Source organism: Bradyrhizobium sp. Pha-3 (assembly GCF_042258325.1).
GTDB lineage: Bacteria > Pseudomonadota > Alphaproteobacteria > Rhizobiales > Xanthobacteraceae > Bradyrhizobium > Bradyrhizobium elkanii.
Map to the genome: position 1 here is coordinate 1,190,686 of NZ_CP170151.1, position 112,921 is coordinate 1,303,606.

A 112,921-nucleotide genomic window follows, 5' to 3' on the forward strand; every position below is an offset into this window, starting at 1 on the left:
TAGTCGGGGGGCAGTTATGCCGAAGACCAAGCAGCAGCATCTCGATCGCGCACTCGGGCCGAAGCGGATACTGGCGCTCGATGGCGGTGGCATCCGCGGCATCCTGACGCTCGAATATGTCAGCGCCATCGAGGCGATGTTGCGCAAGCGGTTTGGCAACAGCGATCTCCTGCTTTGCGATTATTTCGATCTGATCGGCGGCACCTCGACCGGATCGATCATCGCTGCCGGACTGGCCTGCGGAATGACGGCCGACGCGTTGAAGCAGCTCTATCGCGGCATCGGCACCGACGTCTTCCAGGGTTCGTTCTGGCGGCGCGGGCTGCTGGCGCCGAAATTCAAGTCGGATGCCTTGCAGCACGCACTCGACGCGCAGCTCGGCGCCGACACCTCGCTCGGCGGCGATCGCATCCGTACCGGCCTGATGATCATGACCAAGCGGCTCGACACCGGCAGCCCGTGGCCGCTGCACAACCATCCGGACGCGATCTTTGCAAAGCAGGACGGCGGGCTGCGGCTGACGCAAGTGGTGCGCGCCAGCACCGCGGCGCCGACCTATTTCAGTCCCCAGGAGATCACGATCTCGTCGCGCTCCGGCAGCACGGTCAGCGGCGCCTTCGTCGATGGCGGCGTCAGCCCGTTCAACGATCCTGCGCTGCAGCTCCTGATGCTGGCGTCGCTCCATGGCCATGGCCTTCGCTGGCCAACCGGCAGCGACAATCTCCTGCTGATCTCGGCCGGCACCGGCGTGTTCAAGTCGACCTTCTCGACGGAAGAAATCGTTCACATGCCGGCGGCCGAGCAGGGCCTGCGCTCGCTGCAATCGCTCATGGACGATTGCGGACAGCATAATCACGGCATGCTGCAATGGCTGACCAACTGCCTGACGCCCTGGTCGATCGATCGTGCGGTGGAAGATATGGTGGCGGACAGTCGGGGCGGACCGCAACTCGCGACCTATGCGCGCTACAACGTGCTGCTGGAAACCACCTGGTTGAAGAAGACGGTCGCGATCGACCGGACGCCGGACGCGCTGGCGAAGATCGCCGCGATGGATGACCCGAACAATATGGACGAGCTTGCCGAGATCGGACGGCTCGCAGCCGTCAGGCAGCTCAAGCCGGAACACTTCCCGCCGGCCTTCGATCTCACGTGATGCCGCACAGCGCGGCGTCCCGCCACTCGGATCCCGGTTTCGACAAGGAATTCGCCTTCAGATAAGTTCGTCATCGAGACACAATGATCCCATCACGAGCTGGGTGTCACGATGACCACAGAGCAAAGCGCCGGATCGCCAAACACAGTGGTTCTCTTCAGCGGTCACATGATCGATGCGCCAGATCGAAAAACGCCACGCTTTCCGCCGGACAAGGAGCCTGTTGCGGCCGCTGCGATCGCCGACGCACTTGCGAAGATCGGTGTCACCAAAGGTGATCTCGCCATTTGCGGCGGCGCCTGCGGCGGCGATCTGTTGTTTGCGGAAGCTGCCCTCGCGAAGGGCATGCAGCTTGAAATCTATATTCCGTTCGACGAACCGACGTTCCTTGCCGGCTCGGTCGATTTCGCTGGCGGAAACTGGCGCGCGCGCTATCTCGCGGCGAAATCGCGAGCCACGCTCCATGTCACGCCCGACGAACTGGGGCCGCTGCCGGCCGGTGAAAACGCCTATGAGCGCGACAATCAATGGATGCTGGAGCGCGCCGCCCGATTTGGCGACAGCAAGCTCGCCTTTGTCTGCCTGTGGAATGGCGAAGGCGGCGATGGTCCCGGCGGCGCCAAGCACCTGATGGATGAGGCCGGGCGCAAGACGACGTGGGTTTACTGGCTGGATACGAAGAAATTATGGGACTGAAGGAATTGCGATATGCCGTCGTGTTTCATGATCATGCCCTATGGCCGAAAGCCGACCCAGGCCGATCCCAAGTTTGGTCCAGCCGAGATCGATTTTAACGCATTGTGGGATCGCGCCTACGTACCCGCCATCAAGGCGCTCGGTTATCACCCGGTGCGCGCCGACCAGGACACCAGCGCATTGATCGTCAGTGAAATGCTGGAACGGATCTACTTCGCCGATCTCGTGCTGGCCGACATGACGATTCCGAACGGCAATGTCTATTACGAGGTCGGTATCCGCCACGCATCGCAAAAGACCGGGTGCGTGTTGCTTGCGGCCGACTGGTCCAAACAATTGTTCGATGTCGTGCAGATGCGAACCGTCCGCTATCCGCTGCCCGAGGGCGAGATCACCGAGGCGACCGCGGCAGCCATGCAGGCCGCGATCAAGGATCCCATCAAGGCGCTTGCTGACGGGATTTCGCCGATGCACCAGTCGATCCCGGGCTATCCAGACAATGTCGACCCGCGCAAGGCGATGACGATGCGGAGCCAGCTCGCCGAGCAAGCCGCGTTTCAGACCAAGATACGCGCGGTGCGCGCGGCGCCCACGGATCAGCGCATGGCGCGGGCCCAAGCGCTGATCGCGACCGAGGGAAGTCCGCCCGCCACTTATGCAAAGGCGCTCGCTTTGTTGCTGATGCTGCGCGACTGCGTCAATAATGCTGCCGACTGGAACATCGTGCTGGATTTCATCGGCAGGCTTCCCGACCGCTTCGCCAACGAGCCTGAAGTGCAGGAAAATCGCGCATTTGCCGCGGCCCAGGCCGGCGACGACATCCAGGCCATTGCCGAGATACAGACATTGATTGATTTCGCGGGGCTGACGCCGGAACGGCTCGGCTTGATGGGTGGCCGCCACAAACGCCTCGCCAGAGGCGCGCCAGCCGACTCTCCTCGCCGCAAGGAGGAGCTCGAGAAGGCGATCGACTGTTATCAGCAGGGTATGGAACTCGATCTCAACGCCTATTATTGCTCCAGCAACCTGCCCCGTCTCTATCGTGCCCGGGGAAACCCGGGCGACGAGGATCTTGCGCAGGCCACTGTGCGGGTCGCGATTGCCGCCTGCGAACGGGCCAGACGATTGCAACTTGCCGACGAATGGCTGCGCCCGACGCAGCTTGCCGCGGCCTTTGACCTTGGCGATTCCGACAAGGCCGAGGAACTGGCAATGCAGGTGGTTGCCGAGGGGCAAGCGAAATGGAAAGTGAGCAGTGTCCTTCGCGACCTCGAAGCCAGTCTCCAATACGTCGCCGACCCAGCAAAGCGCGCGCGATTGTCCGCCATCATCGACAGGATCAAGACGGCCTGACCGCGCACTTTTCTCGTCATCCGCCTCAGCCGAGCCGCATCGACAGCTCGACGTCGTCGCCGAACGGTACAGACATGTAGCCGTTCGCCGGCGAGCGCACGCGCGCCAGATAGTCGGGGCTGTCGTCGGCGTTGTCGGCGACGATGAAGGCGCCCGGCTTCAGACGGCTCTCCACGAGATCGAGGATATCGGGATAGAGCGCCTTGGCGCCGTCGAGCAGCACGAGGTCGATCGTATCGGGCAGACCCGTGCGCAGCGTCTGGAGTGCATCGCCCTCGCGGATCTCGACAAGGTCATCGAGCCCGCCGGCGACGAGATTGTCCCGGGCACGCACCACCTTGGACGATTCGAACTCGCTGGTGATCAGGCGCCCGCCGCCATTGTCGCGCAGCGCGGCAGCAAGGTGCAGCGTCGAGATGCCGAATGACGTGCCGAACTCGACGATGTTCCGCGCCTGGCTGCCGCGCGCCAGCATGTAGAGCAGCGCGCCGGTCTCGCGCGAGACCGCGAGCGGCAGATTGTTCAGCCGGCCGTACAGCGCGCGGTAGTCGGTCTTGCTCCGCATCAGGCGCGCCTGTTCGGTGTCGGAAAGGTCGGCCACCGCGAGCCGGGTTTCTTCGACCGCAGCGGAGGCTTGCGCGAACAGGCGCTCGAGCAGGCCCGCGAGCTCAGGTGAAATGAGGGTGGTCATATCGGTCTCCGGTGTGAAAGCGGCGCGTCCTTGCGCCCCGCCACAAATACGAATAATTATTCGCATTCGCTAATCGCATTCCCCAGGACGTCCATGACCGAACGGCGAAGCTCCTCAATTTCCTCGCGAAAACAGCCGCAACAGGCCCGCTCGACCGAGCTCGTCACGGCGATTCTCGATGCGGCTGTTCAGGTTTTGACGAAGGATGGTGCGCAGCGTTTCACCACGGCGCGGGTGGCCGAGAAGGCCGGCGTCAGCGTCGGCTCGCTGTACCAGTATTTCCCGAACAAGGCCTCGATCCTGTTCCGGTTGCAGAGCGACGAGTGGCGGCAGACCACGCGCCTGCTGCGTGACATCCTCGAGGATGCCAAGCGGCCGCCATTGGATCGGCTGCGTTCGTTGGTGCATGCCTTCATCCGCTCCGAATGCGAGGAGGCCGCGGTGCGCGTCGCGCTCAGCGACGCCGCGCCGCTCTATCGCGATGCGCCCGAGGCGCGCGAAGCGCGGGCATCGGGCGAGCGCATCGTCGAAGCCTTCATGCGCGAGGCATTGCCGAAGACGTCAGACGCTGTGCGCGCGACAGCGGGCGATCTGATCACGACGACGCTGAGCACGGTGGGCAAGGATTTTTCGGAGAGCCCGCGAGCGCCCGCGGAGATCAAAGCCTATGCCGACGCCATGGCTGACATGTTCTGCGCGTATCTGAAGAGTCTCGGAAAGCGCTGAAGTTCACAGATAGTGCTTGGCGACCAGCAGAAACCCGAGCACGCCGCCGGTCACAGCGAAAACCGTCACGCCGTTGCGGAAACTCACGTAAGCGGCCGACCAGTAAGAAACCGTCTGGGAGGGCGTCGCGACTTTTCTCGATTTCTGGGGCAAGCCAATTCGCTCCTGAAAAAAGGCGCCGCCATCTGGTCAACACAGATGACGGCGCCCGTCTGAGGGCTTCAGGGCGAAACCCCGCTTCAGCGTAAGCCGCGATCATGAACGGTTCGTATACCGCCGGGCTTCGCAAGCTCGCATGTCAGCTGAAGCGTCGAGGTTCCCTAAGGCATGATCCGGAAAAGTGCCCAGCGGTTTTCCGAAAGGATCATGCTCAAACAAGAGGCTAAAGCGCGATGACGGTTCGACCCAATCTCATCGCGCTTTAGAACGAAGCGGAGGCATTTCGAAATGCGATGGCGCCGGCCAGCGAGCGCGGCCGCGTGCGCACGGCATGCCCGTCGTTGCCGCTCTGCACGATCCACTGGCCGTTCTCCTGACCCACGATCTTGCCGACGTGGTGACGCCAAACCACGATGGTGCCGACCGAAGGGCCGCCGGCATTGCTGCCGTAGCGCGCCCAGGATCGGGCCAGATTGAATTGCGGACCGGGATCGCTGCCGACCTGGGTGCGCATGAACCAGCCGCACCACGCGGCGGGGCGACCGGAATGTGCATAGTGCCGATGGTGATGGTGACGGCCGCGGGCTTCGGCAGTTGAAGCGAACGCCAAAAGAACCGCCACAGCGGCTAGAAGTTTACGCATTACAAAGTCCTTCTTGCTGTTGGCAGACCATCCATGTTGTGGGGGAAGCGCAGCGATGATCTGCGATTGGCTCGCGAAGCGACCGCATCGGTCAGGCGACGCAAAACGAAGGCGGGGCATGGCCCGCGCAGGCGTTTAAGAAACGGGCTATGGCCAAAATATGGCCGGTACGTCTCGTCCAGCGGCCGCGACACTGCCGAAGAGCTCAGGCGTGGTCCGCGCGATGGCCGGTAATTTGATTATCGCGGATGTGCTGTTGGACAACGACGCGCTGCCGAGCCGGCCAGCCTAGGATCGGCTGCCGATCTTGAATCAGTGAGGTGTGGTGATTGTAAACAGTCCGTCTTCGCGTTGCTCAAGCTTCGCCGGACACGCTTCGCCTTTGCAGCCTTCGCGTGGCCGCGCCACGCGTAGCTGTGTCATGGGCGTCCGCCTTCGCCAAGGCTTCGGCGGGACAGCCTTCGCTGCTTCGCATGGACAGAATTGCATCTGGCTCGGCAAGCCGTAGCTGCGAAGCAGCGAAGGCTGGTGCACCATTCAGAATACAATTGTGAACCTATATCTAATTGAAATATCTATATAATTTCGCTGTCGACAAGGTCGAAGCGTTCCCGACCTAGCGCTTCGACTTGTGAAGGACCAATTTGCCCCGTGAAGCGACATCACCCCACTTGGCGGACCAATTGAGTTCCGAGGCGGAGGGGCGCTCAGTGCCTTTCTGATCCCAGGCTCCCTGCAACGCAAATAGAGCGCCTTGGGGATCGGCACATCGCAAGATCCAGCAACCGTCGGGCAACTCGATTGGACCTTGGAGGACCCGGCCCCCGCCAGCATCAACGCGCTTGGCAGCCGCGCCAATGTCGTCGACATTGAAGTAATAGAGCCAGCAGGGTTGCGATACGCTCGGAAGCTTGGTGAGCATTCCGCCGATCGTCTGGCCGGCCGCCGAAAACAATTCATACAGGTCGGCCGGCCCGGTCCCAGCGTGAGCCTTCTGCCAGCCAAGAAGCTCGCCGTAAAACGGGAAGATCTTGTTCCGGTCTTCAGCCAGCAACTCGTGCCAGCCCACGCGTCCAGGCTCGTCCAATCCGCTGGACTGCCGTTGGCCATATGTCAGCCCGGAAACCAGTGCAAACGTCGCTCCTTGCGGATCGGCGACCACCGAAATTCGGCCAATATTGCTGGCGGTCGGCGTTACCAGAATGGCGCCCCCACGGCGGCGGATCTGCACGGCTTTCGCATCCACGTCATCGACGGCGATGTAGCCGACCCATCTCGGCCTCGCTCCCAATCGCAGCCCCTCTTCCGGGAGATGCATGAGTCCAACTGCCGGGGCGTCGCCTGCAGTAAGCAGCGTGTAGGCGAATTCCGGAGTCGACGCATCTTCCACCGCCCAGCCGATGACCTTGCCATAAAAAGCAGCTGCTGCCGGCATGTCCGTCGTCAGCAACTCATACCAGGCGAAGCGTCCGAGTTGATCGACCAAGCTAATTTCCCCGTTCAAGCGGGCCGACGATTGCGCACTGCATCAAATTGCACCCGTTGCAATCCGCTCCACGGGCGCGGATTCTCGATTTAATCGACGAAATTGCGCGATATCGTTCATGAAGATGAATGCAATCTGAACGAGCTCTATTACATTTTGTGTATGCCGTAATTCTTGTCTGCCTCGTTCGCTCGGCGTAAGATCGTGGTTCGGAAGTCCTTTCTTCCAAACTGGGAGGATGCGGCCGTGCAGCGAGCGAAGCAAGCTTCGAGACAGAAGCGAACGACCAACGCCGCGGTACCGGCGCTGGGATTAGCCGGTCTGACTTTTTCGCTGGCGGGCAGCGCATATGCCTCCGCCGTGCCCACCGGCGACGTTCAACACAAGCCGAGCTTCGCGCCGGGCCATATGACGACGCTCAGCGAGGAAGAACTCGCCGACGTCAGTCTCGCCACCTTCCACCTCAATCTCATCGACGATGAAAGCGTCGGAGGCCGCGTGCTGCTCGCGCGGGGATGCGGTGGTTGCCGTGGCTGCGGAGGCGCCAGAGCTTGCGGAGGCTGCAGGGGTTGCGGAGGATGCAGGGCCTGCAGAGGCTGCCGCTGCGGTGTCGGTTGCGGTGGATGTGGCGGCTGCGGCGTTGGTTGGATCGGCGTAGGCGTGCCATTGGTCTCATGCGCAGGCTGCTGTGCATCCTGGGGCCGCTGCCGCTGGTGCTAGCGCTCACTGGCTGGGCGTCGACACGTCGCGATTTTATTGGCCGGGCGCCCGAACGACCCGGCCAATTTTTTGCTTTCGCTATACATTCGCCGCGCCTGGCTGATCAGCTTGCCGATGGTGGACGAGTGTGATCCAAATTGCTCGCAGAATGCCGGTGGCCGAACGCGGCGCACAAGCCGCGCGATGCCAATGGTCGGCCCCGCGCCGGCGATCGGAAGTGACAGCAACAGGATCAGCGTGCCGCCCCGATGACAGTCAATGGCAAGAGCCGCATCGCGAGGCAGAGCCGCAAGGGCATTTTGCGATTCGCGCCGAACTTCACCGCTTATGTGATTCCTCCCGATGTGGTCTGCCTCTATTCCGAGAACCGCAAATTCTTCCTGCACGGTGATCTCTATTGTGCGGTGGCCGCGGCGATCGGCAAAAATGGTAAGGCTGCACCAGAGATCGTTCGCCAGCTCTCAAAGAGTTTTCCCGCCGACAAGATCGAGGAAGCGATCAGGCGGCTGCTAGAGCGCCGATATGTCGTAAGCGGAGCGCCGCACGCGTTCGCAGGCGCCGTCGATGGATATTGGGCGAGTCTCGGCCTCCCTCCCGAGGTCGCAAAACAGAATCTCCGCGATTGCCCCGTGCGGGTCGAAGCGATCGATGTCAAAGGCGCCAACGAACTTGCCGCGGCCTTGAGCAAGCTCGGTGTTCGGATCACCAAGCGGTCGCCCAAGCTCACGATCACACTGGCGAACGACTATCTTGACCGGCGGCTCGTCGAATTGAACGGAAAGCGCTTTGGCGATGGGACGCCCTGGCTGCTGGCGCAGCCGTCCGGCGTGTTTCCGCTGGTGGGACCCGTGTTCAAGCCGGGCGAGAGCGCCTGCTGGACTTGCCTGTTCGATCGCATGATACGCAATCGGGAGATCAAGGGATTTCTCGATCGCAGAGCGGCGCAGGTGGTCGCCGTATCGCCCCTGGTCGGCGACGCCGTCGGACAGATCGGCATCCACTTCGCTGCTGTTGAAATCGCAAAAGCGATTGCCTCGGGATTTCGTACCGATCTGCGCGATCACATCGCAAGCTTCGACCTGACCGGTGCCGTCATTGCCAAGCATTACGTCGCGCGACGCCCGCAGTGTCCTACCTGTGGCAGCAGAAAGCTGCAGAGTCCGCGCCGGGCGGCAGCGCCGATCGAGATCGCGGAGGGCGGAAAGCTCGTCATGACCAGCGGCGGTTACCGCGCCGTGACGTCGCGAGCCACCGTTGCACGGTTCCGCAAGCACGTCAGTCCGCTGACCGGCGTCGTCTCGCGGCTTGAGCGGATCGAGGCCGATCTGCCGATGAACACGAATTTTTTCGCCTACCACAATTTCTCGGCGCCGGCCTGGAACGTCGACCAACTCAGATCCGGATTAAGCGGCGGCAGCTTCGGCAAGGGCTCCACAGCCGAGCAGGGCGAGGCAAGCGCGTTGATGGAGGCGATCGAGCGCTATTCGGGTATTTTCCAGGGGGACGAGATCAGGACGAAGCGCCGCTTTGTCGATTTCGCTCCCGGCGACGCTCTTCTTCCCAACGAAGTACAGCTTTTCAGCGACGCGCAGTTCCAAAGCAGACATACCTCGCAGCCGGACGATTCACATCTGGTGCCTGAGCCGCTCGATCCCTCGACCAAGACGGAGTGGTCGCCGGTCTGGTCGTTACGCGACAAGCGTTTCAAACATCTTCCAACGGGCCTCTTGTACTTCTTCTATGGCGGCTTCCACACGGATTCCAACGGATGCGCGGCCGGCAACACCCGGGAGGAAGCCATCGTTCAAGGCTTCCTCGAACTGGTCGAGCGCGACGCCTACGCGATCTGGTGGTACAACCGGCTGCAACGTGCAGAAGTCGACCTCGCGCAATTCGAAGATCCCTATGTGCGGGATCTGCAAGCCCAGCTTGCCGATGCGGGGCGCAGGCTTTGGGTGCTCGACATCACCAGCGATCTCGGCATTCCCTCTTACGTGGCGATCATCCATTGGACGCAGAACGGGCACGAAAATATCGAATTCGGTTCCGGCTCGCATTTCGATCGCCGCATAGCCCTGCTGCGTTCCCTCACTGAGCTGACCCAGTTCATGTCGATTGGCATGATGGGCGGCGGAAGTGGCGAGAAGCCGACGCTGGACGGTGTCACGCCGCTGCGGCTGGACGATTATCCGTTCCTGATCCCCAGCGACAATCCGATCGTGCCGTCGGCGCCGAGCCTCAAGGTTCACGACAACGCGCGCGACCAGGTCAATGCCTGCATCGAGATTGCCACCGGCGCGGGATTTGATTTCCTCGTGCTCGACCAGACGCGGCCCGATGTCCAGGTGCCCGTCGTCAGAGTGCTCGTTCCGGGGTTGCGACATTTCTATCGCCGCTTCGCGCCCGGCCGACTTTACGATGTTCCGATGAAGCTCGGATTGCTGAATCGTCCGCGACTGGAAAGCGAGCTCACGCCATTCCTTCCACACACCTGAAGGCTGGCTCGTTGCGCAACTTCCGGAAAACGAAGCTCAGGAAGATCGCACCCGTCATCGTCGCCCGATTGAACGGTCGTTGCTCCCTTCACATGCAGGCGGACGGAAGCATCGCTGCAGGCTTGGGCGGCTACTCGATCAATCTGGGACAATTCAGTGCGGCAGCGGTCGACCGTGCGGGACATCTCACCAGCGGCCTGCCGCTCACCTCCTTTGCGGGTAAAGGCGTCCTCGCGAGGCAGGTTCATGCCCTCGTGCGGCGACTGGCAGGGCATGGATTTCTCGAATACCGCTTATACTCTCCGCGTGACGAGCAAGACCTCGTGGTCATCGAGCCGCAGGTCGCCGAATACTGGCCACAACGCGCAAAGCTGGGGAACGGTGATACCATTGTGTTGTCGCGCTTCGCCTATCTGCGCCGGCGCGGCAGCGAGATGGTGCTGGAATCGCCGCGCGCCGGCGCGCTGTTTCGGATTTTCGATCCCGCCATCGCTGCCACCCTCGCTGCCCTGTCGCGGCCTCAGAAGATCAGCAAGCTTCGCCGCCATGCGGCCTCCGCGAACCTCGATCTGCTCGGATTGCTGATCGACAGCAACATGCTGATCAAGCTCAATGCGAAAGACGGCGACGGCCTTCGGGTGAATGAAGGCGACGGCAATCTCGTTCTCTGGGACTTCCACGATCTCGTGTTTCATACGAGGAGCACGGAGGGCCGGCACACCAATCCAGTTGGCGGCGCGTTCACCCATGCGGGCGTCGTTCCACCGCTACCCGCGGTGCGTCCGCCTTGGCCCGGCAAGAAGATCGACCTCGGCAAATTCTCCACGTCGGGGTCGGTCTCGCACTTCGCGAAGCTGTTGCGCGAACGCCATTCAATACGAGATTTCGACGACCAGCATCCGGTCACGCTCGCCGAGCTCGCGCAGTTTCTCGACACGACAGCCCGCGTGCTGTCGGAATGGAAGATCGGCCCAGATTTTGACGGCGATCCCGAGGTCACCTACAGCGCAAGACCCTATCCGTCGGCAGGCGGCGCGTACGAGCTGGAACTATACTTGGCGGTCTTGAACTGCGGGGAGCTTGCACGTGGACTTTACCACTATGACGCGGGCAGCCACGCGCTTGTCGCGATCGACGCCTCCGCCCAACAACTCCAAGCGCTTTCTACGGCGGCCGAGTTTGCCATGGACGCATCCGGTCCACCGCAGGTCTTGATCACGATCGCCGCGCGCTTTGGGCGGATCTCCTGGAAATACAGCTCAATCGCATATTCGCTGATCCTGAAGGACGTCGGCAACCTGATCCAGACGTTCTATCTGACGGCGACCGACATGGGCCTTGGTGGCTGCGCAATCGGCACCTGCAACATCGATCTGTTTGCAAAAATGACGGGGCTTGAATTCCACGTGGAGAGCCCGGTCGGTCAATTCGCGCTCGGGCGCGGCAGGAAACCGGCCCCCCTCTAGCCAGAGGGGAGGTCTTTCGAATGCTTACAGCTAGATCGCACGCGAATAGCGCCCCGGGGCGGGATTCGGCTTCGCCCTTCGGGCTACGCCGGGACGAGCCTTCGTGCGGATGGCTTGTCGGCTACGGCTGCGCTGAATGGTGCCCCTGGCCGGCAATCGCATACTATCATAATCAATTGAATTTACTGTGGTTTTTGTCGTGAATTGCTGCCGATACCAACCGAAATACCAACAGGGCGACGCCCGGTATAAATAAAAATACGGGCTCCTCGGCAACCAGCGCCGCCCATCCCGTTTGGTGCATCCGCCTGAAGGCGGAGCGCGCTCTCGCTGAATTGCCTTGAACGATCTTGGCTACCGCTCGTTCATGAGGTTCATTGTTCCGCGCGGACCAGTCCACCATTGAGAAACGCCCATGAAGAAAAAATTCGATCCTGCTCCCGTCGACAAGCTCGCGGTCGATCCCAAGAAGGCAATCGAGGCAGACATGAAGCAAACCAAGCTCGAGGAAGGTCTCGAAGAGACTTTTCCGGCCTCTGATCCTGTGAGCGAGACTCAACCGAAACCCTCAAGATACTGATCATTTGGCGACGCCTTCCCCAGTATCTGTTTCGACGCGGATCGCGACCGCTTCGGTAGTTTGAGCCCGCCAGGCAGCTAGATTGTGGAGGTACTTCTGGACAACCACATAGCTGCCGCCGGCATAGTCCGGGTCTTCGTCGCCAACAAGAGTCGCGGCCGGAAGATCGAGACCATCGGGGTTCGCCGTGCCGTCCACGAACTCCAGCAAGTCCCGGCCGTCGAAATACCGGAAGCCAGCGACATCATCCACGGCGGTCACTGCGTCGCCGAAGGCCTCCCGGCGTCGATATCGCGGTGTGCCTGGTTCCCTTGATCTCCCTGAACGTAGTGAGCTCCTTTGGCTCCGGTTTGCCGGTGAGAGTCAGCCAGACGCGGTGACCGATTCCAACATTGGCGGTGAACGTCTCACTGTTGGCCCGCCCTCGGATATCCTTGATGAGATCGGTGGTCGAACCGACGGCGGCGCGAACCGCCTCAAGAGCCTGATCGCCAGGATCGATCGCTAGCACGAGAAAGGCCGCCGACGCGGTCATGGGCGCATCGATGTACTGGGGCTCGGAGTCGACAGCGCGATGCCGCGACTCCGAAGTCTGTGTTGTGCTGAACACGGTGATTGCGCCTCCCTCGTCGAACCAGGATCGTCCTTCAAGTCCGTTGCATACGCAACGTGTTGCTTGGGCGCAGTATCTGTCCGGACTTCGTCGGCAGATCAGCCGCTTGCTCCAATCTGGCGGAACATCTCATGTGGCGCAGTCGTGCCTTGACTCACTGAGTGCGGCTAGCGGGGTGCTCCACGCAAAGGTGATAGACAAATTGTCCATAACAACACAGACAGATTGTCCGCTGTCGTTCGATGCTCTTTCTGGAGCTGCCGGCATTGTTGCACACCGGAAATGGCACATCTATTGCTCGGAACGCCTTCGATCACGTCACGAAGTTGATCGTTTTCGCGATGACAGATATTCGAATACTCACCGCGGAGCCAGGAGCGATCGAATTGGCTATCTGCGCGCGTTGGCGCGTCAATTCATTTTCAATGCTTCGTACTTCCTTCGAGGAAGAGCTAAGATCATTGCAGCAATTTGCTGCCGATCGGAGCCTTGGCGTGCTGCTCGTCGCGAAAGCAGATGGTGCGCCGATAGGCGCCTGCCTTTTGGTTGAGTCCGAGTTCGAGCCGAACCACGATGTCGCACCATGGCTCGCAGGTCTGTTCGTTGTCCCCGAACATCGCAACGAAGGAGTGGGCTCCATCTTGGTGCGGGCGATTGAGGATCAAGCGCGCCAGCGCGGATTCTCGCGGTTAAACCTGTATACATCAGAGGCAACCGGCTTCTATGCGCGGCTCGGATGGTCAATCGTTGATCGCACCAACTGGAGGGGCGTCGATGCAACGCTCATGGTTCGGGATCTATGAAGCGATGTTATGAAGTCGCTCCCGGCCTCGGCTGTTGCACCGCCCTTCCTCCCTGGGCATCGACGATTCACCGATGGTTAGGTGTCTTGGATAGGCCTCCGATCCCAACTTGTCCGTCGCTGGGGACAAAATGTCTGCGTTAAGGGCGGTGATCGCGCTCTAATTCATTGAATTTGCGTCGTCTTGGGATTTGGCCTGCTCCTTGCTCTGGGAGCAACAGAGTCAATGATCGTATGGCCGCTCGGTCCGGGTTGATCCGGAGCGACCATCGTTTGAGGACCGTTAGATGGCGCTCGCTCGAGATCCCGATGGTCAATATGAGGTTCACCGTCATGGAATATATTTCGTGATGTACCATGATAGTGCCGAGGTCACGTGCATGATCGCGCGCAGAGCGCTCAACGTGATGCGCGTGCGATTTCATCCCATTCCGAGCGCCGAAGAACTCTTCCTCATGCGCCGATCGTGTATCGAACGTGCCGCCAGCGACAAGTTTGAAAATCGTCAGTCCAGCGTCACCGGCGTGGTCTCGCTCGATCGGTTCGACGTGGATTTTTGAGCCAAACTTAGTCTTATAAATGATGTTGCAACCCGACACAGCGGCCGCATTCTCTGCTCCGTCACAGGAAAATTCTCACGGCTCCGAAGCGCCTATGTCCACGGCGACCAGTTCCAGCTGGTGGTCGTTCGGAGTGCTCTCGGGCGCTTTCAGAGCCAATCCAACTTCCCGATCGGCAAAATACCTGCTGTGGCTTGCGTGCGGCAGCGAAGTTGAGACCTGCGCGGCATTGCAAGACGGGTACGGCAATCAACCCTGGATACCGGGGAGGTTGCAATGATCGTACGCTCCAAGCCCGGCTTTTGGGACGTCGCGTTTGCCGTCAACGGCTCGATCTTGCCGCGGATTGCGCCGCATCTGGTGGCGATTGCACTGATCAGTGTGTTCGCGATCTTTGCTGCCATGGAGCATCCGGGGATTTTCGCACGCATCAGTGCAGTTCCGTTCACGTTGATCGGCATCGCGCTGTCGGTCTTCATGAGCTTCCGAAACAGCACGTGTTACGCCCGCTGGTGGGAGGGACGCGAACTCTGGGGCAAGCTGATTATCGCCTGCCGCTCGTTCGCACGTCAGACTTCCACCCTCGAAGACGACGACCGGCGTGTCCTGCTCCGCGGCTTGTGCGGCTTTTGCTCCGGACTAACAGCGCGCCTGCGGGGTGAGGACGAGGTGGCGGCGATCGAGCCATGGAACGAGATCGGCGCCGGTTCAGGTAGCCCCAACCCGACCAATGCCATGCTTAGCCAGATCGGGCTGCACTGCTTGATGCTGATGAAACGCAACCGGATCGAACCAATTCACTATGCGGTCCTGGAAGGTCAGCTCACCGCTCTCTCCGACGTGCAAGGCGGGTGCGAGCGCATCGCGTCAACTCCAGTGCCATTCGCTTATTCGCTGCTGCTGCATAGGACCGCACTGATCTTCTGTGTGACGTTGCCGTTCGCGCTTGCCGGATCGCTCGATTGGTGGACGCTGCTGCCCGTACTGCTCGTCGCCTACACTTTTTTCGGCCTCGATGCGCTCGGCCATCAGCTTGAGTCTCCGTTTGGGTTGGAGCCAAATGCCCTTCCGCTTGACGCAATGCGGCGAGCGATCGAACGCGAGATGCTTGCTCTGCTCGGAGAGCGTGATTTGCCGGCTCCGATAAAGCCTCGCCAGAATATGCTGATGTAACTCCCGTAGGCTGCCGAGAGGAGCGGACCCTGGCCGCGTTAACGGCTCAGTGCGGGGTTGCAGCGGGTCGCCAGGAAAGATCGTTGGACCAAACATAGATGGCTATGGCTGCCAGGCACAAGGCGATGCCAACCCAGAAGATGGGCGAGTGATGAATCGGTCGTCGGCCTCTCGGATCGCGCTTCATCTGATCTCCCCAGTAGCACGAATAATCTACGAAGCGTCCTTGCGCATGAACGCGGTGCCTCAACGTTCGGGAAAGTAAACGAAGGCGTTGGTGAAGTCATTCGCCATCGCGTTCGTCATGCCGTCCATTGTGCCAACCAAACGTCGGTGCCGTCGAATGCATTCCGACGTCGACGGCGAGTCGATGCGGCAATGGTGTCGAGGCCGCCGCCCCAGGCGTTGCATCATGGAGATCAAGCCGCGGCCGGAAGCGCATGCCGCAATCTGCCGCGGCGGACAACTTGGCCAAATCTGTCGTGACAAATTGTCCATCGCCGCTGGCCCGCGCCGCCTAACTCATTGATATGACGATGCACTCAGGCTGGCACGCCTGTTGCTAACCTCTCCTCGATGCACGTTTCACGGTTAGGCAAAAGAAGGAGATAGAAATGAACTGGGATCGCATCGAAGGAAACTGGAAGGCTGCAAAGGGCGCACTCAAGGCAACATGGGGCAAGCTGACCGACAACGACATTGACATCATCAATGGCGACAGGGAGCGGCTGGAGGGCAAGCTGCAAGGTCTCTACGGCATTGACAAGAACCAGGTCCGCAAAGAGGTCGACAAGTGGGCCAGGGAAGCAAATTGGGATTGATCCTGATTGAGTGACCCCCGGCGGATCGACGGCTGCTGCGAGGCAGCATCGACTCCCGATTTACATTCATCGTCTGCACCGGACGATCACAGCGGATCGCAAAGCTGCGCAGAGCCTGGGTCGGCGAAGCCCGGCCTCAAGAGTCTCCTGGACTGCTGCGATTTGTGCCCCGGCGAGAGCACCAGCCAGGACAGGATACACAAGGAGATACAATGTCCAAGGATCACGACAAGGCGTCACACGGATCGCAGGACGCGCGACGTCACAAGATCGATCATCAAACGCGCAACGAGTGGCTTCACAGAGACGCCGGCCTCCAGGATGCGTGGCGCGCATCCGGCATGACGCGTGATGACTTCATCCGGCACAACGAAGGCATGATCGACAAGGTGATCGTCGCTAGCCTCGACCAGGATCGATAAAGCAGCTGGTAGCACGGTCCAGCGTGTTGCGGGTGATCTTATTCAGGTCACCCCGCTGAAGACCCTACGGAAGATCTGACAATTGCGGAGTTGATTTATGTTGGACGGTAAGCCGCGCTTTAAGACGTATCATCATCCCGCTGGCGGTTGGGGTGCCGCCGCAGCGACCGCAAAGATTCTTCTCGAGCAGAGTGTGGTGACGAAGGGATCCCGCGCGCTTTTGTCAATGAATCAACCCGGCGGGTTCAAGTGCTCAAGCTGTGCGTTTCCCGACGCGGAATGCAAGAAGACGCTCGACTTCTGCGAGAACGGCGCCAAGGCACTGGCGTTTGAGGCAACAAAGTTTCGAGTTACACGGGAGTTCTTTGAACGGCACACCGTCTCCGAACTCATGGAGCGGTCCGACTATTGGCTCGAGATGCAAGGACGCTTGACGGAGCCGATGCGCTATGACTCATCGTCGGATCGCTATGTGCCGTGCAACTGGGACGACGCGTTCGCGCTGATCGGTCAGCATCTGCGGTCTCTCGACACTCCCCACGAAGCGGAATTCTACACGTCCGGCCGTACGCCCAACGAAGCGGCGTTTCTCTATTCGATATTCGTCCGGGAGTTCGGGACGAACAATTTCCCCGACTGCTCGAACATGTGCCATGAGCCGACGAGTCGGGGCTTGCCACCCTCCATCGGTGTCGGAAAGGGCACCGTTGTCCTGGATGATTTCGAGCACGCTGAAGCGATATTCGTCATCGGGCAGAACACGGGCACGAACTCGCCTCGGATGATGAGCAATCTGGTCGAAGCGAGCAAGCGCGGGGTTCCGATCGTCGCCGTCAATCCGATGCCCGAACGTGCGTTGGTGCGCTTCGCTGATCCGCAAGATATCATCCAGATGGCGACCTTTGGCTCGACCAAGATTGCCAGCGAGTTCGTTCATGTCCGCATCGGAGGCGATCTTGCCCTCCTGAAGGGCATCATGAAAGTCATGTTCGAACGAGAGGAACGTGGCGAAAAGATCATCGACTGGGAGTTCATTCGTGAGCATACCGTCGGTCTGGATGCGGTCCGGGGCGACGCGCTGGCGCAGACATGGTCGGAATTGGAGCGAGTCTCAGGACTTGAGCAATCGCAAATCCGCCGCTGCGCCGAAATCTATATTCGCTCGCGCGCGACGATCATTTGCTACGGGATGGGCATTACACAGCATCAGGAGGGATCGCGGCTGGTGCAGCAGTTGGTCAATCTGCTCCTGCTCAAAGGCAATTTCGGCAAGCCGGGCGCCGGAATTTCACCCATTCGGGGTCATTCCAACGTGCAGGGAGATCGCACTGTCGGTATCGACGAACAGCCGAGCCAGGACTATCTCGATCGCGTTCGCGATGTTTTTGGGTTCGAACCTCCGCGCGAACATGGTCATCATACCATTGAATCGGTCGCCGCGATGCAGGCGGGGACGGCGAAGGTTTTCATCGGTCTCGGTGGCAATTTTGTGCGCGCGGTACCCGATACCGAACGATCATACGCAGCGATGCGAAAGCTTGCGCTGACGGTCGCAATCACGACCAAGCTGAATCGTGGCCATCTGGTTCACGGTCGTGACGCCTTGATGCTGCCTGTCATCGCGCGCTCGGAAATCATCCAGACGGCAGCCGGCGAGCAATTCGTGACGATCGAGGACTCGATGTCGAATGTCACGGCGTCTCGCGGCGTGTTGTCGCCGGCGAGCCCGCATCTTCTGCCCGAGGTGGAAATCGTCTGCCGCATCGCGCAGGCGACGTTGCCGAACAGCAAGGTCGACTGGAAGAGGTATAGCGAGGATTACGGCTTGATCCGCGACAAGATCGCGGAGGTCTATCCGGAGATCTACAGCGACTTCTCCGAGCGCATCGAAAGCCCGAGAGGTTTTCACCTCGACGTGCCGCCGCGCGAACTGGTGTGGCCGACGCCGAATGGCAAGGCGAACTTTCTGCTTCTGCCGGGGCTGGAAGTGAACGCATCCGTTTCGGATCCCGACATGCTGCGACTGGCAACCATTCGCTCGCACGATCAATTCAACACGACGATCTACAGCAACAACGACCGCTACCGCGGTGTCTACAATGATCGAATGGTTCTCTTCATGAACGCCGAGGATCGAGCGGCGCGAGGGCTCGAGGACGGCTCCAGCATTGCGCTCGAGACGATCAGCGATGATGGCATACAGCGGCGCGTGAGCGGATTGAAGGTGCTGGATTATCCGATGTCGCGCGGATCGGTTGCGGGATATTACCCCGAGCTCAATCCGCTGCTGCCTCTCGACTACTACGACAAGATCAGCGGGACGCCCGCAGCCAAGTCCATTCCGGTACGTGTTGTTGCCGCTTAATCGGCCGGATGCCGGTGCGAAGTGCCGGGACTCATATCCTGAAGCAAGGAGGGGACATTGCTGGACAATCTCGATGCGGTGATTCTGGCGCGTGCCCAGTTTGCGTTCACCGTCTCGTTCCATTTCATATTTCCGTCGTTCTCGATCGGGCTTGCGAGCTATCTGATGGTGCTCGAGGCGTTGTGGCTGAAGACGGGGCAGGGCGTCTATGCCAACCTGTTTCGCTACTGGCTGAAGATCTTCGCCGTTGTGTTCGGGATGGGTGTCGTCTCGGGGGTGGTGCTCTCGTATCAGTTCGGTACGAATTGGTCGGTATTCTCCACGCGGGCGGGACCGATCATCGGGCCGCTCATGGCTTATGAGGTGATGACGGCCTTCTTTCTGGAGGCGGGCTTCCTCGGCGTCATGCTGTTCGGCATGAGCAAGGTCGGCAAAGGTCTTCATTTCTTCGCAACGTGCATGGTCGCGCTCGGGACGCTGATCTCTGCAACCTGGATCATTGCCGTGAACAGTTGGATGCAGACGCCAGCGGGATTTGCGATCAATGCGAAGGACCAGTTCGTGCCCGCCGGATCGTGGATCCCGATCATCTTTACTGCGAGTTTTCCGTATCGCCTCGTCCACACAGTGATCGCGGCCTATCTGACGACGGCGTTCGTGGTTGGCGGTGTGGGCGCCTGGCATTTGCTGCGGGACCGCACCAATGCCGGCGCGCGCAAGATGTTTTCGATGGCGATGTGGATGGCCGCGATCGTGACCCCGATCCAGATCCTCGCGGGTGACGCTCATGGGCTCAACACGTTGGAGCAACAGCCCGCCAAGGTTCTGGCCATGGAAGGGCACTACGAACCCAGTCCCGATGGCGCGTCGCTGATCCTCTTCGGCTTCCCCAGCAACGAGGCAGCGCAGGTCCGTTACAAGCTCGAGGTGCCGCGCCTGGGATCGCTGATCCTCAAGCACGATCCGGATGCACCCCTGCCGGGGCTCAGCGACTTCCCCAGGGATCAATGGCCGCCGGTGCCGATCGTGTTCTGGTCGTTCCGGATCATGGTCGGCCTTGGATTTGCGATGCTCGCTGTCGGTCTCTGGAGCCTGCTCGCGCGCTTCCGGGGAATGCTCTACGACTGGGCCTGGTTGCATCGCGCCTGTGTCGCGCTCGGACCGGCCGGCTTTGTCGCCGTGATCGCTGGATGGGTGACGACGGAGGTCGGTCGGCAGCCGTTCACCGTCTACGGGCTGTTGCGAACGGCGGAATCGCACTCGCCGCTGGCGGCGCCGGCTGTGGCAGCCTCGCTTGTCGCTTTCGTGCTGGTGTACTTCGCAGCCTTCGGCGCCGGCACCTATTATCTCCTGCGCCTGATGGCGAAGCCGCCCGCTCCGGGCGAGAAAGAGCCGCCCAAGGTACCGCAGCGCGCCGCAGGTATTACCCCGGCGGGCAGCGTCGGCGTGCCTCTGACCGCGGCGGAGTGAGGCCTATGTACAGCATCGACCTTACCACCTTCTGGGCTGCCATTATCGGTTTTGCGGTGATGGCTTACGTCGTCATGGACGGGTTCGACCTCGGCATCGGAATTCTGTTCCCGAGCTTCGCGGTCGGCGACGAGCGCGACCAGGCCATGAATTCGATCGCGCCGGTCTGGGATGGCAACGAGACGTGGCTGGTGATGGGTGGCGGCGGCCTGCTGGCGGCGTTTCCGCTCGCCTATGCGATCATCCTTCCGGCCACCTATCCGTTGATGGTCGCCATGCTGCTTGGGCTCGTCTTCCGTGGCGTCGCCTTTGAGTTCCGCTGGCGCGATCCAGGGCATCGACCATTATGGGACATTGCGTTCTGGTTGGGCTCCCTGGTGGCCGCCTTTGCGCAAGGCGTGACTCTCGGGGCAATTCTGCAGGGTATCCACGTTGTCAACGATGCCTATGCCGGCGGCTGGCTCGACTGGCTAAGCCCATTCAGCATCCTGACCGGCGTCGCGGTTGTGATCGGCTATGCGCTGCTCGGCGCAACGTGGCTGATCTGGAAGACGGAGGGGACGAGCCAACGTCACGCGCGCCGTGCCGCCTTCTGGCTCGGCGCCGGTACGCTTCTGGCGCTGGGGGCCGTCAGCGCGGTGACGCCGTTTCTCGATTATGACTACTGGCGGCGATGGTTCGCAATGCCCGGCGTCTTGTTGACGGCCCAGGTGCCGCTGTTGGTGCTGATCAGCGCGGTAACTTTCTTCTGGAGTCTGAAGCGAGAGTTCGAGCGGCTGCCGTTCCTCATGGGGCTGGCACTCTTCCTGCTAAGCTTCATCGGGCTCGGAATCAGCATCTATCCTTACGCTGTTCCACGCGCGATTACGATCTGGGATGCCGCGGCACCAGTCGAAAGCCAACTGTTCATGCTGGTGGGCGCCTGCGTCATCATTCCACTGATCCTTGCCTACACCGGTTGGGCCTATTGGGTGTTTCGCGGCAAGGCAGGCATCGTGGGCTATCATTGATGCAGGCGCGGCTTCCGCTATGGCGCCGGCTCATGTGGATGGCCGCGATCTGGATCGCAAGCGTTGCGGCGCTTGGCTTCGTCGCGGGCGTGATCAGACTGTGGCTACGTTAATTCATCTCTCGTATCCGGTGAGCCGGCCCACCGCGCTGAGGTCATTTTGTCCGAACGATTCCGGACAAAATGACCTTCAAGCGACGTGGGCCGTCATTAACTCGTTGAAATCGCGACATTTGCAGTCTGGCACGTCGATTGCGTTGTCGTCGGTTGCAGGAACGTCGTCGTCTGCAACGCAGGGCCAGCCTGGGCTCGGCAGTAACAGGACGTACGGCCACGAACAATCTCTGGGCATTTCACTTATGACGCACACAACTGCACCGTCAGAGCCGCGGGGAGCGTTCACGGGGATATTGAGCGAGGCGCGCGCGAAGTGGGGCTGGTTCGTCGCCCTCGGCATTCTCTTTGTCCTGCTGGGCTTCGGTGCTGTCAGCAATCTGCTGTTGGCGACCGTCACGACGATCTTCTACATCGGCGCTCTGATGATCGTCGCGGGCATTTTCCAGATCATCCATGCGTTTGGCGTCGAGAGTTGGCGCGGGCGCTTCCTCTGGGGCTTGGGTGGCTTAACTTACGCCGTGGCCGGCACGACAATCATTCTGGATCCAGTGATCGCCTCGCTTGTTCTGACTCTGATGCTGGCCGTTTTCACGATCGCATCCGGTCTGATGCGCCTGCTGCTCGGCTTCAGAGCGAGGGACGACCGTGGCTGGGGCTGGCTATGTGCTTCCGGCTTGCTCACAGCGGTCGCGGGATTGGCGTTTCTTTTGGGATGGCCACTCAACAGTCTTTGGCTGCTTGGCTTGCTGTTGTCGGTCGACCTCGTCTTCCAGGGCTGTGCGCTGATTGGCCTCGGCTTGCAGCTTCGCAGTACACGGTAGATGGCCGGCTTCGTGGCCTGGAAAACGGCTCGACCCGATGCGGTTCGAGCGACATACCATAGCGAGACATAAGAGAGCTGCCATGTCCAACAACGTCCCACCCAGGAATCCTTACGCCAACAGGCAGGGTTACCTTCAGCAGTCTCAGGAAGAGCCGCATCAGGGGAAGGACGTAGAGAAGGCGACGCCCGAGGATCCTTCAAGGGAGGGTGGTTCCGGATCGCCGGCCGCTGTGAGCGCTGAACCGACGCCAAACGTATCCGCGCAAGAGACGCATGACGCGATTGCGCGGCTCGTCGCGGAAAATGCCGATCTCAAGGACCGGCTCCTGCGTGCACTCGCGGATGCCGAGAATGTACGCCGCCGCGCGGAGCGTGATCTGAATGATGTGCGGCAGTACGCCGTGACCAGGTTCGCGGGCGATATGGTCAATGTCGCGGATAATCTGGAGCGTGCCATGTCCAGCCTGCCCGCCGAGTTGCGCAACGACGCCGGACCGTTCAAGACCTTTGTGGAAGGTGTGGAGCTGACCGAAAAGGAGTTGCTCCGATCGCTGGAAGCGCATGGCGTCAAGAAGCTTGACCCGACGGGAAGCCCGTTTGATCCTCGCTTTCACGAGGCGATGTTCCAAGTTCAGGATCCGTCAGTGCGAAGCGGTACGGTTACGACTGTGGTGCAGCCCGGCTATTCGATCGGCTCGCGCTCGTTGAGGCCGGCGAAGGTCGGCGTCGCAAGCTGAACTGCTATAGTCGAGAGGAGCCCCGTTCTGGAATCTCAATTGTCCGAATCGGGCTCGCCATGACCAGATTCTCTCTTGGAATAGCGGTGCGAGTTCTTCTTACGCGATGTTTGTACGAGGACAGGCCATGAGTACCGGCAAGTCATCTTCCAATCCCTCGTCTGGCGATCTTTGGCCGGCTCTGTCCTGCCAGGCCTTCGAGCCGACGCGGTATCTTCTCCACATGGCGTTGCAGGCCGTCGGCAAGCTCAAGCTGGCGGAGCCTTTCCAGGCGCAATGGGCCGGGGTCCCGCTTTGGCTCGGCGCGAGAGGCTTGACCACTGGCCCGATCCCCTACGCCGGCGGAGCCTACGAGGTCCGCGCCGACTTCGTCTCGCACGAGTTGCAGTGGCTCACGAGTTCGGGCGGATCGGGACAATTGCCCCTGGGCCCGACATCCGTCGCGACCTTGGTCGAGACGTTCCTCGGCCAGCTTGGCCGTGCGGGGATAAACGCTTCGATCACCCTCATGCCGCAGGAAGTGTCCAACCCGATCCCGTTCGACGAGGACAAGCAACTACGCCCGTACGACCGCGACATGGTCAACGCCTGGTGGCGCATTCTCCTTAGTACTCAACGCGTCCTGCGGGTCTTCCAGGGACGGTTCACGGGCAAGACGCAACCGATCGGCCTGATGTGGGGGACGTTCGATATTCGCGTGCCCTTCTACAACGGCAAGCCTGCTTCGCCGGCGCCGAATGTCGGTTACGTCCGGCGCAATGCGATGAATGCGGAGTTGGTGGAGGTGGGGTGGTGGTCGGGCGATCCCTCGTATCCCAGGCCCGCATTCTACTCCTTCACCTATCCCCAACCGCCGGGTATCGAACAGGCGAAGATCGGTCCGAGCGCCGCACGATGGGACGCCGGCATGGGCGAGTTCCTTCTCGACTACGACGACCTGCGCCAGTCCGGCAATCCTGACGGTGACCTGCTCGCCTTCCTGGAATCAGCCTACGTTGCTGGCGCGACCGCAGCGGGCTGGGATTCCGCCTTGCTGGGTGGCGGACGTCCGGGGTAACTTCCGGCGTGCCGCTCCAACCTGGCCCGACCTGCGACGGACAGCTGTCCGGCGACAATGGACAAGCCTTCCGCAGTCGCCGGCAATGGCCGGACAGGCTGACGCATCATACGCGCTTAAACCAATAGACACTTTGTCCGGAGTGCTTCGGACAAAATGTCCGACCAGTCGTGACAGCGCAGCTTAAGTCGTTGAAATCCCGCGGGTCGTGATTTGGCACATGTGTTGCTCAACAGGAGTGGCGCAGGGACGCAAACCGAACATCGTCGATCAACGAAGAAGCAGAGGAGCGCGACGTGGCAAAAGTGATCGGAATCGACCTCGGGACGACCAATTCATGCGTCGCTGTCATGGACGGCAAGAACACGCGCATCATCGAGAATGCAGAAGGTGCGCGCACGACACCTTCCGTCGTGGCGTTCACGTCCGATGGCGAACGTCTGGTCGGGCAGCCGGCCCGGCGGCAGGCGGTGACAAACCCGACCAACACCATCTTTGCGGTGAAACGCCTGATCGGTCGCCGCTACGATGATCCCACGGTCGAGAAGGACAAGGCGCTCGTTCCCTACAAGATCATCAAGGCGTCCAATGGCGACGCCTGGGTCGAGGCCGAGGGCAAGCCGTATTCGCCCTCGCAGATCTCGGCTTTCATCCTGCAGAAGATGAAGGAAACGGCCGAAGCCAATCTCGGCGAGAAGATCAGCCAGGCCGTCATCACCGTTCCCGCCTATTTCAACGACGCACAGCGCCAAGCCACCAAAGACGCCGGCAAAATCGCCGGGCTCGAAGTTCTGCGGATTATCAACGAGCCGACTGCCGCTGCGCTTGCCTATGGTCTCGACAAGAAGAAGCAGGCCAAGATCGCCGTCTACGATCTCGGCGGCGGCACCTTTGACATCTCCATTCTCGATATCGGCGACGGTGTGTTCGAGGTGAAGGCGACCAACGGCGATACCTTCCTCGGCGGCGAAGACTTCGACATGCGGCTGGTCAACTACCTCGCCGACGAGTTTCAGAAGCAGCAGGGTATTGATCTGCGCAAGGATAAGCTCGCCCTGCAGCGCCTGAAGGAAGCGGCCGAGAAGGCGAAGATCGAGCTTTCCACGGTCACTCAGACGGAAGTCAACCTGCCGTTCATCACGGCGGACGCCTCCGGCCCAAAGCATCTTCAGGTCAAGATCACGCGCGCCAAATTCGAGTCGCTGGTCGAGGACCTCGTTCAGCGGACGATCGAGCCGTGCCTCAACGCCCTGAAGGACGCCGGGCTCACAGCCAAGGACATTGACGAAGTCGTGCTCGTCGGCGGCCAGACCCGCATGCCGAAGATCCAGGAGGTTGTTCAGAAGATCTTCGGCAAGGAGCCGCACAAGGGCGTCAATCCCGACGAAGTCGTCGCCGTCGGTGCGGCCATCCAGGCCGGGGTGCTGCAGGGTGACGTCAAGGACGTGCTGCTGCTCGACGTGACGCCGCTTTCGCTCGGACTTGAGACGTTGGGCGGCGTCTTCACGAGGCTGATCGAGCGGAACACGACGGTTCCGGCGAAGAAGAGCCAGGTCTTCTCGACCGCGGAGGACAACCAGAATGCCGTGACGATCCGGGTCTTCCAGGGTGAGCGCGAGATGGCAGCCGACAACAAGTTTCTCGGTCAGTTCGATCTCGTCGGCATCGCCCCGGCACCGCGCGGCATGCCGCAGATCGAGGTGACCTTCGACATCGACGCAAACGGTATCGTCAACGTCTCGGCCAAGGACAAGGGCACGGGCAAGGAACAGAACATTCAGATCCAGGCTTCGGGCGGCCTTTCGGAGGCCGATATCGAGCGCATGGTCAAGGATGCGGAGGCTCATGCCGCCGAGGACAAGAAGCGAAAGGAAGCAGTCGAGGCGAAGAACGCCGCCGAAGCACTTCTGCACGCGACGGAGAAGACTGTCGCAGAACACGGATCGAAGCTTGCGGCACCAGATCGCAGCGCGATCGAAAGCGCAATGTCTGACTTGCGCGAGGCGTTGAAGGGCGACGATGCCGCTGCGATCAACACGAAAGTGAACGCCTTGCAGCAGCATACAATGAAGCTTGCGGAAGCCAGCGCGGCGCAGGCCGCTCCTGGCTCTGCGCCGAGTTCGGGTGGCGACAATGTGGTTGACGCCGAATTCACCGAAATCGACGACGACAAGAAGAACTCGAAATAGCGCGCCTCCGCCAGCGCAGGCGCGAGCCTGCGACTGCCGATCTGGCTTTGCACCGCTGTCGGGACGAAACGCCGGCTCTCACGTGCTGGAATGAAATCCCGACTGCTTCTTTTTGCATAAACATCAATCAGAAGTCTTGAAGGCATTCCGCTTTCATTTTGTAGGAGCTTTCTTATGCGACGACGTTCGGCGGTCCTCACTGCCTTTGCCGGAGCAATGCTGGCCGCCCTGGTATCCACCACGCAAGCCCAGCAGCCGGTCCAAAAGGTGCAGGTAGGCGTCCTTGAATGCAAGGGCGGCCCGAGCATCGGCTTTATCGTGGGCGCGGTAACCAATCTGGCGTGTGTCCTGCGGGTCAACGGGCTGCCCGAAGACTACTACATCGCGACGATCCAAAGGATCGGTCTCGACATCGGCATCACCGAGAGCACCGCGCTTGCCTGGTCGGTGTTCGCGCCGATCGCCCAGCCCGGCCGTGGCGATATCGCAGGGACCTATGTCGGCGTCGATGCCATGGCTGCGGCCATCGTCGGTGTCGGCGGCAATGTACTTCTGGGTGGTTCAAACAACAGCATCGCGCTGCAACCCCTGAGCGTACAAGCGGAAACCGGCCTGATCGTCGCCGCAGGATTGGAGAGTATGACCCTTCAGCCGGGTCGATAGAGACGCCGAACTGACAATCGTTCGCATCCTTGTTCGGCAAGTGGCTCTTGCTGCTTCGTTCAGAACGGCATGTGGAGATCGGAAGACCATGGCAGCAAGTCTCGGTGGCGATGGGCAACTCGACGACGGCAAGCCGAGATTGACGGAAGACGACATTACGCGGGCCAAACTCGGTCCGCGCGGTGTTCCGGGAGCGCCGGATCCCGCACGAATGACGCCTCAACAACTGAAGAACTACCCAAAATATGTGGATCCCGGGCATGTTGAATAATTCGGAGTTGCAGCTTGGTTGTTGCTTGCCAATGACAGGCGCGGTTTCTGCGATGTGCAAGCATGTTCGTCGTCGGGAGCGGTGAGTGGCCAGGAATCCGTATGACATATTGGGAGTGGCGTCCTCGGCTTCGGCAGGCGACATCCAGAAGGCCTACCGGAAGCTCGCGAAGAAGCTGCATCCCGACCTCAATCCCGGGGACAGGGCGGCCGAGGAGAAATTCAAGGAGGTTACCGCCGCCTACGACCTCCTCGGCGATGCCGACAAGCGCAAGCGCTTCGATAGCGGCGAGATCGATGCGACGGGTACCGAGCGTCCGCAACATCATTTCTATCGCGACTACGCCGATGCCGGCGATCCTGATGTCTACACCAGCGGCGCCGGTTTTGCCGACTTCATGGATTCGGACGACGCGTTCGCGGACCTGCTGAGACGCAGCCAGCGCGCGCGCGCGAACCGACGCGGGGAAGATCTGCATTTCCGTCTCCCGATCGAATTCGTCGAATCGATTAATGGCGCGAGCAAGCGAATCACTCTGCCCGGCGGTGGCACGCTCGACGTGAAGTTTCCTCCGGGAATGGTTGACGGACAGGTCCTGCGCTTGAAGGGAAAGGGAGCACCCGGGGCTGGCAAGGGCGCCGCGGGCGACGCTCTCATCGAGGTCGAGGTGACGCCGGATCGGCGGTTCACGCGCGACGGCGACAACATTCTTCTCGAACTTCCGATCTCGCTGACCGAAGCCGTGCTGGGAGGTCACATCCGCGTTCCGACGCCAACCGGTGACGTGACAATGGCCGTGCCGAAGGGATCGAACACGGGCACCACGCTGCGCCTCAAGGGCAAGGGGGCGCCGCGCGCCGGTGGCGGCAGCGGTGATGAATTTGTGAAACTGAAGGTGACGTTGCCGCAATCGCCGGATCCGGAGTTGCAGGCATTTGTCGAGAGCTGGAGCAAGGGCAAGGATTTCAATCCGCGCGAAGGTAGTTCGAAATGACCTTGAACAAGCAGGAGTTCCTGACCTCGGCCGGACTGCGCGTGCGGACGCTCGAGCTATGGCTGGAGCAACGGTGGCTCGTTCCGACTGAGTCCGCTTCGGGTGCTCTGTTCTCTGATGGAGACGTGGCGCGTGCGCGCTTGATACAGGACCTCAAAGGCGACTTCGGAGTCAACGACGAGGGAATCGACGTGATCTTGCATCTGATCGATCAGCTCCACGGCGTTCGGCAGGCTTTTGCGCTGCTGCGTGCCACGTTCAACGACATGTCGGGGAACGTCTGATCGAACCTACGTCGTTTGGAATGGGCCATAAGGAGCACTTTGATGGCAGGTACGACATCGCCCGGAGATGGATCGATCAATGCGCTTATCCTGCAGGCCCCGGTCCGCAAGCTCGTCGCAAGGAACGTTCAGACGGTCGATGACGTAAATGCGATTCTATTCGATGCGGCGACAAGGCTCGACATAGAAGGCGGCCCGCAAACGCCGCAGGTGGCGAAAATCATCGTCGACGAACATCGGCACCTGGCCTTTCCCGGTAGTCATCTGGCCCCTTCAGAATGTGTGCTGCGCGATATTCTGGACGATTGCGGCCGTTCCGGCCTATCTTGCAAATATGATCGGGACACAGACGGCAGGCGTCACCGATGGCGCCCTGAACAGCGCCTGGGCGGTTGCCGGGATCAAGGGTCTGGGTTGGCTCACGGCAGACATTCGGTCAGCCTCGGTCTTTGCATCGCGCTGGAGAAAGTTAGCGCTCTGCTTTGAGATAATCGCCGCCAGAGCCGGAGTCGGGAGAGACCTGTATGTCCAAGGAGACCCGCCCTGAAGTCGCCGAGCCGGTGATCGACCCGGAATTTGGCCCCTGGCTTGCGCAAGCCTCGATCCTTGTCGTCGACGACGAACCGGGGATACGCAACTTCCTCGTAAAGCTACTGCGACCGCGCTGCAAACTGATTGAAGAATCCGCGGACACCAAGGATGCGTCGCGCAAACTCGACGGGCAACATTTCGATGTCGTGATTCTCGACAATGTCATGCCCGGCAGGAGCGGCCTCGACTGGCTTGCGGAACAGCGGGCGATCGGCTTCTTTACCGACGTCATCCTTATGACCGCCTATGCCGATCTCGACACAGCCATCGGTGCATTGCGCATCGGCGTCATCGACTTTGTCATCAAGCCCTTCCGATCCAATCAACTGCTAAACGCCGTCGCACGTTGCCTTGATCGGGCGCGCCTGCAGCGTGAAAATTTTGTGCTGCACCATGAGCTGAAGTCGTCGTCGCGTCCCTTGTATCTGCGTAGCAAACTGCTTGGGGCATCGGCGGCGGTTCAAAAAGCGCGCGACACCATCGCCCGGGTGGCGCCCTTGCCGACGCCAATTCTGTTTACTGGCGAATCCGGAACCGGCAAGGAGGTTGCCGCCCGATCGCTCCATTCGCTGTCAAGTCGGGCGGACAAGCTTTTTGTGCCGGTTAACTGCGGAGCAATTCCTGCGGAGATGATCGAAAGCGAACTCTTTGGTCATGTGAAGGGTGCGTTTACCGGCGCAGGGAAAGCGCGAGAGGGGCTATTCATGTTCGCCCAGGGCGGCACACTCTTCCTGGACGAGATCGGTGAACTCCCGCATCACCTGCAGAGTAAGCTGCTGCGCGTGCTGGAGGACAAACGGGTGCGCCCCGTCGGCTCAGAACGAGAAGTGCCGGTCGACGCTCGCTTTGTCTTCGCGACCAACGCCGATTTGCAGAAGCGGGTTGCGGCGGGTACCTTTCGGGCGGACCTCTACTTCCGCATCAACATCATGCAGATCAATCTTCCGGCTCTTCGGGATCGGGATCAGGATGTGCTGGAGCTCGCCGAGGTCTTCATGAACGAGATTTCCGAGCAGCTTGGCATGCCACGTGTACCGATCGATGCCAGGATGCGTACGTTTCTGGCGCGGTACGACTGGCCGGGTAACATTCGAGAGCTGCGTAACCTGATCGAGCGAACCGTAATCCTCGGCGAATTTCGCGAGGACTATCTGCCGCCACGTATTGATAGCTCGACGGGTGATGTCACGCTCGCGGATGTGGAACGACGACATATCCTTTTTGTGCTGCGCGAGACGGGCGGCGACCGCGAGGAGGCGGCGCGCCGGCTCGGCATCTCGCGTAAAACCATCGACCGCAAATGCGCAAGCTGGCACCTCTGATATCGGCTCTTGCTCTCGATAAGATCTCGGTGCGCTATCGGCTGCTGGCGATGGCGCTCCTGCCAATGCTCGTCATCCTCCCGCTGCTTCTCGGGATCACCATCTATCGCTGGAACGCGAAGTTCGACGCGGCGTTGACGTCCAAGGTGCATGATGACCTGACGATCGCCCGACAATACCTCGCACGCATTCTGGAGAACACAGAGGGAGAGCTGGCATCGTCAGTCAGCTCCGCGCGCTTTCAGTCGATTGTGCAAACGCGAGGCGTTGAGGTCGGGGCGCTGAATGTCTACCTCAGGGATATCGCGCAGGCGCGGGGCTTCGATTTTCTCTATATTGTCGCCGACGACGGCGCGGTCGTCGCGAGCGAATCTCAAATGGCGTCCACTCCACGCCGAAATTGGCCGGTCATCAGCGCCGCGCTTGAGGGGCGCGCGCGAACGGCGATTGATGTGTTTGAATCCGCGGAACTTGCTGCGATCTCCGCGGACCTTCCGAAACGCGCGCAAATCGACATCATCGCGACGCCCGGAAGCACGCCCACCACGCGAAGGCAAGAGAATCGAGGGTTGGTGCTGCACTCAGCGACGCCGGTTTCGTTGCCGAATGGGCACCGCGCGGCTCTGGTGGGGGGGATACTGCTCAACCAGAATCTTGCCTTTGTCGACACGATCAACGATCTGATTTTCCATGGGTCGGGCTTGCCGGAAGGCAGTCGTGGGACCGTTACGCTTTTCCTCGATGATGTCCGCATCAGTACCAACGTGCGGATGTTCGAAGGACAGCGAGCGATCGGCACGCGCGTCTCAGCGGACGTTCGCAATGCGGTTCTCGATCGTGGCCGGACTTGGCTGGATAGCGCGTTCGTCGTCGACGATTGGTATATTTCGGCCTACGAGCCGCTCAATGACAGCTATGACCGCCGCGTCGGCATGCTCTATGCCGGCTATCTGCAGAAGCCGTTCACCGAAGCCAAGCGGGATACGCTTCTACAAATCGCGCTGGCCTTTCTCATCGCGGTGGCAGCCACCGTGCCGCTCTTTCTGAGGTGGGCTGCGGGCATTTTCAAGCCACTCGAGCGGATGACGACCACGATTGCGAAAGTTGAAAGGGGCGAACTGGAAGCACGCACCGGACCCGTTGATGGTCGTGACGAGATCGAACAGGTCGCAACTCACCTGGATCGACTGCTGGATCAGATTCACGAGCGCGACGCTCAGCTGCGACAATGGAACGAGGAGCTCAACCAGCGCGTCGAGGAACGAACGAGCAAGCTCGTACACGCGAACGAGCAGCTGGAGGCAACCACAAAGCAACTCATCATGTCCGAAAAGCTCGCCGCTATCGGCGAGATCACCGCCGGCGTAGCTCACGAGATCAATAACCCCATCGCGGTGATGCAAGGCAATCTGGAGATCATCAAGGACATGATGGGCTCCAGGGCCGATGAAGCAAAAACGGAGTTTAGACTCATCGACGAACAGTTGCATCGAGTGAGCGAGATTGTGACGAGGCTCCTGCAATTTGCCAAGCCGCAGGAGTATGCCGGCTTTACCGATCAGTACAATGCCGCCGCCGTCGTCACAGATACGCTGCCGCTGGTTCAACATCTGCTGAACAAGACAACGATAAGTGTCGAGACGGAATATCACGCCTCACGTCTCATCTCGATGAATCGCACCGAATTGCAGCAGGTGCTTGTCAATCTCCTCGTCAACGCGATCCATGCAACGTCCGGAGGTGGACGTTTGACGCTTCGAACCTTCGATCGAGACGAGGGACGGCGACCTGGAGTTGTGATCGATGTGACGGACACAGGTGGCGGGATGACAACGGACGTGATGCAGCGGATTTTCGATCCATTCTTCACCACCAAGAGGCGGGAAGGCACAGGTCTGGGGCTGTCCATTAGCCAGATGCTTGTGACGCGCCAAGGTGGCAAGATTTCCGTCGAAAGTGAACCCGGCAAGGGCACGACGTTTACGATCTGGTTACCCGCTGAGGACTGATGGCGGCCCGAAGAGCCGGCGACATTTCGTCTTGCCAGAAGGACAAATTGTCCGCCGGCTCTTCGTCGCGCCCGCTAAGCGATTGATATCGTGCTATGCTCGGCTTGGCACGACCGTTGCTGGAATCGCGAACAGCGGTTGGAGCTTCAACCGAGTGGAAACGTTGAGCCTCAGACATAGGAGCCGCAGCAATGCCACGTCATCATGGGAAGATGCCGCCTGTTCCGCCCGCCAATCGTAGCCCCAAGGGCACCGGCGGCGACCCCGAGGTTAGCAAGGATACGTCGTCGAAGAAGCGCGAAGAAAACTACGCGGAGCAAGGCGATACAGCAAACATTCGCGAGAACACGACCAACGCGGGTTACTTTCAGGGGCGCCGCGCTAAGTGACGCCAGGTCGAGCGATAGGTCTCGGCCGGCTCTGACGGCCAGGCATCAACCGATGTGTGAGAGCGAGGAGCTTCAGAGATGACCGTTGTGTCCACGCAGCAGCTCTCGAAGGATATGCAGGCCAAGGGGCATCTGCTCATCAATCAGGTCGGTCTCGTGCCGCAGGCGCAGGATCGGCCATTGCAAGCCGAGGACCTGCTCTTCTACATCAGTGAGACGACGATGCCGATGGCGGCCTTCCTGAAAAGCCACGGGCTTTTCATGGACGACGAAGGGCTGCACTTCGACTTTTCCCAGTTCGATGCCATCCGCGAGGTCGCCGTCAAAGTCATCGCCGAACGTGATGCGGGAAAGCTGGACGGGGTGTGGCAGCAATTCGATCTTTCGACTGATGACGACGCAGACTACGATGGCAGCTACATCCTGCTCGCCCTTGCCGCCCTTGCGGTCATGTATGATCAGGAGAATTAGGGCCGCAAAAGGCGAACTGCTTGCAGAAGCGCTACCTGCGAAAGCCGACTTTGACGGTGAGCATCATCTCCGTCGGTCGCCCTCATGCGGCTTCGACCTGGCTCCGAGTGTTGCAAGCGATCCGTTCGTTCTCGACCTGGCGACACTCAGGAGTCGCGTGGGACATTTTGTCCGCGTTGCTTTCGACAAATTGTCCAAAGCCGGCTCCTTCTCGCGATCCAACTGATTGATATCGCAATGTTTTCCGTGTGGCACATGAGTTGCTCAGAAGTTTAGCCAGAGCGTTGTGGCCCTGAGGGAGTGATGAGTTGTGCGAACTGAAGCGATGGTCGCCGGGGCCCCAGCCGCGGGTGTGTAACGGCGGCATCTGAACCACGCCATCCGCGGCGACGCACCTCCAGAGGAGATGTCCATGTCGTTCAAACTTCCCGACCTGCCGTACGCGCATGATGCGCTCGCTCCGTACATGTCCACGGAAACGCTGGAATATCACCACGACAAGCACCACGCCGCCTATGTGAATGCCCTCAATGCCCTGATCAAAGGCACCGAATGGGAGGGAAGGAGCCTGGAAGAGGTCGTGATCGGCTCGTTCGGGAAGAACGTTCCCGTTTTCAACAATGCGAGCCAGGACCTGAACCACACCTACTTCTGGAAATGGATGAAGCCGCACGCCGGAAGCACGCTGCCCGGAATCCTGGAGCGGCAAATCAAGGCCGACTTCGGCTCGATCGAGAAGATGAAAGAAGAGTTCGTTGCCGCCGGGGTCGGACAGTTTGGCTCTGGCTGGTGTTGGCTGGCGATCAAGAACGGCAAGACAATCGTCATGAAAACGCCGAACGGCGAGAACCCGCTCGTCCATGGCGCAAAGCCAATACTGGGTTGCGACGTTTGGAAACATTCCTACTACATCGATTATCGCAATCGAAGGGCCGACTACATCAAGGCGTTTCTCGAATTCCTGGTGAACTGGGAATATGTCGAGGATCTCTTCAAGAAGACGGCGTGACCGATGAAGCTCATATCGACCGGCACAACCGGACGCTTCACGCTTGTCGTGAAACCCGAACATCTGGCCAACCGGTTCAAAGACAGCATCCTGCCGCCGGTGTTGGCGACACCGGTCATGATCATGGCGATGGAGAATGCTGCCTTGAATGCCGTTCGCAGCTATCTCGAGCCAGGCGAGAGTGTGGTCGGCACCATGGTCAATGTGCGGCATCTTGCTGCGACCGCAATCGGGCAGACGGTCACCGCCACGGCCGAGGTCACCGCAGTTGAGGGGCGCCGGATCGTGTTTGCCATCAGCGCCTCCGATGAGATCGAGGAAATCGGCAAAGGGACCCACGAACGGATGGTTGTCAACCTCACTAGGCTACAGCAGCGCCTCGATGCAAAAATTGCGCGATCGGAGGCGATCCGAACGGCGCGGCGCTGAAACGGCGTCAATTCGCTCGTCACGTGTTGGAATAAGGATCGAGAATCAAGCAGGGAGTAATCGCCATGTCCGATCTCGTTGTCATCGTCTATCCCACCGAAGCCAAGGCTGAAGAGATCAGACAGAAGCTTCTGGGTATGCAGCAGGAATACCTGATCGAGCTTTCCGACGCCGTGATCGCCGTCAAGCAGGACAACGGTAGGGTCAAGCTCATTCAGCTTATGAACACCACGGCTGCTGGCGCCGTTTCCGGCGGTTTCTGGGGCCTGCTGATCGGCGCGATCTTTCTCTCGCCGCTTCTCGGGGCTTCTCTCGGGGCGGCCTCCGGTGCGCTCATGGGTGCATTGACCGACGTTGGCATCAACGACGAGTTCATGAAGCACTTGTCGGTAAATCTGAAGCCCGGCAACGCCGCTCTTTTCGTGCTCATTCGTCGAATGACCACGGACAAGGTACTTGATGCACTTAAAGGCACGGGCGGCACGGTGCTCAAGACCTCGCTCGACCACACCAAGGAGCAAGCTCTGCGGGACGCCTTGGCGGCGACGCCACCGCCTGCTGCGCCGGGCGAAGTCCGCTCGTAACTCCGCTTCGAAAAATTCTGACGACAGACCGCGAGTCTGAAAGGTGGCGTTATGAATGCTGAACAATTCACCGACCGCGCGAGGGGCTTTATCCAGTCGGCGCAGTCTCTGGCAACAAGAGAGGGTAACCAGCAGTTCACGCCTCTCCATGTGCTCAAGGTGTTGCTCGACGACAACGAGGGGCTGGCCGCCGGTCTGATTGATCGGGCGGGTGGAAACTCGCGGGCGATCCTGCACGCCACGGAAGCGGCTTTGGCAAAACTGCCGAAGGTGTCTGGCTCGGGTGCAGGGCAGGTCTATATGGCGTCCGATACTGCGCGCCTATTTACCGCTGCCGAGGAGCTGGCGGAAAAGGCGGGTGACAGCTTCGTCACCGTCGAACGCCTGCTGCAGGCCTTGTCCACGGACAAGAGCAGCGAAGCGTCGAAGATCCTGGCGCAGGGCGGCGTCAACGCCCAGGCTCTCGGCACCGCGATCGATTTGCTCCGGAAGGGTCGCACCGCAGACAGCGCGTCGGCCGAGAATGCATACGACGCACTGAAGAAGTACGCCCGCGATCTGACGCAGGCCGCGCGCGAAGGCAAACTCGACCCGGTGATCGGTCGCGACGAGGAGATCCGTCGTACAATCCAGGTTCTCTCACGCCGGACCAAGAACAATCCGGTCCTGATCGGCGAACCGGGTGTCGGCAAGACCGCCATCGTCGAAGGCCTCGCTCTGCGGATCGTCAACGGTGACGTACCCGAGAGTTTGCAAGACAAGAAGCTGCTCGCGCTCGACATGGGCGCTCTGATCGCGGGCGCCAAGTACCGCGGCGAGTTCGAGGAACGACTGAAGGCGGTGCTTTCCGAGGTGACGTCGGCGGACGGCGGAATCATCCTCTTCATCGATGAGATGCATACACTTATTGGTGCGGGCAAGACCGATGGCGCGATGGATGCTTCCAATCTCCTCAAACCCGCGCTGGCTCGCGGCGAGTTGCACTGTGTGGGTGCGACTACGCTCGACGAATACCGCAAGCATGTCGAGAAGGATGCCGCACTTGCCCGCCGCTTCCAGCCGGTATTCGTGTCGCAGCCCACGGTGGAGGACACGATCTCGATCCTGCGCGGCCTCAAGGACAAGTATGAGCAGCATCATGGCGTGCGGATCTCGGACGCAGCGCTGGTCGCTGCCGCAATGTTATCCAACCGCTACATCACCGACCGGTTTCTTCCCGACAAGGCGATAGATCTCGTCGACGAGGCTGCTGCACGACTCAAGATGCAGGTCGACTCCAAGCCGGAGGAGTTGGATTCGCTTGACCGCGAAATCGTGCGTCTCAAGATCGAGCAGGAGGCGCTCAAGAAGGAAAGTGATGCCGGGTCGAAGAGCCGTCTGAAGACGCTCGACGGCGATCTGGTCGATCTCGAGAAGCGCTCCGCCGACATGACGACGAAATGGCAGGCCGAGAAGAGCAAGCTCTCGGACGCCCAGAAGATGAAGGCGCAGCTCGAGCAGCTGCGCACCGAGTTGGCGAACGCGCAACGCAAGGGCGAATATCAGCGGGCAGGCGAGCTGTCTTACAGCACGATTCCCGAACTCGAGAAAAAACTGGCTGCCGTCGAGGCCAGCGAGAGCAGCTCGATCAGCGAGACGGTCACGGCCGACAACATAGCTCAAGTTGTTTCGCGCTGGACCGGCGTTCCGGTCGACAAGATGCTGGAGGGCGAGCGGGAAAAGCTGCTTCAGATGGAGGAGATGATCGCCAAACGCGTGGTCGGGCAGACACAAGCCGTTCGCGCGGTGTCGACGGCCGTGCGACGGGCTCGCGCGGGACTGCAGGACCCGAACCGGCCGATGGGCTCGTTCATGTTCCTTGGTCCGACCGGCGTCGGCAAGACGGAACTGGCCAAGGCCCTTGCGGAATTCCTGTTCGACGATGAACACGCCATCCTTCGCATCGACATGTCGGAGTTCATGGAGAAGCACTCGGTCGCGCGGCTCATCGGCGCGCCTCCAGGATATGTCGGTTATGACGAGGGTGGCGTGATCACGGAAGCAGTGCGGCGACGGCCGTATCAGGTCGTACTGTTCGACGAGATCGAGAAGGCGCATCCGGACGTCTTCAACGTGCTGCTGCAGGTGCTGGATGACGGGCGCCTGACCGACGGTCAGGGGCGGACGGTGGACTTCCGCAACACGCTTATCATCATGACCTCAAACCTCGGGGCGGAATACCTCGTCAATCAGGGGGAAGGCGAAAAGACGAGTGCCGTTCGCGACAAGGTCATGGAGATGGTCCGCGCGCATTTCCGGCCGGAATTTCTCAACCGCGTCGACGCGATTATCCTGTTCCAGCGGCTGCAGAAGAACGATATGGGCCGAATCGTCGACATTCAGTTTGCGCGTCTCCGCAAACTCCTCGACGATCGCAAAATTACACTGTCGCTCGACGCCAAGGCCCAGGCCTGGCTCGCCGAAAAGGGCTGGGACCCCGCCTATGGCGCCAGGCCATTAAAGCGGGTCATCCAGCGATATGTACAGGATCCGCTGGCCGAAATGCTGCTCGCGGGCGACGTCCGCGACGGATCGACCGTGCAGATCTCCTCCGGGAAAGACGGTCTGACGTTCAACGGGAAGACAGTGAAGCCTCCGGATGAGGACGAAGCGATCTGAGCGTCAGGCTTGGGAAAGACAAGGAACGTGCAGGTGCAATTCATGAAGAAGCATCAGATCAAGGAAGGTATGGAGGTCGTCGGGTTTGACGGTGTGCAGATCGGTGTCGTCGATAGCATCGAGGCCGACCGTATCAGGCTAAAGAAAAGCGAAACTGGCGGCAGAGGGCACAAACGACATCACCACTATATCGGCACGGATTTTGTCGACAGCGTCACGGATCACAAGGTGCGGCTCTGCTCTGACGCCGATATCGTCGAACTCTTTGAGGAAGAAAAGTCGGGCCGCCCGGTCAAGTGATTGGTGTGAGTGGTTCGCGGTCACGCAGTCGATGTGGATCATCGCTCCTGTGATGTGCTGCAATGGATTCCAAGGAGAAAGGTACGGCCATGAACAAGATCACCGGCGGTATGGAAGTAATCGGCGCTGACGGAGTGCATGTCGGCACGGTCGATCAGATCGAAGGTAATCGTATCAAGCTCAAGAAGAGCGACAGTTTCGGGCACCACAAAGGACATCAGCACTATATCGAGCTGGGATTCATCGCCGGCGTCGAGGGCAACAAGGTGCGCTTGTCCGCCAACGCAGATATTGCGGTGACACTGGAAGAAGAGCCATCAGGACGTCCTGTCGATCTTGGATAACCGGGATAGTGCGGCGGGATCCCTGCGCCCGCTGTTGTCTGGGGCAAGACGTTTCGATTTCGGCAGCGACATCGGGCTCGACGCTGCGCGAGCCACGCCCGCAGCGTGGACAATTTGTCCGTGCTCGATCGGACAGTTTGTCAGATCCGGTCGGTCAGGTCGGCGTAAGCTCTTGAGATCTCGATGCACTCAAATTGGCATGGCGGTTGCTCCGTAGCCGATGAATGGCTCGATAGAGCAAGAGGGAAAGCATCGACGCGATGGAAGAATACGATCTCTACATCAATGTGAAGAAGCCGGCGATCGGGATCTACGTCCGCAAGGGCGCGCAGCTCCCGGACCTCGCGGACAAGGGCGACTGGGTTTTTGACGGGACCTCCGCTCAGGATCTTTTGCCGCCGAGCGTGATCGAAGGTGTCAAGGCCGATGGCCATGCCTTTCGGGATATGGATTGACCAGGTCTCGGTTTGATTGGTCGGGGTGAACATCTCAAGGGATGGCTGCGGCCTTGTGTGTTCGTTATCCCGATCGCGCTGCCGGTGATTTCCGCACGATGCGTCGTTCGAGAGGCTCGTCGATGCCGAGTGCCGGCGGGCTGCACCGACCGCGCGGCCGGTGTTCAGCCGGGCCGGCCAGCCCGGAGCATTAGGTGCGCCGAACAGGCCGCCAAGGAGTGATTGTGCCAGCTGTCGTTCCACAACCCGTCGTCGTAAAACTGACGCGAGCCGCGATATTTCTCGTCGTCCGGATCAATTCTGGAAAGGACAGCGAAGTTGCGGTGCGCGGTCTATGTGCCGATCTGTCGGCTCTCCTGCGAGCCGTCGGATTTCGTGATCTGGAAGCGCGGCTGTCATGCGTGATGGCTCTCGGCTCCGATGCCTGGGACCGACTGTTTGGTGATCCGCGGCCCAAAGATCTTCATCCCTTCAGGGAAATCCATGGGGTGCATCACGCAGTCTCCACGCCAGGCGACATCCTTTTTCATGTCCGGTCGGTTCGCATGGACCTATGCTTCGAGCTTGCCTCACAGATCATGTCCCGGCTGGGCAAAGCCGTGACGACGATCGACGAGGTTCATGGGTTCAAATACTTTGACGATCGCGATCTGCTTGGATTTGTCGATGGAACCGAGAACCCGTCCGATCAGGACGCGGTTGACGCGACGACCATCGGACAAGAGGACCCTGCATTCGCCGGCGGAAGCTACGTCATCACCCAGAAGTATCTGCACGATCTGCAGCGGTGGAATGCGATATCCACCTCGGAGCAGGAGAATATCATCGGTCGTCACAAACTGTCGGACATCGAGCAGGACGATGCGGCCAAGGCGCCCTACGCGCACAATGTTCTGACGACGATCGTCGAAGACGGCGAGCAGCTTGAGATCGTGCGCGACAACATGCCTTTCGGTGAGATCGGCAAGGGTGAATTTGGCACCTATTTCATAGGCTACGCGCGCTCGCCCCACCGGATCGAGCAGATGCTCGAGAACATGTTTGTCGGTCGGCCGCCCGGCAACTACGACCGGCTGCTGGATGTCAGCCGCGCCGTTACAGGGACGCTGTTCTTCGTGCCGTCGGCGACATTTCTCGACAACGTTTCGCCTGAAGACGATGGCGCCACGGCATCCAGCGGGGAAGCGCCGGTCGACGCTGAGCAGCGTGGCGCAGGCTCGCCAGATACCGCTCGTAAATATCCGCCCGTCAACGACGGCTCGCTTGGAATTGGCTCTCTAAAACAAGAAGGCGAACCATGAATAATCTTCACCGCCAACTCGCTCCCATATCCGACGCGGCCTAGGCTCAAATCGAGGAGGAAGCTTCCCGTACCCTGAAGCGACACCTTGCCGGCCGGCGTGTGGTCGACGTCCCCGAAGTCAAGGGGAGTGGCTTCTCGGCGGTGGGCACTGGTCATGTCAAACAGCTCCCGGCTCCAGGCGAAGGAATGACGGCCCAACAGCGCGAGGTGAAGACGCTCGTCGAACTGCGCGTTCCATTCCAACTCTTGCGCCAGCAGATCGATGACGTTGAACGTGGCGCCCTGGACGCCGACTGGACACCGGTCAAGGATGCTGCCCGCAGAATCGCATTTGCTGAAGACCGTGCGATTTTCGATGGATATGCGGCTGCAGAGATCGAGGGCATTCGTCAGGCCAGCAGCAATGCAGCGCTCATTCTTCCGACAAATGCGAAAGCCTATCCAGGTGCCGTCGTGCAAGCGGTCAGTGAGCTCAGACTTGCCGGGTGCAATGGGCCATATGCCCTCGTCCTTGGAGCAGAGGCGTACACCGCCGCCAACGGCGGAAGCGATGAAGGATACCCCGTTTTTCACCACCTCGAACGGATCGTCGACGGCGGCGTTGTCTGGGCGCCTGCCATCAGCGGCGCTTTTGTCCTAACGACGCGAGGAGGTGATTTTGAAACTGGATATCGGCCAGGATCTTTCGATCGGCTATCTCAACCACACCGACACAACCGTCGACCTCTATTTCCAGGAGACCTTCACCTTCCGGGTGCTGGCCACTGAGGCTTCGGTGGTGCTCGCCGCAGCCGAGAAGCAAATGTTGAAATAATGCGCTCTGCGATATGTCGTTGAAGCCGACATCGTGCTCGACGATCTGCTTCCTTCCATTGCGCTCGCGGGAACCATTCCGGACATTTCAGAGGTCTACCTCCGCAACATCCCTTTTGTGACTCCAGGCTCAATATGACGATGCGGGACATGTTCGAGCGTGGATGGGAGAGCATGACTCAGAGCGTTGGCGTCGCGTGATGCAGCCCATCGCGACGCGGGAGTGGTGAAGGTGGACGGCTCGCGGAACATAGAGAGTATCGTGAGGAGCCCACGAAAGTTCCGGCATGACTGCGCGCTTGTCGGTCACCATGAAACGCAGCGATCGGGTCGCGCCTTCAACCCCAGGTCAGGCAAGGTTGCGGCATCCTGCGCCCTGACCGGGACGTTTGCGTCAGCTCGGCATTGCCGATGACGGTTTGGCCTGGTCGATCATCTTCGCGTTATCGCAATTCTCGCTGCTGAGGAGTTCCGGTCGCCGGCAACAGCCTGGATAGGGCCCAGCCTGGCGTTGGCGCTATGGTCGTCACCGCTGACAAGAGCTAGTGACGAGATCCAGAGTCCTCAAACGTTGTTATTGCATGGCGCGTGCGGCCGGAGCCGCACCGGGCTCTCGTGAACCGAGCCGCGCGGCGTCTCGGCCGTTCGGCGTCGATCCCTCGCGCAGGTCGACACAGATATAATGTGTCGCTCGCCGGAGGCACTCGCTCGCGGGTCCCGCCGTCATTATATGCCGGCGTCGCTATCGCTGTCCCGCGTTCGGGTGCCTTGTTCACCGGTCTCGCGACCGCAGTCGCCTCGGTGCCCGCGGGCATTGCATGCCCGCGTCGCTATCACTGCCCTCTCGTCGGCTGCCTCTTTGATTTTGTCACTCTTGGCTTGATTTCACTTCTTCCGGGTTGCTCAGCGTTCTCATCGTCGAGAGCTACGGGGCTCCGCCCCTCGCGCGCGCCAGGGTAGCGCGCCGGCTATGCCGGCGCCGCCCCGAGCGGTCTCCCCGGTCTTCCGCGCTTCGTTCATTTGCCGACCTTGGACGAATTGGGATGCGCTTGTGCAGACCCGCTTCTCGCGAAGCGGCCCTCATCGGGCGGGAGATCCCCCTCCGCTCGGGTCGCCCTGGCACTTGCTACCCCCGGCCTCGCCGACGGGCAGGGGCGCAGGCGCGGAGTGCGCCATGCACCCTTGAAGTCAAAGGAGATCGATCATGTCGGCCAGATCAATTGGAATACCGAGCGGAACGGAGGTTCGCATTCCGCTCAGCAAGCTCAAGAAGTCGCCGAACAATGCGCGCAAGACCGCGCACAGCGAGGCGGCGATCGAGGCCTTGGCGGCGAGCATCGCTGCCAAGGGCATCCTGCAGAATCTGGTCGTTGAACCAGAGGTCGATGGCGAGGGGGCGGCCACAGGGTTCTTTTGCGTGACCATCGGCGAGGGCAGGCGGCTGGCCCAGCTGCTGCGGGTGCAGCGCAAGGAGATCAGGAAAAACGAGCCGATCCGGTGCATCGTCGATACCGCGAACGATCCGCACGAGATCAGCCTGGACGAGAATGTCACCCGGGAGAGGATGCATCCGGCGGACGAGTTCGAGGCGTTCAGGAAGCTCGCGGACGAGCGCGGGCTCGGAGCGGAGGAGATCGCGGCCCGCTTCGGCGTGACGGCGCATGTGGTGCGGCAGCGCCTGCGGCTGGGCGCGGTTTCGCCCAAACTGGTGCAGCTCTATCGCGAGGGCGATCTGACCCTCGAGCAGCTGATGGCGTTTGCCATCACGGATGATCATGCCCGGCAGGAAGCCGTCTATGAGCGCCTGCCCTTCGACCCGGATGCCTCGACCATCCGCCGTCTGCTCACCGAAACCCATGTCGCGGCCACGGATCGCCGGGCGCGCTTTGTCGGCCTTGAGGCCTATACGGAAGCGGGCGGTACGATCCTGCGCGACCTCTTCACCGAGGATCGCGGCGGCTATCTGGAAGACGTCGCGCTGCTCGATCTGCTGGTGACCGCAAGGCTCGGTCGCGAGGCAGATGCCTTGCGGGCGGCCGAGGGATGGAGGTGGACGGAAGCCCATCTCGACTTCCCGCATGCCCACGGCATGCGCCGCGCCTACCCGCATCCGGTCGAGCTTTCGGCGGAAGATCAGGGCGCCCTTCAGGCGGTCCAGAGCGAGTTCGACCGGCTGACCGAACAGCATCAGACGGCCGAGGAACTGCCCGACGACGTGGACGCGCGGTTTGGCGAACTGGAAGCCGAAATCGAGCGGCTGGAAGCGAAACGGCAGGCCTACGATCCCGCCGACGTCGCGCGCGGCGGCGCCTTTGTGGTCCTCAATCACGACGGCACCGTTCGGATCGAGCGTGGGTTCATTCGTCCCGGAGACGAGAAGCCCGAGGCTGAAACCGGCCCGGAAAGCGATGCCGAGGCGCGGGATGAGGACGACCGGGGAGGCGAGGAGGCCGCCCGGGATGGCGAAGACGACGAGGGCGCCAGCGACGAGGAGGACGAGGACCAGCAACTATCTGACGCTCTCGTTCGCGACCTCACCGCGCACCGAACCTTGGGGCTGCGCCTCAATTTGAGTGAGCAGCCCGATGTCGCCATCGTGGCGGTCACCCATGCACTCGCGGCCCAGATTTTCTATTTCGGGGCCAATGCGCATGTGGTCGGCATCCAGCCGGTGAAGACCGATCTGGCCGCGCACGCGGACGGGATCGAGGACACGCCGGCCGGGAAAACGTGGTCGGATCGCCATGCCAATTGGGCAAGGCAGATGCCCAAGGACGTCACCAGACTGTGGGATTTCGTGGCCGAGCTCGACCACGACAGCCGCATGGCGTTGTTCGCGCATTGCGCTTCCCTGACGGTCAATGCGGTCAAATTGCCATTTGACCGGAGGCCGCGCGCGTTGGCGGCGGGCCGCCGTCTGGCCGCGGCCGTGGCCCTCGACATGACCGCCTACTGGCGCCCGACGGTGCGCAGTTATCTCGGCCGGGTCACCAAGGCGGGTATTCTGGCGGCGGTCCGCGAAGGCGTCGGCGAGGAGGCGGCCGAGCGCCTAACGGACATGAAGAAGGCCGACATGGCGCAAGCCGCCGAGCAGCTGTTGGCCCCAACTGACTGGCTGCCGTGGCTGCTGCGGACGGCCTCTCCGCAGGGGGCAACCGATCTCCAAAGCGAAGCGAAAGGCAGCGAACTCCGGGCGGAAGCCGCCGAGTGAGACCAGCGCCGGGGCCGAGTAGGCGGTCCTTACGGGCTTCGAAATTGCGGCCGCGCACCCAGATAGTGTGCGGCCGATTCCATAGATGCAAAGCGGCGATTCCCCTACGCAAGCGCCCCCTCCGATCGGGGGGCACGATCCGTCCGATTAACGCCGATTGCTGCAGCCAGGGTGACTCTATCGCGCCTCCTTCGACCTTCACCAGCGAGGTGGAGATCGAGCCCGGGAAGCGCGGATCTTGATCTTGATCGTACGCATCCAGCGCGCATTGGTGCGGACAATTCTAACGGCGCGATCGGTTCCTTGCGTGCAAATGCGGTTGGGTTCCTAGCGTCGATCTCGCTGCTTCCTCGCGGCGATTGATGCAGGGGCTTCGCTCATCTTCGTCCGATCCAGCCGATGTCTGATGCTGTGACGGGGCCAGTCGCCATGATCATCTCCGTCAGTTCCGTTGTGGGCTCGCGTCCAACGCAGTCACGATTGGGCTGATCAAGCCAGGGGGACGGCAAGAGCCTCGATCGCCTTCCCGCAACAGCTCACGCCTGCTTTTTTCTCCTGCCGCCAAGCCGCGGCATTCCTCGCGGGAAGACAAAAAAGCAGGCTTGTCGCCGTCCTCCGCTGGCGCTCTGGGCCTTGCGGCTGCAGGCCGATCGCTCCCCGGGCGAGGGATCGCCATCGAGGCTGCGAAGCGCGGCCCGAGCAAAAACAGACGGAGATCACCATGGCGACCATCGGCACTTTCACCGCCTCCGACACCGGCTACACCGGCTCGATCAAGACGCTGACGCTCAACATCAAGGCCAAGCTCGTCGCATCCGAGAAGGACAACGACAAGGCTCCCGACTACCGCATCTTTGCGGGTAGCACCGAATTCGGCGCCGCCTGGAAGAAGACCGCCCGCGAAAGCGGGCGCGAATATCTCTTGGTCAAGCTCGACGATCCGAGCTTCCCGGCGCCGATTTACGCCTCGCTGGTCAAGGTCGAAGGCGACGAGGGCTTCAGCCTGATCTGGTCGCGCCGCAACGGCGACTGATCGCCCCGGATCATAAGCCTCGCCTCCTCGGAGGCGGGGCTTATTTGCGTTTCTTGCGCCGCTTTGGGAGGAAGCGGAAGGGCGTTTTGTGCTCGGAGAAGGGTCTTCACAGCGAGTCAAAATGCGATCGATCGGACAGGATTTGGGGCGGTGTTTGGGGCTGATCGATCGGAAATTCGTGCCGTGTTGAGCTCGGATTGTCGTTCTCGGAGGGGGCTATTTCGTCAGCTTCCAAGAGCCACGCGCACCCTTGTTGCAGCGAAAATTATGCCATCGCTGAGCGCGGAAACCTGCACGTGCACCAGGACTTCAGCGGTCAGCGACGCTGCGCAAGGACCTTGTTACAGCAGAGAGAGGAAGCTTGAGCGAGGTGAGTTTGAAGAGGAAGAGAGCGCAAGATAAAAGCACTGTCACCGTAGGGCGGCCAAGTGATTGTCTGCACGTCCAAGATTTGTCACCATTGGCGCTCTACGTGTCACCACAACGTGCTCAAGTGGCGCAGTCTTTTCGTGAAATTCGTCTGCATGCTCCGTTGGGGTTTGTCGTGCGGAGAATTCCGGAATCTCGCCAGCAGCGACGCAGGCGAATATCTCGGAATGGGCGTTCATGTCGACGGAGCCCGCCGCGCAACGGTCGCTTCCAAGTCACGTCCAATTGTTCTCAGGACCGTTCGATCGGCCGCTACCGTATGGCAACGCTCGAAGCTTCTCGGAGTTGACGTGCGGGCGTTCTTTGAGGGGACGAGCGAAGTAGGGCGATAAGATGCGGGATTGAATCGAGGACTTGACCGCGCGTTCGATCCAGCCTGCAATGTGTCGCAGAACGGCCCGAAGGCTTCACTTCCGATAGGTTCTAAGCATCCATGTCAGACTGGCTCACTTCTGCTCTCGACTACATCCCCACATGGATTGACTATCAGCGGGAACTATTCGACCAGCCCGGTGTGTCGCTGGCGATCGCTCACAAAGGTCAGGTGCTGCTTGAACACGCGAGCGGCATGGCCGATCTTGCAACCGGCGAACCACTCACCTCGCGTCACCGCTTTCGTGTTGCCTCGCATTCGAAGACTTTCACGGCCGCCGGGATCATGTTGTTGCGCGAGCGCAATGAGATTCGGCTTGACGACCGGTTGGGTGAGTATCTGGCAAATCTGACACCGGAGGTCTCTGACGTCACCATTTCGCAACTGCTTTCGCATGCAGCCGGCCTGACCCGGGACGGGCCTGACAGCGGTCAGTTCTCGGACCGCCGGCCGTTCCTCAGTGAGGCGGAATTTCGCGCCGATCTCTCCGCGTCACAGCCTCTCGCGCCCGGCGTCACGTTCAAATACTCCAATCACGGTTTCGCGTTGCTAGGCAAAGTCATCGAGAAGGTCACCGGAGATCCCTATGGCCGCTGGATCTACGATCACGTCGTCGCCCCGGCGGGTCTCAGAGAGACGACGCCTGACTTCGATCCGATCGTCTGTCGTCCATTCGCCCATGGCCACTCAACCCGCCAACCCTATGGTCGGCGCTTCGTCATCCCAGGACACAATGCGACGAATGACATGGCCTCGGCGACGGGCTTCTCGGCAACCGCTGGCGACCTCGCGCTGTTTTTCGGCCAGCTTTCTCCCAGCGCCCAATCGAGCATTTTGACGGCGGCAAGCCGCCGCGAGATGACGCGACGCCATTGGCGCGACGCCCACTCACAATTGGAGCGCTACTACGGTCTGGGCACGATTTCCGGCCCGCCAGGTTCGTGGAGTTGGGTCGGTCATGCCGGTGGTTTCCAGGGAACGCTGACGCGTACGGTGGTTCTTCCGGAGCAGGATATCTCGATCAGCGTCCTCACCAATGCCATCGACGGCCTCGCAAACGTCTGGTTCGAGAGCGTGATCCACATCCTAAAGACCATTCACGACCTCGGCGCCCCTGGACCCGAAACCGCTCACTGGTGTGGACGCTGGTGGACCCTGTGGGGGCCATTGGATCTGGTGCCCGGAAAGGACAAGGTGTTAGTTGCGACGCCGGGCCAACTGTCCCCTTTCTTGGATGCGACCGAACTTAAGCCGTCCGGTATCGACGAGGCGATCGTTGCGTCGGCGCAGGCATTCGGCGATCTCGGTGAGGTCTGCCGCCTCATCCGCGGCTCTACCGGCCTCATCGAAGAGGTGAGGATCGGCAGCAAGCACCTGGTGACTGAAGACACGATCAAGTCTGAAGTACAGCACCGGTACCGGCCGAGCTCGCAGGCGACTTAGACGGCGTCCTGTCGTCGCGGCCCCGTCGCTTAAAAGCTTAACCGTTGCGCGACCAGCGGCGGATGCTACCAATCGGCTTAGGTCTGAGTTCGCGACCCTGACCTCTCGTAAGCCCAGAGGAGCGCAGGCCGCGCCTTGAGGAAATGCACGTGCGCGTGCTTGGTGGTCGAAGCAGGCACAGGGTTGATGTCGGAAAGAACAAGAGGTTACCCACACCGCGCTGACTTCTTTAGCGAGCTTGCTGACGTCGCCGCCGTGGCCAGTTCTGGCCCGTGGCGAGGTAGTCCCTAATCCAGTCAACTTGGATCGGGTCGCGTAAGCAGCCACCATGCCGCGTTCCAATCGGCGCGGCGGCGCCTTCCCACAACAGCAATTCTCACCGCAACGCGCTTCGCCGACACGAGGGTTTGCTAACTTGACCCATGCTTCACAACCTGTCGGACAAGTTCTACCGACCGCTCAAGCCGCTCCAATAGCAACGCCAAATCCGCCGCCGAGGTCTCCTCTAGGTGCAGATTTTCGACTGAAAGCATCTGGGCGATGAGCTGGTCGATTGGTTCTGCTCTCGACGTGGAGCCTGCGCTTCCACCGACGCTCGATCTAACGTGTCCGTCGGGTGTGATCGTCATCGCAAGAATTGACTTAGCTAAGATGGCGGCCTCAACGGTCGCTGCAGGTAGCTCCACATTGCAGATAACAGCCGTCCGGAGGCGATAGCCGGCGCGGTACGATGTGGGACCCAATGGTCCCAATTCGCCAATCTCCCAAAACGCTTCTACTCTATCAGTCATCGCGCCCAGGCTTCGGCAGCTAAGCCGCTATTGTGGAAAGCGATCTTGTAGTTGGCCATGGATCCTCGAGTAGCAGACTAGATCAATAATGTAGACGATAGTCAACATTTGCGGCCAAAAATGGGACTCGGAGTCCGTGGATCGATAGTCTTCTCCGACGTCCTGTGGGGCGATGGCGGTCGGGAAGGACGATCAAGGAATAATCGGAGTCGTGGCTGACAACGTCAGGTCGCTCAGAAAGACGGCTGGGCTGTCGCAAGAAGGATTAGCCCATGAGGCGGGGGTGGATCGGACCTATATTAGCCAGGTCGAACGCCGCCAAAGAAACGTGACAATCGTGGTCCTGGCGAAAATCGCAAAAGCTCTGAACGTGACACCGGACAAGCTACTACTCGTGCCCTCATCTCGGAGAAGAGGTCCCTGAGCGTGGCTATACGGACCGACTCGAGCGACCAGGATCCGGGTGGTACCGGATGGGCAATTTCCGCCTGAGGGCCGGGACCCATGACCGCTCCTGAGCAGCTCGACGGCCGGGGATTGTTTCTCGCTGGTACTGGCGGAAGACAACAAGAATTCGATTCTACTCAGCGGTGACGCCGAGCTTCGCAACGTGGCCGTCGGCAAGGGATGCGAGGTCCATGGCGTCATCTGGGTAACCGACGAGATCCACAGCCGCAGCCTGTTGGCCAGCCTGAAGGTCGCTCAATGCCTGGAGGCATGGCTCAATGACCCTTTGGTTCGGCTGCCGGTGGCCCAGCCGAATACACGGCTGCGGCTTCTAACAAGGAAGTAAGCGCGCCGCACACCGCCGATACGGCGGCGGCCAGGCAGCGTAGAACTCGCCGCAAGCCGGTTGAGAATCCGCCCATTCGGTGTGCCGGCCTGATGAAGGAGCCCGGTCCCGCGGGGGCCAGGCTCTCTGCTTCACTCAGAAGCCAGCGTAGTAGTCGTTAACGGTCCGGGTCCGCCCTGGATCGTTCCAGTTCCAGCTGGTCTCGTCGGCGTACTTTGGCGCACCTTCCAGCTGCTTCTGCGTCAGGTTGGTGCGGTAGCCCTCCAGACTGGTGTCGTATTTCAGCGATTGCCAGGGCAGGGGATAGTGGTCGTCGCCGATGCCGAGGAAGCCGCCGAAACCCAGGACGGCGTAGGAGACCTTGCCGCTCTGCTTGTCGATCATCACCCGTTCGATTGAGCCGATCTTCTGATTATCGGCGCCGTAAACGGCGGTGCCTTCAACCTTGTCGCTGCCGATAAGGCTGCCGGTCTCGCGTTGTTCTGTAGCCATCTAATCCTCCATGGTTGAAAACCAAGCAACCGGGCGGAGGCAAAGACGTTCCAACGTGCGGCGAAGAGCCCATCAGCCGAACTCGACGCGCGGAACTGTCCAAATGGATACATGGATTAATCCCGCGCATGCCAACTAAAGCCGGGAGGGAAGCTCGCCGAGCCTCAAATCATCAGCTTCCATGACCAATAGACTCCAATCGCCATCTGCACGGCGAAGGCGGTGAAGCGGAGACTTACCGCGACCGGGCTGGTCGAGGCGAGATGGATAAGCGACTGCACGATCCTCGCGCCGAGAAACCAGATCGCCAGAGGGTCGGTGATTCCTGTTTTTGATGTCATGAGGGCAATCGTCAGCAAGCCCCCGAAAATTGGCAGACCTTCAACGCAATTGGCATGAGCGCGGGCAAGGCGCTGCATGAACGGCGACAATCCGGCGTTATCTGGCGTGAACGCGTTGGCGGCGACCTTTCCGGTCAGGACGAAATAGGTTCGGACGCTTTCCATCACGACCAGCAGCAGGAGTGCCCACGCAACGAAGCCTGTCAGTGCATAGCCTGTCGCGGACATGTCCCCTCCGACGTCATCCTGCCGTGGTTCATTCGTAGCCGATCTTCTCCGGACAAGGCAATCGCCGACAGGTTGACCGTCTTACGCACCAGCGAGACGCCTTCAGCAGCCGTTTAAAGCGATTTGGTCGATCGATCTGGCTCCTCCTCTCGTTGGCGCTGCCAACACGGCCATTGAGGTCGTGCGAATAGGCCGGCAGCGCGGGCCTGCAAGGCATCCACCCGTATCCCGCAAGCGGGAGCCCGTCGGGCGGAGACCTCCTTGCCTGCCCGCTCGGACCTGCCGGCCCAGAAATTCTCCCGACGGCCGCGATTGGCGCAGCCGACAACAACGGGAGAAAATCCAATGACCGATACAACCGCAACAGTCCGCAGCCTGAACGACAGCTTCCGCAAGCGCCTCGTCTTCGGCGCACAGTCCTTCTCACGCCCGGCGTCACCAGTTTGCCGGAAGACCGTCTGGCAGATTTGCTGGACCTCGTCCGCGCGTTCGACAGGTTCACGCCCGACAACGACCCGTACGGCGAGCATGATTTCGGCGCCATTGAACTCAGCGGCGACCGGTACTTCTTCAAGATCGATTACTACGACCTGTCCAAGACAGCTGCCTCGCCCGATCCGGCCAACCCCGCTGTCACGCAGCGCGTGATGACCATCATGCGGGCCGACGAGTACTAGGAGGCCCGGCCATGACCAAGATCCTCAACGTCAACGACCTTTGCGACGCGATCTGTGGCTCGACACTGGACGATTCCACGCAACGCATCCTGATTGGCGCCGTGGAAGCCGCTGTGAGACGCGCCGCCAACGTACTGGCTCACCGCTACGGCATCGTTTCAGGGCCTGCCGAGTACGAGACCGGTTTCGGCGGGCTTTGCGTGAACTTCCGTCCTGCGCATGTAGGCCAGGAATGTCCCGATGTGATCGACGCCGGCGATGAAGGTGGGAATTGGCCGGGAGGCCAGCCCGGCCACATCCCGACAAATGTAACCCGGCCGGTCTTGCCGCCCTCGCAAGGTTTGACGGTGATTTCGACATCCAGGTCAAAGCCTGTCAGCATGCACATCAGCTTATAGACCGAGACGTAATCGTCGGCCCGCATCACCTTCGACACGTTCTGATGCTTCATCCCTAGCAGTGTCAATCGGCTTCCAAATTTGTCCCCTCATCGGCGTCCAATTTTGACCCCTTCGCGCGGCGGGGTTTGACGGTAGCGCTCGTCTCGTCGGAGCTGGCCGGGATTGCGGAGACGAGACGAGCGCGGGTGGCGTGATCGTCGTCGCGGCTCTTGAATCGCCAGCTGTCATTGCCGGTCTCGACGATGTCGCAGTGATGGGTCAACCGGTCGAGCAGCGCGGTGGTCATCTTTGCGTCGCCGAACACGCTGGGATTCACCGAAGGCGAGATTGGTGGTGACGATGACGGAAGCACGCTCGTAGAGCCGGCTGACGAGATGGAAGAGAAGCTGGCCGCCGGACCGAGCTCGTCCAGGACGATGAAGTCCATTCGGGTCAGTCAGCAAGACGGCCCTGACGTCCGTTGCGGGTCTCGATCTCGAGGCGGTTGACAAGGTCGACCGCATTGAAGAAGCGGCCACGGGCACCGGATCGGATGCAGCTTCTGGCGATTGCAATGGCCAGATGGGTCTTTGCCAGTACCCGATCCGCCGACCAGCACGACGTTGCGTTGCTGGGCGATGAAGCCGCCGCCGGCTAGATCTTTGACGTCGGCGATGTCCTTGGAAAGTGGCAGCTTGGCGATGGTGAGCTGGTATTTGATCGATCGCGCCTGCTTCTCGTTGATCTCGGCGTTGAGCAGGTCGCCGACGATGCGCTGGGGTTCATGCTGGCGTTTGACGGCAGTCGCCACGATCTCGTCGAAGGCAGCCTTCATGCCGTAAAGCTTGAGCTCGCCCATGAGATCGAAGATTTGGGTTCGTTCATCAGATGGTTCTCCGGAGGTTGTCATAGCGGGTACAATCGGCGATCGGCGCATGGCGGAGCGTCAGTGCGGCCGGCGTCATGATGTTGGCCGGTGGGGTGGGCTCACGTTCCCGGGCCAGGATGTTGAGAACGACATCGGCGGAATGGACGCCGTGACCGAGCGCTTCGGCACAGGCGGCTTCCACCGCGGGCAGACCGTCAGTCAGCACCGCGTTGAGGATGTCGATCATCTGCCGATTGCCATCGTCGGTGCTGGCAAGCCGGCGCCGGATCTGCTCGATCGCGGCTGGCAGCACCCAGTCCTTGAAGGGAGCGCCATTGCGCAAGGCGCCGGGTTTGCGAGCCAGCACCGGCACATAGTGCCAGGGATCGTAGGTCGTTTCGCCGCGTCCAAAGGATCGTGGATGCTCCGCAACGATCCTTCCATCCTGACGGATCACGATGCGGTCGGCATAGGCTTGGACCTCGACCGGGCGCCCAACTGCGCTGGCCGTGACCGAGTATTTGTTGTTGTCGGAGCGCACCAGGCAGGTCTTCGAGACCGACGCCGGCACCGCGTGGAAGCCGTCGAACCGGCCGGCATAGGGAACGAGCTTGGGGCGCTCGGCTTCGAAGACTTCCCAGATCGTCTGCTCGGCCAGCTCCGGGTGACGATGTGCCTTGGCATAGGTGATACATTTATCGAGCAGCCAGGCGTTTAGCTCGTCCAGGTTCTTGAACCGCAGCCGCGGCGTGAAGAAGCGCTCCCGGACCAACCCGACCTGGTTCTCGACCTGGCCCTTCTCCCAGCCCGAGGCTGGCGTGCAGGCAACCGGCTCAACCAGATAGTGGCTGCACATCTGCAGGAAGCGGCAAAAACTCTCGAAAGACGGGATCGCGGTAGAGCGGATTGTCCTCCTTGACCCGGGCGTGCACCGAAATGTTGACGACCGAAAGGGTGGTTTCCCTTACCACAGGCGCAAGGGTCGGAATTTGGCCGCCCCTGATATCCGGGACCTGTGCGCGCAGGGGCGACCACGCGATAGAGGCGCAAAGGAGCAAGACTGCGGCGAACCGTCGATCCTTTATTACTGATGAGTTCTTCGACATGGTGAGTAAACGAGCTGTAGAGGCGGAATTCCAACGTCCGGACGATCGCACGCTCGGACGTTGGAAAGTGTCAGCCATTGCGATTGATCGCGATACGGCGGACATTTCTGGCTTCGGCGGATTTCGGCGCGGTTATGGTCAGGACGCCGTTCTTGAACGCGGCCGAGACTTTATCCTCGTCGATGCCCTCCAGCGGGATACGCCGTTCGAATCGGCCATAGTACCGCTCGCTGAAACGACGTGCCTTGTCTTCCGATTCCGATTTTTTCTCGCCGGAGATCGAAAGAACGCCATTTGCGATTTCGAGACTGACGTCCTTCTCCTCCAGGCCGGGCAGCTCGGCGGTGATGCGCACCTCCTTATCCGTCTCATCGATGTCGAGCTGGGGCCAGCCGAGCCCGCTGAGTCCCCGGGTCGATCCCAACGATGCAAGATCGAGCCCGCGGAATACATCGTCGAACATGCGGTTCATCTCGCGATGTAATGTAAAAAACGGATTCACGTCGGCACCGCGGTGAATGCCGACCTCGCGCCCGCCGTTATTCCAGGGAATGAGATCCTTGATACCCATGATGTGTTCTCCTCGATTCAAGCGACTTCCGCCGCGAACCGCCGCGGAAGTCTGTTCTCGCTGATGCGAGCGTTACCTCGCGGTCAGGCCGCCTTGCCGTCGATCTGCCGGACGTTCGAAGCGGGCGAGCCGTCGATCGAAATCCGGCGCGGCTTCATGGCCTCGGGGACCTCGCGCACCAGCTCGATCTGCAGCAGGCCGTTGTCGAATGCGGCTCCCTTGACCTGGACATAGTCCGCCAGATTGAACTGCCGCTTGAAGGGCCGCGACGAAATTCCCTGGTACAGGAACTCGCGCTGCTGTTTTTCCGACTTCCGGCCCTCGACCGTCAGCACGCTTTGTTCTGCGGTGATCGCGATTTCATCGGCCGAGAAGCCCGCCACCGCCAGCGAGATCTGGTAGCGGTCTTCGCCCAGGCGCTCGACGTTGCAGGGCGGGTAGTTGTCCTCCGTGCCGGCCTGTTGCGCGGCGTCCACCAGGTCGAACAGGCGGTCGAAGCCGATGGTCGAGCGCCAAAGGGGAGCAAAATCGTAGGTAGTCCTCATAGCCAAATCCTCCATTGAGCAAGATGGGTACGAGCAGGCGTCGGACACCTCCGGCGCCCGTCTCCGCCAGGCCCCCGAAGGGCGCCCGGACCGCTCATCGCGGCACGCTAAAAAGTAGAAAAAGCAGATTCGATTTCAAGTGGGCGATCAAGTTCGTTTCAACGATTTTGAGCGACCGGGAATCCGCCGATATGGTTTTGCTCGCGGCCGCCCGGTATCCTTCCGGCCAGGTACGCGCAGAAACAGCTACAGCGTGTCCGGCTTTCGACGTCCGGCGAATTGGAGGGCATCCGGGATCCACCTCTCATGCTGCGTCCGCAACCTCACCCAGTTGCCAGTTGCAAAGATCAGTCGGCGTTAGCGATTCGGCTCCCTCATCGTGAACTCCGGGCGAAGCCGCACGCCCTGTCTCGAACATCGCAGCCTGCAAGGCGACAAGGACTGCTCCAGTCGCCGCGAGTGTGTTTGCCATCACGAGAAGAATGACCGACGGAGTAAACATGGCGACCGGTCCCAGTGATTTTTTGCAGGCTTAGGCCCGCGCCTCCCCCCGCTTCATTTCTTTCGCGCGGGAAGAGGGCGGGCCATTGGCTTCATGCCGGCTTGTCAGCATCGCAGCCTTTACCTTTTGAAACGCTCGCTCCTCGATCTGACGAACCCGTTCGCGGGATACTCCATATTCCGCGGCAAGTTCTTCAAGGGTCGTCGACTCCTCGTTCAGCCAGCGCGCTGTGAAGATGTTACGTTCGCGAGGGTTGAGCTTGGCGAGGGCATCAGCGAGGGCCTGACGACGATATTTGGTTTCCTGCTCCTCGGCCAAGGTGATCTCACCGGTCGGCGCGGGATCCACAAGCCAGTCCAACGTTTGTCCGGTTTCATCCTCGTCGTGGACAGGCACATTTAGAGAAACATCTCCACGCAGGCGCCGATCCATGGTAACAACGTCTCGCTCAGCCACCTTGAGACGCTCCGCAATCAGCCTGACCTGCTCCGGACGCAAATCGCCGTCCTGCAGCGCGGAGATCGCGCTTTTGGCTCTCCGCAGTTTGAAGAAAAGCTTTTTCTGGCTCGCGCTCGCGGCGATCTTGACCAGCGACCAGGACCGCAGGATGTACTCCTGGATGGAGGCCTTGATCCACCACATCGCATAGGTGGCAAGGCGAACGCCCCGATCCGGATCAAACCGCCTCACAGCCTGCATCAAGCCGATGTTTCCTTCCGAGACGATTTCCGCGATCGGGAGGCCGTAACCGCGATAGCGCATCGCTATCTTGGCGACCAGCCTGAGATGACTGGTGACCAGGTGGTACGCTGCGTTGCGATCCCGGTGTTCGCGCCAGCGCCTTGCGTAGGCGAGCTCTTGCTCGGGCTTGAGCAAGGGAAACTTACGGATCTCGACGAGATATTTCGACAGCCCAGCGTCGACAGACGGAGAAGGTAGAGCGGTAATGTTAAACATCTTATAAACCCCAAATTTGGACAGATTCCAACTGGCCTCGATCGACCGGCTCGTTCTCGCTTAGCCGAGGAGGCACGCGCGCGGCACAGGTGCGACTGCCAGTAAGCGGCTCGGCCTTGCGGAGAGCCGTCAAACAACAAAGCTATCAGGCCGCTTTGCGCTCGATCTGCTGGGCGTCGGGTGCGGCCAGATCGTCAATCGGGATCCGGCGAGCCTTCACGCCGTCCGGAATCTCCCGAACCAACTCGATCTGCAGCAGACCGTTGTCGAATCGTGCTCCCTCGACCCGGACGTGGGCAGCCAGACTGAACTGCCGCTTGAAAGGTCGCGACGAGATGCCTCGAAAGACGAAGTCCCGCCGTCCATTTTCGCCCTTGCGACCTTCGATGGTGAGCACGCTCTGTTCGACCGTCACGGTGATCTCATCGGGGGAGAAACCGGCCAAAGCCAGCGAAATCCGATACCGGTCGTCAGACAGGCGTTCTACGTTGCAGGGTGGATAGTTGCCTTCGCCGGCGGGGTGCCGGGCCGCGTCGACCCGATCGAACACGCGGTCGAAGCCGATCGTTGATCGCCACAGGGGGCTGATGTTGTAACGCCTCATAGCCAAATCCTCCAAGGAGCAAGATGGGTACGAGCAGGCGTCGGACACCTCCGGCGCCCGTCTCCGCCGGGCCCCCAAGGGCGCCCGGACCGCTTGTCGCGGCAAGCAAAAAACTAGCAAATCGACTTTTGGTTTCAAGCTGGAAACCGGAAATTTTTGTCCGAGGACTAACCCATGGTTACCGAGCGCGGGGCAGGTCTTCAAAGTTGGGCAAAGTCAACGGGAGCGGTGGGAAACGTCTCCAAAGCCCCACCAGACCCGTCGCAACGTCGGTAAATACGCCGCGGCAATATCGTGGCTGGGTTTCGATCGTCAGGCGTGTAAGCGCTGCAATTCCGCTTCGGCTAGTTCGACCAATCGGGTGAGCCGTTGGCGATGTTCTGCAGCGAGATCCTGTGCTTTGAAAAGTCGCCTGCAATGCTCGATTACTCTGCGTTGGGCTCTCAACCATGAAGGATCGGACCCTGGGGGGCCGCTCAAATACGAGCGTCTCAGGCGGGAAACGGACGCTGGTCAGTACGCCAGACATGATCGAATAGCGAGGGGAGCCGGCCGGGGGATGCGATCATCGCAATCGATCGAGATCGCATCCCGGTGAGTGAAATGAAACTAGCTGATTGCTGGTCTCTCCCTATTGCGGTCTTTCGGTATAAGCTTGATTCCCGATGGGTCCAGGGTCGGTGAAAGGAGTATGTCGACCTTCAACGTGTTCACACCGGCGCCCCGCGTCAACCAGGGCATCGAATCCAGATAAGGGATCGGCGGCAGCGCGATTGTCCCGAAAACCTGCCCCGACTCCGGCTTGCTGCGCGGGCCATCCACCCCCCAAACCGCAGCGACGGCAGGATCAGGACCGCTGTCATCGAGGCCGTGACAATCCCGCGGACCACGCGCTGTCCGAAGGCTTGTTTGCGGTTCTCCGCATGAGCGGAGACGATGGCTTGATCTCTGATCATCTCATCCTCCAATCGGTCGAATACTGATCCAGGCGATCGTGAGAAGGCTGAGGGCGAACATGAGCCAATGCATTACAGTCGCCCCGCTCTTGCGCGATCGAGATTGCATGCGTGTGCTCATCTGGGTCTCCTTGTGCTTTGCGTTCCTTTCTCTTTTGCTTAGTGGATGGGGGCCCGGCCGGTGGCGGCCGGGCTCGATCTGGACTAGAAATCCATCGGCGGCGCTGCGGGCGCCGGCTCGGACTTCTTCGGCTTCTCGGCGACCAGCGCTTCCGTCGTGATCAGCAGCGCGGCTACGGACGCCGCATCCTGCAACGCGGTGCGAACGACCTTGGCGGGATCGATCACGCCTGCCCTCGCCAGGTCCTGGTATTCGCCGCTGGCGGCATTGAAGCCCCAATTGTAGCTGGGGTTTTCAAGCAGCTTACCGACCACCAGCGAGCCGTCTTCGCCGGCGTTCTGCACGATCTGCCGCGCCGGCACCTGGATCGCGCGGCGCACGATGTCGACGCCGGCCTTCTGGTCGGCATCCGCGGTCTTGATGCCATCGAGCGCCTTCAGGGCGCGCAGCAGCGCGACGCCGCCGCCGGGCAGGATGCCTTCCTCGACCGCCGCCCTGGTCGCGTGCATCGCGTCGTCGACGCGATCCTTGCGCTCCTTGACCTCGACTTCGGTCGCGCCGCCGACGCGGATCACGGCGACGCCGCCGGCCAGTTTCGCAAGCCGCTCCTGCAGCTTCTCGCGATCGTAGTCGGAGGTCGTCTCCTCGATCTGCATCTTGATCTGGGTGACGCGGGCCTCGATGTCCTTCTTGGACCCCGCACCGTTGACGATGGTCGTGTTCTCCTTGTCGATCACGACCTTCTTGGCGCGGCCAAGCATCTTGAGCGTAACGTTCTCGAGCTTGATGCCGAGATCTTCCGAGATCGCCTGGCCACCGGTCAGGATCGCGATGTCCTCCAGCATGGCCTTGCGGCGATCGCCGAAGCCCGGCGCCTTCACGGCCGCGACCTTCAACCCGCCGCGCAGCCGGTTGACGACGAGGGTCGCGAGCGCTTCGCCTTCGACATCCTCGGCAACGACGAGCAGCGGCTTGCCGGACTGCACGACGGCTTCGAGCAGCGGCAGCATGGACTGCAGGGTCGACAGCTTCTTCTCATGGATCAGGATGTAGGGGTCTTCGAACTCGACACGCATCTTCTCGGCATTGGTGACGAAGTAGGGCGACACATAGCCGCGGTCGAACTGCATGCCTTCGACCACCTCGAGCTCGGAATCGAGGCTCTTGGCTTCCTCCACGGTGATGACCCCGTCGTTACCGACCTTCTGCATGGCGTCGGCAAGAAAGCGGCCGATCTCGATATCGCCATTGGCCGAGATGGTCGCGATCTGGGCGATCTCCTCGTTGGTGGTGACCTTCTTGGCATGCGCCTTCAAATCATTGACGATGGCTTCGACGGCAAGATCGATGCCGCGCTTGAGATCCATCGGGTTCATGCCGGCGGCGACGGATTTCGCGCCTTCCTTGACAATGGCCTGGGCCAGCACGGTCGCGGTGGTGGTCCCGTCGCCCGCGAGGTCGCTCGTCTTGGAGGCGACCTCTCGCACCATCTGCGCGCCCATGTTCTCGAACTTGTCCTCCAGTTCGATCTCCTTGGCGACGGTCACGCCATCCTTGGTGATGCGCGGCGCACCGAAGGATTTCTCGATCACGACATTCCGCCCCTTGGGGCCGAGGGTGACCTTGACCGCATTCGCCAGCGTATCCACTCCCCGCAGTACCCGGTCACGGGCGTCTGTGGAGAATTTCACCTCCTTGGCAGCCATGTTCGTTGCTCCTCTCTCCTCAATGACTGTCGGCTTCGCAAGTTGTGCTCAGGCGGCCTTCTTGACCGAGCCGGTCTTGTCGACTACGCCCAGAAGATCGCTTTCCTTCATGATCAAATAGTCCTCACCGTCGATTTTCACTTCAGTGCCTGACCATTTGCCGAACAAGACCCGGTCTCCCGGCTTGACGTCGATCGGGATCAACTGGCCCTGCTCGTTTCTGCCACCGGGGCCAGCGGCGATAATCTCGCCTTCCTGCGGCTTCTCCTTTGCGGTGTCGGGAATGATGATGCCACCGGCGGTCTTTTCCTCGGCATCGATGCGGCGCACGAGCACGCGGTCGTGCAGTGGGCGGAAATGCATGCGCATCCTCCATGTCAGTTCAGCGATGTCCAAAAACCGGGTCCGGGCAACCGGCCCCCGGGCGAAAACGACGTAGGATCCGAAAAACGGCCGTTCAAGAGGTCTTTGAAAAATTTTTGTCACTCCGGCCGTTCGAGTGCCAACCGCGGTTTGAACGGCCCATTTGGCTCGACCAGTTAATCGGAAAGCGTCTTGCATTTCTTGGCCTTCGCTCCGCACCTGACCGCAGTTTGAGGCGTCTGCCCAATGTAGAACACCACCAAGAACCACGAACATGGACGACTATCGCGACCTGGGGATTGCTGGTCTGGCGGTGCTGTGTGCAAGTCTCATGTTGGTCGCCGGCCTCCTGTTCATTCTGGGTTCGACCGATGGGTCAAAACCGGCGGAGATTGGCCCGCCAAGCCCGCAAATCGCTGCATCGAGTCCTTTGGAAATGGCGCCGGCGAAGCACCGTTCGATTGCCAATTTCAGATGAAGGCATAACCGAGACGTGGCGACGGGATGAAGCACCGGCGAGATAAACGCATGGTCTGCTAACCGATATCGAACTTAGCTCCGTTTGGGGCTGCGCTCTTCAGCGGTTCAGGACCCAAAGGACCAGGCTGAGCACCGCGCTCAAAATCAAACACGTCATCAACGGGAAATAGAACGTCATACTTTCGCGTTCGATCACGAAGTCCCCGGGCAAGCGACCCAAACCAATCCGGCTGAGATAGGGCCACAGCAGGCCCGGCCGCCAAACTTACAACGCCGAGAGTAATCAGAAAGCGCGACATCGTTGCCGATCCTCCGGACGTGAAGTTCAAAGTCGTTACGGAAAGCCATGGGATCAGCGCTGCTTCTTTTCCTGCTTTCGCTTGGCCTTCATCACGTCCGCTTGAGTGCGATAAGCCTTTGCCAAGTTCAAGAGGCTTTCAGAGATTTCCGCATCAGCGGTCACTCTCGCCTCCGCTCGGCTTTGTCGGCCTGCTTGCGCAAGAATTTGGTTGCCTTTGCCATGGCGAACCCCGCACCGCGAATGAACATCAAACTCTGACTATCCTTCAAGATCCATGATCACGCTACCTCTGTTTCGCAAAGATAGGCGAGGCGCCTCGCCGTGAGCAGGCCGACCACCGCTCGAAGTCAGCCTGCCTTTCTGTCGACATGCTCGAAGGATGCTGCCGTAATCTGCGGCTCCCCGAGATCGAGTAGCGCGTCGATCACTCCTGGAGATGGGAAGGCGTCCCCAGCAAGTTGCCGTTCGAGTACTCCGTCTCAATCTGATAGGCATCAAGAGCCCAGCGCCACAGGATGTCGCGCTTTCGCGTCGGCGACAGATTGCTATCCAGCAGCACCTGTTTCGGATCTGCGTAGCTCTCGGCAGGTTCAGCTCCAGGCCCGAACCCGTGGCGCATCATCTCCGGTCCAAGTGTCCGCTCGGCCCATTCCGGCCGCCGGCGGCGCTGCTGGCTGGCGGCTCGGCCCTCAACCTCGGATTGTCCGAAACCAGGCGCGGCTTCGACCCCTGCGCCGCCAAGCCGTGCACCCTGTATTGCAGACCGTGGCGGCGCGCATATGTTATGGCGGCTTCGGCGGACGGGAACGAAAGTTCGACCTGAGAGAGAGTATCGTCATCGCCGGTCCAACCCATCAGGGGTTCGATGTACGGGGCCGAGTGGCGCTCGAAACGCAGCGTCCAGCGCTGGGCGCGCGCACGTCCCGAAGTCATCGGCGAGGGGGCAGGCTTGTAGATCACGGCCTGCGCATCCGCCGGAAATACCGACTTCGTCACCGGCGTCTCTGGAACGGGCCGACGCGCCGCAAAGTCCGAACGAGCCGATAAACGCGCGATGTTCATGAACGCCTCCTTCGAACCAGGCGGGCGGGGGGCGGCCCCCCGTCCGCTTCATCTTACTTTCCGTTGATTGCGATCCTTTTCACCTTGCGCTGTGCCGCAGCTGACTTCGGCAGCGTGACGGTGAGGATCCCGTCCTTGAAGGACGCGGCGACTTCATCCTGCTCGACGTCGTCGACTGGAATGCGCCGCTCGAAACGCCCGTAGTGGCGTTCGCTGAAGCGACGCTCCTTGTCTTCCGCTTCGCTCTTCTTCTCGCCGCTGATCGTCAGCACGTCGTCGGCAAGTTCGACCTCGACGTCTTTCTGCTCGATGCCGGGAAGCTCGACGATAACCTTCACCTCCTTGTCGGTCTCGTTGAGCTCGACGCTGGGCCACCCCATCGCCGCCGGCGGGGCGAACCGGCCGATATCGACGCTGCGGGATACGTCGTCGAATAGCCGATTCATCTCGCGATGCAGCGAGAGAAACGGGTTATCTCCCCCGGTACGTCGCGCAGGCAGATTGCGGGGGTCGCGGTTCCATGGAATGAGTTCGCGTAGTGCCATTTGTGGTCCTCATTTCTTGGTTTTGATCGTCAATCGACCAGCCGCGCAGCGGTTCGCTGGCTGCCAGCCAGTCTCAGGCCGCCTGCGTCCGATCGCTCTTCTGGTGGTCATTGCCGGCAACGTCGATCGCGATTTGACGTGGCTTCAGCGACTCCGGCACTTCCCAAGCCAGGGTAATCCTGAGCAGGCCGTGTTCGAACGTCGCGTTCTTGACCTGGACATAGTCGGCCAGGTTGAATAAACGACGGAAGGGCCGGACGGAGATTCCTTGATACAGGTAGTCGCGTTCGTCCTCGTCGGTCTTGCGGCCTTCGACCGTGAGCGTCGAGCGCTCTGCGGTGATCGCCACGTCGTCCGGGGTGAAGCCAACCAGCACCAGCGAAATCCGGTACTGGTCCTCGCTGGTGCGCTCGATATTGTACGGCGGATAGTGTCGCCGTTGTCTACCGTGTCGTTCACCCGGTCTAACAGGCGGTCGAACCCGATGGTCGAACGCCAAAAGGGTGATAGATCGTAGGTTCTCATACCACATCCTCCTCTGAGCAATATGGATAGGAGCAACATCGGGTTCTGCCCGATGGCCTCTGCCGGACCCGAAGAGGCATCCGGCGCCACGCTGCGCGTGGCCGCAAAAAAAACTAGGATGCGGCGATTTTGTTTCAAGGGGAGCGTAAGACCCGAAAAGCGGCCGAAGTAACAAAGTATAGGTTCGCATTCATCACCGCGATGACCCAGCAGTTATGGGAGAACGATCGATTGCGCTCCTGCCATCCTCTCGCGGAGCGGAGCAGCGCCCACGCAAAGCAGACTCACGTAGTCGCGTGAGCGGCCTAATGTCAGTCAATGCCTTCGCGCCGGACGCTGAAGATCGAGGATGCCCTCCTCGTCTACTGCGAGTTCATCGCCCTCCAGATGTCGAAGAAGTAGCGTTTCATCGTTCGGAAGAAATTAGGTTGCACTGCGCTAGGGGCCTTGGCGGCGACGCAACTGCGCGGCTCCCAACATGAGAGACATGGAGATAAAATCACAAATCGAACGTCCCTCCAATCGACATTCTGTTCAAGCTCAACACCGTCCTTTCCAACTTGCCCGCCTAGGTCGAGCGTTCTTTGGATCCTTCTGGCTCGTCATTGTTGTCAATTTGGGATTGGAGGACTCTTGATTAGTGCTCGACCAAATGCGCCGATCATTGCTGCCGCCTCATGATCTCCACGATCATCGAGAATGCGATGAAGCGTCTTTGCACTCTCTTGGAATAGGGTCAAAAGCGATGGGTCCCGTTCGCACAAGACCCCTGCGATACACAGCGCAAGGGCTTCCGTACCCATCTTCGCTTGAGCTAACGGATCTGCTGCCATCTTCTCTTGCCTTCATCGACAGTTTCGCGGTGGTATACCGTCGGAACCCCGGACTCAGTTTGTGTGACGACGCTCGCTCTTGGAGGCGATCAAGCCCTTTAATTCCTCGACAAGACGCCGCCTGATGAAGTTGCGTTCGGCGTCAGTCAGTTGAGTGTCCAACAGCCGCCGGTACCGCCGAACATTTGCTTCGCGTGTCCACCGAGCATCGGCGCGAGATATTCTCAACGGCCGACGCCGCCTCGTCGCAGCATGCCGTTCCGGATCGGAAACAGCGCAAACAAGTTTGCTGAAACGAGGCGGCGGCATCGCCATTCCGCCGCGAGGCGGCGGGTCATTCTCCTCGTCCAAACGCTTCAGCGCGGCCAGGATGTCGGCAAGGCACAACCTATGTGGGATGCCGGGCACCTCCCGAAGAGCCGGCTGGGACTCGACGGCGTACATATCCGACGCCCAGGACGAGAGGATGACGCGTTTCTCGTCTGTCGAAAGCCGAGCATCTTGCAATACATCTCCGGGTGAATTGTAGTGAGATACCGGATGGAAAAGGGGATCAATGATGTTGGCATTCCGATTGACATGGCTCATGTCGTGTCTCCTATTTCTCCTTTCGTCCAGAGACGGGTTGATACGAGTTTAGGATGAGGTCGGCGACGTTTACGCGCCACCGACCTCAGATGTCATTTGCTATTGATCGCAATACGCTTGACGCTCGATCTCGATTGCTCGGACTTCGGTAGCGTGACGGTGAGGACGCCGTTCTTGAATTCGGCTCTCGCCTTGTCTTCTTCGACGCCATCAAGCGAAATCTGTCGCTCGAAAGATCCGTAGTATCGCTCGCTGACGAACTTGGAATCGTCGTTGCGTTCGGCTCTCCGTTCACCGCGAATCGAAAGGACGCCATGGGCGATTTCAACCTGAACATCCTTTTCGCTAAGGCCGGGGAGTTCGGCAGAAACCGCGACCTCCTTGTCGATCTCACTCAGTTCCAGGCGCGGCCAGCTAAACCGACCTTCCATCAACGGAGTGTTGACGCGGCCGAATGAGTCGAAGCCGCGGAAGGCGTCATCGAACAGGCGGTTCATCTCGCGGTGGAGAGCGAGAAACGGATCGAACTCCTCGCGTCTGGTTGAGAGTTCTTGACTTTTCGTCCAGGGAACAAGATCCCGAATACCCATGATTCCTCCTTGACTTGACAAGCAGGTGGTTAGCGCGGACGCCTATTGTCCCGCGCGTGATTGACATGAAGCGGGCTCAGGCCGCCTTCTGCGTGATCTGTCCGGCAGGAGTGCCGCTTCCGATGGCGATGCGTCGAGGCTTCATGGCCTCGGGGATTTCGCGCACCAGTTCGATCCGCAGCAGACCGTTGTCGAACATCGCGGTCTTTACTTGGACGTAGTCGGCAAGGTTGAACCGCCGCTTGAACGGGCGCGCCGAGATTCCCCGATAGAGGAATTCGTGCTGGTCGTTGTCGCTCTTGCGCCCCTCTACAGTCAGTACGTTCTGCTCGGCCGTCACGGAAATCTCATCCTGACTGAAGCCGGCCAGTGCCACCGAAATCTGGTAACGGTCCTCGCCGAGTCGCTCGATGTTGTAGGGCGGGTAATTGTCTTCGGACCGATGCTGGGTTTCGTCGAGAAGATCGGAGAGGCGGTCGAATCCGATGCTCGAACGCCACAGGGGAGTGAAATCGTATGTCCTCATAGCCAAGTCCTCCTGAGAGCAAAATGGATACGAAGGAGCGCAAGACACACGGTGCAAGACACCTGTCCGGCGCCCTGTTCGCTCTGCCGAGCCCAACCTGGCGCCCGGCACCCGCCCGAAGGCGGCAAAAATCCAATTAGAAAAGCGGCATTCAGTTTCAAGGGCAGCTGGAAAAATTTTTGGCTTCCGGCCCGCGTCAGAACCAGCGGACCGGCTTGCGCTCAATGGGCAAAGCTGAGCCGCCCAACTGATTGTATTCCCTGGCTTTGTCTCGAATTTCGTTCGACGTCATATGCCGGATTCGGTCATGCGCGACAATGGCAAGGGTCGGACGATCAGCCCGCATAGTAGCCTCGGCGGGAAGCTCTCCAGCCGGTTGCGCGAGGGTTTTCCTGCCCGTCGGAGTCCCTGCCGGCAGCTGGCCGTGACAGAATCTCAGCCCGCCAATCCGGGCAATTCGCTCCGAAGGCCCGTCATTATGAAGTTCACGCCTATCGCCGCTACGATGAGCGCCATGATGCGGGTTATGACGTTAATTCCGGTCTTTCCCAGGAATCGCTCAATCGCCGCTGCCGACCAGAGTGTTACCCCAATCAGTAATGTTGCACTGATCGAAGCCGCGGCAAGCAGGGCCTTCGATAGCCAGCCAGGATTATCATTGGAGAGGGTGATGATGATGCTCACTTCGGCTGGGCCGACCAGCAACGGGAATGCAAACGGCGTTATCGCCATTCCATGAATATCCACCTCACTGCGGTCCACTCCGCTGGATGATTGTATGAATTTCCCATACTGGGCCTGAAACATCTCGAGCGCGATGACCAGCGCGAGCAACCCACCCGCGATACGGAAGTCGTTGAGACCGACGTTGAAAAAACCCAGGATCTCCTTGCCGAGCACGGCCGCGCCCACGAAGAAAACCGCGACCGCCGTGCAGGCCAAAACGATAATGCGATGGATATTCGCGCTTCCGGCTTGCCGCGTGATCGCCAGAAAGATTGGAATGGCCCCGACCGAATTCGTCAGCGCGTAGAGCAGCATCGTGATTCCGATGAACTGATTCCAAAGCATGGTCGTGGTCCACCGCGGAGAAGCCGCGCCCCGCACCCCTCAATCCCTTTCGATGGCAATCTGCGACTCAGCCGCGAGGCCAGCCAGCGAACTCATCATCGTACGACGCAACGCTTCGTCTGAAACGTCAGCGGATTTCCATACGATGATCCGTGGCGCCTCGCTACGACCGGTCCAAACGAGGCTGTATTTGCGGATCAAGCCGCCCGACTTGATGCTTTCAAGTGCCTCAGTGAGTAAATCGTGAAGCTGCGCCGTCATGACGAGATCCCTGGCGAAATGCCTACCATCAGCACTCCAGGTCAGTCGATTCCAGTCCGTAACATCGCGCGAGCGAGCTCGAGTTCACTAATTGCCTGGCGCAGCGCCGTGCGGGCCGCGCTTTTGTCACCGTTCGCGCAGGCGGCGTTCAGCTCGGCAAGGTACTGACGAGCCCGCTCAGCGTGCGTCGCAAGATCTCCGGCACCTGCAAAGCTCGATCCCCGTTTCGTGTCCATAGTCAATTGCCTCCGACCGAAGATCCGTCAGCAACGTGAAGCTTGCTCACAAAGACGATAGGAGCAAACTCGGGCATTTCAAGGTTTCTCGCCCAAGGCTCCGGCCTGGAGAGCTAGTCGCGGGCACGAGCCTCTGGCTGCCAGGTCATCGATCGCAATGGCACGGCTGCTGAGCCCGCGCCGCACGGGTAGGCTCAGCACTCTGTGTTCGGATTCGTGAAACTCAGCGAGTAAACGTCCTCTATGACGCGACGCTCGACGTCTAAGCGGTGTTCGATTGCAAACCACTTGAGATCACCGAACCCGAAATCCTCGCAAACGGCTCCTTCTGGCGAGTAATGGTTCGGGGGCTGCCTCATATGCCGTTGAGGCTTCCGTCGCAGATCCGGCACTGCTGGGCCTTTAGGCACGCCATGACGGTCGCCAATCCGCCGAGCGCAAAACGCACTAGATGTTCGTAAGGCCGTCCTTGCTTGAGCGCGGATAACTTGAATGGACAACCATGACCGTCACCCGATCACGGCTTGCTTAAGGCTGATCGCCACCGCAAGCCAGATCGCGAGGGCGGCGAGGGTGGCCTTCGACGCTGACCAGTCAGCCCGTATCAGCAACTCTCAAACAACCAAACTATAAGCTGGCAGCGCGATCGAACCGAGGATCATCGAGCGTCCTTCGATCGCAACATAGTCACCACCATGTTTCCAGAAGGTAAGGCCGAGCGTTGCGAGTGCAACGGAGGGCGCGGCACTAAACAACCCTGCGAAACTCTTGGCCGCAATACGTCGCCTATGATTGCAAACAGGGAGACGACCAGACCGCCAAGCAGAAAACGCAGCGCGGAGTCCACCGCTCCTCCTTGCTCATGGCTCCGAGGGCAATCCCGGCATCAGCAGGTCGTCACCGGCACTGCATCGGCAAGCCAGGCCGACTATCGAGCCAAACGCTTGATGGTTTTTGCCGCACGGCCGGGGCCATGCCATCCGAGAAATTTCAGATCCTTGTTCTCCAGCGCATTCGTCGCCCGAGGAAATTGCTCGAGATCGTCGCGCGCATGGGAAGGGAGCTTACGGATATCCCTGAGATCTGTTTCGAGCGGGGAGCGAACTGGCACTGCAAATACGCGGTCATTCCGCTCCTTCTTGCCCTTGCCTTTCTGTTCGACTTCAAGAATGCCGACCGGGTGACAGCGCAGCACGACGCCCGGATAGGTTTGCGTCATGCAGGATCAGCACGTCCAGCCGATCGCCGTCCTCGGCCTTCGTCGAGAGAATGAAGCCCCAATCGTAAGGATAGGTCAAACCCGCCATCAGCGGCTTCGCTAGAGCAAAAACGCCAAGCTTGGGATCGAAATCGAGCTTGCACGAGCTTCCGCGTGGCGTTTCGATAACGGAAAAAATATTGTCCTTGTCGGCCCAACTCGGCAGTTTTGTCAAATCGGTCATGGCGACCGTCAACTACGAATTGGTGCAGACAGAGGAAATGGGCCTGGCGAATTCTCCTCCAGACCGGCGGCGATCAAGCGGCGGTGGAGGCCTTCTTGTTGACGCCCTTGCGCAAGGCAACCGTGTTCAGCTTGGTGTTAGCCGCCTTCTCTTCGTTCAGGTTCGTGGTCAGGAAACGCACGATATCGTCGTGGCCGAGTTCTTCCGCCCAGGCAATCAGGGTACCGTAGCGGCAAATCTCGTAATGCTCGACGGCTTGCGCGTTGGCCACGATGGCCGCATCGAGCACGGTCTTATCCTCGATCTCGCCGGCTGTTTCGTCCGCCTCCTCGATCAGACCGTCGATCGCGGGACATTGCGCTCCGCTCGGCGCCTTGCCGAGCTTCTGGAAGGCCTTCTCAAGACGCTCGATCTGCTTGTTGGTTTCCTCGAGATGATTTTTGAGCCCGGTTGCCAGATCACGGTTGGTCGCCTTCTCAATCATTTTGGGCAATGCCTTCGTGATCTGTTGCTCGGCGTAATAGATGTCCTGAAGCCATGCAGCAGGAGGTCATCCATCGTCTTGATGTCTTTTGTGAAAAGTCCCATAGCGTTGCTCCTCGCTCTTAAAGCGAGGGAACGCACGCTCGAGGCGCTGGTTCCTATGCGCCAACTGTCGCAACTAATGCCGCGCAATTCGTATGCCTTCCACAGGCGCGCCTGGGACAAAAGGAACCTTGCTACCAAGCAATCGTTTTGCTTTTTTGCGGAGTTTTTGCATGGTCAGCACCTCGCTCTGGATGGAGACAGAAATCTTGCCGGAGGCGGGTGCGCTCAAAGGCGATGCACATTGCGATGTAGCCATCGTCGGCTCAGGGATTGCCGGGCTCTCGACCGCCTACGAACTCTGCAAGCGCGGCCAGTCGGTCATCGTTATCGACCGCAAGGGCATCGGCAGCGGCATGACGGCGCGCACCTCGGCGCATCTGGCCCCTCTTTGCGACGATCTGATGAGTGAATTCAAGAAACTGCGCGGCATTGAAGCCGCCAAGCTATTCTACGAAAGTCAGGCTGCCGCCGTTGATCGGATCGAGGAAATCCAGGCAAGCGAGAACATCGCCTGCGACTTTCTTCGTGTCGATGGGTATCTCTTTCAGGGCAACGGCATGCCGGCCGATGTACTCGATGAGGAATTGGAAACGGTTCGCGCTGTCGGCGCGCCGGTTCACCGACTGGTCGGAGTGCCGCTCAAAGGCTGCGAGGAACGCCACGTCCTGCGCTATCCGCGGCAGGCAAGATTCCACCCCCTCAAGTATCTCGCTGGACTTGCGGCAGTTTGCGAGCGCAGCGGCGTCCGTTTCTTCGCCAATAGTCCCGTCGAAGAGGTTGCGGGACATGACAGCGCCGTCACGCTGCGAACCGCACACGGGCAGATCACGGCCGGTCATGCCGTGATCGCGACCAATGCCTCGATTGCCGACCGCTTTCAGCTTCATTCAAAGGTCGCCCCCTATCGCACTTATGTGATTGCTTTTGCGATTGCGCGCGGTGAACTTCCGGACGCGCTTTATTGGGACACTGAGGATCCCTATCACTACGTGCGGCTGCAAACGGAGTCGGATGATCATGATGCCGTTCTTGTCGGCGGCGAAGATCACAAGAGTGGCGCGGCCGATGATGCGGAGAAGCGTTTTGCGCGGCTGGAGGGCTGGGCGCGCGAACTGATCCCCGCGCTTGGCAAGATCACGCACCGCTGGTCAGGCCAGGTTCTCGATACGATCGACTATGCGGGCTTCATCGGCCGCGAACCCGGCAGCGAGCGCATCCACCTCGCGATGGGCGATTCAGGTCAAGGGTTGACACATGGTGTGATGGGCGCGATGCTGAACACGGCCCTTATTCTAGGCGGGGATCACGCCTGGAAGTCCGTATATGCGCCGGATCGTAAACCTCTCGCGGCCGTCAGGAATTTTCTGCGCGAGAACCTGACCATCTTGCAAAATCTCGCTGAGTATGTAGCTCCCGGTGAGATTACCTCGCTTGAGGAGCTTGAGCAGGGTAGGGGCGCCATCCTGCGTCGGGGTCTCGAGAAGGTCGCCGCCTACCGGGACAAGGGCGGTGAACTCCATCTTCATTCGGCCAGTTGCACCCATGTCGGTTGTCATCTCCACTGGAACAGCTTTGAGACCTGTTGGGACTGTCCGTGCCACGGCTCGATTTTTGCGCCCAATGGGCAACCGATCAATGCACCGGCCGTGTCTGCCTTGCGATCCCTGAAGGAGTAGTAGTGGACGACGATCGGTTCGAGCAACGCGGCGGTAGTTTGCCAGGCCGCTTGATCGCGCTGTTGTCTATGATGGAGGACTATTGACCGAACTGGCCCGCCAGGGGCGGCTGGTCGAAGAGATCGTAGATCAGTGAACAGTGCGACTGTGGTTGCTGAACCGAGTTCCGTGATGTTTCCGATATTGGCTGGTCGGCGATCTCCTGCTGTGCGGGCGCAGCGAACCGTTGCGTGCCTATGAACCGCTCACCCCGGCGTAATTCGAGGCGCCAGCAACCGCACAATACGCGCAGGCGTTCGCCAAGCTCGAGGCCGACGCTTCGGCCATGCCGGCCTTGGCCGCGCTGGTCGGAGTGCATGCCGACGACCCCTCGCTGGCTTTCACCTCAAGCGGCTACTCAACGGAGCGAAGGGCCCTCGCATACAACTCGGCTAGGCCGTGGACGCTCCACCGGCTCCCGGGGCAATGCAGGCTCCCCACGCTTGCTGCTCGACGGTGGCTTGTGGACTTGAGCCGGCCATCGCGGTGGCCTTACTGATATCTACAGGACTATGGAGTTCCCTACGTGGTTCGCCGCAAGCGGTGCTTGGTGCTGCATAGTCATGGGCAGAAGGGTTCGTATTCCATAATTCCCGATGGGCGAATCCGGACCTATGACGCCTGTGCCTCAGGGCAATTCAGTTTGCATTGGCTTCGAGTAGTCGGCGGCCGGCGACAGCAATCAGTCGATAAAGAGAGGCGGCAGACTTAATGCGGCCCTCTCTCTTTGATTCAGCAAAGTCACCACCAGTGGCGGTGATGATGCCGCCAACCGTAGTGATGGCCCCGGTACCAGCCATAGTGACGACCGCGGCCCCAACCGTAATGATGGCCGCGACCGACGTGATGACCCCAGCCGTGTCCATGTCCCTGTCCGCCTCTGACCTGAATGACTTCACCGTCGGCGCTACCCAGTGCATGTGGCGTTGCCATCGGCATGGCTGACGCCGACAACATCGGCGCGAGCGAAAAAGCACAACCGATAAATGCGATTGCCAAGAGCCTGTTCATTAAGAGTGTCCTCCCTTTTTTGAGCGATAACCAAGCAGATTATCATTCGCGTGTTGTAATGCTCCGTGAACGGTGCGTTCACCTACGGTTCATGATGCTGCGCCTCGGCGCACTCGTATAGCCTACCAGACGCTTACAAGAATGGCGGTCGGGACCTGGTGAGCGATATTAATGAACGTCGTTCGGATCATCCAGTTGGTTGCCGGGGCTCACTCTGGAGGACTAAACGAAGCGCACAATCATCGCCCTTTCTGCAGCCTGCCTTATGGCTTCGAGTACCGCCGTATTCGCGCAGGGAGTCTCGAGCAAGTCACCAGGTCATGAGATGCAGGACAAGGGCTCCAAAAAAGGTAACCCCGGTGCTTCAGGCTATTCGCCTGGACAGGAGATGCAGGCAAAAGGCTCGAAGGCTGGCAGCCCCGGAGCATCGGGATACGCGCCTGGTCAAACGACTGGGTCCAGCTCTGGAATGAACTCAGGTGGTTCGACCAGGTCGAAGTAACCGGTTTGCGGGTCGTCTCAGCGTTCGGCTGTGGCGACCCGCGTTACCTTGGCCTAGGACCCGCGGCGCGGTGGCAAACGTTAGACCAAGAAGCGTTGCTCTGAGCCGCATCGCGGCTTCGCTGCGGTTCGTTTCAACGGCAACGTCGACAGCGTAACGGCCTTCCGCGATGAGCAGAATGCTGTCTTCAGCAGGATCCCAGGGGCGGTTCTTTGGCATTGTGATGCAAATCAGTCTTTGAGGCAATTTCGTAGTGGCGAGCCTTCTCCAGCAGCGCGTCTCTGACTGGACCGGACGGAAGAAGAGCGGCCTGTCTTCGCACTTCCTGTGCGCACTCAGCGCTGAGTTCCTGTTCTTTCGTCACCGTTCGCCTCCAGCTCCTTGCGTACAGACGCGGCCGAATTCCCGACTTTATCGATGACCATACGAAGCTCCTAGTTCGAGACACCGAGCGCGTGAGCCCAGCATTTCGTCTGGGCAGGCGCATGCAGCTTGATCTTCGAATGCTCGTATCCGTCCGGCAAAGGCCGCCTTGCCGAATGATGCGTGTTGTTGAGAACTGTCCTTATGGACAGTGATAGGCGCAGTGCCCAAGTCGAACAGCTTGAGGTGGTGGACACGGGCCGCCGGCGGCGCTGGTCCGAGGATGAGACGCTCAAGATCGTCCTGGAGAGCTTGCAGGCGCCGCGCCAGGTCGCGGCAACAGCGCGTCGGTATGGCGTTTCGCACTCATTGCTGCTGCGATGGCGACGCTCGTTTCGGCCGGAGCCAAAGGATGCGGCCAATCAGCCTGGCTTCGTACCGGCGATGGTGGTCGCGGAATCAGGTCCAACGCCTTGTCCAGTCGCGCCGGCCAGCAGCGGCGGGTCGATCGAGATCGAGTTTGCGACCGGAGTTCGGATACGGATCATGGGTGCGGTCGACGCGGCGACACTGAAGGCCGCCGTGGCAGCGCTGGCAGATGGACGGCCGCGGTGATCCCATTGCGTTGGACGTGCGGGTGTGGATTGCGACCAGCCACACCGATACCGGATCATCCCGCCAAGCGCATTGACGAACTTATGCCCTGGAATTGGCGATCTCAGAACTCACCCACGCCGCATAGCGCGATCATCTTCTGCCTAAAACAGCCTAGCCGGGGCCTTCGCCGCATGCGTACGGCTGTACTCGGCATGGAACACCTGCATCTTTGGCGGCGAACTGGCGGGCCATCTCGGGCGGAATTTCAGGTTATCGGCATGCCCGGAAGATAGGTATCCGGGACCGATTGTGGTCGCTTTTGGGAGTGGCCTGTTTTGGAAGTGAGCAATTTTGCTCAGACACCACGTTGCGGGTATGCAATTCATGAATCACCGGGGTTTTGCAAACCCACCCGGGGCTGGGAAGCCGCTGCCCGCGACACATTAAGCGGGTGGCGTTTTTCCACATACGGCAAACTTGATCGCCCCGCCCACCTTCCTAATAGAAACGGCCCCAGCGCGTTGGAACGAACGCTGAGGCCGTCTCACTGCGCCGCTGAGTGGATCTAATCCCCGTCCTTAGCTCGCCTCCTGATGATCGTTAGTCGCGCGCTCACCGCAGCCTCAGTTCGTCCTAGCCTTTGGGCGATCTCCCGCTGCGTTAAACTTGTCTCTCGAACCAATCGTAACAATCGCTCCTCATCCTCTGGTGACCACGACTTCGCAGGCAATACGCGCTCCGAAATTGCAAAAGAAACGGCCCCAGCACCTTTGGGGGCCCGGTTGGCCGGTGCTGGGGCCGGTCACTTGATCCGCCGATTTATCTCTTGGAGGTGTCGGCAGCCTCGATACTGCGTTACCCACTGATCCTCGTGCAATAGCGCGCGTGCAACAGTGTCCTAGTTCCACGCAAGGAGTGCCCTAACTAGGACAGCACCTCCGGGCCGGTCTTACGAATCCGCAGCGGATGCCCCGGTGGTGGGTGCACGGGGCCTTGCCTTGCACGGTAGGGGTTCTCAGCTTGGATAGAGCCGAGACTTGAAATAAAACTCTCTTCGGCAATCTGGTCAGGGGACGGGAAAAAGCGGCAAATTGTCTCGTCAGGAATCACATGAGTTATTTTCGGGACCGCACGTCGTTTGGGATGATCCAAACGACGGGGCAGGTGAATTTCATTTCGTATTTTTTCGGCCCTAGTAACGGCGATCGCTGCCACTCGGTGGACAGCGGTTCGGCGATCCAGATTGGCCCCAGCATGATCCGGATGCTGGGCCTTCTTTTGAACAGCAACCAAGCGCGTGCAGTGGCGTTGATCGCCGTGTTCGGTGTCGCACCGCTACCGGCGCTGAGACGCCCAGCTACACATTGGCCTCAGCTTTCATAGCTGGGCCCGTTTCTTTCCGGGAACAAGCAGCAGTCCACGAAGTTTAATTCTCCGCTACGATGGAGTGGGATTACTTACGGCCCCAGTGCTCCCCCCGGCCCTGGGGCCGTCCTTTCCAGGTCGACCGTGACGGAAGAACACCGCGATTGGACTCTCATCGCCGTATTCCTGGGCATTGCCGCCGCAGTGCTGATACTTGATGTTATGTTCTAAGCCTTGACGACTATTCGAATAGGTCTTTCCCGGACTGCGGTCATTCTCACGAACGTCCCGCTCTCGTGATACTCGAACCAGCCCTGATCTTTGGCGTACTGCACGCCTGCCCAATATTCCGCAGGCGTCGCCTTATCCTGGAAAATCATCGGATAGTTGATCTTCTCGATGTAGATTCTGCCATCCTGAATCGGTTCGAAAGCTCGAGCGTGCTCCATGATCCTGCGGGAGCTTTCTCGGGGTCGGAGTAGGGGCCGTCACCGACGAATTTCATTTCTTATCTTAGGTTGGCTTGGACGGGGCAGGGACGCGATTCTCCATTCGTTATAGTCGTAGAGCCCAGCCCAGTGATGAACAAGCTTTCCGCATTGCCGGCAATCGAAGGTCCCGGAAATATTGGTATGGGTTGCGCTTCGTTCCTGGATCGCTGAATAGACGATGCCGCAGCCAAGGCAGGTGAAATGAACGGTGACGGGAGGCGCCATAATGCCTCTTTAACAATCAAGCTCAGTCAGCGTTCCTCAGATCGGCCGAACCGTCCTTCCGCGTCCTCTTGAGATCCGCCTAGCCGCCTAATCGCCATTCGCTAGTTCTTCGGGTGATATTCGGCGATCTTTATAGGACCGTGCCACAGTTGGACGGTGCAATCCTGCGACCGGGCTTCACAGAGGCCAGCATCCAAACATGCGCGCCCGATATGATTGGGGCACTATGGCTGTGTGCGCCTGGATGGTGCTGACCCTGCTGGCGCTCATTGCTGTTTTTTGGCCCAGGCTTCACCGCGGATCGTCACGATTGAACGGACCCGTCACAGATCTTTAGCGCGTTCCCATCCTGGCCTGCGGGAAGTGAGGCCGTACATCGGCGCCGCGCCTGCCGCAAGCCATGCAGGTGAAGTGGGGCTCGAGGTCGGACAGGCGCGCGCGATCCGGCCACTGATCGACCTTGTCCGGCGGCAGCTCGACGGAATGGCTGCAGCGATGGTCGGAGCAAAAGACGAGGAGGCCGCGGGCGCCGGGCTGGCGCATTTCTCCCAGGGTGATCTTGGACTCAGCCATGGCGGGCACCGGCCATGACGATGGGGCGGAGAAGGGGGACACCGGCTCACTCATCTTGTAGATTGAGTGCTGTCTCCGCGGATGAATTCGCGAAGTTTTTGCACCATCTCATTGGCAGTTTTTTGATTGATCAGAAAGTCGTAGTGCCCGACCGGGGTCACGTGAATATGCCAGTCTCTGAATCATCGTCGATTGCCAGCACTCCGGAGGCATGAACTTGGATATCCTCCAAGTCGTTAGTGAAGTTGAGCGCAGGATCGTTATTTTCGTTGTTTGCCATCTGCGCAGGCTATCAGAACACAGCGCGCGAGTCTCAGGTCTATGGCCTTCGAAACGGCACCACATCCCCGTCCGCCGCTCGAATTGCTACCCTTGCTCTCTCAAGCGCATCGAGCCTGAGCTTTAACAAGCGTATCAGCGACGCCCTGACGGTCTAGCTCGCGGACGATTGCCTCGGTCACCTTCATCAATCGCTGTTTCAGCGTCGGTCATGTGCATGGGTTATGAGGGTGGGGCGAAGGAAAAAAAGCAGTTGGGAGATGGGCGGGGACAGGCCCGGCCATCCCTGTCGGCTGGTCAGTTCAACTTCTTCGGCGAAACGTAAGAGATCAACTTAGGCAAATACTCGAGTGTCGTGCCGTACAACGTCGAAAGCCGTCATTACGGATTCAAACACCAAGCGCCAATCGCTTTGCTCTAGCGCCTGAAAGGCCGTCAAGAAGGTCGGCACCAGTCGGAAGCGGGTTGAGCGTCGGCCCTCGGCCGCGCTGTTTGGGTCGTTGTGATCCCGCAGCTCCTCGGCAATGATATCGGCTGGCTTGCGAGCGTGGACCATTGGGCAACGACACAGGTGAAATTGAAAAGCGGGCGAGCGTGCTGAGCCCCAAATGGCGCAATGCCTGAAATAATTACATGCCGACGTGACGTGGCCCGCTAGTCATCTGGAACGCAAGTTCGTCACATTAGTTGATAGCTCGAATCTTTGTAGAGGAGAGCGCTTGTGGGGAATGCAGGTGCGAAAGGCCGGCCGATCGCGCCGTTAGTGCTCAGTCCGCAGGAGCGCGCAGCCTGGTTCGAGCGGTGCCGCGCATTGTTTCTCCGTCCATCTCAATGGCGATTTCAAATTGATCGTCGTATTGCCGTGTCACTTTGAACGTGACACCTCTGTGAACGAAAGTGCTCGGCATGGTTGCGATTTAGCAAGCTTTAATCCAGTCCCTGCACCGGGAAGCTACGGGAAATCGTCCCGCTGCAGGAATAGACCTATGCTAAATAAGCGGAAGTTTTTCCTGGCAGGATTCACACGGGTTATTTTCGGACCGACGCGTCGTTTGGGATGATCCGAACAACGGGCAAGTAATTTTCATTCCGTGTTTTTTCGGCCCTATTCCGACGATCGCTGCTACTCGGTGGACAGCGGTTCGGCGATCCAGCTTGGCCCCAGCATGATCCGGATGCTGGGGCCTTCTTTTGAACAGGAACGAAGCGCGTGCAGGAACATTGGTCGCCCTGTGCCGCACCGCTACCGGCACGAGACGCCTAGCTACACACTGGCCCCAGCTTCACCGCTGGGGCCGCCCCTTTCTTATTACGCGTTAGGAAACTTGCTGCGACAAACTAAGATGCGGATTCCGCTCGATGTCGCCCAGCATTCCGAGATGATCTCGCCCACCATTCCGATTTGATGTCGCCCACCATTCCGGGATGATGTCGCCCGGGTGACGAGGCCTCTTCTGGCTCCCATAGGGTCAACCCTTTCGGCTTTGCGAAGGGGGACCCTGGATGCCGACGGAGAGGCTTGCGATGCGCCGTGTGCGCGATGTGATCAGGATGAAGGCGGCCGGGCTGCCGAGCCGCGAGATTGCGCGACGGGTGGGCGCGGCCCCCTCGACGGTGCGGCTGACGATCCGGCGGTTCGAGGCTACAGGCCTGGCCTGGCCGTTGCCCGACGAGCTCACGGACGCGGGCCTGGAAGCCCGCCTGTTCGCCAAGACCGGCCACGGCAGCCGGCATGGGCACCGTCGCGTCGTCGAGCCCGACTGGGCGGCGGTGCACCGCGAGCTCAAGCGCAAGCACGTGACGCTGTCGATCCTGTGGGAGGAGTACATTGGTGCCGAGCCCGGCGGATACCGATACTCGCGCTTCTGCGAACTTTACCGCGCCTGGGAGGGCCGCCTGTCGGTGACGATGCGCCAAGCGCATGCGGCCGGCGACAAGCTGTTCGTCGACTATGCCGGCGACGGCGTGCCGGTCGTGGTCGATCGCCTCACCGGTGAGCAGAGAATGGCGCAGATCTTCGTCGCCGTGCTCGGCGCCTCGAGCTTCACCTATGCGCAGGCGACGTGGACGCAGGGGCTCACCGACTGGATCAGTGCCCATGTCGGCGCCTTCGCGGCGATCGGCGGCGTGCCGGCGCTGCTGGTGCCTGACAATACCAAGGTCGCGGTCATCAAGGCGTGCCTCTACGACCCGCAGATCAATCGCACCTATGCGGAAATGGCGGCGCATTACGGCACTGCCATATTGCCGGCGCGTCCGCGCAAGCCGCGCGACAAGGCCAAGGTCGAGCAAGCCGTCCTCGTTGTGGAGCGCTGGCTCCTCGGCCGCCTGCGCCATCGCACCTTCTACAGCCTTGCCGAGGTCAACGCGGCGATTGGCGAGCTGCTTACGAGGCTGAACGAGGAGCGGTCGATCCGGCGGCTCGGCGTGACGCGCCGCAGGCTCCTCGAGGAGATCGACCGGCCGGCGCTCAAGCCCTTGCCCGTGAGCCGTATGTGCTCGCGGAGTGGCGGATCCGCCGCGTCAGCCTCGATTACCACGTCGAGGTGGAGAAGCATTACTACAGCGTCCCGCATCGCTTTGTGCGCGCCGAAGTCGAGATCCGGCTCACCGCTCGCACCGTAGAGATCTTCCACAAGGGCGAGCGGATCGCCGCGCATCAGCGCATGAGCGGCAATCACAAACACACCACCGTGCCGGAGCACATGGCGTCCAGCCATCGGCGCTACGCCGGCTGGACCATCGCGCGTATCCGCCAGGACGCTGCCGCGATCGGGCCGGCGACCAGCGCGTTGTGCGACCTCATTCTCGACGAGCGCTCGCACCCCGAGCAAGGCTTCCGCGCCTGCCTCGGCATCCTCAGGCTCGCCGCATCCTATGGGCGCGAACGGCTGGACGCCGCGGCTGCGCGGGCGATCGACATTGGCGCGCGCACCTACGGCTCGGTCAAGTCGTCCCGCTCATCAGCGCTCCGCGGACGATGCGCCGATCCTGCATGCCAACATCCGCGGACCGCGCTACTACAATTAGGAGACCATCCTTGCTCACTCATCCGACCCTCGACCGCCTCAACGCCCTCGGCCTCCACGGCATGGCCAAGGCCTTCGCCGACATCGAAGCAACCGGCGAGGCCGCAAGCCTCGGCCACACCGAATGGCTCGCGCTGCTGCTCGAACGTGAAGCCTCGCTGCGCCACGACAAGCGGCTCGCCACCCGCCTGCGCTACGCGAAGCTACGCCAGCAAGCGTGCGTCGAGGACATCGACTACCGCACCCCGCGCGGCCTCGACCGCCCGCTGTTCGCCAAGCTTGTCGAAGGCCGCTGGATCGACGACCATGCCAACCTGCTGATCTGCGGCCCGGCCGGCGTCGGCAAGAGCTGGCTCGCCTCGGCGCTCGGCCACAAGGCCTGCTGGGACAATCGCTCCGTGCTCTATCAACGTGTTCCGCGGCTGTTCGATGACCTCGCTCTCGCGCGCGGCGATGGCCGCCATCCGCGCCTATTGCGCGGGCTCGGCCGTGTCGATCTGCTGATCCTCGATGACTGGGGGCTCGAGCCGCTCGACGCCGGTGCCCGTCACGACCTCCTGGAAATCCTCGAAGATCGCTACGGTCATCGTTCCACCATCGTCACCAGCCAGCTCCCCGTGGACCAGTGGCATGTGCTCATTGGAGATCCCACCTATGCCGACGCCGTGCTCGATCGCCTCGTCCACAACGCCCATCGGCTCGACCTCACCGGCGAGAGCCTGCGCCGAACCCGGCAATCCGCCCGAAAGGCTTGAGCCCGTGACGCTGTGGACATGCCGCTGCGCTTGGACAACGCCAAGGCGTTGCCCACATGCCCACAGCAACAGCAGCAGAAAACAGGAGGTTCAAGCCGCGATTCCAGGTTGACCACGCGGCTCGCCCAATGCCAGAGAATCCACCGGCCAGAACGCCTCGCCCCCGGGCGAGATCAAATCGGAAAGGTGGGCGACATCGTCTCGGAATCCCCGGTACACCCGGGCGACTTCGTCGGAATCCGCAACTAAGACACCCAATCGCATCGGGAAGGCGTAGCAATTTCTGACACTGGTGTTAGCTTTGGAAACTGCGGGTCACGCCCCGATTCATCATAGGGACAACTGGCCCCAGCGCCGGCCTCTAGGCCCCCAGAGGTGCTGGGGCGTTTTCTTTTGGGCTCCCGCGCGGAGGCGCGTTCGTGACCCCGGAATTTTACGGAATCCACGTCTGCGGCATTTGGCGCTAATTTTGTCTTTGCCGGGGCTAGATTTCATCCCGAAGCAATTTTCAGATGTCCGGTAGAGGGGCCGTCTCGCGACACGGCCCCTTTTCATTTAGCCCTCGCTGAGGCCGATTCTTTGGGGCGGCAAACAACCCAGCCAGGTCCGGTGATTTGCGGCGTCGCTAGTGTTTCAATTGCTTGCTCGGGCGATTCCGGGTCACCTCGGTGGCTGAAGCTCGGAGGATCGCAGCCACTCGCTTATATGCGAGCCGGTCTCGGCTTGTCGGGCTTTCTTCAAGAGGGATGCCCGCTCGGGGCCGGGTGCGAGAACGCCAGCTAGCTGACGGAGGCGTATCGCCTCGTCAGCAAGACGCTCTTCTAACGATTGAGTTTGCTTGAAACGGCGACGCTTGATGATCATCGGGCGTCTTTTCCATTCGAGGAAGGCGGGAGCGCGGTGACAGCGATCTCATCACCGATAGGTGCCATGGGTCGGGCGGTGATGAAGATATTAAACGCCATTAACGCCCTTGGCTCTGTCTAGAAGTGCACACACAGCGGCGGAAATAATACGGCGGTGAGCCGGAGAACGAATGGCGCCTCATGCAACCTGATGGGGCCAGAACATCTGATGGGCCGCCGCTTTCGGTTTATCGGCACGCCCGGAAGACAGGTATCCAGGGCCGGATTTCCGAATCTGCATGGCCCCGGTGTGGCGCTTCTCCGGGGCTTCGCCTTGTGCGGTAGGGGTTCTCGGCCTGGAGAGAGCCGAGCAATAAATTCAAACTCCCTTCAATGGCGGCGTCAAGTGCCGGGAAAAAGTGGCAGTTTCCGAAGACGTCTGCCAAGCCTGGATCATCGGGTCACGCCGCGATTTTTGATTGACGCATACGAAAAACTCCCATCACCCCCGGCCGCGCGCCGGGGGCTTTTTTTGAGCGCAGGTGCTAACGGGTTTGTTCACCGGAATACGGAACTCCGTTCACCCACGGAGAACACCGAAACAGGCCAACACTTACCGACCGGTGCCGTCCTAATTCGGACACGGTCAGCTGAGATTTTAGACACTTGTCAAGTCGAGGTAATCCGGGAGAGCGGTCTGTATTGCTAACGTTCCCCGGTAGACTTCAGGACGCTCTCAGCTGGATCGCGCGTTGGGGATGCGGTCGGGGCGAGGATCGCATCCTGAAAGAAGCCCTGACGCGCTAGTCCCCGTCGGGGCTTCTTTGCTGGTTACGAAGCCTCAGAATGTCGAACGCCGCCCGCTTAAAATGCATGCGGACGGCGTCGGCTCTAGCCCCAGAAGGATCTGCAAAATCCTGGCTAGAGTAAGTCTGCACGAAGGGTTAAAAAGTTTAAGACCCCGAAGAGGTAGCCGCCATAGGAACGGCCGCGGCGCGCCCGCAGTTGTCGCACGTCCCGCGTGGTCTGTGCTAACCACGCTGTGACGCCAAGTGTAAACTCGGCCCCGGTCAGTCCCCTCACTGGGGGCCGTTTCTTTATTCGTTTCGGTTTGAATCCCGCTGATCCAAGAGCCGCTTTAGGTCGCTCTCGAATAATGCCAGCGCCCGCTCAAATTGATCGAGCAGCTCCCGAGCCTCTGCCTCATTGTAAGTCTAGCCGCAATTCGCTCGCGCCGGTTCGCCACAACGCGGCGCCCATCCTCAACGTGCTTTTTGGCAAGTGTTATCTGTTCATCCAAGGTAGGCATGAGCTCTGGCCTGCAAAGCTTCCGCTCAGTTCGCCTACAATATCACGCGAAAAGTCGCTTCCAGCCGGCAGTATCCTCACGAAGGTCCCGCTTTCGTGGTATCGAGCCACCCCTGATCCTTCGCGAATTGCAGGCCGCCCCAATATTCGGCCGGCGTCGCCTTGTCGTGGTCGATCATCGGATAGTTGATCTTCTCGATGTAGATCCGGCCGTCCTGGATCGACTCCAAAGGCGCGGGCGTGCTCCATGATCCGGCGCGCGGCTTTCTCCGGGTCCGCCCCACGGCCTCCTCCTTCATTTTCATCGTCGAATTCCATCGCGCCTTTGCGCGGCGTAGATGTGGGGGGTGTGAATCTGGCTTTCGGGGCCGGTGGCTATCAAAAGTCGCGCCACAGGGACAGCGCATCAGCGACGGCGGCTGTTGAGAAGGCAGTTTTTCGCTGCGGTCCCACATCGCCTGCTTGCGCGCGATCCAGTCGCGCTGATCGCGCGAGGCCTGGAAGGCCACCTCGGTCATCGTGCCATCGAGTGTTTTGTGTGACGTATGTTCTGGGGCCGCCAGGAAACGCGCTGCTCCACCCCAGCGATGAAGCGCTCTACGTTTGCCCACTGCTGAATGATGTGTCCAAGGTGCTCTTGGCTGTCTTTAATAGACTGCTGTGCGCGGCGCTTGACCAAAGATTGTCGAAATAACTTCGGGGCCGCTTCCCGCGAGCCTCATCAATTGTGCCTCGCGTCAGGTGCTCTCCACGGGGAGCTAGCGTCACGCGATGACCAGCAGATTCGATACCGCAGAAGAGATCGTTGGCAAATCTGAGCGCCTTATCGAGACTGTCCTTCGAGGTCGTTATATCGACCAGGAGCTTTTTGTCGGGTTTTAAGTAGCTGCTCTTGAACAACCCCATTATGCCGTCGTTATTGAGCGGCCTGCAGTGTTCGAGGTGCTCTTTGGCACCTCGGATCAGAGTATGAGCGTGCGGGACCCGGAGTTTAGTCTGCGTCGGCGGATTTTTTCCGCCCCGGGGCCTCGCCCAATAGCTTTGCTTGGGTCTGTGCGATGCCGTGAGTGTTGCACATGCTAGTCACGGAGCCACGAGAGACACCTAACTCCTGCGCAACCTGGGCCAAAGGTTTTGACCAAACCAGCTCCGACAGTACTTCTTTGGTGATCATGTCGTATTCCAAGGATGGGCCCCGGCACGAATGCTCAAGCGGACTAAGCGGTGACGCAAGTCAGGACTGCCGGTTTGCCCACAGCTCTCTGGGACGCCTCCCCAGGGCTGGATGAGCCGGATTGCCATCAACTCGGCGCAGCACAATGCTGAACTGCCTGCGCGCGTTGTGGCGGCGGTGAAGGATGAAGGGGGCTGGCTTAGCCCAGCTAGAGCCGCGAGCCGGGCGCTTGCGGCGGTAAAGCTCGGTTGGCGGTGGGCTGGTTCTGGCTGCCTCAATCAGCCGCAGCACACGAACGTTTTTCCTGTTGGGCCTGTTTTGATCGTGATTGAGTATCTATGTGATGGCTATCATCGCCCCGCCTCTGGCATCTATCGGTGACCGAGAGAATTTGCGCTCCCGCCCAACTGGACAGGAGCACTGCCATGGAAACGCGACGTCGTTTCAAGCAAACATGACACTCGAATATCGTCTAACCCAAAAAACGGCCAGTTTGAGCCCACAAGCGGAAGGCATGCCCGTCAGCGTTCATCGCGCCGAGCTTCTACGGAAAGCACGTCAGATGGATGCAGCCTCTGAACTTAATAGGTGGCTGACTTCCCCGGGACTGCGAGCGCCCACATGACTAGCTATCGTTCCCACGTGCTCGTTGGCTTCAAGAAGATAGCCAACTTCCGTAAGCGCATGGCGGCTAAGAGCGATGGCGCGATTTCAGCCACGCTGAATTACCTTTTGGATAAACAACGAAGCGCTATCGCCATACGGGATGAAAAAGACCGACGAAAAGCGCAATAGGAAGAGCCGAACGAACGGCCTGGTCCGACTGCATTATACACAGCCCTTGGAACCTTTTGCTTCACGAGTGGTCAGCTCTATCTCTGCCGCATGTCCTAGCCAAACTCGGCGGAACGAAACTTCCACATACGACTGGAGAGAGCCATGACGCTCACACAGGATTGGAAAAAATCGACGGCAGTGCAACGCGCAGCTCAAAAGGCTTTCAAAGAAGCCGGCGCCGCCGCTGTAATGTCAGAGTACAGCAGTGCCCAGAATGCCTTCCATGCAAATCGAAAGCGCTTGAAGGCGGAACGTTTAGCTCGCGAAGGCGCTCAAATCGCGAATACCTCGGACAAAGGAGTATCTTGATCAATGTCGGAACGTCGCGAGCTTTATCGCAGTCCCAACGGTGATGCTTGGTTTCTGGGGCGGGAACCAACCAGCGGAAACGCTTTCATCATCCACCAGCCGAATGCGCCATCCGGGGGGAGGCTCTCGCACATTGAACTCGGCGAGTTCTTGCGGGCGGATATGAAGGGCCCGGAGCATCAAGCCCTCTTGCGATTGATTGGGACGCTAGTGGAACTGCCACCATACGCCTAGCTGGGTACACACGCGCAGCACCGTCGTCTCCAGGGCGACGCCAGCAATAAGACCATTGCGCTTATCCGGCAGGCGCTGCAGCGGCAGTATGGCGCAACGCTTGCTATCTTTCCTTTAGATATTTTTCGACCTTCTTTACGGATACTCCGACGGCACGAACAGCGCCTGCGAGCGCTTGCCCCGAAACATTGAAGCGCTTCTTCCAATATTCCTTTTCGTAGTCCTCGTTGATGTTGATGCGGGTGCGGTCGCGATAATTTTTTTTGGTTTTGTCGTCAGCCATCTTTTCACTCCTCTCTCTGCGTTTACCTCGTAAGCCGCCGAGACGATCCCCACGTAATTATGATCCGGACGATCCAAAGGCGCACGCCGAGTTTTTCCAGAAAGATGTTGGAGGGCACTTCAAACAGGAAATATCCGACGAAGAACAAGCCGGCGCTCAGTCCAAAGGCTGCGTCGCTTAAACCGAGCGTCTGGTTCATGTGCAGCTTGGCAAAGCCGACATTGACCCGAGATAAGCCACGAAATAGCAGAGGATCAGGAGCGGAATAAGGCGCTACATAACCTTGCCAATGACACGTTTCTCCACGTCTTGCATGGCGCAACCTTCCCGCACAGCAATTAGACGCCCGTGTTCGAAAATCCGGGCAGCGCTGCGAGCCAACAAAGACTGGCAACGCCTACGTTCTGAGCGCCCGATCGGCGCAACGAGGGACGGTTACTCTAACGCTATAACCGGCCGAACTGCGCCCGTTTGTGATCGTGGCGTCGATTTGGCGAGCGAACGCGTCGATCATTCGTGCGCCGATTCCAGACGGTTGCGTGTCGGCGTGCAGCGGAGTTCCGTTGCCCTCATCGGAGACACTAATTGAAAAACGGTCCGGCGCCGTTTTGAGCGCAATCTGCACGCGCCCGCCTCTGCTCGAAGGTTGCGAATGCTGAATGGCGTTCGTGACCAGTTCGTTGACGATAAGGCCAAGCGGCACCGCAAGATCAGTGCGGATGACGAGCGGGTCGGCGTCGACTGCGATCGTCCAGGCTTGATCGGCGCTGCTCGATGCCGCTGTGATTTCCCGGCAAAGTTCGACGAGATACTGGTCAAGCGCGACCGTTCCGACGTCGTCAGACATGTGAAGTTGTCGATGAACGGCTGCTATGGCCGCAACGCGCGCGGCTGCATCGTGGAATTGACCTGCAGCGACCCCTGCCGTTGTGGCGTGCATATGCAGTAGGCTCGACACAATCTGCAAGCTGTTCTTGATGCGGTGATCAACCTCCTTGATCAGCAAGTCTTTTTGCCGTCCGCTTTCTTCAAGGGCACGCATTGCGTCTTCAAGCGTTTTTCGTTCGTTGAGTTCGCGTAGTGATGCCAGCTCCTCAAATAGCCGTGTTCCCATCTCACAGCGACCAGCTTCAGAATCTTCCAAAAGCAACTGGGCGAGTTGCTCATGCTCGCGCAGCAGCTCATTTAGGTCGTCTTCAAGGGCCAACTCCGGATGCATCAATGTCCAATAGTGAGCTGACCGGATAAACGTCAGAAACGCGACCAGCAACTCGAATTTTTCGCCGCCAAGGGCAATGCGCAGTGCCCGCTTTGCCCGGTTGGCGCGCGCGGGCTGAAGGAAGAGCAGAGTGGCCGAAGTGAGCAGGTCCTCATCGTAGGCGGTCTCGGGTGAAGGCCAATTGATCGGTTCTGCCACGGCTTCCAAGCGGGCAAGCGCCGCCCCTATGTGTTCGTCAGAAGGGATGGGGCGCTGGAGCAGACGAACCACCTGTGGAACCGTCATCACCGGTGCATCTGGATCGCCGGCAGACCGACCGAGTCCCAAGAGGAAGCCGCAGTGTCGCGTGATGCAGTAACGAACTTCGCAAAAGCGGGAGAGATAGACAAAGAGCCGTTCCTTGAACAGCGTCGGGATGGGGTTGTCCAGATAGGCTGACTTCGCGAACAGCCACAATTCGCGAATGACCAAAGGTGCATCCGGTGCAGATCGGAAAAAATTCGGAACAAGGCCAAAGCGCGCGGCGACCTCACGCTCGAAATCTTCTTGGCTGGTGTTCTGAGGGCGCGAAGCCCCTGGGAAACGCGTAATCGTAGACACGCTGTAACCTCAACTCGGCAAACCGCTGATCTCCCCACGGCAGAGGCCAACCAGCCTAGAACGGTCGTCAGTTTGAGTCTGAGCAAAATTGCTCACCTTTGGGACTGGCGAGTCGCACCGATTAATCCAACGCTGGGGTCTATTGTGTGTATTAAGAAGTCTGCCGAGACTTCCGCACGATCGCAATTCCAATCAAGCGCATCATACGCTGCAAGTGAGTGCGACTGCTTGAGATCGAAAAGTGTCAAGGGCTCTCTCTTCCTTCAATCGGCATCAACTCGCCGCAACCCGACCCAAACATTGATTATAGCCTTTTATTTCTGGATGGCGCTCTCCCACAGCACCTGCACCAGCTGTTCCTATAGGCACCCGCCGCCACGACGAAAGTAAGGCCGCCAGTTGGCGGCCTCATTGACAGTCCTAACCGGCGGGCTTTTCTTTGTGCTCATGCGGCGCGCCACGGTTTTCCTCACTCTGCTCGGCATCCGCGGGCTTTTTCCCGGCCATATTTCCGGGATTGAAATGGTACTTACCTTCCGGATTCTCGCTGGGCTGCTTGTCATTTGGGTTTTTGTTGTTCGCCATCAGACTCGTCACTCCTTTGGAAGGGTAACAATGTTGAACGGGACCCAAGTCGTTAGGTTCCAACACTCCGTTTCAGTGGCCTGTCTTGATTTGGTATGGAGCAGCGCCATGCAACTCAGTAGGGATAATCTTGAACTGGCTAGGACGAAAAGATGCCAGATCCCGTGAGAAGAGCGATAGCGGCTGTGATGGCGAATAAATACAAACGCATGAGAACCTCGTAGTAATTGCGGCGGCCGCGCTTGGCGACACCATGTCAGTAATGCCGTCGCAAATTGCGGTTGGAACGAAAGCTCAGTTGCCCCCGTTTAGGATGAGCTGCAACATTTCTCATTTGACTGAGGCATCGTGCAGACCACCTGAGGTACTGCACATGGCTTTTCCGCAAATACGCTCCCCCTCGTTTCTGTCCGACTGTCTGGTCGCCTTCAGGCGATATCCTGCAATCACTACCGTTGCTGGTGCAGCTACCCTCGTGGCGGCGACCGCGCTTGTAAACCGGAAGCTTGCCAAGAAGGCGCTACGCGATAATCCGCCGCAGGGGCGGTTCGTCAACATCAACGGCGTCCGTTTGCACTATGTGGAACGGGGCAATGGCCGGCCGCTGATTCTCTTTCACGGCAATGGCAGCATGATCCAGGATTTCGAGTCGAGCGGTCTAATTGATCTGGCGGCCGTGAATTACAGGGTAATCGTGTTCGACCGCCCGGGATTTGGACATAGCTTGCGGCCTCGGAACGTCGTTTGGACCCCGGAAGCACAAGCGGATCTGTTCAAGAAGGCACTTGATCGGCTGAGCGTTCAGCGGGCGATTGTGCTTGGACATTCATGGGGGGCATCGGTCGCCGTGGCGCTGGCGATAAGACATCCGTCGTTCGTCGAAGCTTTGGTGCTGGCATCGGGATACTATTTCCCGACTGCCCGCGCTGACGTGGCGGCCTCATCGGTACCTGCGCTACCGGGGCTCGGGGATATCATCAGCTACACCATCTCACCGATCCTCAGGCCGCTTGATGTGGCCTGTCATGTTGCGCAAGGTGTTCGGCCCGCGATCTGTTCCCGAGAAATTCGCCGGCTTTCCGAAGGAAATGGCCTTCCGGCCATCACAGATCCGGGCCAGCGCGGTGGAGTCGGCGTTGATGATTCCCGCTGCGTCTGCTTCCTCGAAGACCTATAGCGAACTCGACATGCCTACCATCATAATTGCAGGCGAGGACGACCGTCTGATCGATATCAATGAGCAATCGGTCAGGCTGCACGATGAAGTCAAGCAGAGCAAATTGCATCGCATCGCCGGAGCGGGGCATATGATCCAACAGTCTGCCACTCCTGATTTGATGGCGGCGATCGACGAAGCCGCAGCCGAGACCTGCATTAGCGGAGATGCCGCACAAAGGTCTGCCGAGGCTTAGGAACGTTCCTGCAGAGCACTGGTTGCTCTCACGTTCGCCATTTTCGAATTGAGGTCGTCAATGTATCATCATGTCAAGAAGCTCATGTTCACTGTCCGTGTCGACGAGCCGGACCCGCGCTTTGGCAATATGCTGCTTGAGCAGTTCGGAGGTGCCAACGGTGAACTTGCTGCCGCCATGCAGTATTCGATCCAGGGCCTCAACTGCGAAGATCCAGACCGCAAGGATCTCCTGATGGACATCGGTACCGAGGAGCTCAGTCATCTTGAGGTCGTGGGAACGTTGGCCCGGATGCATTTGAAACCGGCAAAATTCGATCGGCAAGCAGCGGAAGCAGACCCGCTTATTGCCATTGCCGGGGGCGGTGGCGTCAATCTGTTCAACTCGCAGGGTAACGCATGGACGGCCGACTATCTCAAGATTACCGGCGAGCTGGATGTCGATTTGCGCAGCAACATCGCCGCTGAAGCACGGGCCAAGATCGTCTACGAACGGCTCCTCAATTTCTGCGACGATGCAGGGACAAAAGACGCGCTGCAGTTCCTGATGACGCGCGAGATCACGCACATGAAAGCGTTCGCCCTGGCGCTTGAAAGCATGGGAAAGCCCCAGTTCAGCATCGGGCGCATCGCGCCTACACCAGGCCTTGTCAATCAGTTCTTCAACGATTCAACCGGCACCGGCGATCACGGGGAAATCGATACACGTGGACCCTGGAATGAAGGCGCCGATTGGGTCTTCACCGACTCGCCTGCCTTGCAGGTGGGGGATTCTGCTCCTTCGATTGTTGCCGAGAGTTCACCTCTCGAGAGCCCGGAAGGTCTCGACGATTTATTGGTGAACGAACTCCGCGACCTCCTGCATGCCGAAAAGCAACTCACAAAGGCGCTCCCCAAGATGGCTGAAGCGGCGCGGTTCGATCAGCTTCGCGAGCTATTCGAGCTGCATCTCGCTGAGACGGAAGGTCAGGTCGAGAGATTGAACGAATGCTTGAAACTCTTGGGCCAAACGGCTCGGGCAAAACCCTGCCGTGGAATGATGGGGCTCGTCGAGGAAGGCCAGGAAGTCATGGACGAGGTGGAAAAGAAACAACCCGCGGCGGCTGACCTGGCGCTTATCGGAGCTGCTCAGCGCGTGGAGCACTACGAAATTTCCGGATATACGACGGCCCGAAACCTCGCGCAGCAGCTTCGCCACACCGCCATCGTCGCTCTGTTGTCGAAATCGTTGGCTGAAGAAGAAAATGCCGACCAGCTTCTTAATCAAGTGGCACGTTCGCTGATGTCCGTTGCGAAAATGCCCGCCGCGATCGAACAGTCCAGCGAAGCGGAATAGCCATTGCTTGTCGGACTAGAGGCTGCGGCAGTGAAATCGCCTTCCGACCCGTTTGAAGCTGACTGATCGGGTTCGGGCCCAGGGGCGGACTCACGTCGGGGATGGAGAAAACGCCGTGGTTTCGCTTTCAATGTTGCCGCAGGAGTCCCCCTCGTCGCCGAGGCAGGACGCCGGCGCACCGGAACCGGGTGCCTTGCCAACGCAGCCGGTCGACAATATCGAGATGCCGCTGCCGTCCGGTCCGCAGACGTTCTTTCTCGGTAGTCTGTTAACACTGGCCGTCTTGGCGGCCGTATACGTGGCAAGCTCGATCATATTGCCGGTAGTGCTCGCCTTCGTATTGCAGCTCATTCTGCAACCCGCTGTGCGTCTCCTCGAGCGTATCGGTCTACCCCGTGCCGTCGGAGCACTCTTGGCAATCCTGCTGGTCGTGGGAGCGCTTGTGGGTTTTGTGGCAGCCTTGTCACTACCTGCTGCGACGTGGGCGGAGAAATTGCCCGAGGGCCTGCCTCGCCTCGAAACTCACTTGGTCGTCCTGAAGCGCCCGATCGAAGCGCTGCAAAAGGTTATCCAACAGGCCGAGCACGTCGCCGACGCTCCCGAGAAGAAAGCAGCCACCGTTTCGGTCCGCAGCGATCTCGGCCTTACCGGCGCGCTCTTCGCTGGAACGCGGGCTGTCATCGACGGCCTGTTTACGACCGTTCTGGTGCTCTATTTTCTCTTAGTCGCAGGAGACATTTTTCTGCGACGCATCGTCGAGGTCCTGCCGAACTTCGGCGACAAAAGGCAAGCGGTGGAGATCTCCCAGCAGATCGAAGCGGACATATCCGCCTATCTGCTCACAATCACCACCATGAACGCTGTGGTGGGAATTGCCACGGCGGTTGCAATGTATTTCTGTGGGCTTGGAGACCCCTTGCTGTGGGGAGCCGCGGCCTTCCTGCTCAACTACGTTCCAATTCTGGGGCCGCTGTTCGGAACCATCATCTTCCTGCTGGCCGGAATGTTGAGCTTCGACAGCTTGTGGTGGGCCTTGCTGCCGCCGGCCCTCTACTTCTGCATCCATCTTGCCGAAGGCGAAACCCTGACACCCATGTTGCTTGCCCGACGCTTCACCCTCAACCCGGTGCTGGTCATTCTGTCGCTGGTGTTCTGGTTCTGGATGTGGGGCGTGCCTGGCGCGATCTTGGCCGTTCCAATGCTGGCCATCCTGAAGATCGTCAGCGATCGGGTGCGCCCGCTGAAAGCTCTGGGGCACGTCCTCGAAGGATAATGGCGGTGCGAACTACTTCCGCGGGAGGGGCTGACCGTCGAGCTGATGTGGGGCGCGGGCCTGGTCACGGAAGCGCGGCTGGCCGAGATCGGCGTGGAGAACTCGCCAACACGCACGCGTAGTCGCGAAGCGGAATTTGGCCGAAGTCGCCCATCTGGCGCGCGATGGGCGCCTCCTACCAATGACCTCGCCGACGCCCCCAATAACCGCCGCCGCCAAACAACAACACCAGAACGATGATGACGAGGATCAATTCAATAAGAAGTCTCCTTGGTTGTCATGACTTCAGAGGGAACTGCCCGTCATGAACTAAGTTCCGCTTCGCGCGGAAGAGGCGCGACGGAAGAAGAGTTGTACAACGCATAAATTGCGAAGTTCAGGGTCGATTTCGCCAGCTCACGAGGTCAGGCAACGTGCGCGCTTGCACGGCGTTGTCAGTCAGAAGCCTGAAATGTCAAACGGCCGCGCAAACCTTCTGTTCTTCGGCTTGATGGCTGGGTGCCATGCCGGTTCGCGGTCTGCGAGTGTTATTTGGCACTCCCGGAGTGCTCCCGGCCCTTAGCGTGGTCGCCCTTGCCATGATGTTCGGCGGCGGAGCGATGTTCCTTGGCAGCGTTTTCGTGATGTTCGACAGCCTTGTTATGTTCGTCTCTGGCCATGAAATCCCTCGTTGGTTGTCAGTTCCCCAGGCAGCACGAACCTGCCGCACTCCACAATTCTAAACAATTCCGATCGTCGCCAAATGCTCATCGGCGACGCGCGACAGCAACTCCCAACAAGAGCGCAATCAATAGTGCGCGCGCGATATTGCTCGCATGCTCAACGGCATCCCGGGCTTGCGGCCGGCCTCGATCGCGCTGCTGACGCGATTGATCGTCCCCTTCACAGCTTCCGAAACTTCCGCAATGGTGAATTTCGGCTCCGGGACGGGATCCAGGCCTTCGTAGGCGTAAGGGGCCAAGGGGCTGTCCTCAGTCATGATCATATCTCCAAGGCAAAGAACAGCATTCGGTCAACGCGAAAACTGTCTCGAGATGGTCACCCTAACCGTAGTAGCGCGTTCGCGCCGGCATGCGGCGCGGCTGGCGGCTCATCAATAGGGCCAGCGCAAAGCCGATGCCGCCAGCGATCAGCATCGCGCTGAGCGGGCTTTCCTGCACCTTCTTCGCGATGGCCTGCGAGCCGTCACGGAAGGTATCGCCGCTGTTCTCGTAAGCGTCCTTGGCGTAGCTGACGGCGGCGTCGGAAGCGTCGCGCGCCGCGTCCTTGGCCTGGCCGTAGAGATTCTGCGCCGCGCTGGTCGCTTGGCGGATCCGGCCCGCTGCCTGGCTCGTTGCGTCATCGGCGATACCGCCGGCAGTGCTTTCGACCTGACCGGCGAAATCCTTCGCTGCGCGGCTCACCGGCAGCGGTGACCAGGTCGATAGCGAATTCGTTGAAGAATCCCTGCATCCGGAGCAACGGCGCGTTGTGGGTTTCGTAGTAGATGCGGCCCGGTATGGTCAGGAAATCGCTGAAACGCTTGCCGACCATCTGGTCTGCCGGGTGCCCGCTCCAGGCCAGCAAGGTCAGGTTGATATGCTCGATGCGGCCGTTCGGGTGCAGGGTGGCGTACCCGCACGGTGCGTTGTTGACCATGTCCGCGAAGTCTGGACCGGAGGCGCTCACGAGACGAAGGCTCGCATCGCCGCGATGACCTCTTCCGGCGCGCTGAAGTTTGGACAATGCCCGGTCGCGTCCAGAACGATCAGCCGGCTGTCTGGAATATTGCGGGTGACGAACTCGCCAACCTCCTGGGCGGCGATGATGTCCTCGCTGCACTGCAGGACAAGGGTAGGAACGGTGACATCCGCGAGGTCCTTGCGATTGTCGGAGGTGAAGGTCACACGGGCGAAGGCTTTGGCGATCTCGGGATCCGTGCGGCAGAAGCTATTCGTTAGCTCCTGACCCAGCTCCGGCCGGTCGGGATTGCCCATGATCATCGGCGACATCTGCGTCGACCAGCCCATGTGGTTGGATTCGAGAAACTGGAGCAATTCCTCGATCTGTTTGGCACTGAACCCACCGACGTATCCTTCGTCGTCGATGTAGCGGGCTGACGGGCCGATGAGCACGAGCTTGCCGAACATGCCGGGGGCTTGTCGCGCGGCGACCACGTCGTCGGCGTAGCCGGACAGGGTCGAATATTTGGCCCTGTCCTAGGCCGACAGATCGGAGCCGCCGCCGCCGACGTGGTCGAACACAACGGTCATGAAGTCCTTTTCGAACGCGGGAGCCACGAAGCACCACATGTTCTGGTCGCACCCGAAGCCGTGTGCGAAGACCATCGCCCGGTGGCCCGCGCCACGAACGTGAACGTTATTTCGTTCGATTACGCCTGCCGTCAGGACTACCTGAATCACACATTATCGTGCAGTCCTTCCGTTATTGCTGGGCCGAGGCCCGGTCTGCGAGGCCTGAATGCACAATGGGGATGTCCGGCCGTGCGAGCTCCGATCAGGATTAGCCGGCGCGCTCGAGCACCTCGACTTTCGCTTTCTTGATTTCTTCATCCGACGCCTCCTCGATGCCGGCGATGTGGTTGCTTGCGGCCTTGGTCGCCAGGATCAGCTCGTCGAGTTTCAACTGCAGGGCCAGCGTGTCGCGGTTCTGCGTCGCCTGGATCAGAACGACCATCAGGAACGTCACGATTGTCGTACCCGTGTTGATGACGAGCTGCCATGTATCGCTGAAGCCGAATAAGGGGCCGGTGATTGCCCACACGAGTACGACGGCAACTGCCAGTAGAAACGTCGTCGGTCGGCCGGAAATGCGCGAGGTGGCAACTGCCAGCCGAGCGAACCAATTGCCGTTCGGCTGAGCATTCGCGGATGTAGAGCCTATGGGCAGGTCTGCGCGCATTGACGGATTTCCTTGGCGATGAGGACGGCTATTTCGCCTCGCCCCTCAGCCTCGGCTCCCTCGGCGTCACCCTCGCCCCGGGGAGCTGCACGGTTTCAATCGCGGATCGCGAATATTGGTTCCGACATCGTTCTGAACGCTCGACTGGAACAAACTCGGTTGCAGGTGCCGGCAAATCAGTTATTGGCGACAACCTGACCGCAAGGAGTGCCATCATCTAGTCCGAGGAGGGTCGCCGTTCTCTTCCATTTGTCTGACGGCTTCGACGATGCGGTTGGGTTGGTAAGGCTTGTGCAAGGTGAGACTGCCGGGCACCGGACGGGCCTCGACCGGCGAAAAGCCCGTCGCGTAGATCACCTGGAGCTCGGGATCATGCTCCCGACAGCGTTCGGCGATCTGCCATCCGTCGACTCCACCAGGCAGCCTGATGTCGGTGACCAGAACGTCCGCAATCCGCCTCTTGCACCACGCCAGCGCTTGTTCCCCGTTGGCAGCGTGAATTACCTCATAACCTTCCTCGCGCAGAGCTTCCACCACCAATTCGCGGACAAGTGGATCATCCTCGACGAGAAGTATTCGCACCGGCCGCTCCTCAATACTTTGACATCTGATGCAAGTCTGGAACGGCCCAACCTTGAGACGGTTCCAGCGGGACGCTGGCCGAGCCTTTCAAAACTTGTCGGCTCAGAAATGCCGCTGGTACATTTATGTTTTCGCAACTTCGAAGATTATGAGCGGCAAGTAGAACGTCGCAGCATTCTCGTGGTGCAGATCTCAGGCCAGCCTATGAAATGCTGGCGGCAACACCTCTCGAACCAGTTCACTTAGATTTAAAGCCTCGCCACTTTCCGTAATGTCAGAGAATAGAACCTCGACGAAGGGATGCTGGCGGTTGAATGCGGCGCCTCGCTGGTATTTCGTGCTCACGATCCGCTGAAGTGCGGCAAGGTTCAGTCTGCCAAGCGCATTGTATTGATCGCGGAACAGACTTTGACGTCCTCCACGATGCTCAATAGACTCCGCCCAAACGTCCATCACCTTCCGGCTTATGAACGCCTCAACCCGTTCATTTCCATCCTGAGCAAAGAGTCGGAGACCGTCCAGAGTGTGCGGTCCGTCATCCACTCGAAACTGTGTAAGTGACATGGGAGTCCTCCTGTTATCGGCGTTTATTTACATCGGCAGCCCGTCGCGGACTGCGCCTCCCTCGTTGTCCCACCGTGACAGAGCCAGAGCGCCCGATCTCGCATCACTTGCCGTGTCTTCTGTTAAAGGCAGTTTGCCGCGACCGGCATCATCCTTGTGCTTGTGAAGAAATCGGGCGATTTGCCCTCGGAGCGCCGGCGTCTCCAATAACTTGCCGACCGACCCGGCGGTGTCGAAGATCTCCCGCCGCAGAGTCGTCGGCAGGGCGTTCCATTGCATGACGATGGCCGCGCCTAGACACCGCAAAACGTGCTCTTCTTCGGCCGCAAGGGTTGCGCCGCTCGATCCGTCCTGTTCCGCAACGTGCACTGCATTGTCATAGTCGTCCGCTAGTCCCTGCTCATTCTCCGCGAGCGAGGCAAGTCGGTCCTGCAGTTCTTGAAATTTACGGATCTCAGCCGGACCGATCGAACGCTTCATCAGTTCGCCGTACTCGGCTGCTTTTGCACGATATTGCTGAGATTTAAACATGCCGGGCCCCTTTCGTTGAAAGTCTCGGCCCATCCCGACCAACCTCGATGGCATGATCAGACATACATAGACATGGGGATCAAAGGTTCGAATAACGAGCCCAGGGTACAAATAAGATGGCACGAGGAGATCGCGCAAGTTGGTATTGTTTGGCGTCCAACAGTCGCGTCTCTTAAAGAGGTTGGCCGCTACAGCTGATTGCAATGATCCCGTCGAATTCCCAAGAGTGAGCAATATTGACCAGCGGGCCGCGTTGCCGAGTCATCATATTGGTGCAATCACCGCCCGGCCGTTGGCACCCATCGGTGACCGAGACTTCGATAGTACCCCGCCTTATCGCGATGGCCCGTGATGGGTTCGAGCACTTGACCCTGCGATGCCTCAGTTGCGGCCTCATCTATGAGGCGCAGCTCACCGCCGACCCGATGAAGTCCGACGCTGTCGGTTGGGAAGACAGCCACCTGCGAGGGCCACAGTGAGGACGATGACATGACAGAACTGCCGCGCAACGATCTCGATAGTCACGATTGGGCTGCCCGGGCATCTGAGGCTCTGGCGCAAGCAAGAAAGTTGCCGGCCGGATCGAAGCGATCCGAAGCCATCAGAAAAGCCGAACAACTTGGCTTTGCCGCTGACATGAGGAAATGGCTGATACCGAAAAAGCCCAACGGCGCACCGATAGTGCCCGGCTGACGGCGATCCAAGACCATAGGACGCGTCCTCAACTCGGAATCGCAATTCCCACGCCGATCCCTGGGTTGGTTGGACGCGCACACGTGGAAGACTCATCCCTCGCCCCGAGACTCACTCCTCGCGAGCCAGCAACCGCATTGTCCAAAATGCGACGCAAAGGATGCATTTGGAGCGTGTTGCGCTGGGGCCATCCGGCTTCGACACGCACATTTGAGTGCGCCAAGTGCGATCACACTCACATCGTGACGGTCGCAACTGATCTGGTGAGTGAAAACCGCAGCCTGCACGCGAGAGCAATTGATGCGCTTGAGGAAGCGCGGGTGATGTCGCCCGGCGCTCAGCGAACTGAGGCGCTCAGGAAAGCGGACCTTTTCCGTAGAACTGCCGATAATCAGGAGGTAATGTATGAGAAAGGGCGCAAGCCCCGCAAGTGATCAGCTGGCTAAGGCAGCAGCTCGCCGCTCGGTTCGAAAGGCTTGGCGCTTGGCAGCCAACCGAGATCGAGCAAATTCGTTGAGTCAAAGGAGGCTCCCGTGGCGAAGCCAACCAAGGACATGTTTGACCCCAAAAAGTTCCTCGCCAAGGTGGGCGCGGGGAAAACGATTCTCGAACTTCCGAAGAACCAGCATGTCTTCCAGCAAGGCGATGTCGCGGACTCGGTTTTTTACATTCAAAGAGGCAAAGTCAAGCTAACGGTCGTTTCTGAGCAGGGCAAGGAAGCGGTCGTTGCAATTCTAGAGCCCGGCCAATTTTTTGGCGAAGGATGCATGAATGGTCATCCGTTACGCATCGCGACAACAACAGCGATGGAAGATTGCATTATCACGTCGATCACCAAAGAAGCGATGATGGCGGCTATTCGTGACGAACCAAAATTTTCACAACTATTCATGTCATACCTCCTGACCCGGAACAGTCGGATTGAGGAGGACCTGATCGACCAGCTATTCAATTCGAGTGAGCGGCGGCTTGCTCGGCTGCTGTTGCTGCTCGCGAACTTCGGCAAGGAAGGCAGCCCGCAGCCGATCAGCGCGAGCATCAGTCAGGAAACATTGGCTGAGATGATCGGGACCACCCGATCCCGGGTCAGCTATTTCATGAACAAGTTTCGCAGGCTGGGCCTCATCAGCTATAATGGGCACATTGAGGTCCACAATTCGCTGTTGAGTGCGGTTTTGCATGAGAAGCCCCTGCTAAGAGAGCGCGATTAGAAAGGCGGTCCCAAGGAACGGGCCCAGAGCGAGGGTGCGCGCTGAGGCCGTCATTTCATCGGATGCATGGGGGCATAGCATATGCATCCGGTCGCCCGTCACTAAGTTACGCCGCCTACATTGGTTCCGGCAGAAGGTGAAGTCGCTTTTGGTCGGTTGAATCTTTTCTAAGATCCTAGGGCCATTTCTCGTGCCGGGGATTCAGCGTTCAGCCTCTTGCAACGCCGTCGGGTATCATTTCCGCCTGGCGGCGTTTGTGCATCACAGAGCGAATGTCCGTACCGGCTCCGCGCGTCCTAATCTGGAGTCCGTGTCGTCCCAAGGTGATGCCGCGAAAGCTGCCGAGGAAATGTATGGTGCTATTGAGCGGCGCGTGGTTATCATGATCATCCAAGGGCGCAATCACTTTCACGCTCATCATGAGACGAGCTATTTTTGGAACGATACGACGCAGCGAACCTTACCTACTCAGCTGAAACGATCCCATGAATTATTCAATGAACATTCTCCCCGTTGATCGCGCGCTAAGCATATACGGCGTCCTCGCCGACCGCTCTGAGACAAAGGGAGCCCGTGAACAACTTTCCAGGCATCTGATGAAACTGTACATTGCGGGCGAAACAGATCAGCATCGATTGACAGTGCACGGACTATCGTACCTTCGTGACTTGGACCGGGCGATCGATTCCAGGAACTGAACATGCAACCTGCCGGCTGGGACTAGCGCTTCTGCGCTTGACGCTGCGTCCGCAGGGAATTGCGCCGCGCATTTCTTGCGTTCGCAGTGCGGACCGCTTCCGCTCTTGCTTGTTGTTTTTTCGACAGTGGCGTCCCGTGTCGCTCGCCGACCGTTGGCACCATAGCCAGCAGGGTTGGCGTCGTCGAGCTGTGCTCGATAGGCTGCACGCTCATTGGGCCCGTGGATGGTGATCTGCGTTCAGGCATGAGGAACAACTCGTTGCTACCGAGTTCGTTCAATGGCTTTCCCGCGGGACCCTGCTGGCGGAAACCTCAAAGGTCAGTCCTCTCCACTCATGAGTCAACCTCAATCGCTGGTGCCGCTGCGGCACCACTATCATGAAAGTCGCGCTGGTGCTCTGCTCTGCAAGCGGCGCAATCAAACGGAGGAAAAAGTCCACCTAAATGGCAACGTGCAAGGTTGTTCCGGTGCTGCACCTTGCGCATTCAAAGGTGCGCAGATCAAAACCGGGTTTGTCCGGCTCGACGCAGGTCAACCTCATCGGGTTGCCGCATCTCGAGCAGTTCAGAATTCCGAGCTCCGCAACACAAAAAATTGGATTGTATTGAGTCGACAACATGATACTACCCTTAAGATCAGGCGGGAGCGCGACACTCTCAGTCACCGATTGTTGCCATGAAGGGGCGGTGATCTAACCAACATACGCCTTGGGTTCAATCCACGCTGGTCAATATTGCTCGCTTTCAAGAAATCGGACGCCTCTCGAAGAAGACAATTAGGGTGCCCGGCGGCGGTTAGCCAATGGCTTCTAAGCCACCCTCTGGTTTACTTGTCGTTGTTCGTTCGGCGAATTCGCTTAACCTTCGATGATGTAGACGATCTCGTGGGTGTGCGGGCGAAGAATGACGTACTTGCCTTGCACAAGGATGAAATCGTATCCGCGCCATTCCGGATGGATCTCCACGATACGTGACGGGATCGGGTGATAGCGGACACCCGCCGGCACAGCCGTTCCGATTGAGAGATTGAAGTTCACGTTTGTAACTTCCTCAATCTTCTCTTGTTTGATCGCCGAGGTTATCTGGGCGCGCTTTGCCAGCTCAGCGAGGTCTGGGGCGAGGTGTCCGCGGCTTCGGGCGCAGCGGAGCGCCTGTTCAAGATACTTCGCCTCAAGCCCGAGATCGCAGCCCCGAGCCGGCCGTTGAACCTGCCGCTGGCCGGTCAGGGAAGCCTGGTATTCGAAGGCGTCAGCTTCGCCTATCCGGGAAGGCCGGACGTCCGGGTGCTCGACGACGTCGCTTTCTCCGTGCGCTCCGGTGAGAAAGTCGCCATCGTCGGGTCATCCGGAGCCGCAAGTTCTCTTGCGGTCTACGATCCGAGTTCGGGATTGGTCTCGCTCGACGGAGCTGCCGTCCACGAGGCCGACCCCGAAGAAATCCGCTCGCGCATCGCCCTGGTTCCGCAGGATCCGGTCATCTTTGCCGCCTCCGCCCGAGACAACATCCGCTTCGGGCGCCCCTCCGCGACGGATGCCGAGGTAGAGCGCGCCGCCGAACCTGGCCTCAGCTTCCGGGCTTCTCGCCATGCTGCCGGAAGGACTTGATACGCGACTAGGCGAACGTGGCGTCATGCTGTCCGGTGGGCAGCGCCAGCGTATCGCCATCGCGCGCGCGATGCTGCGCGATGCCCCCCTTCTGCTCCTCGAGGAGGCCACGTCGGCGCTCGATTCCGAGAGCGAGGCCGCGGTCCAGGCCGCGCTGCAGGGGCTCATGAAGGGACGGACCACTCTCGTCATCGCGCACCGTCTTGCTACCGTCCTGTCCTGCGACCTCATTCTGGTGATGGATCGCGGCAGGATCGTCGAACAGGGCACCCATGAGGAGTTGTCTTCGGCCGGCGGTCTTTACGCCCGCCTCGCGCGGTTGCAGTTCGTAACGAACTGAGCCGACGCTTCGGATGTCGGAGGCGGTGAACATCGAAGATGAAACGCGGGCGCTATATCGAAGCGTGCGCTCGTTCGACTCGAGCGCGTTGTCGTGGTCGTGTTCCGATCACGATTTTCTGGCTGCATTGGGCGAACGTCTTCGCGAACTCCGCACGGCTCGCGGCATGTCGCGGCGCGAGCTCGCCGGCGCCTCGGGAGTCTCTCAACGCTGGATCGCGCGGATCGAGAGCGGCAAGGGCAACGTCACGATCCTCCTGCTACGGCGTCTGGCTTCGGCTTTTCGTCAACGACCGGTTCAGGCGGCGGATATCGAGACGAATTTGCGCTGCAACAAGAAGTTGTCGGACGGTATGTGAGACCTTCTTCAGGAAGGCTTCGGCGTGAGCCCAACGGAGATGGACGATGAATATCGATATCAAGGCGGATGAGACCCGCTGGCGCAGCACCATGCTGCCTGAAGGCTTCGTGACGAAGTGGCTAGTTGCCGACGGCGAACTGGCAAAAGAAGGGCACGGCTTCGCCGTTGTCCGTATCGAAGGCGCGCTGCGTGCTACGGCCGCGTGAAGATCGAGACGGGCATCAATCACGTTATCGAGCCGGATCGCTGCTCGCCACGCTCGCCTGACGGGAGAAACGCCATGCTGAAGGTCGCAAGCAGCAAACCTTAGTCGCCGTGGCGCTGCTCGCATTCGTAAGCTTCGCTCCCTCGCTTGCTGAGCATGAACGCGTCGCCGTCAGCCAGGCCTGGACGCGTGCCACGCCGAAGGGTGCCAAGGTCGCGGGCGGCTATCTCACCGTCGAGAACCGCGGTACTCGCGCCGATCGCCTGCTTTCGGCGGAAAGCGCCGCCGCCGGCAAGGTCGAAATTCACAGCATGACCATGCAGGACGGCATCATGACGATGCGTCCCCTCGAGGACGGGCTGGCGATCCCTTCGGATGGGACGGTCACTCTCGCGCCAGGCGGCGATCACATCATGTTCATCGGATTGACCGCGCCTTCGAGGAGGGACAACGTATCCCGGTGTCGCTGAATTTCGAACGCGCAGGCAGGGTCGAGGTCACGCTCGAGGTCGTCAGCGTTGGCGCGAAGGGGCCGCGGCTGCAGATCGTTTCGGGCGATCCAGCACCGCTGACGGTCTTGGTGGCAAAGGCGGTCCCGCACGGCGAGCCCTTCTTCACCCTCATCTGCGGAACGCGGGTGATGGCTGACGTCACGGTCACGCCCGGCCGCAGCGGGCCTGTCGAGATCGACGTGAAGCTGAAGGACGGCGATGAGAAGCCGCTCGCGGTCGATGCGCTCTCTGTGTGCTTGTCCAATCCGGACAAGCACATCGCTCTGGTAAAGGCCACGGCCGAACGGATCGCGGCGGACAGCTGGCGCGTCCGCATGACGGCCGCGGTAGACGGCAAGTGGTCGCTGTCTCTCGGAATCGACATGACGAAGGAGGATCGCATCGACATTGCGGCTCCGATTCGAGTGATGGGTAATCCGTCGAACTGGCAGCTGTGCCACCGACATGCCGGCAAGGCTGTCCGCCGACGTCAGCGAGATCGAGCGATGGCGGAGCACCCGCGGGTGGGGTAGGCCAGTCGCCCAAGCTCTACTTTTCGGCGTTCCTCATAGCCCAGCTTGCCACCACTAGCGCCGTCCGGATGCCCCGGGCGGCGTTTGCGTAGTACCCGATGACGAAGGGATCAAGCTTCCGCATGTCGAGGCCGCCCAAATGGAGGCGGCGCGGTCGCTGGCAAATTTTGTCCGCGACAAGGCCGACAGCCAACCCTTTTCCCTGATGCCTATACAGGTCCAGGATATAGCGACGGTCCGGTGGTCGAAGCCAGGTTCGTATTGTTGCCGCCATGCTCCTGGCTATCAGGAGTCAGGACAGGTAGCCCGTATCCCCTTTTGAAGATTGGATTGCCGGCCGCAGGCGCCGCCACTCCAACGGGCCAGGCTGATGTCCTCCGTGGCCTACCTGCGCAGTTTTGTTCCCGGTTTTTTTGCGGTCCACACGCAATTTCGCCGCGAGCAGCGCTGGCTGGAAGGGGAACTCGCGGCTGGCGCGCTGCGTTGGCCAAGGGTAATTCCTACAGCCGTCGGGGGCCGTCAAATAATCGTCGAGCAACTGACGCCGGCCTGACTGGGCCGAGTTCGTCTGGAGCATCGGTTCGGCCGGTCTCTTGCCGTCCGGGATGATGCGTCCGCAGATGTCAGGAGCATCGATGAGTGCAGTTGACGACCTTGCGAGCGCGCCCGGTGAAATCAGCGCCGCCCAGTGGCGTCAGATCGTCAACGGCGCGACTGACACGGCCATCATCAGCACGGACGAAGGCGGCATCGTCACCAGCTGGAACAGCGGGGCATGCCGCATTCTGGGCTGGAGCGAACCCGAGATGCTCGGCAACTCCCTGGCCCGCATCTTCGCCGATGCCGACGGGCAGGCGCGGTTGAGCCGGGAAATGGAAGATGCGCTTGCGCACGGCAGGGGCGGCGGCGAGGAAGGCTGGCGCGTCCGCAAGGACGGGAGCCGCCTCTGGGCGGTCGGCGAACTGAGCCCCATCCGCGAGGGCGGAAGGATCATCGGTTTCGTCAAGATTCTGCGCGACCGCACGGTCCAGCGGGAGGCCGAGGAAACGATCCGCGAGGAGAGGCATGCGCTCGAAGTGCTCAATCGCGCCGGATCCTCGCTTGCCCTCGAGACCGATCTCCAGCGCCTGGTGCAAATTGTCACGGACGCTGGCGTCGAGCTGAGCGGTGCCGAGTTTGGCGCGTTTTTCTACAATCTCACCAACGCTGCCGGCGAGAGCTACATGCTCTACACGCTTTCGGGAGCTCCGCTGGAGGCGTTCTCGAAATTCCCGATGCCGCGAAACACCGAAGTATTCGCGCCGACGTTCAACGGCGAGGGCATCGTGCGCTCCGACGACATCACCAAGGATGCCCGCTACGGCAAGAACCCGCCGCGTAAAGGTATGCCCGAAGGCCATCTGCCCGTGCGCAGCTATCTCGCCGTCCCCCGTGATTTCGCGGACGGGCGAAGTGATCGGAGGACTATTCTTCGGCCACGGCAAGCCCGGTGTCTTTTCGGAGCGCTCGGAACGAGGCCTCTCGGGGCTTGCGGCCGAAGCAGCGGTTGCAATCGACAATGTCCGTCTTTCGCAGGCGTCGCAGCGCGAGATCGCAGAACGCAAGCGAGCCCAAGAGGCGCTAGTCCAATTGAACGCCACCCTGGAAAAGCAGGTCCTCGAGCGCACCGAACAACTCAGGCGCAACGAGCAGGCGCTGCGGCAATCCCAAAAGATGGAAGCCGTGGGACAGCTGACCGGCGGGGTCGCCCACGACTTCAACAACCTCCTCCAGGTGATAATGGGGAATCTCGACACGCTGCAGCGGAATATTCCCTCCGATTCCGCTCGCCTGCAGCGCGCCGTACGGCATGCGACCAATGGCGCACAACGGGCGGCCTCACTTACCCAGCGCCTGCTGGCGTTCTCGCGTCGGCAGCCGCTCGATCCCAAGCCGATAGACGTCAACGTTCTGGTCAACGGCCTTTCCGAAATGGTCCATCGCACCCTCGGCGAGACCATCGCCGTAGAGACGGTGCTCGGCGCCGGTTTGTGGCGCGCGGAAGCCGACCCGAACGAGCTCGAGGCCGCCATCCTCAATCTCGCCGTCAACGCTAGGGATGCCATGCCAAACGGAGGAAAGCTGACGCTCGAGACCGGCAACGCCCATATCGACGAAGCCTATGTCGCGGCCCACAGCGAAGTGGTGGCGGGCCAATACGTCGTCATATCGGTCAGCGATACCGGCATCGGCATGGAGCGGCAGACCGTGGCGCAAGCCTTTGAGCCCTTCTTCACGACGAAACCCGTCGGCAAAGGCACGGGACTCGGGCTGAGCCAGGTTTATGGCTTCGTCAAGCAGTCGGGTGGCCACGTGAAAATCTATTCGGAGGTTGGCCAGGGCACCACCGTCAAAATTTACCTTCCTCGCTTGGCAGGTGAGGCATCGAACGACTCCGCACCTGAAGAGACGCTCAATCCGGAAGCCGCGCAGGAAGGTGAGCGTCACGAGAGGATCACCGGTTCCCGGGCTTGACCTGCGCGGAATGCTCTGGATAGCGCGGTCGGGATGATTGACGCCGCCGGCGCACGATGATGGGTTGATCCCGGTTCGGAGTGGGCGACGGGGATCAGAATGACCAGCGAGTCGCAGCTGCGCGAGAAGCTTCGGAAGATCGAGGCGTTGTTCGTGGGTGCCGGAACTGCTGGCGAGCGCCTTGCAGCGGAAGCCGCACTGCAGCGGGTGCGGGCCCGGGTCGAGGAACTTGCTCGCCACGATCCACCGATCGAACAGCAATTCTCACTTCCCGACCAGTGGTCTCGGCACCTGTTTCTGGCACTTTGCCGCCGATATGGGCTGCGGCCGTTTCGTTATCGCCGGCAGCGACGCAACACGGTGATGGTCCGTGCGTCACGGGGCTTCGTTGATCGAGTCCTGCTGCCGGAGTTCACAGAGCTTGAGGGTGCGCTACAAGTGTATCTGCACGAGGTGACGCTGCGCGTGATCCGCGAAGAGATTTACGACGACGCCAGCGATGCGCAGGAAGTTCCCGACGCCTTGCCGTCGAACTGATCAAGCGGCGAGCTTTGCCTCGGAACCGTCGCGCGCGGCTTTCCAATGCCACGGCAACAGCGTGTTCAGCTGATTGATCTTGGTGCGTCCGGAGACGATGCGCTCGAGAACGTCAGTAAGATAGTGCCGCGGGTCGATGTCGTGAAGTTTTGCCGTGTTGATGAGCGACGCGAGAATGGCCCACGTCTCGGCCCCGCCTTCACTACCGGCGAACAGATAGTTTTTCTTTCCCAACCCGATCGGCTTGATGCTGCGCTCGACCGTATTGCTGTCAATCTCGATGCGCCCATCATCGATGAATCGCGTCAGGCCTTCCCAATGGTTGAGGGTGTAGCGGATTGCCTTGCCAAGGCCGGATTTCTTCGAGACTTCCAGCAGTCGCGCTTCGAGCCAGGGCTTGAAGTCCTCGATCAGCGGTCTGGTGTCGGATTGTCGCACCGCAGCTCGCTGCGTCGCCGGCAAACCGCGAATGCGATCCTCAACGGCGTAGAACATCGCGATCCGCTGCAGCGCTTCCGCGGCAATCGGCGACTTCGTCGCGACGTGAACGTCCCAGAACTTCCGCCGCGCATGCGCGAAGCAGAACGCCAGCTGCATCAGACGGCTGCCGCTCTTGATCAAGCCCTTGTAGGCGGCATAGCCATCAACCTGCAGGATGCCGCGATAGTCCCCGAACAGCCGCTTGGCGCGGATCGCCTTGCGATCCTCGGCGAACACGTAGACCACCGCCGGCGGCGCCGGGCCGCCCCATGGGCGGTCATCGGTGGCGATCGCCCAGAACTGGCAGATTTTGGTTCTGCCACGGCCGGGATCGAGAACTGGCAGCGGCGTCTCGTCGGCAAACAGCCGCGGATAGGACATCACCGCGTGGTGCAACAGCGCGTGAAGCGGCTTCAGCCACCAGGCGACGCGGCCCATCCACGAGGCCAGTGTTTGCCGGTCGAGCGTGATGCCTTGGGCGGCAAACATCTGTTCCTGGCGATACAGCGGCAGCTGGTAGCCGTATTTCATCACCGCGACGTGGGCCAGCAAGGCTTCCGTCACCATTCCACCGTCGATCGCCTGGGCCGACGCGGGTGCCTGTACCACACCCTGGCGGCAGCGCCGGCAGCCGTACCGCGGACGCACGATGCGCTTGATCCGGTACTGCATCGGAATGACGTCGAAGGCTTCCTTGACGGTCTCCCCGATCTTGTGCAGCTGCTCGCCGCAGCAGGGGCAGCTGTGGCTCTCGATATCGATCACGACATCGATGCGCGGCAAATGCTCCGGAAGCTTCCCGCGGTTGCGTCGCGCCGGTCGCTTTCCACGGCCCTCCGCTCCGTCAGGCAGCCTGCCTCCGGCCACATCGTCGTTGGCAGCGGCACGAGCCGCCTGTGCGCTGATGGTGAAGAGAGACAGCTGTCCGATATCCAGTGTCTCGGAGCGCGGACCGAAGATCATGCGCTTGTACTGGGACAGGATCATCAGGAGCTTGTCGTTCTCCTGGATCGCAGCGTCGCGGTGAGCGATCGCTGCATCACGCTCGGTCGCCAGTGTGCTGCATTCCTCCGACAACGCCGCAAGCCGTGACGATAGCGCCATCACGGTTTGTCGGAGCAATGCTGGATCGGAAGGCAAATCACTCATGCAGAGTAATTCTACAACAACTCCGCATGAGTGACGAACGCCTCTTGATAATGATCAACCAGCTCGTACCGGCTGATCCACAGGTCGCATCGGCACACGCTTCCAGTCCGAGCCATCGAGCAGCACCGAGAGCTGAGCATGAGATAGCGACATGACGCCTTCCTTGATCGGCGGCCAGGTGAACTGCCCCTCGATTCTTTTGTAGTAAAGGACAAGGCCGCTTCCATCCCAGGTCAGGATCTTCACGCGATCTCGGCGCTTGGAGCGGAAGACATAAAGTCCGCCGTCGAACGGATCGGCTCCAAAGGCCTCGCTCACCAGCATCGCCAGCGAGTCCATGCCGCGGCGGAAATCGACCGGCTGCGTCGCAATCCAGATCGACAACCCAGCTCGAAGCCCGATCATCGACCAACCGTCCCGACCGCCGCCAGCACCTCGCACAGTGCCTGCCGGTCGACTGTCCCCCTAACACGGATGCGAACCGCGCCGACCTCGATCTCGATCGTCGCCTGCTCCTCACTCGGGCCGCTACGGCCGGTGATCGCGACCGGCACAAAGCCAACTGGCATGCCTCTGTCCCCGTGCTCCGCGACCTGCGACCGCGTGGCCTGGCGACGCCACAGGAACAACAAGCTTGGACTGATGTCGTGTCGCCGAGCCACCGCGGACACGCTTGCACCCGGCGCAAAACTCTCCGCGACAATCGTCGCCTTTGCATCGGTCGACCAGCGCCGACGCCGGCCCGTCCCGGTGATGATCTCGACACGCTGCAGCGTGTCAGCGCCGTGTTCGAGGATAGGTATATGCCTATCCTTATCGCTATCCTTACGACTATCCTTGGACATTGTGACCTCGCGACAAACCATTCCGCGAGATCTTCCTAGCCGACCAGATCAACCCTCAGTGCGTGGTCTCTGCATGACGCTCACGCAGGAAGAGACCATTATCGTGGTCGAGGACGACGACGACGTTAGAGCCTACTCAGTCGACAGCCTCCGCGAGCTCGGCTATCGCGTGCTGGAGGCCCATGACGGTCCGGCGGCTCTGCGGCTCCTCGACGGTCAACCCCGAGTAGATCTCATGTTTACCGACGTGGTCCTTCCGGGCGGCATGACCGGCGCGCAGGTCGCCGCTCAGGCCAAAGCAATCCGCCCCTCCTTGAAGGTCCTGTTCACAACTGGATATGCCCGCAACTCGATCATCCATCACGGCCGCCTCGACAAAGGTGTGCAGTTGATCGTCAAACCTTTCAGCTTCAATGAACTGGCCGCCAAGGTCCGCGACGTGCTGGACCAGGTCGAAAAGTAGAGCGCGGTTTGGTCCATGAGGGGCGGTGATTGCGCCCGGCATAGGCCGCTGCGCGGCAGCGGAATCCCGCATCGAGGCCCCGCCGAAAGTAACCGGTTGTTGGAACATTCTCACGGCAAAGCGTTTGACTCGCTGGACCACCGCCCGCCGTTTGAGTACGGCGCCTGTAGCGGATAGCCAAGGCCCAACGCCCGCTGTTCAAAGATATGCGCTCGCGCGGATAGCCAAAGGCGGTGGTCCCGTTCCGCGCCGTGAAAGTACCAGCTTGAAGAAGCCGTCGAAAATCCGTGAAGAACTGGAGTCCGCCATCAGGCTGGAGATGGAACACATCAGCGACTCGCCGACCGACCTGGGCATTCGGTCGTGCCGCACGAAGATTGCTGGAAAGTCGAGATCATCAGGGACGGGCCGCAGCGGGACGCGGATCATTGCGACATGATCGAAGCCATTGCCGATCGGCTGCGCAGTCAGTTCGATCTGAAAGCTTGACCGCCGACCAAGCCCTTGGGCTGCCTTTGGCGGCGGTGCTGGTGAGCTACCCCGGCGGCTTGGCCGGTGAAGGAAGTCAGGTCTGCCCTGAAAGACGGGTGAGCGCGAGGAGCACGGGCCACTTCCGCTTTCCCAACTATCGCAATTTGAGCTTGGTTCTATGGCGGCGTTAACGGCGTCTCCCGGACCAAACCCTGCCTTAACCTGCCGTGAAAGGCGAGGAGGCCGATGCTGGTCGCTTTACGACGGCAGAGCCCATGGCCAACGATATCATCACGCATCGGGATGCGCTGCGCCATACGGCGGGACGCGTCGCCCTGGCCGTTGGTTTGACGGTAGTTTCTGACCTGGGCTTTGACGCTCATGCAGTTCGGGACGGATCCGGAGGCGACCGTGCGTGCCGGCTTCGTGACCAAGTCGGGGGATCATGATCGGCATCATTGAGTCGGCAGTTCTCTCCGGAGGCCTGAGCTATCGATCCGCGTTGGTGATGCGCGAATTGGCGCTGGCGCGCGCCGAGCTGCTGCGGATTTCCTGCACCGATCAGTTGACGGGATTGCTCAACCGACGGGGCTTTGACGACGCCGCCATGTCGGCCTTGAACAGGGCCCGCGAAGCGAACCTGCCCACCACCGTGCTGATGTGCGACATCGATTTGCTTCAAGGCGATCAACTACCAGTTCGGGCATGAGTTCGGAGACAAGGTGATCGTCGCGATCGCGGAGGTGTTGCGCAGCTTCGCGGAGCGAAGGCAGATGTTGGTGGCAAGGCACGACGGCGAGGAATTCGCCGTTCTGATGACCGGGGTGTCCAAGGAAAGGTCCGCTCCGTACGCAGAAGAGCTTCGGCAGGCCTGCGCGGCCAAGAAAATCCTCGGTGAAGAGATCTCCGCCTGCGTGACGATCAGCATCGGCTTGACCGAATGCCATGGCGAAACTGGCCAAGGTCATGCGCATGGCCGATCAGGCCCTCTACGCGGCCAAGCATCGCGGACGCAACCGCGTCGTCCAGGCCGACGTCCTGACGGGGTCCATCGCGGCATAGAGGCAGTCGAACCAAACTAGTGATTGAATTCGTCGACGTGCCGCCCGGTTCTGCGGCGGTAGCAGGAATTGCGGCGAGTGCGTCTCACTTCGCTCGCGCGGCGGCGGGCGCTCGGACGAGTCCCGGCCCACCCTGACCCGCAGATCCATCAGGTCGGTGAAGGTATCCGCCTGGCGGCGGAGCTCGTCCGCGATCATCGGCGGCTGGCTGGCGATGCTGGGGACCACCGTGACGCGGACGCCGCGGCGCTGCACCGCCTCGACCAGCGAGCGGAAATCGCCGTTGCCGGAAGACAGGATCATCTCGTCGATCCGGCTGGCGAGCTCCATCGCGTCGACCGCGAGTTCGATGTCCATGTCGCCCTTGACCTTGCGGCGTCCGGATGCGTCGACGTATTCCTTGGTCGCCTTGGTGACGACGGTGTAGCCGTTGTAGTCGAGCCAATCGACCAGCGGCCGGATCGAGGAGAATTCCTGATCCTCGATGACGGCGGTGTAGTAGAAGGCGCGGAGCAGCGCGCCGCGGCTTTGGAATTCGCTCAAGAGGCGCTTGTAGTCGATGTCGAACCCGAGCGTCCTGGCGGTGGCGTAGAGGTTGGGGCCATCGATGAAGAGCGCAATCCTGGGTGATGCGGGCGACATTCTGGCGCGGCTCAAAAAGGAGGTCCGGTACGGGCATGCGCACCCCCACGGGCTCTGTTTACCGAAGCGATCTGAGTTGAGGTGGGGCGGCCATTGGCGATTGCCGCTAACTCGCATTCTTTGCACTCGTTCAAGAATCCGAGCTCCGACGAGGGGAAGCTATTCCCCAATTGTTTGGGCTTTCAGAACCTTTTTCATGAACACTTGAACCTGCGCTGCTAGGTGAAACAGACGATAGATGCCCGATCAACTGCCGCTGTTCGAGATCCGCCTGAGAAAGGGCAGCCGCCTGTAGGTGGTACTTGTGCACGACCGAGGGTCGCGCTGTCATGCAGGATCGGAAGCAGCCGTACCGCCGCCAGGTACCAAGCCCATCGCGCGCTTCTGATGCTGCTGGCTTCGGCCTATCGACCGCCCGGACTCGTCCATCTCGGCGGGAGCATCTCGCGGCGAGTCGTCATCAGCCAGTTGAGCCAAATACCCGCTGGCGAAAAGGTTTGGCGGATGCGCGGGGCGAAATCCATCTGATGGGTGGCAAGACGGCCAGTTCCTTGTCACCTATCTCCGCCTGCTCGGCGCCGAAAGAGAATGGCGCCGACTGGACGCGCCAGATGGCCGCGTTACACCACCGAAGGAGTGTTGACCCCAAATCGAGAATTCTCCTGGAACACGCTCCGACCCATGCGAGGGTCGAAATGTCGCTTCCGGTCAGAAAACGCGTATGTCGAGAGTTAGTATTTAAACTCCGGCATGGCCTTCAATTCATCCTTGGTGGCGTTATACATTGCGTGATCGGGATACCAACGCGTACTGGCGCTGGTTGTGGTGGTGGTCGTGGTGGTCGTTGCGGCACCGGTGGTGGTCCGCGTGGTGCTGTCTGGCGCTGAAGTAGTTGCAGGCGTATTCGCCGGTGCGGACGTGGTTGACGCGGTTGTTGAGGTCACCGGCTGGTCAACCCACTTCAGCTTATCGAAGGCGACTGCCACGTAGTGCTCGCCTAGACCGAGAACGCCGCCGACAGCCAGAATGACATTGGCCACCTTACCTGACCTATCCAGGATCACGTCGTGGATGTCGCCGATTTTCTCGTTTGCTTCGTTGTACACATCGACACCGGCGAGCTTCGACGCGCGCCATTCACCTTCCTTGTGCATGGTAGCGGTTGCTGAAGCCGCTTGATTCGTGGCTGTTTGCGCCGCCGCGGCACCGAGCATCGACGTGATAGTCAAGAAGGCTATTGCAAGACATTTGGAAATCATGGTGTTCCTCCAATGTTTTGGGAACAATAACGCGGTGTGACTTTGGTTCCCAGCGACGGAACAGTAATTGATTTCGCAGGAAGGCAATTCGAGAACCGGCTGCCCCGGTTCAAACACTGCTCGTCACTCGCCAATTCCAGAGCGAACAAGGGATCCCGATTTTCTCGGTTTAGAGGTTCGACTGTGGCTAATCAGAAACGTCTACCGAAGACGACGTACGGCGGATTCGGCCATGCTCGCCGTTACTTGGGAAACCTGAGTGCGGTGATCATCAGAGCGCGGGTTATTCAGCGGCGCGGTTACGCATGGCGCAAGCCGGTGCCGCGTTGGCAAACGCTGCTTGACCGATCTCCCGTGATCGAAAAGTTGGTTGCCGCAAAGTCGCATTGTCCGCGGTTAACATTTATTGCCGGCTCGAAAGGCTCCCGGGTCGGTTCGGCAGGTGCACCAACGGCCTCGCGGCACGGGCGGTGGAATGCTTGCTGCATAACGTTGATTCTGCTCCAAAAAAACGCCACGCCCGCCGAACTGCATCAAGAGTGAGTCCGAGCCAAACTCTCGCCGGTTTAGGGAGCGCGCTGTAGCTCCTTCGACAACACGAACGATCTGCGAGACGAGCCATTTGCCGTTCATTTGTTCGACGTACGCCGCCTGGCCTCCGACCACATAACCCTTGTCCTGCGGCTCAAACAACGCTTTGTGGCCACGTAACCGTCGCCCGGTTTCAAAAGTGAGGCCTTCGTCGCTTCAGATTGCGAATGATCGCGAGCGAGCGTCCGTCCAGCAACAGTTGCCCCTAAGCCAGGCAGATCGGCACAGGTGGGGATAGATTCGTCTCAGTCGTTATTTCTTCGATCACCGTGCGCTCGGCTGGGCCAACCAGGTACCTGCGGTTCTCGCGATGGATGGGCACTACCGCAGCGAAGGAGGCTCCCGATTTACCCTCTCCGGGCACTCCTCAAACTCGACGCTGTCTGGCAGACGCTCGCTGCGGACCACTTTGGCGCTACCCGTTGCCTGACGTTCGGTCGTTCTCGTCTTCATGTCTTGCCGCATGACGTCGCGGCCTTGTGTTGGTGAACGAACCTTCAAGGGCGACCCTGCCGCAGCAGCGCTGCCATAGGTCCGCCCGCGCGGCAAACTCGAGCGAAACTGGCTTCACTTGCCTTCGATTGGTACCGTGAAGACTTGTTGCATGCTCGTGGTATCGATCTTTAGGGCACACATATAGTTTACGATAGGCGCAGCCCGAATAAGGAAATTCCAATGAGTAAACCGATCGAGGGTTATGTTCGCGCGGACGTTCTATTGAAGGTATTGGAAACGACCGTGCAGACGTCCTCCATAAGCCCGCTGGCTGGGGTTCTGGAGATTGCGACAGAAGATGGCGTGCTTCGTCTCGCGATAAGCGGCGATGCGGCCAGAGACCTGCTCATCGATTTGGATCAATTCCTAGCCCAGGAATGAACGTAGGAGGCCCTTGCAGCGCAGAGCTGATAAACTGGGGACCGCGTGCATAAGAATAACACCAAGGTGAGAAGCTTCGCCGGTATCGCACAAACACCTCCAGCGACACCGAGGTTGCGGTGAAAATCAGGGCGTGCTCGTAATTAAGACGATCACGAGGGAGAGCGCTTAGTCCATCACGGAGAGATCGGGCGCTATGTTGAACGTACTGGCGATCACCAGCATGGTTACGACAGATATGACC

Annotated in this window: 107 protein-coding genes and 18 pseudogenes; 72 read left to right on the plus strand and 53 right to left on the minus strand. The window is 60.1% G+C overall.

Translation table 11 applies throughout. From position 1 onward, the window contains the following. Positions 1-16: 16 nt before the first annotated feature. From ACE10X_RS05650 to ACE10X_RS05660, 3 genes are all read left to right on the plus strand, one after another. Positions 17-1,156, plus strand: coding sequence for a patatin-like phospholipase family protein (locus ACE10X_RS05650; protein ID WP_038386190.1), 1,140 nt, complete (start codon positions 17-19; stop codon positions 1,154-1,156). A 345-nt stretch (positions 1,157-1,501) separates the two neighbouring features. Then, a complete protein-coding gene (locus ACE10X_RS05655) occupies positions 1,502-1,852 on the plus strand; it encodes a hypothetical protein (RefSeq protein WP_375764079.1) in 351 nt (116 codons plus the stop codon). 225 nt (positions 1,853-2,077) lie between these two features. Then, complete coding sequence (locus ACE10X_RS05660; protein WP_157788037.1) at positions 2,078-3,205, plus strand: TRAFs-binding domain-containing protein; 1,128 nt, start codon at positions 2,078-2,080, stop codon at positions 3,203-3,205. 25 nt (positions 3,206-3,230) lie between these two features. On the opposite strand, the gene ACE10X_RS05665 is transcribed toward ACE10X_RS05660, so the two are convergent. Next, on the minus strand, positions 3,231-3,896 hold the full coding sequence (locus tag ACE10X_RS05665) for an O-methyltransferase (RefSeq protein WP_038386193.1): 666 nt from the start codon (positions 3,894-3,896) through the stop codon (positions 3,231-3,233). 93 nt (positions 3,897-3,989) lie between these two features. Between ACE10X_RS05665 and ACE10X_RS05670 the strand changes: the two genes are divergently transcribed. Further along, on the plus strand, positions 3,990-4,622 hold the full coding sequence (locus ACE10X_RS05670; RefSeq protein WP_038386194.1) for a TetR family transcriptional regulator: 633 nt from the start codon (positions 3,990-3,992) through the stop codon (positions 4,620-4,622). A 3-nt stretch (positions 4,623-4,625) separates the two neighbouring features. Here ACE10X_RS05670 and ACE10X_RS05675 read toward each other — a convergent pair whose 3' ends face one another. The 4 genes from ACE10X_RS05675 to ACE10X_RS05690 form a co-directional block, all read right to left on the minus strand. Beyond that, positions 4,626-4,775, minus strand: a complete 150-nt coding sequence (locus ACE10X_RS05675; protein WP_157788038.1) for a hypothetical protein — start codon at positions 4,773-4,775, stop codon at positions 4,626-4,628. 268 nt (positions 4,776-5,043) lie between these two features. Beyond that, entirely contained in the window at positions 5,044-5,424 is a 381-nt protein-coding gene (locus tag ACE10X_RS05680; RefSeq protein ID WP_375764080.1) for a hypothetical protein, read from the minus strand. A 616-nt stretch (positions 5,425-6,040) separates the two neighbouring features. After that, complete coding sequence (locus ACE10X_RS05685; RefSeq protein ID WP_244435876.1) at positions 6,041-6,910, minus strand: VOC family protein; 870 nt, start codon at positions 6,908-6,910, stop codon at positions 6,041-6,043. Between the two features lie 716 nt (positions 6,911-7,626). Further along, positions 7,627-8,016, minus strand: a complete 390-nt coding sequence (locus ACE10X_RS05690; protein WP_375764679.1) for a hypothetical protein — start codon at positions 8,014-8,016, stop codon at positions 7,627-7,629. Here ACE10X_RS05690 and ACE10X_RS05695 point away from each other — a divergent pair. From ACE10X_RS05695 to ACE10X_RS05705, 3 genes are all read left to right on the plus strand, one after another. After that, positions 7,930-10,125, plus strand: a complete 2,196-nt coding sequence (locus ACE10X_RS05695; RefSeq protein WP_375764568.1) for a TOMM precursor leader peptide-binding protein — start codon at positions 7,930-7,932, stop codon at positions 10,123-10,125. The two genes, ACE10X_RS05690 and ACE10X_RS05695, sit on opposite strands and share 87 nt — an antisense overlap. Before the next feature lie 92 nt (positions 10,126-10,217). After that, positions 10,218-11,591, plus strand: a complete 1,374-nt coding sequence (locus ACE10X_RS05700; protein ID WP_375764569.1) for a SagB family peptide dehydrogenase — start codon at positions 10,218-10,220, stop codon at positions 11,589-11,591. 415 nt (positions 11,592-12,006) lie between these two features. Continuing rightward, positions 12,007-12,171 carry a hypothetical protein gene (locus ACE10X_RS05705; protein ID WP_162832446.1) on the plus strand — a complete coding sequence of 55 codons (165 nt, stop codon included), beginning with the start codon at positions 12,007-12,009 and terminating at the stop codon, positions 12,169-12,171. Here the strand turns inward: ACE10X_RS05705 and ACE10X_RS05710 are convergent, their stop codons facing one another. Further along, a complete protein-coding gene (locus ACE10X_RS05710) occupies positions 12,172-12,432 on the minus strand; it encodes a Dyp-type peroxidase domain-containing protein (RefSeq protein ID WP_051003257.1) in 261 nt (86 codons plus the stop codon). It abuts the gene before it with no gap. Further along, positions 12,416-12,706, minus strand: coding sequence for a Dyp-type peroxidase domain-containing protein (locus tag ACE10X_RS05715; protein WP_202948942.1), 291 nt, complete (start codon positions 12,704-12,706; stop codon positions 12,416-12,418). Before ACE10X_RS05715 ends, ACE10X_RS05710 begins: the two co-directional genes overlap by 17 nt. A gap of 320 nt (positions 12,707-13,026) precedes the next feature. Between ACE10X_RS05715 and ACE10X_RS05720 the strand changes: the two genes are divergently transcribed. The 36 genes and pseudogenes from ACE10X_RS05720 (at position 13,027) to ACE10X_RS05895 (ending at position 49,291) form a co-directional block, all read left to right on the plus strand. Continuing rightward, positions 13,027-13,587 (plus strand): GNAT family N-acetyltransferase, encoded by a 561-nt coding sequence (locus tag ACE10X_RS05720; protein ID WP_080583560.1) that lies wholly within the window; start codon positions 13,027-13,029, stop codon positions 13,585-13,587. 286 nt (positions 13,588-13,873) lie between these two features. Further along, positions 13,874-14,146, plus strand: coding sequence for a DUF1488 family protein (locus tag ACE10X_RS05725; RefSeq protein ID WP_080583559.1), 273 nt, complete (start codon positions 13,874-13,876; stop codon positions 14,144-14,146). Positions 14,147-14,422: 276 nt separating this feature from the next. Continuing rightward, on the plus strand, positions 14,423-15,319 hold the full coding sequence (locus ACE10X_RS05730) for a bestrophin family protein (RefSeq protein ID WP_375764081.1): 897 nt from the start codon (positions 14,423-14,425) through the stop codon (positions 15,317-15,319). A 614-nt stretch (positions 15,320-15,933) separates the two neighbouring features. Beyond that, positions 15,934-16,140: a CsbD family protein gene (locus ACE10X_RS05735; protein ID WP_038387865.1), complete on the plus strand. Its 207-nt coding sequence runs from the start codon at positions 15,934-15,936 to the stop codon at positions 16,138-16,140. A gap of 212 nt (positions 16,141-16,352) precedes the next feature. Further along, positions 16,353-16,562: a hypothetical protein gene (locus ACE10X_RS05740; protein ID WP_038387864.1), complete on the plus strand. Its 210-nt coding sequence runs from the start codon at positions 16,353-16,355 to the stop codon at positions 16,560-16,562. A gap of 97 nt (positions 16,563-16,659) precedes the next feature. Continuing rightward, positions 16,660-18,927, plus strand: coding sequence for an FdhF/YdeP family oxidoreductase (locus tag ACE10X_RS05745; protein ID WP_038387863.1), 2,268 nt, complete (start codon positions 16,660-16,662; stop codon positions 18,925-18,927). A 57-nt stretch (positions 18,928-18,984) separates the two neighbouring features. After that, the gene (locus ACE10X_RS05750) at positions 18,985-20,397 is read left to right on the plus strand and encodes a cytochrome ubiquinol oxidase subunit I (protein ID WP_038387862.1); all 1,413 of its coding nucleotides are present in this window, start codon (positions 18,985-18,987) and stop codon (positions 20,395-20,397) included. Positions 20,398-20,402: 5 nt separating this feature from the next. After that, positions 20,403-21,407 carry a cytochrome d ubiquinol oxidase subunit II gene (cydB, locus tag ACE10X_RS05755; protein WP_038387861.1) on the plus strand — a complete coding sequence of 335 codons (1,005 nt, stop codon included), beginning with the start codon at positions 20,403-20,405 and terminating at the stop codon, positions 21,405-21,407. Positions 21,408-21,445: 38 nt separating this feature from the next. Next, positions 21,446-21,520 (plus strand): hypothetical protein, encoded by a 75-nt coding sequence (locus ACE10X_RS05760; RefSeq protein WP_244435997.1) that lies wholly within the window; start codon positions 21,446-21,448, stop codon positions 21,518-21,520. A 296-nt stretch (positions 21,521-21,816) separates the two neighbouring features. Beyond that, positions 21,817-22,344 (plus strand): HdeD family acid-resistance protein, encoded by a 528-nt coding sequence (locus ACE10X_RS05765; protein ID WP_244435996.1) that lies wholly within the window; start codon positions 21,817-21,819, stop codon positions 22,342-22,344. A gap of 82 nt (positions 22,345-22,426) precedes the next feature. Beyond that, complete coding sequence (grpE, locus tag ACE10X_RS05770; RefSeq protein WP_080583557.1) at positions 22,427-23,083, plus strand: nucleotide exchange factor GrpE; 657 nt, start codon at positions 22,427-22,429, stop codon at positions 23,081-23,083. 127 nt (positions 23,084-23,210) lie between these two features. Next, positions 23,211-24,140, plus strand: coding sequence for a DUF5996 family protein (locus ACE10X_RS05775; protein ID WP_038387874.1), 930 nt, complete (start codon positions 23,211-23,213; stop codon positions 24,138-24,140). A gap of 296 nt (positions 24,141-24,436) precedes the next feature. Beyond that, positions 24,437-26,329, plus strand: a complete 1,893-nt coding sequence (dnaK, locus tag ACE10X_RS05780) for a molecular chaperone DnaK (RefSeq protein ID WP_038387859.1) — start codon at positions 24,437-24,439, stop codon at positions 26,327-26,329. A 174-nt stretch (positions 26,330-26,503) separates the two neighbouring features. Then, positions 26,504-26,992, plus strand: coding sequence for a DUF992 domain-containing protein (locus ACE10X_RS05785; protein ID WP_375764082.1), 489 nt, complete (start codon positions 26,504-26,506; stop codon positions 26,990-26,992). 88 nt (positions 26,993-27,080) lie between these two features. Further along, a complete protein-coding gene (locus tag ACE10X_RS05790) occupies positions 27,081-27,263 on the plus strand; it encodes a hypothetical protein (protein ID WP_080583555.1) in 183 nt (60 codons plus the stop codon). 85 nt (positions 27,264-27,348) lie between these two features. Next, positions 27,349-28,257, plus strand: coding sequence for a DnaJ C-terminal domain-containing protein (locus ACE10X_RS05795; protein ID WP_038387857.1), 909 nt, complete (start codon positions 27,349-27,351; stop codon positions 28,255-28,257). 2 nt (positions 28,258-28,259) lie between these two features. Next, positions 28,260-28,541 (plus strand): chaperone modulator CbpM, encoded by a 282-nt coding sequence (locus tag ACE10X_RS05800; RefSeq protein ID WP_038387873.1) that lies wholly within the window; start codon positions 28,260-28,262, stop codon positions 28,539-28,541. 42 nt (positions 28,542-28,583) lie between these two features. Then, a complete protein-coding gene (locus tag ACE10X_RS05805; protein ID WP_193375449.1) occupies positions 28,584-29,027 on the plus strand; it encodes a hypothetical protein in 444 nt (147 codons plus the stop codon). A 38-nt stretch (positions 29,028-29,065) separates the two neighbouring features. After that, positions 29,066-30,454, plus strand: coding sequence for a sigma-54-dependent transcriptional regulator (locus ACE10X_RS05810; RefSeq protein WP_375764083.1), 1,389 nt, complete (start codon positions 29,066-29,068; stop codon positions 30,452-30,454). Then, positions 30,433-32,463, plus strand: a complete 2,031-nt coding sequence (locus tag ACE10X_RS05815) for a cache domain-containing protein (protein ID WP_051003254.1) — start codon at positions 30,433-30,435, stop codon at positions 32,461-32,463. The genes ACE10X_RS05810 and ACE10X_RS05815 overlap by 22 nt, the downstream gene beginning before the upstream one ends. A gap of 191 nt (positions 32,464-32,654) precedes the next feature. Further along, positions 32,655-32,852, plus strand: a complete 198-nt coding sequence (locus ACE10X_RS05820; RefSeq protein ID WP_080583554.1) for a hypothetical protein — start codon at positions 32,655-32,657, stop codon at positions 32,850-32,852. A 78-nt stretch (positions 32,853-32,930) separates the two neighbouring features. After that, positions 32,931-33,323: a hypothetical protein gene (locus ACE10X_RS05825; protein WP_038387854.1), complete on the plus strand. Its 393-nt coding sequence runs from the start codon at positions 32,931-32,933 to the stop codon at positions 33,321-33,323. A gap of 412 nt (positions 33,324-33,735) precedes the next feature. Continuing rightward, positions 33,736-34,332 carry a superoxide dismutase gene (locus tag ACE10X_RS05830; protein ID WP_375764084.1) on the plus strand — a complete coding sequence of 199 codons (597 nt, stop codon included), beginning with the start codon at positions 33,736-33,738 and terminating at the stop codon, positions 34,330-34,332. Between the two features lie 3 nt (positions 34,333-34,335). Then, complete coding sequence (locus tag ACE10X_RS05835) at positions 34,336-34,761, plus strand: thioesterase family protein (RefSeq protein WP_038387853.1); 426 nt, start codon at positions 34,336-34,338, stop codon at positions 34,759-34,761. Between the two features lie 65 nt (positions 34,762-34,826). Next, complete coding sequence (locus ACE10X_RS05840; protein WP_259192598.1) at positions 34,827-35,345, plus strand: DUF1269 domain-containing protein; 519 nt, start codon at positions 34,827-34,829, stop codon at positions 35,343-35,345. 51 nt (positions 35,346-35,396) lie between these two features. Beyond that, positions 35,397-38,003: an ATP-dependent chaperone ClpB gene (gene clpB / locus ACE10X_RS05845; RefSeq protein ID WP_038387851.1), complete on the plus strand. Its 2,607-nt coding sequence runs from the start codon at positions 35,397-35,399 to the stop codon at positions 38,001-38,003. Positions 38,004-38,045: 42 nt separating this feature from the next. After that, positions 38,046-38,303 (plus strand): DUF2171 domain-containing protein, encoded by a 258-nt coding sequence (locus tag ACE10X_RS05850; protein ID WP_038387870.1) that lies wholly within the window; start codon positions 38,046-38,048, stop codon positions 38,301-38,303. 89 nt (positions 38,304-38,392) lie between these two features. Next, on the plus strand, positions 38,393-38,647 hold the full coding sequence (locus tag ACE10X_RS05855) for a DUF2171 domain-containing protein (protein WP_038387869.1): 255 nt from the start codon (positions 38,393-38,395) through the stop codon (positions 38,645-38,647). A gap of 260 nt (positions 38,648-38,907) precedes the next feature. Then, positions 38,908-39,102, plus strand: coding sequence for a hypothetical protein (locus ACE10X_RS05860; RefSeq protein WP_038387850.1), 195 nt, complete (start codon positions 38,908-38,910; stop codon positions 39,100-39,102). A 224-nt stretch (positions 39,103-39,326) separates the two neighbouring features. Continuing rightward, positions 39,327-40,403: a Dyp-type peroxidase gene (locus ACE10X_RS05865; protein WP_038387868.1), complete on the plus strand. Its 1,077-nt coding sequence runs from the start codon at positions 39,327-39,329 to the stop codon at positions 40,401-40,403. Between the two features lie 50 nt (positions 40,404-40,453). After that, positions 40,454-41,219 (plus strand): annotated as a pseudogene (locus ACE10X_RS05870) (family 1 encapsulin nanocompartment shell protein). Between the two features lie 1,203 nt (positions 41,220-42,422). Beyond that, complete coding sequence (locus ACE10X_RS05875) at positions 42,423-44,429, plus strand: ParB/RepB/Spo0J family partition protein (protein WP_038387849.1); 2,007 nt, start codon at positions 42,423-42,425, stop codon at positions 44,427-44,429. 721 nt (positions 44,430-45,150) lie between these two features. Further along, the gene (locus ACE10X_RS05880; protein ID WP_038387848.1) at positions 45,151-45,462 is read left to right on the plus strand and encodes a DUF736 domain-containing protein; all 312 of its coding nucleotides are present in this window, start codon (positions 45,151-45,153) and stop codon (positions 45,460-45,462) included. A gap of 862 nt (positions 45,463-46,324) precedes the next feature. Next, positions 46,325-47,707, plus strand: a complete 1,383-nt coding sequence (locus ACE10X_RS05885; protein WP_038387847.1) for a serine hydrolase — start codon at positions 46,325-46,327, stop codon at positions 47,705-47,707. 963 nt (positions 47,708-48,670) lie between these two features. Next, positions 48,671-48,922, plus strand: a complete 252-nt coding sequence (locus ACE10X_RS05890; RefSeq protein WP_038387845.1) for a helix-turn-helix domain-containing protein — start codon at positions 48,671-48,673, stop codon at positions 48,920-48,922. 186 nt (positions 48,923-49,108) lie between these two features. Then, on the plus strand, positions 49,109-49,291 hold the full coding sequence (locus ACE10X_RS05895) for a hypothetical protein (RefSeq protein WP_253592922.1): 183 nt from the start codon (positions 49,109-49,111) through the stop codon (positions 49,289-49,291). Positions 49,292-49,426: 135 nt separating this feature from the next. Here the strand turns inward: ACE10X_RS05895 and ACE10X_RS05900 are convergent, their stop codons facing one another. Beyond that, entirely contained in the window at positions 49,427-49,783 is a 357-nt protein-coding gene (locus ACE10X_RS05900; protein WP_038387841.1) for a PRC-barrel domain-containing protein, read from the minus strand. A 164-nt stretch (positions 49,784-49,947) separates the two neighbouring features. Beyond that, positions 49,948-50,352 carry an MAPEG family protein gene (locus ACE10X_RS05905; protein WP_038387840.1) on the minus strand — a complete coding sequence of 135 codons (405 nt, stop codon included), beginning with the start codon at positions 50,350-50,352 and terminating at the stop codon, positions 49,948-49,950. Positions 50,353-50,795: 443 nt separating this feature from the next. Here ACE10X_RS05905 and ACE10X_RS05910 point away from each other — a divergent pair, with 443 nt between their 5' ends. Continuing rightward, a complete protein-coding gene (locus ACE10X_RS05910) occupies positions 50,796-51,029 on the plus strand; it encodes a DUF3768 domain-containing protein (RefSeq protein ID WP_338132109.1) in 234 nt (77 codons plus the stop codon). Between the two features lie 11 nt (positions 51,030-51,040). Further along, positions 51,041-51,427, plus strand: coding sequence for a hypothetical protein (locus ACE10X_RS05915; RefSeq protein ID WP_157788134.1), 387 nt, complete (start codon positions 51,041-51,043; stop codon positions 51,425-51,427). A gap of 64 nt (positions 51,428-51,491) precedes the next feature. Here the strand turns inward: ACE10X_RS05915 and ACE10X_RS05920 are convergent. From ACE10X_RS05920 to groES, 9 genes and pseudogenes are all read right to left on the minus strand, one after another. After that, positions 51,492-52,006 (minus strand): annotated as a pseudogene (locus ACE10X_RS05920) (ATP-binding protein). A 52-nt stretch (positions 52,007-52,058) separates the two neighbouring features. Further along, positions 52,059-52,346 (minus strand): annotated as a pseudogene (locus ACE10X_RS05925) (ATP-binding protein); the annotation flags it as partial. Further along, positions 52,294-53,145: pseudogene (locus tag ACE10X_RS05930) on the minus strand (IS21 family transposase); the annotation flags it as partial. The pseudogenes ACE10X_RS05930 and ACE10X_RS05925, both read right to left, overlap by 53 nt. A 308-nt stretch (positions 53,146-53,453) precedes the next feature. Next, positions 53,454-53,954, minus strand: coding sequence for an Hsp20/alpha crystallin family protein (locus tag ACE10X_RS05935; protein ID WP_038387838.1), 501 nt, complete (start codon positions 53,952-53,954; stop codon positions 53,454-53,456). Between the two features lie 83 nt (positions 53,955-54,037). Then, positions 54,038-54,499 carry an Hsp20 family protein gene (locus ACE10X_RS05940; RefSeq protein WP_038387837.1) on the minus strand — a complete coding sequence of 154 codons (462 nt, stop codon included), beginning with the start codon at positions 54,497-54,499 and terminating at the stop codon, positions 54,038-54,040. 532 nt (positions 54,500-55,031) lie between these two features. Next, the gene (gene rpoH / locus ACE10X_RS05945; RefSeq protein ID WP_038387836.1) at positions 55,032-55,958 is read right to left on the minus strand and encodes an RNA polymerase sigma factor RpoH; all 927 of its coding nucleotides are present in this window, start codon (positions 55,956-55,958) and stop codon (positions 55,032-55,034) included. Between the two features lie 145 nt (positions 55,959-56,103). Beyond that, complete coding sequence (locus ACE10X_RS05950) at positions 56,104-56,562, minus strand: Hsp20 family protein (RefSeq protein ID WP_038387835.1); 459 nt, start codon at positions 56,560-56,562, stop codon at positions 56,104-56,106. Between the two features lie 1,160 nt (positions 56,563-57,722). Then, positions 57,723-59,345 carry a chaperonin GroEL gene (groL, locus tag ACE10X_RS05955; protein WP_253592920.1) on the minus strand — a complete coding sequence of 541 codons (1,623 nt, stop codon included), beginning with the start codon at positions 59,343-59,345 and terminating at the stop codon, positions 57,723-57,725. Positions 59,346-59,393: 48 nt separating this feature from the next. Further along, complete coding sequence (gene groES / locus ACE10X_RS05960) at positions 59,394-59,708, minus strand: co-chaperone GroES (RefSeq protein ID WP_038387843.1); 315 nt, start codon at positions 59,706-59,708, stop codon at positions 59,394-59,396. 274 nt (positions 59,709-59,982) lie between these two features. Between groES and ACE10X_RS05965 the strand changes: the two genes are divergently transcribed. Continuing rightward, the gene (locus ACE10X_RS05965; RefSeq protein WP_038387833.1) at positions 59,983-60,186 is read left to right on the plus strand and encodes a hypothetical protein; all 204 of its coding nucleotides are present in this window, start codon (positions 59,983-59,985) and stop codon (positions 60,184-60,186) included. A 99-nt stretch (positions 60,187-60,285) separates the two neighbouring features. Here ACE10X_RS05965 and ACE10X_RS05970 read toward each other — a convergent pair whose 3' ends face one another. From ACE10X_RS05970 to ACE10X_RS06030, 13 genes and pseudogenes are all read right to left on the minus strand, one after another. Beyond that, positions 60,286-60,384, minus strand: coding sequence for a DUF2905 domain-containing protein (locus ACE10X_RS05970; protein WP_244435994.1), 99 nt, complete (start codon positions 60,382-60,384; stop codon positions 60,286-60,288). A gap of 529 nt (positions 60,385-60,913) precedes the next feature. Next, positions 60,914-61,111 (minus strand): hypothetical protein, encoded by a 198-nt coding sequence (locus ACE10X_RS05975; RefSeq protein WP_375764085.1) that lies wholly within the window; start codon positions 61,109-61,111, stop codon positions 60,914-60,916. Next, entirely contained in the window at positions 61,108-61,551 is a 444-nt protein-coding gene (locus ACE10X_RS05980; protein WP_244435993.1) for an ETC complex I subunit, read from the minus strand. Before ACE10X_RS05980 ends, ACE10X_RS05975 begins: the two co-directional genes overlap by 4 nt. A 53-nt stretch (positions 61,552-61,604) precedes the next feature. Then, the gene (locus ACE10X_RS05985; protein WP_038387831.1) at positions 61,605-62,096 is read right to left on the minus strand and encodes an Hsp20/alpha crystallin family protein; all 492 of its coding nucleotides are present in this window, start codon (positions 62,094-62,096) and stop codon (positions 61,605-61,607) included. 73 nt (positions 62,097-62,169) lie between these two features. After that, a pseudogene (locus tag ACE10X_RS05990) lies at positions 62,170-62,621 on the minus strand (Hsp20 family protein). An 887-nt stretch (positions 62,622-63,508) separates the two neighbouring features. Next, positions 63,509-64,042: a hypothetical protein gene (locus ACE10X_RS05995; protein ID WP_162832445.1), complete on the minus strand. Its 534-nt coding sequence runs from the start codon at positions 64,040-64,042 to the stop codon at positions 63,509-63,511. A 92-nt stretch (positions 64,043-64,134) separates the two neighbouring features. Further along, complete coding sequence (locus ACE10X_RS06000) at positions 64,135-64,632, minus strand: Hsp20/alpha crystallin family protein (RefSeq protein WP_244435992.1); 498 nt, start codon at positions 64,630-64,632, stop codon at positions 64,135-64,137. 76 nt (positions 64,633-64,708) lie between these two features. Then, a complete protein-coding gene (locus ACE10X_RS06005; RefSeq protein ID WP_253592917.1) occupies positions 64,709-65,158 on the minus strand; it encodes an Hsp20 family protein in 450 nt (149 codons plus the stop codon). 435 nt (positions 65,159-65,593) lie between these two features. After that, positions 65,594-66,229 (minus strand): MarC family protein, encoded by a 636-nt coding sequence (locus ACE10X_RS06010; protein WP_085970792.1) that lies wholly within the window; start codon positions 66,227-66,229, stop codon positions 65,594-65,596. 39 nt (positions 66,230-66,268) lie between these two features. Further along, the gene (locus ACE10X_RS06015) at positions 66,269-66,490 is read right to left on the minus strand and encodes a hypothetical protein (protein WP_038387827.1); all 222 of its coding nucleotides are present in this window, start codon (positions 66,488-66,490) and stop codon (positions 66,269-66,271) included. A 745-nt stretch (positions 66,491-67,235) separates the two neighbouring features. Then, positions 67,236-67,573: pseudogene (locus tag ACE10X_RS06020) on the minus strand (DUF3147 family protein). Between the two features lie 81 nt (positions 67,574-67,654). Beyond that, positions 67,655-68,168, minus strand: a pseudogene (locus ACE10X_RS06025) (inorganic diphosphatase). Between the two features lie 73 nt (positions 68,169-68,241). Beyond that, positions 68,242-68,756: pseudogene (locus ACE10X_RS06030) on the minus strand (ferritin-like domain-containing protein). A 170-nt stretch (positions 68,757-68,926) separates the two neighbouring features. Between ACE10X_RS06030 and ACE10X_RS06035 the strand changes: the two are divergent. Together ACE10X_RS06035 and ACE10X_RS06040 are read left to right on the plus strand one after the other, a co-directional pair. Further along, a complete protein-coding gene (locus ACE10X_RS06035; RefSeq protein ID WP_038387825.1) occupies positions 68,927-70,432 on the plus strand; it encodes an FAD-dependent oxidoreductase in 1,506 nt (501 codons plus the stop codon). Positions 70,433-70,622: 190 nt separating this feature from the next. After that, positions 70,623-70,867 (plus strand): annotated as a pseudogene (locus ACE10X_RS06040) (adenylate/guanylate cyclase domain-containing protein); the annotation flags it as partial. Between the two features lie 242 nt (positions 70,868-71,109). Here the strand turns inward: ACE10X_RS06040 and ACE10X_RS06045 are convergent. Next, positions 71,110-71,337, minus strand: a complete 228-nt coding sequence (locus tag ACE10X_RS06045) for a hypothetical protein (protein WP_193375447.1) — start codon at positions 71,335-71,337, stop codon at positions 71,110-71,112. 71 nt (positions 71,338-71,408) lie between these two features. On the opposite strand from ACE10X_RS06045, the gene ACE10X_RS06050 reads away from it, so the two are divergent. Both ACE10X_RS06050 and ACE10X_RS06055 read left to right on the plus strand, forming a co-directional pair. Beyond that, positions 71,409-71,603: a hypothetical protein gene (locus ACE10X_RS06050; RefSeq protein WP_038387824.1), complete on the plus strand. Its 195-nt coding sequence runs from the start codon at positions 71,409-71,411 to the stop codon at positions 71,601-71,603. A 948-nt stretch (positions 71,604-72,551) separates the two neighbouring features. After that, a complete protein-coding gene (locus tag ACE10X_RS06055; RefSeq protein ID WP_038388897.1) occupies positions 72,552-72,962 on the plus strand; it encodes a transposase in 411 nt (136 codons plus the stop codon). Between the two features lie 2,396 nt (positions 72,963-75,358). Here ACE10X_RS06055 and ACE10X_RS06060 read toward each other — a convergent pair. Continuing rightward, a complete protein-coding gene (locus ACE10X_RS06060) occupies positions 75,359-75,598 on the minus strand; it encodes a hypothetical protein (RefSeq protein WP_051003419.1) in 240 nt (79 codons plus the stop codon). Positions 75,599-77,401: 1,803 nt separating this feature from the next. Between ACE10X_RS06060 and istA the strand changes: the two are divergent. Then, a pseudogene (istA, locus tag ACE10X_RS06065) lies at positions 77,402-78,907 on the plus strand (IS21 family transposase). A gap of 10 nt (positions 78,908-78,917) precedes the next feature. Beyond that, positions 78,918-79,661, plus strand: coding sequence for an IS21-like element helper ATPase IstB (gene istB, locus ACE10X_RS06070; RefSeq protein WP_253592911.1), 744 nt, complete (start codon positions 78,918-78,920; stop codon positions 79,659-79,661). Between the two features lie 2,230 nt (positions 79,662-81,891). On the opposite strand, the gene ACE10X_RS06075 is transcribed toward istB, so the two are convergent. Continuing rightward, a complete protein-coding gene (locus ACE10X_RS06075; RefSeq protein ID WP_193375470.1) occupies positions 81,892-82,332 on the minus strand; it encodes a hypothetical protein in 441 nt (146 codons plus the stop codon). Positions 82,333-83,609: 1,277 nt separating this feature from the next. On the opposite strand from ACE10X_RS06075, the gene ACE10X_RS06080 reads away from it, so the two are divergent. Both ACE10X_RS06080 and ACE10X_RS06085 read left to right on the plus strand, forming a co-directional pair. After that, complete coding sequence (locus ACE10X_RS06080; RefSeq protein WP_157788056.1) at positions 83,610-83,783, plus strand: hypothetical protein; 174 nt, start codon at positions 83,610-83,612, stop codon at positions 83,781-83,783. 144 nt (positions 83,784-83,927) lie between these two features. Further along, complete coding sequence (locus ACE10X_RS06085; protein ID WP_080583458.1) at positions 83,928-84,134, plus strand: hypothetical protein; 207 nt, start codon at positions 83,928-83,930, stop codon at positions 84,132-84,134. 337 nt (positions 84,135-84,471) lie between these two features. Here the strand turns inward: ACE10X_RS06085 and ACE10X_RS06090 are convergent, their stop codons facing one another. The 4 genes and pseudogenes from ACE10X_RS06090 to ACE10X_RS06105 form a co-directional block, all read right to left on the minus strand. Further along, positions 84,472-84,651: a DUF3606 domain-containing protein gene (locus ACE10X_RS06090; protein ID WP_038386618.1), complete on the minus strand. Its 180-nt coding sequence runs from the start codon at positions 84,649-84,651 to the stop codon at positions 84,472-84,474. Positions 84,652-84,697: 46 nt separating this feature from the next. Next, positions 84,698-84,918 (minus strand): annotated as a pseudogene (locus tag ACE10X_RS06095) (MFS transporter); the annotation flags it as partial. A 130-nt stretch (positions 84,919-85,048) separates the two neighbouring features. Then, positions 85,049-86,470, minus strand: coding sequence for a sensor histidine kinase (locus tag ACE10X_RS06100; RefSeq protein WP_253592907.1), 1,422 nt, complete (start codon positions 86,468-86,470; stop codon positions 85,049-85,051). Positions 86,471-86,890: 420 nt separating this feature from the next. Continuing rightward, positions 86,891-87,055, minus strand: a complete 165-nt coding sequence (locus tag ACE10X_RS06105; RefSeq protein WP_162832432.1) for a hypothetical protein — start codon at positions 87,053-87,055, stop codon at positions 86,891-86,893. 373 nt (positions 87,056-87,428) lie between these two features. Here ACE10X_RS06105 and ACE10X_RS06110 point away from each other — a divergent pair. The 3 genes and pseudogenes from ACE10X_RS06110 (at position 87,429) to ACE10X_RS06120 (ending at position 91,075) form a co-directional block, all read left to right on the plus strand. Then, positions 87,429-88,467: pseudogene (locus ACE10X_RS06110) on the plus strand (alpha/beta fold hydrolase). Positions 88,468-88,527: 60 nt separating this feature from the next. Next, positions 88,528-89,802, plus strand: a complete 1,275-nt coding sequence (locus ACE10X_RS06115) for a DUF892 family protein (RefSeq protein WP_038386614.1) — start codon at positions 88,528-88,530, stop codon at positions 89,800-89,802. Positions 89,803-89,932: 130 nt separating this feature from the next. Continuing rightward, the gene (locus ACE10X_RS06120; RefSeq protein ID WP_051003139.1) at positions 89,933-91,075 is read left to right on the plus strand and encodes an AI-2E family transporter; all 1,143 of its coding nucleotides are present in this window, start codon (positions 89,933-89,935) and stop codon (positions 91,073-91,075) included. Positions 91,076-91,862: 787 nt separating this feature from the next. Here the strand turns inward: ACE10X_RS06120 and ACE10X_RS06125 are convergent. From ACE10X_RS06125 to ACE10X_RS06160, 8 genes and pseudogenes are all read right to left on the minus strand, one after another. Beyond that, the gene (locus ACE10X_RS06125) at positions 91,863-92,054 is read right to left on the minus strand and encodes a hypothetical protein (RefSeq protein WP_375764086.1); all 192 of its coding nucleotides are present in this window, start codon (positions 92,052-92,054) and stop codon (positions 91,863-91,865) included. A 64-nt stretch (positions 92,055-92,118) separates the two neighbouring features. Continuing rightward, the gene (locus tag ACE10X_RS06130; protein ID WP_244435904.1) at positions 92,119-92,478 is read right to left on the minus strand and encodes a CsbD family protein; all 360 of its coding nucleotides are present in this window, start codon (positions 92,476-92,478) and stop codon (positions 92,119-92,121) included. Beyond that, positions 92,471-92,743, minus strand: a pseudogene (locus ACE10X_RS06135) (PAS domain-containing sensor histidine kinase); the annotation flags it as partial. The pseudogene ACE10X_RS06135 and the gene ACE10X_RS06130, both read right to left, overlap by 8 nt. Beyond that, positions 92,740-93,402: pseudogene (locus tag ACE10X_RS06140) on the minus strand (alpha/beta fold hydrolase). The pseudogenes ACE10X_RS06140 and ACE10X_RS06135, both read right to left, overlap by 4 nt. 175 nt (positions 93,403-93,577) lie before the next feature. Then, positions 93,578-93,976 carry a low affinity iron permease family protein gene (locus tag ACE10X_RS06145; RefSeq protein ID WP_038386611.1) on the minus strand — a complete coding sequence of 133 codons (399 nt, stop codon included), beginning with the start codon at positions 93,974-93,976 and terminating at the stop codon, positions 93,578-93,580. Between the two features lie 213 nt (positions 93,977-94,189). Next, complete coding sequence (locus tag ACE10X_RS06150; protein WP_080583457.1) at positions 94,190-94,558, minus strand: response regulator; 369 nt, start codon at positions 94,556-94,558, stop codon at positions 94,190-94,192. Positions 94,559-94,750: 192 nt separating this feature from the next. Next, positions 94,751-95,122 carry a signal transduction histidine kinase gene (locus tag ACE10X_RS06155; protein WP_085970732.1) on the minus strand — a complete coding sequence of 124 codons (372 nt, stop codon included), beginning with the start codon at positions 95,120-95,122 and terminating at the stop codon, positions 94,751-94,753. A gap of 27 nt (positions 95,123-95,149) precedes the next feature. After that, positions 95,150-95,653 carry a hypothetical protein gene (locus ACE10X_RS06160; RefSeq protein WP_244435903.1) on the minus strand — a complete coding sequence of 168 codons (504 nt, stop codon included), beginning with the start codon at positions 95,651-95,653 and terminating at the stop codon, positions 95,150-95,152. 489 nt (positions 95,654-96,142) lie between these two features. Between ACE10X_RS06160 and ACE10X_RS06165 the strand changes: the two genes are divergently transcribed. After that, the gene (locus ACE10X_RS06165; RefSeq protein WP_244435902.1) at positions 96,143-96,346 is read left to right on the plus strand and encodes a hypothetical protein; all 204 of its coding nucleotides are present in this window, start codon (positions 96,143-96,145) and stop codon (positions 96,344-96,346) included. 533 nt (positions 96,347-96,879) lie between these two features. After that, positions 96,880-97,557, plus strand: a complete 678-nt coding sequence (locus tag ACE10X_RS06170; RefSeq protein ID WP_038386607.1) for a Crp/Fnr family transcriptional regulator — start codon at positions 96,880-96,882, stop codon at positions 97,555-97,557. 1,556 nt (positions 97,558-99,113) lie between these two features. Here ACE10X_RS06170 and ACE10X_RS06175 read toward each other — a convergent pair. Next, positions 99,114-99,350: pseudogene (locus tag ACE10X_RS06175) on the minus strand (DUF1236 domain-containing protein); the annotation flags it as partial. Here ACE10X_RS06175 and ACE10X_RS06180 point away from each other — a divergent pair. From ACE10X_RS06180 to ACE10X_RS06220, 9 genes and pseudogenes are all read left to right on the plus strand, one after another. Continuing rightward, a pseudogene (locus ACE10X_RS06180) lies at positions 99,348-100,200 on the plus strand (ATP-binding cassette domain-containing protein); the annotation flags it as partial. The pseudogenes ACE10X_RS06175 and ACE10X_RS06180 overlap by 3 nt on opposite strands. Positions 100,201-100,225: 25 nt before the next feature. Beyond that, positions 100,226-100,558: a helix-turn-helix domain-containing protein gene (locus ACE10X_RS06185; protein WP_244435901.1), complete on the plus strand. Its 333-nt coding sequence runs from the start codon at positions 100,226-100,228 to the stop codon at positions 100,556-100,558. A 46-nt stretch (positions 100,559-100,604) separates the two neighbouring features. Continuing rightward, positions 100,605-100,766, plus strand: a complete 162-nt coding sequence (locus tag ACE10X_RS06190) for a hypothetical protein (RefSeq protein ID WP_157788054.1) — start codon at positions 100,605-100,607, stop codon at positions 100,764-100,766. Between the two features lie 109 nt (positions 100,767-100,875). Next, entirely contained in the window at positions 100,876-101,235 is a 360-nt protein-coding gene (locus ACE10X_RS06195) for a copper chaperone PCu(A)C (protein ID WP_253592896.1), read from the plus strand. Next, entirely contained in the window at positions 101,226-101,789 is a 564-nt protein-coding gene (locus ACE10X_RS06200) for a hypothetical protein (RefSeq protein ID WP_063709696.1), read from the plus strand. Before ACE10X_RS06195 ends, ACE10X_RS06200 begins: the two co-directional genes overlap by 10 nt. 109 nt (positions 101,790-101,898) lie before the next feature. Then, positions 101,899-102,111, plus strand: a complete 213-nt coding sequence (locus tag ACE10X_RS06205) for a hypothetical protein (protein ID WP_375764570.1) — start codon at positions 101,899-101,901, stop codon at positions 102,109-102,111. Between the two features lie 57 nt (positions 102,112-102,168). Beyond that, positions 102,169-102,342, plus strand: coding sequence for a hypothetical protein (locus ACE10X_RS06210; protein ID WP_157788053.1), 174 nt, complete (start codon positions 102,169-102,171; stop codon positions 102,340-102,342). Positions 102,343-102,424: 82 nt separating this feature from the next. Further along, positions 102,425-104,264: pseudogene (locus ACE10X_RS06215) on the plus strand (ATP-binding protein); the annotation flags it as partial. 138 nt (positions 104,265-104,402) lie between these two features. Further along, positions 104,403-104,840 carry a hypothetical protein gene (locus ACE10X_RS06220; RefSeq protein ID WP_018268855.1) on the plus strand — a complete coding sequence of 146 codons (438 nt, stop codon included), beginning with the start codon at positions 104,403-104,405 and terminating at the stop codon, positions 104,838-104,840. On the opposite strand, the gene ACE10X_RS06225 is transcribed toward ACE10X_RS06220, so the two are convergent. The 4 genes and pseudogenes from ACE10X_RS06225 to ACE10X_RS06240 form a co-directional block, all read right to left on the minus strand. Then, complete coding sequence (locus ACE10X_RS06225) at positions 104,841-106,424, minus strand: IS66 family transposase (protein WP_018268856.1); 1,584 nt, start codon at positions 106,422-106,424, stop codon at positions 104,841-104,843. Between the two features lie 99 nt (positions 106,425-106,523). Further along, complete coding sequence (gene tnpB, locus ACE10X_RS06230) at positions 106,524-106,874, minus strand: IS66 family insertion sequence element accessory protein TnpB (RefSeq protein ID WP_026191835.1); 351 nt, start codon at positions 106,872-106,874, stop codon at positions 106,524-106,526. Further along, positions 106,871-107,038 carry a hypothetical protein gene (locus ACE10X_RS06235; RefSeq protein WP_244436053.1) on the minus strand — a complete coding sequence of 56 codons (168 nt, stop codon included), beginning with the start codon at positions 107,036-107,038 and terminating at the stop codon, positions 106,871-106,873. Before ACE10X_RS06235 ends, tnpB begins: the two co-directional genes overlap by 4 nt. A 93-nt stretch (positions 107,039-107,131) precedes the next feature. After that, positions 107,132-107,335, minus strand: a pseudogene (locus ACE10X_RS06240) (hypothetical protein); the annotation flags it as partial. Between the two features lie 52 nt (positions 107,336-107,387). Between ACE10X_RS06240 and ACE10X_RS06245 the strand changes: the two are divergent. The 3 genes from ACE10X_RS06245 to ACE10X_RS06255 all read left to right on the plus strand — a co-directional run bounded on the left by ACE10X_RS06245 (position 107,388) and on the right by ACE10X_RS06255 (position 109,330). Beyond that, positions 107,388-107,777, plus strand: coding sequence for a response regulator (locus ACE10X_RS06245; RefSeq protein ID WP_375764087.1), 390 nt, complete (start codon positions 107,388-107,390; stop codon positions 107,775-107,777). Positions 107,778-108,693: 916 nt separating this feature from the next. Then, on the plus strand, positions 108,694-108,957 hold the full coding sequence (locus ACE10X_RS06250; protein ID WP_051003136.1) for a GGDEF domain-containing protein: 264 nt from the start codon (positions 108,694-108,696) through the stop codon (positions 108,955-108,957). A gap of 13 nt (positions 108,958-108,970) precedes the next feature. Further along, entirely contained in the window at positions 108,971-109,330 is a 360-nt protein-coding gene (locus tag ACE10X_RS06255; protein WP_375764088.1) for a diguanylate cyclase domain-containing protein, read from the plus strand. Here the strand turns inward: ACE10X_RS06255 and ACE10X_RS06260 are convergent. Both ACE10X_RS06260 and ACE10X_RS06265 read right to left on the minus strand, forming a co-directional pair. Continuing rightward, entirely contained in the window at positions 109,238-109,951 is a 714-nt protein-coding gene (locus ACE10X_RS06260; protein WP_375764089.1) for an NYN domain-containing protein, read from the minus strand. The genes ACE10X_RS06255 and ACE10X_RS06260 overlap by 93 nt on opposite strands. A 731-nt stretch (positions 109,952-110,682) precedes the next feature. Next, positions 110,683-111,210, minus strand: coding sequence for a PRC-barrel domain-containing protein (locus ACE10X_RS06265; RefSeq protein ID WP_038386605.1), 528 nt, complete (start codon positions 111,208-111,210; stop codon positions 110,683-110,685). Positions 111,211-112,476: 1,266 nt separating this feature from the next. On the opposite strand from ACE10X_RS06265, the gene ACE10X_RS06270 reads away from it, so the two are divergent. Continuing rightward, positions 112,477-112,677 (plus strand): hypothetical protein, encoded by a 201-nt coding sequence (locus tag ACE10X_RS06270; protein ID WP_038386604.1) that lies wholly within the window; start codon positions 112,477-112,479, stop codon positions 112,675-112,677. Positions 112,678-112,921 lie beyond the last annotated feature (244 nt).

Bases quoted from the DNA above. Each gene is read 5' to 3' on its own strand.
- ACE10X_RS06155 (WP_085970732.1), bottom strand. From the start codon at position 95,122: ATGTCACTTACACAGTTTCGAGTGGATGACGGACCGCACACTCTGGAC.
- ACE10X_RS05670 (WP_038386194.1), top strand. From the start codon at position 3,990: ATGACCGAACGGCGAAGCTCCTCAATTTCCTCGCGAAAACAGCCGCAA.
- ACE10X_RS06045 (WP_193375447.1), bottom strand. From the start codon at position 71,337: ATGGACACGGCTGGGGTCATCACGTCGGTCGCGGCCATCATTACGGTT.
- ACE10X_RS06125 (WP_375764086.1), bottom strand. From the start codon at position 92,054: ATGACTGAGGACAGCCCCTTGGCCCCTTACGCCTACGAAGGCCTGGAT.
- ACE10X_RS05680 (WP_375764080.1), bottom strand. From the start codon at position 5,424: ATGCGTAAACTTCTAGCCGCTGTGGCGGTTCTTTTGGCGTTCGCTTCA.
- ACE10X_RS05860 (WP_038387850.1), top strand. From the start codon at position 38,908: ATGGAAGAATACGATCTCTACATCAATGTGAAGAAGCCGGCGATCGGG.
- groL (WP_253592920.1), bottom strand. From the start codon at position 59,345: ATGGCTGCCAAGGAGGTGAAATTCTCCACAGACGCCCGTGACCGGGTA.
- ACE10X_RS06260 (WP_375764089.1), bottom strand. From the start codon at position 109,951: ATGTCGCCCGCATCACCCAGGATTGCGCTCTTCATCGATGGCCCCAAC.
- groES (WP_038387843.1), bottom strand. From the start codon at position 59,708: ATGCATTTCCGCCCACTGCACGACCGCGTGCTCGTGCGCCGCATCGAT.
- ACE10X_RS05900 (WP_038387841.1), bottom strand. From the start codon at position 49,783: ATGGCTACAGAACAACGCGAGACCGGCAGCCTTATCGGCAGCGACAAG.
- ACE10X_RS06035 (WP_038387825.1), top strand. From the start codon at position 68,927: ATGGTCAGCACCTCGCTCTGGATGGAGACAGAAATCTTGCCGGAGGCG.
- ACE10X_RS05905 (WP_038387840.1), bottom strand. From the start codon at position 50,352: ATGTCCGCGACAGGCTATGCACTGACAGGCTTCGTTGCGTGGGCACTC.
- ACE10X_RS06115 (WP_038386614.1), top strand. From the start codon at position 88,528: ATGTATCATCATGTCAAGAAGCTCATGTTCACTGTCCGTGTCGACGAG.
- ACE10X_RS05785 (WP_375764082.1), top strand. From the start codon at position 26,504: ATGCGACGACGTTCGGCGGTCCTCACTGCCTTTGCCGGAGCAATGCTG.
- ACE10X_RS06265 (WP_038386605.1), bottom strand. From the start codon at position 111,210: ATGATTTCCAAATGTCTTGCAATAGCCTTCTTGACTATCACGTCGATG.
- ACE10X_RS05740 (WP_038387864.1), top strand. From the start codon at position 16,353: ATGTCCAAGGATCACGACAAGGCGTCACACGGATCGCAGGACGCGCGA.
- clpB (WP_038387851.1), top strand. From the start codon at position 35,397: ATGAATGCTGAACAATTCACCGACCGCGCGAGGGGCTTTATCCAGTCG.
- ACE10X_RS05820 (WP_080583554.1), top strand. From the start codon at position 32,655: ATGCCACGTCATCATGGGAAGATGCCGCCTGTTCCGCCCGCCAATCGT.
- ACE10X_RS06220 (WP_018268855.1), top strand. From the start codon at position 104,403: ATGACCAGCGAGTCGCAGCTGCGCGAGAAGCTTCGGAAGATCGAGGCG.
- ACE10X_RS06165 (WP_244435902.1), top strand. From the start codon at position 96,143: ATGACAGAACTGCCGCGCAACGATCTCGATAGTCACGATTGGGCTGCC.
- ACE10X_RS06015 (WP_038387827.1), bottom strand. From the start codon at position 66,490: ATGACGGCGCAGCTTCACGATTTACTCACTGAGGCACTTGAAAGCATC.
- ACE10X_RS05650 (WP_038386190.1), top strand. From the start codon at position 17: ATGCCGAAGACCAAGCAGCAGCATCTCGATCGCGCACTCGGGCCGAAG.
- ACE10X_RS05810 (WP_375764083.1), top strand. From the start codon at position 29,066: ATGTCCAAGGAGACCCGCCCTGAAGTCGCCGAGCCGGTGATCGACCCG.
- ACE10X_RS06270 (WP_038386604.1), top strand. From the start codon at position 112,477: ATGAGTAAACCGATCGAGGGTTATGTTCGCGCGGACGTTCTATTGAAG.
- grpE (WP_080583557.1), top strand. From the start codon at position 22,427: ATGTCCAACAACGTCCCACCCAGGAATCCTTACGCCAACAGGCAGGGT.
- ACE10X_RS05730 (WP_375764081.1), top strand. From the start codon at position 14,423: ATGATCGTACGCTCCAAGCCCGGCTTTTGGGACGTCGCGTTTGCCGTC.
- ACE10X_RS05665 (WP_038386193.1), bottom strand. From the start codon at position 3,896: ATGACCACCCTCATTTCACCTGAGCTCGCGGGCCTGCTCGAGCGCCTG.
- ACE10X_RS05880 (WP_038387848.1), top strand. From the start codon at position 45,151: ATGGCGACCATCGGCACTTTCACCGCCTCCGACACCGGCTACACCGGC.
- ACE10X_RS06105 (WP_162832432.1), bottom strand. From the start codon at position 87,055: ATGGCGAACAACAAAAACCCAAATGACAAGCAGCCCAGCGAGAATCCG.
- ACE10X_RS05835 (WP_038387853.1), top strand. From the start codon at position 34,336: ATGAAGCTCATATCGACCGGCACAACCGGACGCTTCACGCTTGTCGTG.
- ACE10X_RS05850 (WP_038387870.1), top strand. From the start codon at position 38,046: ATGAAGAAGCATCAGATCAAGGAAGGTATGGAGGTCGTCGGGTTTGAC.
- ACE10X_RS05805 (WP_193375449.1), top strand. From the start codon at position 28,584: ATGGCAGGTACGACATCGCCCGGAGATGGATCGATCAATGCGCTTATC.
- ACE10X_RS05715 (WP_202948942.1), bottom strand. From the start codon at position 12,706: ATGACCGCGTCGGCGGCCTTTCTCGTGCTAGCGATCGATCCTGGCGAT.
- ACE10X_RS06245 (WP_375764087.1), top strand. From the start codon at position 107,388: ATGACGCTCACGCAGGAAGAGACCATTATCGTGGTCGAGGACGACGAC.
- rpoH (WP_038387836.1), bottom strand. From the start codon at position 55,958: ATGTTTAACATTACCGCTCTACCTTCTCCGTCTGTCGACGCTGGGCTG.
- ACE10X_RS06090 (WP_038386618.1), bottom strand. From the start codon at position 84,651: ATGGCTGACGACAAAACCAAAAAAAATTATCGCGACCGCACCCGCATC.
- ACE10X_RS06050 (WP_038387824.1), top strand. From the start codon at position 71,409: ATGGCTGACGCCGACAACATCGGCGCGAGCGAAAAAGCACAACCGATA.
- ACE10X_RS05950 (WP_038387835.1), bottom strand. From the start codon at position 56,562: ATGAGGCGTTACAACATCAGCCCCCTGTGGCGATCAACGATCGGCTTC.
- ACE10X_RS05825 (WP_038387854.1), top strand. From the start codon at position 32,931: ATGACCGTTGTGTCCACGCAGCAGCTCTCGAAGGATATGCAGGCCAAG.
- ACE10X_RS06145 (WP_038386611.1), bottom strand. From the start codon at position 93,976: ATGCGCGCAGACCTGCCCATAGGCTCTACATCCGCGAATGCTCAGCCG.
- ACE10X_RS06055 (WP_038388897.1), top strand. From the start codon at position 72,552: ATGGACAGTGATAGGCGCAGTGCCCAAGTCGAACAGCTTGAGGTGGTG.
- ACE10X_RS06250 (WP_051003136.1), top strand. From the start codon at position 108,694: ATGATCGGCATCATTGAGTCGGCAGTTCTCTCCGGAGGCCTGAGCTAT.
- ACE10X_RS05940 (WP_038387837.1), bottom strand. From the start codon at position 54,499: ATGAGGACTACCTACGATTTTGCTCCCCTTTGGCGCTCGACCATCGGC.
- ACE10X_RS05720 (WP_080583560.1), top strand. From the start codon at position 13,027: ATGCTCTTTCTGGAGCTGCCGGCATTGTTGCACACCGGAAATGGCACA.
- ACE10X_RS05830 (WP_375764084.1), top strand. From the start codon at position 33,736: ATGTCGTTCAAACTTCCCGACCTGCCGTACGCGCATGATGCGCTCGCT.
- ACE10X_RS06120 (WP_051003139.1), top strand. From the start codon at position 89,933: ATGTTGCCGCAGGAGTCCCCCTCGTCGCCGAGGCAGGACGCCGGCGCA.
- ACE10X_RS06235 (WP_244436053.1), bottom strand. From the start codon at position 107,038: ATGCCAGTTGGCTTTGTGCCGGTCGCGATCACCGGCCGTAGCGGCCCG.
- ACE10X_RS05700 (WP_375764569.1), top strand. From the start codon at position 10,218: ATGCAGGCGGACGGAAGCATCGCTGCAGGCTTGGGCGGCTACTCGATC.
- ACE10X_RS06060 (WP_051003419.1), bottom strand. From the start codon at position 75,598: ATGGCTGAGTCCAAGATCACCCTGGGAGAAATGCGCCAGCCCGGCGCC.
- ACE10X_RS05935 (WP_038387838.1), bottom strand. From the start codon at position 53,954: ATGGGTATCAAGGATCTCATTCCCTGGAATAACGGCGGGCGCGAGGTC.
- ACE10X_RS05815 (WP_051003254.1), top strand. From the start codon at position 30,433: ATGCGCAAGCTGGCACCTCTGATATCGGCTCTTGCTCTCGATAAGATC.
- ACE10X_RS05890 (WP_038387845.1), top strand. From the start codon at position 48,671: ATGGCGGTCGGGAAGGACGATCAAGGAATAATCGGAGTCGTGGCTGAC.
- ACE10X_RS05875 (WP_038387849.1), top strand. From the start codon at position 42,423: ATGTCGGCCAGATCAATTGGAATACCGAGCGGAACGGAGGTTCGCATT.
- ACE10X_RS05655 (WP_375764079.1), top strand. From the start codon at position 1,502: ATGCAGCTTGAAATCTATATTCCGTTCGACGAACCGACGTTCCTTGCC.
- ACE10X_RS05965 (WP_038387833.1), top strand. From the start codon at position 59,983: ATGGACGACTATCGCGACCTGGGGATTGCTGGTCTGGCGGTGCTGTGT.
- ACE10X_RS05790 (WP_080583555.1), top strand. From the start codon at position 27,081: ATGGCAGCAAGTCTCGGTGGCGATGGGCAACTCGACGACGGCAAGCCG.
- ACE10X_RS05975 (WP_375764085.1), bottom strand. From the start codon at position 61,111: ATGATGCGCCACGGGTTCGGGCCTGGAGCTGAACCTGCCGAGAGCTAC.
- ACE10X_RS05980 (WP_244435993.1), bottom strand. From the start codon at position 61,551: ATGAACATCGCGCGTTTATCGGCTCGTTCGGACTTTGCGGCGCGTCGG.
- cydB (WP_038387861.1), top strand. From the start codon at position 20,403: ATGTACAGCATCGACCTTACCACCTTCTGGGCTGCCATTATCGGTTTT.
- ACE10X_RS06085 (WP_080583458.1), top strand. From the start codon at position 83,928: ATGACGCTCACACAGGATTGGAAAAAATCGACGGCAGTGCAACGCGCA.
- ACE10X_RS06005 (WP_253592917.1), bottom strand. From the start codon at position 65,158: ATGAGGACATACGATTTCACTCCCCTGTGGCGTTCGAGCATCGGATTC.
- ACE10X_RS05995 (WP_162832445.1), bottom strand. From the start codon at position 64,042: ATGAGCCATGTCAATCGGAATGCCAACATCATTGATCCCCTTTTCCAT.
- ACE10X_RS05725 (WP_080583559.1), top strand. From the start codon at position 13,874: ATGGCGCTCGCTCGAGATCCCGATGGTCAATATGAGGTTCACCGTCAT.
- ACE10X_RS06080 (WP_157788056.1), top strand. From the start codon at position 83,610: ATGACTAGCTATCGTTCCCACGTGCTCGTTGGCTTCAAGAAGATAGCC.
- ACE10X_RS05705 (WP_162832446.1), top strand. From the start codon at position 12,007: ATGAAGAAAAAATTCGATCCTGCTCCCGTCGACAAGCTCGCGGTCGAT.
- ACE10X_RS06160 (WP_244435903.1), bottom strand. From the start codon at position 95,653: ATGTTTAAATCTCAGCAATATCGTGCAAAAGCAGCCGAGTACGGCGAA.
- tnpB (WP_026191835.1), bottom strand. From the start codon at position 106,874: ATGATCGGGCTTCGAGCTGGGTTGTCGATCTGGATTGCGACGCAGCCG.
- ACE10X_RS05985 (WP_038387831.1), bottom strand. From the start codon at position 62,096: ATGGCACTACGCGAACTCATTCCATGGAACCGCGACCCCCGCAATCTG.
- ACE10X_RS05745 (WP_038387863.1), top strand. From the start codon at position 16,660: ATGTTGGACGGTAAGCCGCGCTTTAAGACGTATCATCATCCCGCTGGC.
- ACE10X_RS05735 (WP_038387865.1), top strand. From the start codon at position 15,934: ATGAACTGGGATCGCATCGAAGGAAACTGGAAGGCTGCAAAGGGCGCA.
- ACE10X_RS06225 (WP_018268856.1), bottom strand. From the start codon at position 106,424: ATGGCGCTATCGTCACGGCTTGCGGCGTTGTCGGAGGAATGCAGCACA.
- ACE10X_RS06010 (WP_085970792.1), bottom strand. From the start codon at position 66,229: ATGCTTTGGAATCAGTTCATCGGAATCACGATGCTGCTCTACGCGCTG.
- ACE10X_RS06075 (WP_193375470.1), bottom strand. From the start codon at position 82,332: ATGACCGAGGTGGCCTTCCAGGCCTCGCGCGATCAGCGCGACTGGATC.
- ACE10X_RS06190 (WP_157788054.1), top strand. From the start codon at position 100,605: ATGAATATCGATATCAAGGCGGATGAGACCCGCTGGCGCAGCACCATG.
- ACE10X_RS05915 (WP_157788134.1), top strand. From the start codon at position 51,041: ATGACCAAGATCCTCAACGTCAACGACCTTTGCGACGCGATCTGTGGC.
- ACE10X_RS05855 (WP_038387869.1), top strand. From the start codon at position 38,393: ATGAACAAGATCACCGGCGGTATGGAAGTAATCGGCGCTGACGGAGTG.
- ACE10X_RS06000 (WP_244435992.1), bottom strand. From the start codon at position 64,632: ATGGGTATTCGGGATCTTGTTCCCTGGACGAAAAGTCAAGAACTCTCA.
- ACE10X_RS05840 (WP_259192598.1), top strand. From the start codon at position 34,827: ATGTCCGATCTCGTTGTCATCGTCTATCCCACCGAAGCCAAGGCTGAA.
- ACE10X_RS05775 (WP_038387874.1), top strand. From the start codon at position 23,211: ATGAGTACCGGCAAGTCATCTTCCAATCCCTCGTCTGGCGATCTTTGG.
- ACE10X_RS05885 (WP_038387847.1), top strand. From the start codon at position 46,325: ATGTCAGACTGGCTCACTTCTGCTCTCGACTACATCCCCACATGGATT.